The organism is Clostridium sp., from assembly GCF_030532265.1.
GTDB lineage: Bacteria > Bacillota > Clostridia > Clostridiales > Clostridiaceae > Clostridium.
The window spans coordinates 1-115,343 of sequence record NZ_JAUNLM010000001.1 but is presented as its reverse complement, the minus strand read 5'-3'; the positions used below and the strand labels follow the sequence as shown (position 1 = coordinate 115,343).

The 115,343-nt window shown below is 27.5% G+C and carries 121 protein-coding genes, 1 pseudogene, 3 riboswitches and 1 other annotated feature (1 of these 126 running past the window's edge); of the genes and pseudogenes, 7 read left to right on the top strand and 115 right to left on the bottom strand.

Annotated elements, in window-relative coordinates; genetic code table 11:
* The 15 genes from rimM to pta form a co-directional block, all read right to left on the bottom strand.
* Nucleotides 1–341: the 5' portion of a ribosome maturation factor RimM gene (gene rimM / locus Q4E08_RS00610; protein ID WP_303127061.1), read on the bottom strand. 157 nt of this gene lie to the left of the window's left edge; only the first 341 of its 498 coding nucleotides appear in the window; its start codon is at nt 339–341; its stop codon lies off the left edge, out of view.
* An 85-nt stretch (nt 342–426) separates the two neighbouring features.
* Nucleotides 427–654 (bottom strand): KH domain-containing protein, encoded by a 228-nt coding sequence (locus Q4E08_RS00605; RefSeq protein ID WP_024614631.1) that lies wholly within the window; start codon nt 652–654, stop codon nt 427–429.
* A 50-nt stretch (nt 655–704) separates the two neighbouring features.
* Nucleotides 705–950: a 30S ribosomal protein S16 gene (gene rpsP / locus Q4E08_RS00600; RefSeq protein ID WP_024614630.1), complete on the bottom strand. Its 246-nt coding sequence runs from the start codon at nt 948–950 to the stop codon at nt 705–707.
* Nucleotides 951–984: 34 nt separating this feature from the next.
* On the bottom strand, nt 985–2,340 hold the full coding sequence (gene ffh / locus Q4E08_RS00595; protein ID WP_303127059.1) for a signal recognition particle protein: 1,356 nt from the start codon (nt 2,338–2,340) through the stop codon (nt 985–987).
* A 16-nt stretch (nt 2,341–2,356) separates the two neighbouring features.
* The gene (locus tag Q4E08_RS00590; RefSeq protein ID WP_303127198.1) at nt 2,357–2,686 is read right to left on the bottom strand and encodes a putative DNA-binding protein; all 330 of its coding nucleotides are present in this window, start codon (nt 2,684–2,686) and stop codon (nt 2,357–2,359) included.
* 95 nt (nt 2,687–2,781) lie between these two features.
* Nucleotides 2,782–3,699, bottom strand: a complete 918-nt coding sequence (ftsY, locus tag Q4E08_RS00585) for a signal recognition particle-docking protein FtsY (RefSeq protein ID WP_303127057.1) — start codon at nt 3,697–3,699, stop codon at nt 2,782–2,784.
* A gap of 19 nt (nt 3,700–3,718) precedes the next feature.
* Nucleotides 3,719–7,276, bottom strand: coding sequence for a chromosome segregation protein SMC (gene smc / locus Q4E08_RS00580; RefSeq protein ID WP_303127055.1), 3,558 nt, complete (start codon nt 7,274–7,276; stop codon nt 3,719–3,721).
* A gap of 165 nt (nt 7,277–7,441) precedes the next feature.
* On the bottom strand, nt 7,442–8,464 hold the full coding sequence (locus tag Q4E08_RS00575; protein WP_303127053.1) for an elongator complex protein 3: 1,023 nt from the start codon (nt 8,462–8,464) through the stop codon (nt 7,442–7,444).
* Nucleotides 8,457–9,155, bottom strand: a complete 699-nt coding sequence (gene rnc, locus Q4E08_RS00570) for a ribonuclease III (RefSeq protein ID WP_303127052.1) — start codon at nt 9,153–9,155, stop codon at nt 8,457–8,459. The genes Q4E08_RS00575 and rnc overlap by 8 nt, the downstream gene beginning before the upstream one ends.
* Before the next feature lie 121 nt (nt 9,156–9,276).
* Entirely contained in the window at nt 9,277–9,507 is a 231-nt protein-coding gene (gene acpP, locus Q4E08_RS00565; RefSeq protein WP_303127050.1) for an acyl carrier protein, read from the bottom strand.
* Nucleotides 9,508–9,583: 76 nt separating this feature from the next.
* Nucleotides 9,584–10,573 (bottom strand): phosphate acyltransferase PlsX, encoded by a 990-nt coding sequence (plsX, locus tag Q4E08_RS00560; protein ID WP_303127048.1) that lies wholly within the window; start codon nt 10,571–10,573, stop codon nt 9,584–9,586.
* 65 nt (nt 10,574–10,638) lie between these two features.
* On the bottom strand, nt 10,639–10,821 hold the full coding sequence (gene rpmF / locus Q4E08_RS00555) for a 50S ribosomal protein L32 (protein WP_024614622.1): 183 nt from the start codon (nt 10,819–10,821) through the stop codon (nt 10,639–10,641).
* A gap of 3 nt (nt 10,822–10,824) precedes the next feature.
* The gene (locus Q4E08_RS00550) at nt 10,825–11,331 is read right to left on the bottom strand and encodes a DUF177 domain-containing protein (RefSeq protein ID WP_303127045.1); all 507 of its coding nucleotides are present in this window, start codon (nt 11,329–11,331) and stop codon (nt 10,825–10,827) included.
* Between the two features lie 178 nt (nt 11,332–11,509).
* Nucleotides 11,510–12,706 carry an acetate kinase gene (locus tag Q4E08_RS00545; protein WP_303127043.1) on the bottom strand — a complete coding sequence of 399 codons (1,197 nt, stop codon included), beginning with the start codon at nt 12,704–12,706 and terminating at the stop codon, nt 11,510–11,512.
* A gap of 57 nt (nt 12,707–12,763) precedes the next feature.
* A complete protein-coding gene (gene pta, locus Q4E08_RS00540; RefSeq protein WP_303127041.1) occupies nt 12,764–13,765 on the bottom strand; it encodes a phosphate acetyltransferase in 1,002 nt (333 codons plus the stop codon).
* 228 nt (nt 13,766–13,993) lie between these two features.
* Between pta and Q4E08_RS00535 the strand changes: the two genes are divergently transcribed.
* The gene (locus Q4E08_RS00535) at nt 13,994–15,199 is read left to right on the top strand and encodes a nucleotidyltransferase (RefSeq protein WP_303127039.1); all 1,206 of its coding nucleotides are present in this window, start codon (nt 13,994–13,996) and stop codon (nt 15,197–15,199) included.
* A gap of 48 nt (nt 15,200–15,247) precedes the next feature.
* The gene (ylbJ, locus tag Q4E08_RS00530) at nt 15,248–16,432 is read left to right on the top strand and encodes a sporulation integral membrane protein YlbJ (RefSeq protein ID WP_303127037.1); all 1,185 of its coding nucleotides are present in this window, start codon (nt 15,248–15,250) and stop codon (nt 16,430–16,432) included.
* Here ylbJ and Q4E08_RS00525 read toward each other — a convergent pair.
* The 6 genes and pseudogenes from Q4E08_RS00525 to Q4E08_RS00500 form a co-directional block, all read right to left on the bottom strand.
* Nucleotides 16,429–16,968: an ATPase gene (locus Q4E08_RS00525; RefSeq protein ID WP_303127035.1), complete on the bottom strand. Its 540-nt coding sequence runs from the start codon at nt 16,966–16,968 to the stop codon at nt 16,429–16,431. The two genes, ylbJ and Q4E08_RS00525, sit on opposite strands and share 4 nt — an antisense overlap.
* 9 nt (nt 16,969–16,977) lie before the next feature.
* Complete coding sequence (gene coaD, locus Q4E08_RS00520) at nt 16,978–17,463, bottom strand: pantetheine-phosphate adenylyltransferase (protein ID WP_303127033.1); 486 nt, start codon at nt 17,461–17,463, stop codon at nt 16,978–16,980.
* Nucleotides 17,463–18,029 (bottom strand): annotated as a pseudogene (rsmD, locus tag Q4E08_RS00515) (16S rRNA (guanine(966)-N(2))-methyltransferase RsmD); the annotation flags it as partial. The pseudogene rsmD and the gene coaD, both read right to left, overlap by 1 nt.
* A gap of 67 nt (nt 18,030–18,096) precedes the next feature.
* Nucleotides 18,097–20,127 (bottom strand): ATP-dependent DNA helicase RecG, encoded by a 2,031-nt coding sequence (recG, locus tag Q4E08_RS00510; protein WP_303127031.1) that lies wholly within the window; start codon nt 20,125–20,127, stop codon nt 18,097–18,099.
* Between the two features lie 74 nt (nt 20,128–20,201).
* On the bottom strand, nt 20,202–21,839 hold the full coding sequence (locus tag Q4E08_RS00505) for a DAK2 domain-containing protein (RefSeq protein ID WP_303127029.1): 1,638 nt from the start codon (nt 21,837–21,839) through the stop codon (nt 20,202–20,204).
* 14 nt (nt 21,840–21,853) lie between these two features.
* Nucleotides 21,854–22,204, bottom strand: coding sequence for an Asp23/Gls24 family envelope stress response protein (locus tag Q4E08_RS00500; protein WP_024614611.1), 351 nt, complete (start codon nt 22,202–22,204; stop codon nt 21,854–21,856).
* 197 nt (nt 22,205–22,401) lie between these two features.
* Here Q4E08_RS00500 and rpmB point away from each other — a divergent pair, with 197 nt between their 5' ends.
* Entirely contained in the window at nt 22,402–22,593 is a 192-nt protein-coding gene (gene rpmB / locus Q4E08_RS00495; RefSeq protein ID WP_024614610.1) for a 50S ribosomal protein L28, read from the top strand.
* Nucleotides 22,594–22,806: 213 nt separating this feature from the next.
* Here the strand turns inward: rpmB and Q4E08_RS00490 are convergent, their stop codons facing one another.
* The 62 genes from Q4E08_RS00490 to Q4E08_RS00185 all read right to left on the bottom strand — a co-directional run bounded on the left by Q4E08_RS00490 (nt 22,807) and on the right by Q4E08_RS00185 (nt 85,846).
* Complete coding sequence (locus Q4E08_RS00490; protein WP_303127026.1) at nt 22,807–23,445, bottom strand: thiamine diphosphokinase; 639 nt, start codon at nt 23,443–23,445, stop codon at nt 22,807–22,809.
* Between the two features lie 3 nt (nt 23,446–23,448).
* Complete coding sequence (gene rpe, locus Q4E08_RS00485) at nt 23,449–24,099, bottom strand: ribulose-phosphate 3-epimerase (protein ID WP_303127024.1); 651 nt, start codon at nt 24,097–24,099, stop codon at nt 23,449–23,451.
* Between the two features lies 1 nt (nt 24,100).
* Nucleotides 24,101–24,964, bottom strand: a complete 864-nt coding sequence (gene rsgA, locus Q4E08_RS00480; RefSeq protein ID WP_303127022.1) for a ribosome small subunit-dependent GTPase A — start codon at nt 24,962–24,964, stop codon at nt 24,101–24,103.
* Nucleotides 24,965–25,082: 118 nt separating this feature from the next.
* Nucleotides 25,083–27,257, bottom strand: a complete 2,175-nt coding sequence (gene pknB, locus Q4E08_RS00475) for a Stk1 family PASTA domain-containing Ser/Thr kinase (RefSeq protein WP_303127020.1) — start codon at nt 27,255–27,257, stop codon at nt 25,083–25,085.
* Nucleotides 27,254–27,973, bottom strand: a complete 720-nt coding sequence (locus tag Q4E08_RS00470) for a Stp1/IreP family PP2C-type Ser/Thr phosphatase (protein ID WP_303127018.1) — start codon at nt 27,971–27,973, stop codon at nt 27,254–27,256. Before Q4E08_RS00470 ends, pknB begins: the two co-directional genes overlap by 4 nt.
* Before the next feature lie 12 nt (nt 27,974–27,985).
* The gene (rlmN, locus tag Q4E08_RS00465; RefSeq protein ID WP_303127016.1) at nt 27,986–29,017 is read right to left on the bottom strand and encodes a 23S rRNA (adenine(2503)-C(2))-methyltransferase RlmN; all 1,032 of its coding nucleotides are present in this window, start codon (nt 29,015–29,017) and stop codon (nt 27,986–27,988) included.
* 14 nt (nt 29,018–29,031) lie between these two features.
* Complete coding sequence (gene rsmB / locus Q4E08_RS00460) at nt 29,032–30,345, bottom strand: 16S rRNA (cytosine(967)-C(5))-methyltransferase RsmB (RefSeq protein ID WP_303127014.1); 1,314 nt, start codon at nt 30,343–30,345, stop codon at nt 29,032–29,034.
* Nucleotides 30,346–30,367: 22 nt separating this feature from the next.
* Nucleotides 30,368–31,057 (bottom strand): zinc metallopeptidase, encoded by a 690-nt coding sequence (locus tag Q4E08_RS00455; RefSeq protein ID WP_303127012.1) that lies wholly within the window; start codon nt 31,055–31,057, stop codon nt 30,368–30,370.
* An 11-nt stretch (nt 31,058–31,068) separates the two neighbouring features.
* Complete coding sequence (gene fmt, locus Q4E08_RS00450; protein ID WP_303127010.1) at nt 31,069–31,998, bottom strand: methionyl-tRNA formyltransferase; 930 nt, start codon at nt 31,996–31,998, stop codon at nt 31,069–31,071.
* 25 nt (nt 31,999–32,023) lie between these two features.
* Complete coding sequence (gene def, locus Q4E08_RS00445; RefSeq protein ID WP_303127008.1) at nt 32,024–32,467, bottom strand: peptide deformylase; 444 nt, start codon at nt 32,465–32,467, stop codon at nt 32,024–32,026.
* A 17-nt stretch (nt 32,468–32,484) separates the two neighbouring features.
* The gene (priA, locus tag Q4E08_RS00440; protein ID WP_303127006.1) at nt 32,485–34,680 is read right to left on the bottom strand and encodes a primosomal protein N'; all 2,196 of its coding nucleotides are present in this window, start codon (nt 34,678–34,680) and stop codon (nt 32,485–32,487) included.
* A gap of 54 nt (nt 34,681–34,734) precedes the next feature.
* Entirely contained in the window at nt 34,735–35,925 is a 1,191-nt protein-coding gene (gene coaBC, locus Q4E08_RS00435) for a bifunctional phosphopantothenoylcysteine decarboxylase/phosphopantothenate--cysteine ligase CoaBC (protein ID WP_303127004.1), read from the bottom strand.
* Nucleotides 35,926–35,929: 4 nt separating this feature from the next.
* Nucleotides 35,930–36,142, bottom strand: coding sequence for a DNA-directed RNA polymerase subunit omega (gene rpoZ, locus Q4E08_RS00430; RefSeq protein WP_303127002.1), 213 nt, complete (start codon nt 36,140–36,142; stop codon nt 35,930–35,932).
* Nucleotides 36,123–36,755 (bottom strand): guanylate kinase, encoded by a 633-nt coding sequence (gmk, locus tag Q4E08_RS00425; RefSeq protein ID WP_303127000.1) that lies wholly within the window; start codon nt 36,753–36,755, stop codon nt 36,123–36,125. Before gmk ends, rpoZ begins: the two co-directional genes overlap by 20 nt.
* Complete coding sequence (gene remA, locus Q4E08_RS00420) at nt 36,755–37,024, bottom strand: extracellular matrix/biofilm regulator RemA (RefSeq protein WP_039316141.1); 270 nt, start codon at nt 37,022–37,024, stop codon at nt 36,755–36,757. Before remA ends, gmk begins: the two co-directional genes overlap by 1 nt.
* A gap of 14 nt (nt 37,025–37,038) precedes the next feature.
* Nucleotides 37,039–37,920, bottom strand: a complete 882-nt coding sequence (locus Q4E08_RS00415) for a YicC/YloC family endoribonuclease (protein ID WP_303126994.1) — start codon at nt 37,918–37,920, stop codon at nt 37,039–37,041.
* Between the two features lie 181 nt (nt 37,921–38,101).
* Nucleotides 38,102–39,466, bottom strand: a complete 1,365-nt coding sequence (locus tag Q4E08_RS00410) for an NCS2 family permease (RefSeq protein WP_303126992.1) — start codon at nt 39,464–39,466, stop codon at nt 38,102–38,104.
* Between the two features lie 75 nt (nt 39,467–39,541).
* A riboswitch (purine riboswitch) is annotated at nt 39,542–39,639 on the bottom strand.
* Between the two features lie 104 nt (nt 39,640–39,743).
* Nucleotides 39,744–40,742, bottom strand: coding sequence for an asparaginase (locus Q4E08_RS00405; protein WP_303126990.1), 999 nt, complete (start codon nt 40,740–40,742; stop codon nt 39,744–39,746).
* A gap of 210 nt (nt 40,743–40,952) precedes the next feature.
* Nucleotides 40,953–41,348 carry a PBECR2 nuclease fold domain-containing protein gene (locus Q4E08_RS00400; RefSeq protein WP_303126988.1) on the bottom strand — a complete coding sequence of 132 codons (396 nt, stop codon included), beginning with the start codon at nt 41,346–41,348 and terminating at the stop codon, nt 40,953–40,955.
* Between the two features lie 120 nt (nt 41,349–41,468).
* Nucleotides 41,469–42,947: a stage IV sporulation protein A gene (gene spoIVA, locus Q4E08_RS00395; RefSeq protein ID WP_303126986.1), complete on the bottom strand. Its 1,479-nt coding sequence runs from the start codon at nt 42,945–42,947 to the stop codon at nt 41,469–41,471.
* A 124-nt stretch (nt 42,948–43,071) separates the two neighbouring features.
* Nucleotides 43,072–44,067 (bottom strand): NAD(P)H-dependent glycerol-3-phosphate dehydrogenase, encoded by a 996-nt coding sequence (locus tag Q4E08_RS00390; protein WP_303126984.1) that lies wholly within the window; start codon nt 44,065–44,067, stop codon nt 43,072–43,074.
* Between the two features lie 2 nt (nt 44,068–44,069).
* Nucleotides 44,070–45,386: a ribosome biogenesis GTPase Der gene (gene der, locus Q4E08_RS00385; protein WP_303126983.1), complete on the bottom strand. Its 1,317-nt coding sequence runs from the start codon at nt 45,384–45,386 to the stop codon at nt 44,070–44,072.
* A gap of 4 nt (nt 45,387–45,390) precedes the next feature.
* A complete protein-coding gene (locus Q4E08_RS00380) occupies nt 45,391–46,722 on the bottom strand; it encodes a DUF512 domain-containing protein (RefSeq protein WP_303126981.1) in 1,332 nt (443 codons plus the stop codon).
* Between the two features lie 167 nt (nt 46,723–46,889).
* Nucleotides 46,890–47,546, bottom strand: coding sequence for a phosphate signaling complex protein PhoU (phoU, locus tag Q4E08_RS00375; RefSeq protein ID WP_303126979.1), 657 nt, complete (start codon nt 47,544–47,546; stop codon nt 46,890–46,892).
* Nucleotides 47,547–47,567: 21 nt separating this feature from the next.
* Nucleotides 47,568–48,317, bottom strand: a complete 750-nt coding sequence (pstB, locus tag Q4E08_RS00370) for a phosphate ABC transporter ATP-binding protein PstB (RefSeq protein ID WP_303126977.1) — start codon at nt 48,315–48,317, stop codon at nt 47,568–47,570.
* An 11-nt stretch (nt 48,318–48,328) separates the two neighbouring features.
* Nucleotides 48,329–49,213 (bottom strand): phosphate ABC transporter permease PstA, encoded by an 885-nt coding sequence (gene pstA / locus Q4E08_RS00365; RefSeq protein WP_303126975.1) that lies wholly within the window; start codon nt 49,211–49,213, stop codon nt 48,329–48,331.
* Nucleotide 49,214: 1 nt separating this feature from the next.
* Complete coding sequence (pstC, locus tag Q4E08_RS00360) at nt 49,215–50,105, bottom strand: phosphate ABC transporter permease subunit PstC (RefSeq protein WP_303126973.1); 891 nt, start codon at nt 50,103–50,105, stop codon at nt 49,215–49,217.
* 27 nt (nt 50,106–50,132) lie between these two features.
* On the bottom strand, nt 50,133–50,999 hold the full coding sequence (locus Q4E08_RS00355) for a phosphate ABC transporter substrate-binding protein (RefSeq protein ID WP_303126971.1): 867 nt from the start codon (nt 50,997–50,999) through the stop codon (nt 50,133–50,135).
* Between the two features lie 184 nt (nt 51,000–51,183).
* Entirely contained in the window at nt 51,184–52,857 is a 1,674-nt protein-coding gene (locus Q4E08_RS00350; protein WP_303126969.1) for a HAMP domain-containing sensor histidine kinase, read from the bottom strand.
* Between the two features lie 5 nt (nt 52,858–52,862).
* Nucleotides 52,863–53,561, bottom strand: coding sequence for a response regulator (locus tag Q4E08_RS00345; RefSeq protein WP_303126968.1), 699 nt, complete (start codon nt 53,559–53,561; stop codon nt 52,863–52,865).
* 11 nt (nt 53,562–53,572) lie between these two features.
* Nucleotides 53,573–54,307: a peptidoglycan editing factor PgeF gene (gene pgeF, locus Q4E08_RS00340; protein WP_303126966.1), complete on the bottom strand. Its 735-nt coding sequence runs from the start codon at nt 54,305–54,307 to the stop codon at nt 53,573–53,575.
* A 132-nt stretch (nt 54,308–54,439) separates the two neighbouring features.
* A complete protein-coding gene (nrdR, locus tag Q4E08_RS00335; RefSeq protein ID WP_303126964.1) occupies nt 54,440–54,889 on the bottom strand; it encodes a transcriptional regulator NrdR in 450 nt (149 codons plus the stop codon).
* Between the two features lie 81 nt (nt 54,890–54,970).
* Nucleotides 54,971–55,249: a YlmC/YmxH family sporulation protein gene (locus Q4E08_RS00330; RefSeq protein ID WP_303126962.1), complete on the bottom strand. Its 279-nt coding sequence runs from the start codon at nt 55,247–55,249 to the stop codon at nt 54,971–54,973.
* A gap of 89 nt (nt 55,250–55,338) precedes the next feature.
* The gene (gene sigG, locus Q4E08_RS00325; RefSeq protein ID WP_303126960.1) at nt 55,339–56,112 is read right to left on the bottom strand and encodes an RNA polymerase sporulation sigma factor SigG; all 774 of its coding nucleotides are present in this window, start codon (nt 56,110–56,112) and stop codon (nt 55,339–55,341) included.
* A 79-nt stretch (nt 56,113–56,191) separates the two neighbouring features.
* Nucleotides 56,192–56,899 (bottom strand): RNA polymerase sporulation sigma factor SigE, encoded by a 708-nt coding sequence (gene sigE, locus Q4E08_RS00320; RefSeq protein ID WP_303126958.1) that lies wholly within the window; start codon nt 56,897–56,899, stop codon nt 56,192–56,194.
* Between the two features lie 27 nt (nt 56,900–56,926).
* Nucleotides 56,927–57,730 (bottom strand): sigma-E processing peptidase SpoIIGA, encoded by an 804-nt coding sequence (locus tag Q4E08_RS00315; protein WP_303126956.1) that lies wholly within the window; start codon nt 57,728–57,730, stop codon nt 56,927–56,929.
* Nucleotides 57,731–57,934: 204 nt separating this feature from the next.
* The gene (locus Q4E08_RS00310) at nt 57,935–59,974 is read right to left on the bottom strand and encodes an SH3 domain-containing protein (protein ID WP_303126954.1); all 2,040 of its coding nucleotides are present in this window, start codon (nt 59,972–59,974) and stop codon (nt 57,935–57,937) included.
* Nucleotides 59,975–60,175: 201 nt separating this feature from the next.
* Complete coding sequence (gene ftsZ / locus Q4E08_RS00305; RefSeq protein ID WP_303126952.1) at nt 60,176–61,330, bottom strand: cell division protein FtsZ; 1,155 nt, start codon at nt 61,328–61,330, stop codon at nt 60,176–60,178.
* A gap of 13 nt (nt 61,331–61,343) precedes the next feature.
* Nucleotides 61,344–62,627, bottom strand: coding sequence for a cell division FtsA domain-containing protein (locus Q4E08_RS00300; RefSeq protein WP_303126950.1), 1,284 nt, complete (start codon nt 62,625–62,627; stop codon nt 61,344–61,346).
* Nucleotides 62,628–62,770: 143 nt separating this feature from the next.
* Nucleotides 62,771–63,826, bottom strand: a complete 1,056-nt coding sequence (locus Q4E08_RS00295) for a type IV pilus twitching motility protein PilT (RefSeq protein ID WP_303126948.1) — start codon at nt 63,824–63,826, stop codon at nt 62,771–62,773.
* Nucleotides 63,827–63,881: 55 nt separating this feature from the next.
* Nucleotides 63,882–64,583, bottom strand: a complete 702-nt coding sequence (gene sigK, locus Q4E08_RS00290; RefSeq protein ID WP_303126946.1) for an RNA polymerase sporulation sigma factor SigK — start codon at nt 64,581–64,583, stop codon at nt 63,882–63,884.
* A 77-nt stretch (nt 64,584–64,660) separates the two neighbouring features.
* Entirely contained in the window at nt 64,661–66,262 is a 1,602-nt protein-coding gene (locus tag Q4E08_RS00285) for a penicillin-binding transpeptidase domain-containing protein (RefSeq protein ID WP_303126944.1), read from the bottom strand.
* 58 nt (nt 66,263–66,320) lie between these two features.
* Nucleotides 66,321–66,938, bottom strand: coding sequence for a uridine kinase (gene udk / locus Q4E08_RS00280; RefSeq protein WP_303126942.1), 618 nt, complete (start codon nt 66,936–66,938; stop codon nt 66,321–66,323).
* Nucleotides 66,939–66,949: 11 nt separating this feature from the next.
* Nucleotides 66,950–68,194 carry a U32 family peptidase gene (locus Q4E08_RS00275; RefSeq protein ID WP_303126940.1) on the bottom strand — a complete coding sequence of 415 codons (1,245 nt, stop codon included), beginning with the start codon at nt 68,192–68,194 and terminating at the stop codon, nt 66,950–66,952.
* Between the two features lie 7 nt (nt 68,195–68,201).
* The gene (locus Q4E08_RS00270) at nt 68,202–68,846 is read right to left on the bottom strand and encodes an O-methyltransferase (protein ID WP_303126939.1); all 645 of its coding nucleotides are present in this window, start codon (nt 68,844–68,846) and stop codon (nt 68,202–68,204) included.
* A 17-nt stretch (nt 68,847–68,863) separates the two neighbouring features.
* Nucleotides 68,864–69,871 (bottom strand): endolytic transglycosylase MltG, encoded by a 1,008-nt coding sequence (gene mltG, locus Q4E08_RS00265; RefSeq protein WP_303126938.1) that lies wholly within the window; start codon nt 69,869–69,871, stop codon nt 68,864–68,866.
* Nucleotides 69,872–69,969: 98 nt separating this feature from the next.
* Nucleotides 69,970–71,796, bottom strand: coding sequence for a translational GTPase TypA (gene typA / locus Q4E08_RS00260; RefSeq protein WP_303126937.1), 1,827 nt, complete (start codon nt 71,794–71,796; stop codon nt 69,970–69,972).
* Nucleotides 71,797–71,981: 185 nt separating this feature from the next.
* Entirely contained in the window at nt 71,982–73,649 is a 1,668-nt protein-coding gene (locus Q4E08_RS00255; RefSeq protein WP_303126936.1) for a ribonuclease J, read from the bottom strand.
* 70 nt (nt 73,650–73,719) lie between these two features.
* Nucleotides 73,720–74,181: a Fur family transcriptional regulator gene (locus Q4E08_RS00250; RefSeq protein WP_303126935.1), complete on the bottom strand. Its 462-nt coding sequence runs from the start codon at nt 74,179–74,181 to the stop codon at nt 73,720–73,722.
* A 24-nt stretch (nt 74,182–74,205) separates the two neighbouring features.
* Entirely contained in the window at nt 74,206–74,466 is a 261-nt protein-coding gene (locus Q4E08_RS00245; protein WP_303126934.1) for a DUF1292 domain-containing protein, read from the bottom strand.
* A 76-nt stretch (nt 74,467–74,542) separates the two neighbouring features.
* The gene (ruvX, locus tag Q4E08_RS00240) at nt 74,543–74,959 is read right to left on the bottom strand and encodes a Holliday junction resolvase RuvX (RefSeq protein ID WP_303126933.1); all 417 of its coding nucleotides are present in this window, start codon (nt 74,957–74,959) and stop codon (nt 74,543–74,545) included.
* A 46-nt stretch (nt 74,960–75,005) separates the two neighbouring features.
* On the bottom strand, nt 75,006–75,263 hold the full coding sequence (locus Q4E08_RS00235) for an IreB family regulatory phosphoprotein (RefSeq protein WP_024614558.1): 258 nt from the start codon (nt 75,261–75,263) through the stop codon (nt 75,006–75,008).
* Between the two features lie 139 nt (nt 75,264–75,402).
* Nucleotides 75,403–78,051 carry an alanine--tRNA ligase gene (alaS, locus tag Q4E08_RS00230; RefSeq protein WP_303126932.1) on the bottom strand — a complete coding sequence of 883 codons (2,649 nt, stop codon included), beginning with the start codon at nt 78,049–78,051 and terminating at the stop codon, nt 75,403–75,405.
* Nucleotides 78,052–78,101: 50 nt separating this feature from the next.
* Nucleotides 78,102–78,284: a binding site (T-box leader), on the bottom strand.
* 117 nt (nt 78,285–78,401) lie between these two features.
* Nucleotides 78,402–79,433: an AI-2E family transporter gene (locus tag Q4E08_RS00225; protein WP_303126931.1), complete on the bottom strand. Its 1,032-nt coding sequence runs from the start codon at nt 79,431–79,433 to the stop codon at nt 78,402–78,404.
* Complete coding sequence (locus Q4E08_RS00220; RefSeq protein ID WP_303126930.1) at nt 79,417–79,911, bottom strand: PRC-barrel domain-containing protein; 495 nt, start codon at nt 79,909–79,911, stop codon at nt 79,417–79,419. Before Q4E08_RS00220 ends, Q4E08_RS00225 begins: the two co-directional genes overlap by 17 nt.
* 108 nt (nt 79,912–80,019) lie before the next feature.
* Nucleotides 80,020–80,682: a hypothetical protein gene (locus Q4E08_RS00215; protein WP_303126929.1), complete on the bottom strand. Its 663-nt coding sequence runs from the start codon at nt 80,680–80,682 to the stop codon at nt 80,020–80,022.
* A 74-nt stretch (nt 80,683–80,756) separates the two neighbouring features.
* Entirely contained in the window at nt 80,757–81,836 is a 1,080-nt protein-coding gene (mnmA, locus tag Q4E08_RS00210; protein ID WP_303127196.1) for a tRNA 2-thiouridine(34) synthase MnmA, read from the bottom strand.
* Nucleotides 81,837–81,840: 4 nt separating this feature from the next.
* Nucleotides 81,841–82,275, bottom strand: coding sequence for a Fe-S cluster assembly scaffold protein NifU (nifU, locus tag Q4E08_RS00205; protein WP_303126928.1), 435 nt, complete (start codon nt 82,273–82,275; stop codon nt 81,841–81,843).
* A gap of 2 nt (nt 82,276–82,277) precedes the next feature.
* Nucleotides 82,278–83,459 (bottom strand): cysteine desulfurase NifS, encoded by a 1,182-nt coding sequence (gene nifS / locus Q4E08_RS00200; protein WP_303126927.1) that lies wholly within the window; start codon nt 83,457–83,459, stop codon nt 82,278–82,280.
* Between the two features lie 2 nt (nt 83,460–83,461).
* Complete coding sequence (locus Q4E08_RS00195; RefSeq protein ID WP_303126925.1) at nt 83,462–83,914, bottom strand: Rrf2 family transcriptional regulator; 453 nt, start codon at nt 83,912–83,914, stop codon at nt 83,462–83,464.
* 317 nt (nt 83,915–84,231) lie between these two features.
* The gene (locus Q4E08_RS00190; RefSeq protein WP_303126923.1) at nt 84,232–85,479 is read right to left on the bottom strand and encodes a replication-associated recombination protein A; all 1,248 of its coding nucleotides are present in this window, start codon (nt 85,477–85,479) and stop codon (nt 84,232–84,234) included.
* 100 nt (nt 85,480–85,579) lie between these two features.
* Nucleotides 85,580–85,846 carry a hypothetical protein gene (locus Q4E08_RS00185; RefSeq protein ID WP_303126921.1) on the bottom strand — a complete coding sequence of 89 codons (267 nt, stop codon included), beginning with the start codon at nt 85,844–85,846 and terminating at the stop codon, nt 85,580–85,582.
* Nucleotides 85,847–85,990: 144 nt separating this feature from the next.
* On the opposite strand from Q4E08_RS00185, the gene Q4E08_RS00180 reads away from it, so the two are divergent.
* Nucleotides 85,991–86,317, top strand: a complete 327-nt coding sequence (locus Q4E08_RS00180) for a thioredoxin family protein (RefSeq protein ID WP_303126919.1) — start codon at nt 85,991–85,993, stop codon at nt 86,315–86,317.
* Nucleotides 86,318–86,367: 50 nt separating this feature from the next.
* Here the strand turns inward: Q4E08_RS00180 and Q4E08_RS00175 are convergent, their stop codons facing one another.
* The 20 genes from Q4E08_RS00175 to Q4E08_RS00080 all read right to left on the bottom strand — a co-directional run bounded on the left by Q4E08_RS00175 (nt 86,368) and on the right by Q4E08_RS00080 (nt 102,641).
* Nucleotides 86,368–86,781 carry a hypothetical protein gene (locus Q4E08_RS00175; RefSeq protein WP_303126918.1) on the bottom strand — a complete coding sequence of 138 codons (414 nt, stop codon included), beginning with the start codon at nt 86,779–86,781 and terminating at the stop codon, nt 86,368–86,370.
* A gap of 33 nt (nt 86,782–86,814) precedes the next feature.
* The gene (locus Q4E08_RS00170; protein WP_303126916.1) at nt 86,815–87,228 is read right to left on the bottom strand and encodes a HutP family protein; all 414 of its coding nucleotides are present in this window, start codon (nt 87,226–87,228) and stop codon (nt 86,815–86,817) included.
* A gap of 37 nt (nt 87,229–87,265) precedes the next feature.
* Entirely contained in the window at nt 87,266–88,225 is a 960-nt protein-coding gene (locus tag Q4E08_RS00165; RefSeq protein WP_303126914.1) for a DUF4003 family protein, read from the bottom strand.
* Nucleotides 88,226–88,352: 127 nt separating this feature from the next.
* A complete protein-coding gene (locus tag Q4E08_RS00160) occupies nt 88,353–89,168 on the bottom strand; it encodes an acetyl-CoA carboxylase carboxyltransferase subunit alpha (protein WP_303126912.1) in 816 nt (271 codons plus the stop codon).
* Complete coding sequence (gene accD, locus Q4E08_RS00155) at nt 89,161–90,030, bottom strand: acetyl-CoA carboxylase, carboxyltransferase subunit beta (RefSeq protein WP_303126910.1); 870 nt, start codon at nt 90,028–90,030, stop codon at nt 89,161–89,163. The genes Q4E08_RS00160 and accD overlap by 8 nt, the downstream gene beginning before the upstream one ends.
* Nucleotides 90,023–91,375 (bottom strand): acetyl-CoA carboxylase biotin carboxylase subunit, encoded by a 1,353-nt coding sequence (locus Q4E08_RS00150; protein WP_303126907.1) that lies wholly within the window; start codon nt 91,373–91,375, stop codon nt 90,023–90,025. Before Q4E08_RS00150 ends, accD begins: the two co-directional genes overlap by 8 nt.
* A gap of 9 nt (nt 91,376–91,384) precedes the next feature.
* Entirely contained in the window at nt 91,385–91,807 is a 423-nt protein-coding gene (gene fabZ / locus Q4E08_RS00145; protein ID WP_303126906.1) for a 3-hydroxyacyl-ACP dehydratase FabZ, read from the bottom strand.
* A gap of 1 nt (nt 91,808) precedes the next feature.
* A complete protein-coding gene (accB, locus tag Q4E08_RS00140) occupies nt 91,809–92,318 on the bottom strand; it encodes an acetyl-CoA carboxylase biotin carboxyl carrier protein (protein WP_303126905.1) in 510 nt (169 codons plus the stop codon).
* A gap of 11 nt (nt 92,319–92,329) precedes the next feature.
* Nucleotides 92,330–93,568, bottom strand: a complete 1,239-nt coding sequence (fabF, locus tag Q4E08_RS00135) for a beta-ketoacyl-ACP synthase II (RefSeq protein WP_303126903.1) — start codon at nt 93,566–93,568, stop codon at nt 92,330–92,332.
* 13 nt (nt 93,569–93,581) lie between these two features.
* On the bottom strand, nt 93,582–94,325 hold the full coding sequence (gene fabG, locus Q4E08_RS00130; protein WP_303126901.1) for a 3-oxoacyl-[acyl-carrier-protein] reductase: 744 nt from the start codon (nt 94,323–94,325) through the stop codon (nt 93,582–93,584).
* Between the two features lie 9 nt (nt 94,326–94,334).
* A complete protein-coding gene (fabD, locus tag Q4E08_RS00125; protein WP_303126899.1) occupies nt 94,335–95,276 on the bottom strand; it encodes an ACP S-malonyltransferase in 942 nt (313 codons plus the stop codon).
* On the bottom strand, nt 95,269–96,207 hold the full coding sequence (gene fabK / locus Q4E08_RS00120) for an enoyl-[acyl-carrier-protein] reductase FabK (RefSeq protein ID WP_303126897.1): 939 nt from the start codon (nt 96,205–96,207) through the stop codon (nt 95,269–95,271). Before fabK ends, fabD begins: the two co-directional genes overlap by 8 nt.
* A gap of 154 nt (nt 96,208–96,361) precedes the next feature.
* Nucleotides 96,362–96,586, bottom strand: coding sequence for an acyl carrier protein (locus tag Q4E08_RS00115; RefSeq protein ID WP_024614533.1), 225 nt, complete (start codon nt 96,584–96,586; stop codon nt 96,362–96,364).
* A 68-nt stretch (nt 96,587–96,654) separates the two neighbouring features.
* Entirely contained in the window at nt 96,655–97,632 is a 978-nt protein-coding gene (locus Q4E08_RS00110) for a beta-ketoacyl-ACP synthase III (protein ID WP_303126893.1), read from the bottom strand.
* A 10-nt stretch (nt 97,633–97,642) separates the two neighbouring features.
* A complete protein-coding gene (locus Q4E08_RS00105) occupies nt 97,643–98,092 on the bottom strand; it encodes a MarR family winged helix-turn-helix transcriptional regulator (protein ID WP_303126891.1) in 450 nt (149 codons plus the stop codon).
* Between the two features lie 210 nt (nt 98,093–98,302).
* Nucleotides 98,303–99,130: an MBL fold metallo-hydrolase gene (locus Q4E08_RS00100; RefSeq protein ID WP_303126889.1), complete on the bottom strand. Its 828-nt coding sequence runs from the start codon at nt 99,128–99,130 to the stop codon at nt 98,303–98,305.
* Nucleotides 99,131–99,195: 65 nt separating this feature from the next.
* Nucleotides 99,196–100,590 (bottom strand): NCS2 family permease, encoded by a 1,395-nt coding sequence (locus tag Q4E08_RS00095; RefSeq protein WP_303126887.1) that lies wholly within the window; start codon nt 100,588–100,590, stop codon nt 99,196–99,198.
* Between the two features lie 86 nt (nt 100,591–100,676).
* Nucleotides 100,677–100,778, bottom strand: a riboswitch (purine riboswitch).
* Between the two features lie 40 nt (nt 100,779–100,818).
* On the bottom strand, nt 100,819–101,235 hold the full coding sequence (locus tag Q4E08_RS00090; RefSeq protein WP_303126882.1) for a DUF3592 domain-containing protein: 417 nt from the start codon (nt 101,233–101,235) through the stop codon (nt 100,819–100,821).
* 111 nt (nt 101,236–101,346) lie between these two features.
* Nucleotides 101,347–102,228: an NAD-dependent epimerase/dehydratase family protein gene (locus Q4E08_RS00085; RefSeq protein WP_303126880.1), complete on the bottom strand. Its 882-nt coding sequence runs from the start codon at nt 102,226–102,228 to the stop codon at nt 101,347–101,349.
* Nucleotides 102,229–102,404: 176 nt separating this feature from the next.
* Nucleotides 102,405–102,641 carry a hypothetical protein gene (locus Q4E08_RS00080; protein ID WP_303126878.1) on the bottom strand — a complete coding sequence of 79 codons (237 nt, stop codon included), beginning with the start codon at nt 102,639–102,641 and terminating at the stop codon, nt 102,405–102,407.
* 166 nt (nt 102,642–102,807) lie between these two features.
* On the opposite strand from Q4E08_RS00080, the gene Q4E08_RS00075 reads away from it, so the two are divergent.
* Entirely contained in the window at nt 102,808–102,942 is a 135-nt protein-coding gene (locus tag Q4E08_RS00075) for a hypothetical protein (RefSeq protein ID WP_303126876.1), read from the top strand.
* Between the two features lie 83 nt (nt 102,943–103,025).
* Here the strand turns inward: Q4E08_RS00075 and Q4E08_RS00070 are convergent, their stop codons facing one another.
* Entirely contained in the window at nt 103,026–103,235 is a 210-nt protein-coding gene (locus Q4E08_RS00070) for a hypothetical protein (protein ID WP_303126874.1), read from the bottom strand.
* 76 nt (nt 103,236–103,311) lie between these two features.
* Nucleotides 103,312–104,079 (bottom strand): peroxide stress protein YaaA, encoded by a 768-nt coding sequence (gene yaaA / locus Q4E08_RS00065; protein WP_303126872.1) that lies wholly within the window; start codon nt 104,077–104,079, stop codon nt 103,312–103,314.
* A gap of 243 nt (nt 104,080–104,322) precedes the next feature.
* Between yaaA and Q4E08_RS00060 the strand changes: the two genes are divergently transcribed.
* Nucleotides 104,323–104,754 (top strand): hypothetical protein, encoded by a 432-nt coding sequence (locus Q4E08_RS00060; RefSeq protein ID WP_303126870.1) that lies wholly within the window; start codon nt 104,323–104,325, stop codon nt 104,752–104,754.
* Between the two features lie 47 nt (nt 104,755–104,801).
* Here the strand turns inward: Q4E08_RS00060 and Q4E08_RS00055 are convergent, their stop codons facing one another.
* From Q4E08_RS00055 to Q4E08_RS00045, 3 genes are read right to left on the bottom strand one after another with little or no spacing between them, the layout of a single operon-like run.
* Nucleotides 104,802–105,707 carry an NAD(P)/FAD-dependent oxidoreductase gene (locus Q4E08_RS00055; RefSeq protein WP_303126868.1) on the bottom strand — a complete coding sequence of 302 codons (906 nt, stop codon included), beginning with the start codon at nt 105,705–105,707 and terminating at the stop codon, nt 104,802–104,804.
* Nucleotides 105,708–107,138 (bottom strand): NAD(P)/FAD-dependent oxidoreductase, encoded by a 1,431-nt coding sequence (locus Q4E08_RS00050; protein WP_303126866.1) that lies wholly within the window; start codon nt 107,136–107,138, stop codon nt 105,708–105,710.
* Nucleotides 107,139–107,162: 24 nt separating this feature from the next.
* Nucleotides 107,163–107,984 carry a Cof-type HAD-IIB family hydrolase gene (locus tag Q4E08_RS00045; protein ID WP_303126864.1) on the bottom strand — a complete coding sequence of 274 codons (822 nt, stop codon included), beginning with the start codon at nt 107,982–107,984 and terminating at the stop codon, nt 107,163–107,165.
* A gap of 288 nt (nt 107,985–108,272) precedes the next feature.
* Here Q4E08_RS00045 and Q4E08_RS00040 point away from each other — a divergent pair, with 288 nt between their 5' ends.
* On the top strand, nt 108,273–109,082 hold the full coding sequence (locus Q4E08_RS00040) for a hypothetical protein (protein WP_303126862.1): 810 nt from the start codon (nt 108,273–108,275) through the stop codon (nt 109,080–109,082).
* 89 nt (nt 109,083–109,171) lie between these two features.
* Here the strand turns inward: Q4E08_RS00040 and thiE are convergent, their stop codons facing one another.
* From thiE to Q4E08_RS00005, 7 genes are all read right to left on the bottom strand, one after another.
* Nucleotides 109,172–109,792: a thiamine phosphate synthase gene (gene thiE / locus Q4E08_RS00035; protein ID WP_303126860.1), complete on the bottom strand. Its 621-nt coding sequence runs from the start codon at nt 109,790–109,792 to the stop codon at nt 109,172–109,174.
* Nucleotides 109,782–110,615, bottom strand: a complete 834-nt coding sequence (thiM, locus tag Q4E08_RS00030) for a hydroxyethylthiazole kinase (protein WP_303126858.1) — start codon at nt 110,613–110,615, stop codon at nt 109,782–109,784. The genes thiE and thiM overlap by 11 nt, the downstream gene beginning before the upstream one ends.
* A complete protein-coding gene (gene cytX, locus Q4E08_RS00025; RefSeq protein WP_303126856.1) occupies nt 110,594–111,796 on the bottom strand; it encodes a putative hydroxymethylpyrimidine transporter CytX in 1,203 nt (400 codons plus the stop codon). The genes thiM and cytX overlap by 22 nt, the downstream gene beginning before the upstream one ends.
* Entirely contained in the window at nt 111,789–112,616 is an 828-nt protein-coding gene (gene thiD, locus Q4E08_RS00020) for a bifunctional hydroxymethylpyrimidine kinase/phosphomethylpyrimidine kinase (protein WP_303126854.1), read from the bottom strand. The genes cytX and thiD overlap by 8 nt, the downstream gene beginning before the upstream one ends.
* Nucleotides 112,617–112,723: 107 nt before the next feature.
* Nucleotides 112,724–112,839, bottom strand: a riboswitch (TPP riboswitch).
* A 58-nt stretch (nt 112,840–112,897) separates the two neighbouring features.
* Nucleotides 112,898–113,656, bottom strand: coding sequence for an acyl-CoA dehydratase activase (locus tag Q4E08_RS00015; RefSeq protein WP_303126852.1), 759 nt, complete (start codon nt 113,654–113,656; stop codon nt 112,898–112,900).
* A gap of 7 nt (nt 113,657–113,663) precedes the next feature.
* Entirely contained in the window at nt 113,664–114,815 is a 1,152-nt protein-coding gene (locus tag Q4E08_RS00010; protein ID WP_303126850.1) for a double-cubane-cluster-containing anaerobic reductase, read from the bottom strand.
* Nucleotides 114,816–114,981: 166 nt separating this feature from the next.
* Nucleotides 114,982–115,317: a hypothetical protein gene (locus tag Q4E08_RS00005; protein ID WP_303126848.1), complete on the bottom strand. Its 336-nt coding sequence runs from the start codon at nt 115,315–115,317 to the stop codon at nt 114,982–114,984.
* Nucleotides 115,318–115,343 lie beyond the last annotated feature (26 nt).

The window sequence follows — 115,343 nt, the reverse complement described above, 5'->3', positions numbered from 1 at the left end:
ATAGGCCCAAGATCATTTCCTTCTGTATCAAATACATGAATTCCTATAAGATCTCTAGCATAAAAAGTATCTTCTGGAAGTTCTGGTTCCATATCCCTTGGTACTTCTATAATTTTATTTTTATATTTTTCTGCATCATCTATAAAGTCTATTCCTTCAATTTTCAATATAACTCTATCTTTTTGAAATTTTACACCTAATATTTTTCTCTCTATTCCATCAATAAAAATAACTTCATATCTTTTAAAGTTATTTACATCTTCAGTAGAAGGTATAACTTTAACCTCACCTTTTAACCCATGAGTATTAACAATCTTCCCTACTTTAAAAAATTCTCTCATATATTTATCACCTCTTTTTTATAATTAAAAATTTTATACTTTATATGATTTTATTATAAAAAAGAGTTAGGCTTCACCTAACTCTTTAAATAATTTCAACTACTACTCTTTTTTCTTCTTTTATTGCTGCAGCCTTTACTACGGTTCTAATAGCTTTCGCTATTCTTCCCTGTTTTCCAATAACTTTGCCCATATCATCTTGTGCAACCCTAAGTTCTAGTATAATTGATTGTTCACCTTTAATCTCATTTACTGTAACTTCATCTGGATTATCTACAAGGGACTTAGCTATTACTTCTACTAATTCTTTCATAGTGTCCTGCATCTAGTTATATACTAAGTTGCAGAATTCACCTCCTAGTATTACTTGTTTAGGCCTGCTCTTACGAAAAGCTTTTTAACTACATCTGTTGGTTGAGCACCATTTTGTAACCATTTATTAGCTTTTTCTTCGTTTATTTTTATTTCTGCTGGTTCTGAAACTGGATTGTAGTATCCGATCTCTTCGATGAATCTACCATCTCTTGGGCTTCTTGAATCAGCAACAACTACTCTATAGAAAGGTGCTTTTTTAGCTCCCATTCTTCTTAATCTAATTTTTACTGCCATGTTAATTTCACCTCCTTTAAAAAATAATTATATATTAACTCATAAAAGGTAACTTACCTAAGAGACCTTTTTTGGCTCCCTTTTGCAATGATTTCATTTGTTTCATATTCTTTTTCATCATTTCGTATCCTTTAATAAGTTTATTAACTTCTTGAATTGTTGAACCTGCACCCTTTGCAATTCTCTTTTTTCTTGATGAATTATTTATTACAAGGGATGGATTTCTTCTTTCTTTTAATGTCATTGAAAGAATTATTGCTTTAACTTTTTCCATTTGCTTTTGACCTTGATCAAAATCAATACCTTGCAACTCTTTTGAATTTACTCCAGGTATCATTTCCATAAGTTTATTAAGCGGTCCAAGCTTTTTCATTTGCTCCATTGCAGTTAAATAATCTTCAAAATTTAAGCCTTGATTCATCATTTTCTTTGTAAAATCCGCTGCTTCTTCTTCATCTATTGCAGATTGAGCCTTTTCAATAAGAGATAATACATCTCCCATGCCAAGTATTCTTGATGCCATTCTATCTGGATGAAAAACTTCAAAATCATTCATCTTTTCGCCAACACCAATAAATTTTATTGGTTTTTCAGTGATAGATCTAATTGAAAGTGCCGCTCCACCTCTAGTATCACCATCAAGTTTAGTTAATATAACCCCTGTTAAGTCAAGGTCATTATTAAATGTTTCTGCAACATTTACAGCATCTTGTCCTGTCATAGAATCTACTACAAGTAAAATCTCTGAAGGATTAACAGCTGACTTTACATCTTTAAGTTCTTGCATCAAGCTTTCATCTATATGTAATCTACCTGCTGTATCTATAATAACTACGTTATTACCATTATCTTTAGCATGCTTTATACCAGCTTTTGCAATATCAACAGCTTTAACCTTATCTCCCATTGAAAATACAGGTATGTCTATTTGCTTACCTACAACTTCTAATTGCTTTATAGCTGCAGGTCTATATATATCACATGCTACAAGAAGCGGCTTTTTATTATTCTTTCTAAGGTTTAATGCTAATTTACCACACATTGTAGTTTTACCAGCCCCTTGAAGACCTACAAGCATTATAACTGTAGTTCCACTACTTGAATAATTTATTTTACTTTCGCTTCCTCCCATAAGTTCAGTAAGTTCATCGTTAACTATTTTAATAACTTGTTGTCCTGGTGTCAAGCTTTCTAGAACATTACTTCCAACGCACTTTTCACTCACACTTTTAACAAACTTTCTTACTACTTTATAGTTAACATCTGCTTCTAATAAAGCAAGCTTTACTTCCCTCATAGCTTCTTTTATATCTTTTTCATTAAGCTTACCTTTTCCCCTTAATTTTTTAAAGGTATTTTGAAGCTTTTCTGATAATCCCTCAAAAGCCATACTAAACCTCCTAATATTATAAATCTTCTAGCTCTTTCTTAAGCATATCATATTCTTTATCAGAAATAGAATACTTTTCTTTAAAGTTTTTAAGAAGTTTTATAATTTTTTCTTCTCGATTTATACTCTTTTGAAGTAAGTTCAATTTGTTTTCATAGGTTAAAAGTTGCTTATAGCACCTTTTAATTAGATCATGGATTGCTTGACGACTTGTGTTGTTTAATTCAGCAATTTCAGCTAAGGATAAGTCATCATCAAAATATAATTCCATAATATTTCTTTGTTTTTCAGTTAATAATGGTTTATAAAAATCCATTAATAATGAAATCTCAACCCTATCTTCCATCATAATAATCACCTTACCACAAAAGAGATGATACCAAATAAATTTATAGGTGTCAAGTATTTTTACTTAACACCTATAAAAAATTTTATTATTTTTTAAAATAGTGCTTCTGCAAAGCTTTTAGCATCAAATTTCTGAAGATCATCTATACCTTCTCCAACTCCTATATATTTAACTGGAATATTAAGAGTTTGTTTTATAGATATAACAACCCCACCTTTAGCTGTACCATCTAATTTAGTTAATATGATACCATCTATAGGGCAAGCTTCCATAAACTGCTTAGCTTGTATAACAGCATTTTGACCTGTTGTTCCATCTAACACTAATAATGTTTGTTTTTTAGCTTCACTGTATTCTCTATCAATTATTCTGTTTATTTTTGAAAGTTCATTCATGAGATTCTTTTTATTATGTAATCTACCTGCTGTATCACATATTAAAAGATCAACATTTCTAGCCTTTGCTGCTTGAACTGCATCAAAAACAACAGCTGCTGGATCTGAACCCTCACTTTGTTTAACTATATCAACAGAGGCTCTTTCACTCCAAACTTCTAATTGATCTATTGCAGCAGCTCTAAATGTATCTGCTGCTGCTAATAATACTTTTTTACCTTCTGCTTTATTTTTAGCTGCAAGCTTTCCTATTGATGTTGTCTTACCAACACCATTTACACCTATAACTAATAATACTTCTTTTTCATTTGAATCATTTGATTCTTCATCTTCACTTCCTTCAAGTAACATATCTGTTATTACTTCTTTTAAAGCTGGTTTTACCATTTGAGGATCATTTATTTTTTCTTTTCTTATTTTTACTTTTAATCTATCTATAATTTCTATAGTTGTGTCCATACCTATATCTGATATTATTAAAATTTCTTCTAATTCTTCATATAAGTCATCATCTATAGTTACAGCTAAATTTAAAGCCTCATTTATTTTATCTTGTAACCCATCTCTAGTTTTTGTTAATCCAGTTTTTAGTTTATCAAATAATTTTCCAAACATTATCTTACCTCCATAATAACTATTTATTTAAATCAACTGATAGTACCTTTGATATTCCTTTTTCCTCCATAGTAACACCGTACATTATATCACTTACTTCCATAGTTCCTTTTCTGTGTGTTATTACTATAAATTGTATTCCTTTTTCTGAAAATCTTTTTAAGAATTCTGAATATCTATAGACATTTGCATCATCTAAGGCGGCTTCTATTTCATCTAATATACAAAATGGAGTAGGTTTCATTTTAAGTATACCAAACAATAATGCTATTGCAGATAAAACCTTCTCTCCTCCTGACATTAAATTTATATTTTGAAGCTTTTTCCCAGGTGGCATAACGTTTATATCTATATTAGCTGTAAGCTCATCACCTTCCCCTAATATAAGTTCAGCATTTCCACCTTTAAACAATTCTTTAAAAGTTTCATTAAAATTTTTATTTAATATTTTAAAATTTTCTTTGAATAAAATTCTCATTTTTTCTGTCATTTCTTCAATAACTGAAAGTAATTCATTTTTTGACTTTTCTAAATCTTCTTCTTGAGATGACATAAACTCGTATTTCTCACTAACTTCTTCATATTCAGATATAGCACCAAGATTTACAATACCAAGAGCTGATATTTTTCTCTTTATAGAACTTATAAAATCTTTAAAACTACTTAAATCTTCTATAGGTTTAGCTATTTCTTTTGCCTCTTCATATGTTAAATTCATTTCTTCATTAAGCTTTTTATAATGATTTTCAATTTCCATTTCACTTTTAGCTTTAAGTATTTCTCTTTTATTAAGTTCGCCTTCTTCTTTAGTTAAAACATCTCTTATTTCACTTATTAAGCTATCTATTTCACTAAATTCTTCTTTAAGCATACCTCTTTTCAAATCGTTTTTCTTAAAAATTTCTTCAAGGTTTTCAATTCTTTCATTATTTTTATTTATTAATTCTATATTATAGTGAATTTTTTCTTTACTAATTGAAATACTTGAAGTAGCTTCTGAATTTTCCTCGTTAATCTTTTCAATTTTCAAATTAATTTCTTTAAGATCAGAATCTTTTCTTATTATTTCAGCACTTTTTGTTGAAATAAGCTCATTTATCGATGCAATACTTATCTTTACTTCTGTAAGTTTATTATTAAGATTATTTAAATATAATTTTTTATTATTTAATGTTTCTTCTAATTCTAATTCTTTTTGTTTATTAAATTCATTTTCACTTGCTAAGCTTAATATACTACTACTTAATTCTTCAAGCTTAAGTTTTAAATCACTCAAATCTATTTCTATTAAATCTTTCTCATCTTTTGCCTTTAAATTATTCTCTTTTAGATTTTTAATCTGATTTTCTAAATTCATAAGTTCGTTTTTGTTTGTTGCAAGCTCTATTTTTATAGCATGCATACTATCTGTTAAATTTAAAACCTCTTCATCTATATCTTTTCTCTTTTTAGTGATTTCCTTTATATAATCTGAAGTTTCATCTAATTTTAATTTAGTTTCTTTTATTTTTTCTTGTATTTCTTCTATTTCTCTTTTTCTACTTAATATGTTAGTAGTTTTTCCCTTTATACTACCACCTGTCAATGCTCCACCAGCATTTAGTATTTCTCCTTCTAAAGTAACAATTCTATATTTATAATTTATTATTTTAGCAATTTTGAAAGCACTATCCATATCTTTAGCTATTATTGTTCTACCAAGAGAATAGTTAATTACTTTTGTATATTTATGATTAAAATGAACTATATCTGATGCAATACCTAAATATCCATCTATATTTTTAACTTTGTCATTAACCTCTAACTTGCTACCATTTATTATGTTAAGTGGTAAAAATGTTATTCTACCTAATTTATTATTTTTCAAATAATTTATAAGATCTTTAGCTATATTTTCTGTCTCTGTAATAACATTAGATATAGAAGATCCAAGTGCTGTTTCTATAGAAGTTTCATATCCTTTAGGAACAGTAAATACCTCACCTAACACCTTTATACCTTCAGTATGAGGAGTTAATTTCCTATCTACTCTATCCATAAGGTTCTTTAATGATCTATTATAGCCTTCATATCCATTTTCCAAGTCTTTAAGCATAGATTTATTTGCTTCATATTTACTTAATGAAATACTTAAAAACTTTGATTCTTTTTCTTTATTTGCTATTAAACTATTTATCTTTAATAAATTATTTTTATTTTCTACTAATTTATTATTTAGTATTTCATATTCTTTTTCTTGTGCTTCAATTTTTAATGTTAATCCATTAATTGTTGACCTGTTAATGCCTAAGCTATTATCTATACTTTTAACTTCTTCATCAATTTTATACTTTCTTTCTTCTTTAGATTTTATTTCACCTTTTATTTCAGTTATTTTATTATTTATTGAAGAATTATTTTTAATTAAATCTAATTCACTCTTTTTTAAGTTATTAATTTCTAATTCTATGTCTTTTACTTTTGAAGATATAGATTTAATATCATCTTCTAATTTTTCAATCTCTAATAATTTTATTTTTTCTTCTTCTTTCTTTTCTGAAAGTTCTTTTTTTAGAAATTCTTTTTCTTTATTTATATCTAAAATCTTACTGTTTAATCCATATTTCTCAAACTTATTTTTTTCAATAGTTTTATTTAAATTATTAATTCTTTCATTATGTAATTCAATATCACTATTTGCTTTTGTTATATCTTCTTTTTTTCTAAAATACTCTAGCTTTTCTTCAGTGCTTTTTCTTTCTAATTCTTCTAAGCTTTGTTCTATATCTTTTAATTTTTGCTTTTTTAAATTTAGATCTTCTCTTTTTGCATTTAATTCATTTTTCTTATCATCTAATTCTTTATTAAATTCTTTAATTTCTCTTTCAATAATTTTAATATTATTTACTATTAAAGAAACCTCTTTTTCTTTTAAATCATTTGATAAGTCTTTAAACTTTAATGCCTTTTCTCTCTCTATTCTTAAAGGCTCTAATCGCTCTTCATATGTAGAAATTATATCTCTTATTCTAATTAAATTTTCTTCTGTATTTGAAAGCTTTTTTTCAGCTTCATTTTTTCTAAATTTATATTTAACAATTCCAGATGCTTCTTCTAATAAATTTCTTCTATCTTCTGGTCTACCACTTAAAATAGCTTCTATTTTACCTTGTCCTATAAGAGAATACCCTTCTTTTCCTATACCAGTATCCATAAATAAACTATTTATATCTTTTAATCTACATTTACTATTATTTAATAAATATTCTGTTTCACCTGATCTAAATATTCTTCTAGTTACAGTTACTTCGTTATAATCAATTGGTAAAACCTCATTTGAATTATCTAAAGTAAGAGAAACTTGTGCAAGTCCAACAGGCTTTCTGTATTGTGTTCCAGAGAAAATTACATCTTCCATCTTTCCGCCTCTTAAAGTTTTTACACTTTGCTCACCAAGAACCCATCTAACAGCATCAGATATGTTACTTTTTCCACTACCATTTGGACCTACTATTGCTGTAACTCCCTCTTTAAACTTCAACTCTGTTTTATCTGCAAAGGATTTAAATCCTCTTAACTCTAAAGATTTTAAAAACACAAATTCCACTCCTTTATATAAATATTGGTATCAAGGATATTAAAAATACCAAAACTAAAAAAACTGCAAGAGCAATTTGCATTTTTTCTCTAGTTTTTTTTCTCATTATATCACCTCTATATTTAATTATATTTAAACAAAACGAGAGCAAAACCCTCGTTTCATTTAAATTTCTATATTTTTTTCTACTATATTTCTAATTAATACTTTTCCCTTTTCAACATCATCAGTTATCTTAACAGTAATATTATAACCATCTTCTTTTAGCTTGTTGAAATAATATTTCTTATTAGCATATAACTTACTAACATCTCTATTATTAATTAAAATTTCCAAATTATCACTTATAATTTCTTGTTTTATTTTATCTATAAGAAGGCTACTTTCTACAAGCTCTCTAAATGCAGGGTGAAAAGGACCATCTATAATATCTCCACCTTCATTTATAGTATCTGTAGGCTGAAGTCCTATTCTTATAACATTTATTCCTTCTTTTTTATACATAAAATATATTTGTTTACTAACATCTACTGCTAAATCCAATGTATAAGGAGTATATTCTCCTCTATTATACATAATTTCCATAGGAGTATCTTTAATAACTAAAGATGGATATATTCTTACTATTTCAGGTTTTAATTGTATTGATAATTTAGCACTATTTATATCTTTTTCTTTATTTGATTTAGGTAATCCTGGCATTAACTGATGTCCTAATACTATTCCATACTTTTTTATTAGCTTAGATGCATTAATTACATCTTCTACCGTATGTCCCCTACCAGCTGCAGTTAATACTTCATCATTTAAAGATTGTACTCCTAATTCTATTATATCAACATCATATTCTTTTAAATAAGTTAATATATAATCATTTATATAATCTGGTCTAGTTGACATTCTTATTTTATCTACTATTCCTAAATCTTTATATCTTTTAGCAACAGATAATAACTCTCTTTGCTTTTCTTCCTTTATAGCTGTAAAAGTACCACCAAAGAAAGATACTTCGATAGTTGCATCTTTATTTTTTATAGTACGATAATATTCTTCTATAATTTCCTTAACTTTTGTTCCATCAACCTTATCTCTTACACCTGTTATCCTATCTTGATTACAAAACACACAATTATGAGGACAACCTTCATGAGGAACAAAAATAGGTATAATATAATAATTTTTACTCATTTATTACCCCCATTTTTTCTAAGGCTTGTTTTGCAGAAGCTTGTTCTGCCTCCTTTTTAGAATATCCTTCACCTTCTCCCATACACTCATCATTTATTAAAACTCTAGTGTAAAATTTTCTTCTATGTGGAGGACCTTCAAATTTAACTAAATCATATTTTATTTGAACCTCACCATTTTTTTGTAAATGTTCTTGTAATTTAGTTTTAAAATCTAATATTATTTCATTATTTATAGCTTTATCTATTATATCTTTAAATTTATTCAAAATAAATGCTCTTGTAAATTCTAATCCTTTATCTAAATAAATAGCTGCTAAGACAGCTTCAACAGCATCCGCTTGTATTGAAGTTCTTTGTCTTCCTCCTGTAAGTTCTTCTCCCTTACTCATTCTTATGTAATTACCTAAATTTAATCCTTTTGCTACTTCAAAAAGAGAATTTTCACAAACAATTAAACTTCTGATTTTTGTAAGCTCCCCTTCAGATTTTTCAGTATAATTCTTAAATAAATATTCTGTTATGCATAATTGAAGAACTGAATCTCCTAAAAATTCTAATCTTTCATTATATTCTGTATCCTTATACTGGTTAGCAAATGAACTATGTGTTAATGCTTTTCTCAAATAACTTAGGTTAGTGAATTTTACTCCAAGAGTTTCTTCGAACTCTTTTACCTTTAATTTATTCATATATCCTCACTCCTCTAAGTTTATTCTTCAGTTTGCTCTTTAAACAAATTCAAGAATAAACTACATTAATTCTTTTATTATATTTTTAAATATAAAATCCCGCAATAAAGGCGGGATTTTACTATTCTTCAACATGATTTTTAACGTATTCTACAACATCTCCAACAGTTTTGAATCCCTCAACATCTTCATCTGGAATTTCCATATCTAATTCATCTTCTAATGCCATTATTAACTCAACTATATCTAATGAATCTGCATTAAGGTCATCAATAAATGATGAATCCATTGTTATTTCATCTTTATCTATGCTTAATTTTTCTGATACTATCTCTTGAATCTTTTCAAACATATTATCACCTCCTGAATCCTTCCCTTAGATAATATTATATATTAAATATACAGTCAATATTCTAATAAAATAATTTTTATTTTATTTCTTCTTTTATTTTCTCTATTACGTTACCTTTATAAAAAATTGTAGTCTGTTTTATTGCATTTTTAAAAGCTTTTCCATCAGAACTTCCGTGAGCTTTTATACAAATTCCATCTACTCCTAAGAAAGGAGCTCCACCAACTTCTTTATAATCAAATTTAATCATAAGTTTCTTAAAAACTGGTTTAAGAAGAGCTGCTCCAATTTTAGGCATAAAAGATGCTTCCATTATAGTATCCTTTATTATACCAAGTAAATTCATTGCAGCACCTTCATATAATTTAAGAGCAGTATTTCCTACAAATCCATCACAAACTAAAACATCAACTTCTCCAGTTGGTATCTCTCTTGGTTCAACATTACCTACAAAATTTAATGATTCATTGCTTAAAAGTTTATAAGTTTCCTTTGTAAGTTCATTACCTTTTTCAGCTTCTTCACCAATATTTATAAGACCAACAGTTGGATCTTTTTTATTAAATACATTTTCATAATATATTTTACCCATTTTAGCAAACTGAACAAGATAATTAGGTTTACAATCCACATTTGCACCTGCATCAACTATCATAAACTTACCTCTTCTGCCTGGCATTATAGGAGCTAAAGCTGGTCTTTCAACTCCTTTTATTCTACCAACAATCAAAGTACATCCCGCTAAAAATGCGCCAGTACTTCCCCCTGAGATAACAGCTTCACATTTACCTTCTTTCACTAAGTTTAATGCTTTTACTATACTAGAATCTTTTTTTCTTCTAAGTGCCATAACCGGATGTTCATTTGTAGATATTATTTCAGTAGCATTAACTACTTTAACTCTATTTTTATCATAAGAATATTTATTTAATTCTTCATTTATTTTCTCTTCAGGACCTGTTATATATACTTCTATATCATTATATTCCTTCAAAGCATCTATAACACCTTCTACAACAGCTTTAGGTGCATTATCTCCACCCATTCCATCTATTGCTATTCTCAATTAACTCACCCCTTTTTGTATATATTTTTCTATATATAAAGAAAAGAAAGTCATAAGACTTTCTTTTATTCTTCTGAAGCTGCTACTTCTTTACCTTTGTAGTATCCACAGCTCTTACAAACTCTGTGAGCTAATTTCATTTCATGACATTGTGGGCATTCAACTATTCCTGGTAAGCTCGCTTTGAAAGTTTGAGCTCTTCTTGAATCTCTCTTTGCTCTATATGTTTTTCTTGCTGGACATCCCATTGATTACACCTCCTTATTTTCAAGCAGTGCCTTAAGACCTGCTAATCTAACATCAATATCATCATTGTCACAAGTACAATTTTCAATGTTAAGATTTTTACCACACTTGTGGCAAAGGCCTTTGCATTCATTACTGCAAAGCTTTTTAATTGGTAAGGTTGAAATTATTTCTCTTTCAACAAAATCTGTGATGTCTAATTCATCACCCTTTACAAATATTACATCATTATCTAATGAATCGTCAACATTTGTAAACCTTTCTTCTATTTCAAAATCTATTGGATAGATGAAGGTATCTAAACACCTTGAACAACAAAGCTTAAGCTCTGTTTTTACATGTAGTCTAACTACAATCTCTTTCTCCTTTGAATATATAGTTCCATTAACTAAAACTTTAGATACTGGTTCAACTACTTCTCCTTCAAAGTGAAATTTTTTCATATCAAAATCATAAGAAAAATTCTTTTCTCTTTCTTTTCTTGAAAAAAGACTAGAAAATTGTAATTTCATAAATTTCATGCTCTGGATAAAAATCCTCATGTCCACTAAGACACATTATATCACTAAACTAGCGACATAGCTCGAGCGAAAGCTCTTTTTCACCCCTTAGCTTAAAATATTTACTGAACAAACACAATTTATTATATAAAGGGTGACATAAAAAGTCAAGATTTTTTATTAATATTAACTATTTTATTAATTCTAATGTATCTTTAGCTATCATTAATTCCTCATTTGTTGGTACAACATATATCTTAACTTTGCTACCATCTTTTGATATTTCTTTAAGTTCTCCAAACACTTTGTTCTTTTCAGTGTCTAATTCAATTCCTAAGAATTCTAATCCCTTAACTATATCTTCTCTAGTTTCTATTGAGTTTTCTCCAACTCCTGCAGTAAATACTACTACATCTACTCCACCCATAATAGCAGCATATGCACCAATTTGCTTTCTAACGCTATAACTAAATATATCTAATGCAAGTTGCGCTCTGCTGTTATTTTCATTATAAGCAGCATTTTTTACATCTCTAAAGTCTGAACTTACTTCTGAAATTCCTAAAATACCTGATTTTTTATTTAATATATCATTTATTTCTTGTGATGAATATCCTAGTTCTGACATTAAGAAAGTTTCTATTGAAGGATCTATGCTTCCTGATCTTGTTCCCATAACTATTCCGTCAAGTGGTGTAAATCCCATTGATGTATCTATTGATTTTCCATCTTTAATTGCTGTAATTGATGCACCATTTCCTAAGTGACAAGTTATTATTTTTAAATCTTTTATATCTTTTCCCATAGTTTCTGCAACTTTTTGTGATACATACTTATGTGATGTTCCGTGGAATCCATATCTTCTTACGCCATTATTTTTGTAATATTCATATGGTATAGCATAAATATATGCTTCTTCAGGCATTGTTTGATGGAATGCAGTATCAAATACTACAGCCATAGGTGTATTTGGCATTAAAGCCTTACAAGCCTCTATACCTATTATGTTAGGTGGGTTATGAAGTGGTGCAAGTTTTACACAATCTTCTAAACATTTCATAACTTCTTCATCAACTAACACTGATTTTGAATATTTTTCTCCACCATGTACTACTCTATGTCCAACAGCTGCTATTTCATCCATTGATTTTATAACGCCATGTTTTTCATCAACTAATGCTTGTAAAACTAATTTTATAGCATCTTTATGATCTTTCATTTCTTGTTCTATTATATATTTATCTCTACCTTCAACTTTTTGAGTTAAAATTGAACCATTTATTCCTATTCTTTCAACTAATCCTTGAGCTAATGCTACTTCATTAGTCATATCTATTAATTGATACTTTAATGATGAACTTCCACAGTTTATTACTAATATTTTCATCTTGAGATCCCCCTTAAAAATTTATCAACGTCTAATTTCTACTACTAATTGCTATTACTATTTTGAAGCTTGTGCTTGAACTGCTGTTAAAGCAACAACATTAACTATATCTTCTGAACTACATCCTCTTGATAAATCATTAATAGGTTTTGCAAAACCTTGACATACAGGTCCTATAGCTTCTGCATTAGCAAATCTTTGAACTAATTTATATCCTATATTTCCAGCTTGTAAATCTGGGAATACTAATACATTTGCATTTCCTGCAACTTTACTGTTTGGAGCTTTTTGATTTGCAACCTTTTGAACTATTGCTGCATCTAATTGTAATTCTCCATCTATTTGTAAATCTGGTCTTAATTCTTTAGCTTTTTCTGTTGCTGTTCTAACTTTATCAACTAATTCATGATCTGCACTACCCATAGTTGAGAATGAAAGCATTGCAACCTTTGGTTCCATTTTACAAAGATTCTTAGCTGTTTCTGCTGTTGCAATTGCTATAGCAGCTAATTGATCTGAATTAGGATTTGGGTTAACAGCACAATCAGAGAATAAAAGCATACCTTGCTCTCCATATTTTGATCCTGGTACAAGCATTATAAAGAAACTTGATACTACTGATACTCCTGGTGCAGTTTTTATTATTTGAAGACCTGGTCTTAAAAGATCTCCTGTTGTATGAACAGCACCTGAAACCATTCCATCAGCATCATCTAGTTTTACCATCATTGTAGCAAAATAAAGAGGATCTCTAACTATTCTTTCAGCTTTTTCCATTGTCATACCTTTATTTTTTCTTAACTCATAAAAAGCTTCTATATATTCATTAAGCTTAGGTGATGTCTCTGGATCTATTATATCTACTCCTTCAAGATTAACACCTTGCTCTTTACCAGATTGTAATACTCTTTCTTTATTACCTATTAAAACCGGTATAGCTATTCCTTCATCAAATATTTTTCTAGCAGCAACTACCGTTCTAGCCTCGTCGCCTTCTGGAAGGACTATCTTTTTTTTATCAGACTTTGCAGCCTCCCATATTTTGTTCATAAGTTCCATGTTCATTTCTCCTTTCAAAGATCCGTGTATATCTTCACATATTAATATACTCCTAATTGATGCAAATTTTCAACCTTTAAAGGACATTTTTTTGCCGTTTCATTGAATTCATTAGATTTGAAATACTGCAAATTTTCTGAATATTTATCCTCTCCCCTTTAAAAGTGCCACTTTAAAAATTATATGATATACTATGAGTATTATTTTAGTATTAAAGGAGGATTTTATATGAATTTAACAGGTATTATAACTGAATATAATCCCTTCCATTTAGGTCATAAATACCATCTTGAAAATGCAATAAAAGATACAAATTCTGATGGTATAGTTTGTGTAATGAGTGGAGATTTTATGCAAAGAGGAACACCTGCTATTATAGATAAATATACACGAGCTAAAATTGCTGTTTTAAACGGTGTAGATTTAGTTTTAGAATTACCACTTGTATATTCATTATCTTCTGCAGAAAATTTTGCTTTTGGTGGAGTCAAACTTTTAAACAGTTTAAATTGTATAAATAATATATATTTCGGAAGTGAAAGTGGAAATTTAAATAATCTTTTTAAAATAGCACATTCTTTAGCTTTTGAATCTACTGAATATAAAGAAAATTTAAAAGATAATATAAAAAAAGGTATACCTTTTCATACAGCAAGAACAAATTCTCTAAATTCTATTTTGCCAAATGACAATGTATATGAAATTTTATCAAACTCAAATAATATATTAGCAATAGAATATATAAAATCTATTATAAAATTAGATAGCAAAATAAAGCCCTTTACACTTAAACGTGAAGGTAATAACTATAATGACTTAAATTTGAGCAAAACATTTTCTTCAGCTACTTCTATAAGAAAATGTTTAAAAGAAAATATGAATTTAAATATTTTAAAAAATTCTATACCTTTAGAAACATATAAAGAATTAGAAAACTTATTTAATAAAAATTATAATTTTGTATTTGAAAATGATATGTTTGAATTTTTAAAATATAAAATCTTAACTAATGATTCTAAATTAAAAAACATAAATGATTTATCTGAAGGATTAGATAATAAAATAAAAAAAGAAATAATTAATTCTAAATGTATAAATGAGCTTATACTAAATATTAAAAGTAAAAGATATACTTATACAAGAATAAATAGAATTCTTACAAGTTTCTTCATAGGACTTGAGCAATATGATTTAACTAACATTAAAAATTATGATTTTAAATTTATAAGACCTCTTGCTCTTAATTCTACTGGTATGAAAATATTAAAAGAAATTAAGTCTAAATCTAATTTAAAAATATTAAATAAGATTCCAAAACATATAGATGATGATATTTTAAAAATAAACTTACTTGGTACAAAAGCTTATTCAATTTTAAATAAATCAATATCTCCTATTGAAGATTATTTAAAAACCCCTTATATACATAAGTAAAGTTTGCTATATTATGTGCATATAAATATTATTGATGGGAGTGATTTCGTGAATAATATTTATATTTTTATTTTATGTTTCTTTATATTTATTTTTATAGTTTTATTATTTAAGTTTTGTAATATTTATAAAAACAATATTTTTTGTTTTTTTATAACTGTTTTAATAATATTATTTGTAAGTAATATTGAAGCATCTATTAATGCAGCATTAGATGGATTAAGACTTTGCTTTAAAGCTATAATTCCTACTATATTTTCATTTTCTCTTATATGCAATTTACTTATATGCTATGATGGAATATCAACATATTCTAAATTAATAGGTCCTCTTATATGCAAACCATTAAAATTACCATCAAATTGTTCTTTTCCTTTAGTTGGTAGTATTTTATGTGGTTATCCATTAGGAGCTAAATTTAGTAGCAATTTATATGAAAATGGTGATATTGAAAAAAAAGATTATATAAGGCTTATAAATATAGCATCAAATACAGGACCTATATTTTTAATAGGGTCTGTTGGTGCTTCATTACTTGGAGATCCAAAATACGGCTACTTTTTACTTATAAGTAATTATTTATCTATATTTTTCATTGCAATAATAACAATGAAAAAGTCCTCTATGCATCAATTTAATGCGCAGAAGACTTCTTTTAAAGAAATAAGTTTTAGTGTTGCATTAGATAAATCTATTAAAGATGCATTAAATACAACATTATCTGTATGCTCGTACGTTGTAGCATTTTCTGTAATTATATCTATATTAAAAAATATAAACTTCATAAAAGACATATTTTTTAATATAGAAAATTTATTCAATATACCAAGAAATATGTTGTACGGAACATTTCTAGGTAGTATTGAACTAACAAATGGTTGTAGCATAATTTCATCTAGTTCCATGTCAATACACTTTAAATTAGCTATAATAAGCTTTTTAGCTTCATTCTCGGGCATATCTATAATAGCTCAAACATTTTCCTTTATAGGAAAACATAATGTATCTTTTTTTAGATATGTATTTTTAAAATTAATACAAGGAATTTTTAGCTTTGTTTTTACTTTTTTATTGTCAAATATAGTATTTAAATCAATAGAAACATATTCATCTAATAATTTTTTTGTTTCTAATTACTTAATTAATTACTTATTGCCAATATTAATATTTTTAATTATTATTTTTATTATTCAATACATTGTTAAAAATAATTCAAAAAAGCTAAAAAACTAATCCATAGATCTTAATTCTTTTATATTTTCTTTTACAATGGAGCATGCTTTTGTAAGGTTTTCATCAATTTCCCTAGCTGTATCCTCAAAGCTTACTTGAAGCGATTTTATAAGCTCCATTTTTTTATTTTCCATTTGTTCATCTAAATCAGTTAATATTTCATCTGCATAATCTCTAGCACTTACTCTTAAGTTTTTAGATTCTCTTTTTGCAGTTGCTAATATTTCTTGAGCTCTTATTTTAGCTTCTTTAACAATATCATGATTTTCAATATTTTGTCTCATAAGAATCATAGTTTCTTCTTTAACTGAATCATATTCTCTTTTAGCCTCAGCTAAAATTCTTTCTCTTTCATTCATAACCCATTGAGCTTTTTTAAATTGATCAGGTAAACAATTTATAATATCATCAATAGTTTCCATAAACTCTTTTTTATCTACCATAACTTTACCGCTCATAGGAACCTTTGGCGCTCTTTCTATAGTATCTAATAAATATTCTAAATATTCTAAAACGTTAGCTTCTTGTTTATCCATATATACCCCCTACTTATTATTTTTTATTTTCTTTAGTATATACTCTTTAATATTTTCAGGAACTAAATTATCTATATTACCATTAAACTTACCAATTTGCTTAACTGCTGATGAACTTATAAATGAGTTGTTAGGAGATGATATCATAAAAACAGTCTCAACATCAGAATCTAAATTTTTATTAATAAGGGCCATCTGTGCTTCATAATCAAAATCAACATTATTTCTTAGCCCCTTTATTATAAGATTACTATTTCTCTTTTTTAATAAATCAATAAGAAGTCCTTCAAAACTTATAACTTCAACATTTTTAATATGAGAAGTTGCATGTTTTATAAGTTCAACTCTTTCTTCTATATTAAATAAACCTTTTTTATCTATATTTATAAGAACAGCAACAACTATCTTATCAAAAATTTTAGCGCCTCTTTCTATAATATCTAAATGTCCATTAGTTATAGGATCAAAACTTCCAGGATATATAGCTTCTTTCATTAATCCTCTTCTCCTTCTATTTCATAGAAGCAAACTGTTGTATTTCCATATTTTTTACTTTTTAAAAGCTTAATATCTTGATATCCTTCATATATTTCTTCTATACTATCTATTTTCGTTACAATTATTCCATCATTAAGCAATAAATTATTTTCTTTTATAATTTTTATAGCTTCTGGAATCATTTCTTTACAATATGGTGGGTCTATAAAGATTAAATCAAATCTTTTACCTTTTCTTGCAAGACTTCTTAATCCATCATAAGCATCTATATTCATCGGGAAACAAAAATCATTGAATTTAAGATTTTCAACATTTTTCTTAAGTAAAGGAAATGTTGTCTTGCTTTTGTCAAATAAATAACATTCCTTTGCTCCCCTACTTGCAGCTTCTAATCCTAAACTACCAGTTCCAGCAAATACATCTATAACGCTAGCATCAGGTATGTATCCTTGAATCATACTAAACATAGCCTCTTTTACTCTATCTAGAGTCGGTCTTGTTTCATATGTTGGTGGTGATAATAATTTACGTCCTCTTGCCTTTCCAGCTATTATTCTCACTCTTTTGTCCTCCTTAAGTAGTTATATATATTTCATTCTATCATAATCAACTTTTTTATACAATTTATAATTAATTAAAGCAAATATACTTACTGCTTTTTTCCAAATTATTCTCTATTTCTTTTATTAATTTTAAATTTTCTTTTGTTTCATTAAATAATATATTATTTGCTTCTTCTCTTGCTTTAATAAGTATGTTCATATCCTCATAAAGATTAGCAAGTAAAAATCCTTCATCTCCACTTTGTCTAACCCCAAACATTTCACCAGAGCCTCTAAGCTTCAAATCTTGTTCTGATATATAAAAGCCATCAGTTGATTCCGTTAATATTTCCATTCTTCTTTTAGTCACTTCACTTTTTGCTTTTGCAATTAAAATACAATATGATTCATACTCTCCTCTACCAACACGACCTCTTAACTGATGAAGCTGTGCTAATCCAAATCGTTCTGCATTTTCAACTATCATTACCGAAGCATTAGGAACATTTACCCCTACCTCAATAACTGTAGTTGATATTAAAACTTTCGTTTCTCCAGTTTTAAATCTATTTATTATATCATCTTTTTCATTAGGCTTCATTTTCCCATGTAAATATTCAACCTTTATATTTCTAAATATACCATGACTTAATTTTTCATATACACTTTCTACAGAATTTAATTTCTCATTTTCATCTTCTTCAATAAGAGGACATACTATATAAACTTGTCTTCCTTTTCCTATTTCATTATAAGCAAGCATATATGCATTATCTCTATCCTCTTCCTTAAAAAATCTTGTATCTATTTTCTTTCTTCCTGGCGGAAGTTCATCTATTGCTGAAACATCCAGATCAGAATATACATACAAGGCTAAAGTTCTAGGTATAGGAGTTGCAGTCATTACTAAAACATCTGCTTTTTTACCCTTATTTATAAGCTTACTTCTTTGCCCAACGCCAAACCTATGTTGCTCATCAGTTATAGCTAAGGCTAAATTATTAAATTCTACATCTTCTTGAATAAGAGCATGTGTCCCTATAACTACTAAAGGTTTGTTTTCCTTTATCTTCTCTTTTATTCTCTTTTTTTCTTTATTAGAAGTACTTCCAGTTAAAAGTTCAATATCAATATCAAAACCTTTAAAAATATTTTTAGCTTCTTTATAATGCTGATTTGCTAATATTTCAGTTGGAGCCATGAAAGCTGATTGGTATCCATTTTTATATGCATTAAAAATAGCAATTAAAGCAACTATAGTTTTCCCTGACCCAACATCCCCTTGAACAAGTCTATTCATTGGATATTTAGATGCTTGATCTTTAAGTATGGCTCTAACAACCCTAGATTGTGCATTAGTTAAAGAAAATGGAAGAGATTCTCTTAAATCATTAAGTTCCTCACTCCAATTAAACCCAATTCCATCCTTTACTCTAGATTTCTTTTTAAGTAAAAGTAATTTCATAGAATATGTAAATAATTCTTGAAACTTTAATCTATTTATAGATCTTTTTAAAATCTCTTTATCCTTTGGAAAATGTATTTCTCGAATAGCATCATCAAAAGAGATTAAATTATATTTTCTTATTATTTCTTCTGGTAAATTTTCATTAACATAAATATTATCTAATACTTCCCCAATTATTTTAACTAAAAAATTATTAGTTAGTTCACCTTTTAAAGAATATTTAGGTATTATTTCACTTTTTAAAGATTCATTTGATGCTATTATTGGATTTGTTATTTCTAAAGTATTAGATATTTTTTTGTATTTTCCTAAAAGATTATATGATTCTTTAAATTTAAATTTGGTTTTTATATACGGTTGATTAAACCACTTTGCTAAAACTCTAATACCATTATAATCAAATTCTATTGTTGTTATTATTTTTCCAGTTTTTGTTCTAAAATCTCCTCTTAATTTAATCATAGTACACTTTAATATTTGCTTTTCATTTTCATCTATCTCATTTATTTTACTATTACCATTTACAAATTCATAATCTCTTGGAAAATATAAAAGCAAATCAAGTATACTAAATATTTGAACTTCATTAAGCTTTTCTGTAGACTTTTTACCTACTCCTTTTATATTATTAACTGTAGTATATATATCCATTTAATCACCTCTTTTATAGGTAAAATAGCAAAAGCACCTTACGGTGCTTTTTATTATACGTAATTTTATACTTATTATTCTACTGACATTAAGAAGTAATATAAAGGCTGGTCTCCTTTATATAATTGTATATCACAATCTTCATATTTTTCTTCTAACTTTTCTACAAATTCATTAGCTTCTTCTTCTTTAACATCTTCACCATAGAATATAGTTATTAATTCACTATCTTCATTAACCATGTTATCAAGTACTTTTTCAGCTGCTTCAAATTTATCATCTGAAACTTCTTTTATTTTACCTTCAACTAGGCCTAACATATTTCCTTCTTTTATTTCAATTCCATCTATTTCAGTGTCTCTTACTGCATATGTTACTGAACCAGTTTTTACTGACTCCATAAGGTCTTTTAATTCTTCTTCATTTTCTTCTGGAGAAGCATCTCTATTAAACATAGATACACAAGTTATTCCTTGAGGAATAGTTGTTGTTGGCACAACAATAACATTCTTGTCTGAAATATCTTTTGCTTGTGATGCAGCCATTATTATATTTTTGTTGTTTGGTAAAATAAATATGTTTTCAGCATTTATTTTTTCTATACAATCTAAAATATCTTGAGTTGATGGATTCATAGTTTGACCGCCTTCTATAACATAATCAACCCCTAAATCCTTAAATATGTTTGTAATTCCTTCTCCCATAGCTACAGTTACAAATCCATATTTTTTAGTTTCTTCTACTTCTTTAGATTTCTCTTGGTCTGCTCTCATTTCAGCTGCTAAAATTTCTCTATGTTCTTCTCTCATGTTATCAATTTTAATTTTTGAAAGTTCTCCAAGCTTTACAGCCTTTGATAAAACTAAACCTGGATCATTTGTATGAATATGAACCTTTATAACATCGTCATACCCAACTACTATCATTGAATCTCCAAGTGATTCTATTTCATTTTGTAATTCGTTTGATTTAGTAGCATCACCTAAAACTATAAATTCTGTACAATATCCAAATTTTATATCCGCATCATGAGTTGTCTTTGCTCCAGTAGCTTCTGCTCCACCTTCACCAATTTTTATATCTTTAACTTCTGCAACAATACCATTTTTCAAAGCTTCAAGCATTCCTTGAAGTATTATATAAAGACCCATACCACCTGAATCTACAACTTTAGCTTTTTTAAGAGCTGGTAATAATTCTGGTGTTTTATCTAACATAATCTTAGCATCTTTATTAACTTCTTCTAAAAGCTCTATTATATTTCTAGCTTTAGACTTAACTGCTGATTCTGCTGATGCTCTTATAACTGATAAAATAGTACCTTCTGTTGGTCTCATTACAGCTTTGTATGCTGAATTTGATCCTTCTTGAATAGCATTTGCAAACTCTGATACTGAAACTTCTTCATGTCCTGCTAATCCTTTTGAAAAACCTCTAAGTATTTGTGAAAGAATTACTCCTGAGTTTCCTCTTGCTCCCATAAGAGCACCCTTTGCAAGCTTTTTAGATACTACTTCTATAGAATCTGAATCTATATTTTCAATTTCTTTAACAGCTGCTTTAAAAGTCATTGACATGTTAGTTCCTGTATCTCCATCTGGTACTGGAAATACATTTAAAGCATTAACAAAATCGCTTTTTTCAGCTAATCTGTTACTTGCATTTACTACCATGTTATAAAAATCACGGCCGTTTATCTTATTAAATTCCATTAGTTTTTTACCTCCTAGACTCTTACCGCTTGAACATTTACTGTAATTGATGAAACTTTTAATCCAGTAAAGTTTTCTACATTATAACGTACTTTTTGAATTATGTTATTTGCTATAACAGAAATTTTTGTTCCATATTCAACCATTACAAATAATTCAATATCTAATTTATCATCATCATTAACATTTATCTTAACGCCTTTATTAAAATGCTCTATTCCAATTAACTCCCAAAGACCTTCTGTAGCATTCTTTGAAACCATTCCAACTACACCGTAGCATTCCATTGTTGATAGTCCAACAATTTTTGCTAACACTTCTTCTGAGTAATGAACCTTACCATTTTCTCTTGAAAATCCTACCATTACGATTCCTCCTTACACATATCATACATATATTTTATATTAGAAATCTTTAATATTCAAGATTTATATAATAATCTTCCAAAATATTATATATTTTTTTGAAATATACTATTGCAAAATACCTATTTGTTATGGTACAATGAATTCTGTCCTATTGAAGAGAATTATATCTTCACTTAACAAGGAGGTGTTTTCAAGTGGCAAGAAGATGCGAAATTTGTAATAAAGGCGTTGTTTCAGGTGTACAATACAGCCATTCACATCGTCAATCAAAGAGAACTTGGGCTCCTAACATAAAGAAAGTAAAGGCTTTAGTTAACGGAACTCCAAAGAAAGTTCATGTTTGTACAAGATGTCTTAGATCTGGTAAGGTTGAAAGAGCAATATAGTTCAAATAAAAAAAATGCACTGCACTAGCAATGCATTTTTTTTATGTCTAAATTTATGTATCTTTTTTCTTTCTCCTAAAAAATCTTATTATATTTGAGATACATTTAGGTAATTTAATAGCTACTATTTTCATAAATCCTCCAATTAAATTATTAAAACCAATACTACTATTTATATTATATGCAAATAGTTAATATTGGTTCTAATTTTATTTAATCTTTAGAATATAAAACTAATACAATTCCTGAATCAAAAGATATCTCAATATCTCCTTCTAAAAATTCATTACAAATTGCTCTAGGTTCTAATGTTTTCATATTATAATTTTTTAATTTATATTTTCCACCTGTTATATTAAAATTTTTAACTTCATCACACAAAGCATGAAATGAAATAACTTTTCCTTCTTCTCTTTTTATAACAGTACTTTTATTTACAGCAAAAATTTTATTGTTTTCATCAACAATCTCTAATTTTATATTATCATTTAGTGCATTAATCATAAGACCTATATTACCAAGTGTATGATCAAGCCTTGTACCAGTTGCCCCAAACATAATCATTTCATCTACATTGAATATATCTTTTGCTTTGTTATAGGCTAAATGAGTATCTGTATAATCCTTTTCCGGGTTAAACTTTTCTATAAGTACATTTCTATTTTTAAAATATTGAATTGCAGCTTTATCTATAGAATCAAAATCCCCTAAAATCATATTAGGTATTATTTCGTATTTTTTAAGTATATTACACCCTTTATCTACTCCTATTATAATGTCACTTTCCTTTATATATGAATTTAACAATTCATAAGAAGGTTCATTCCCTCCAGTAACTATTATCGCTCTCATTTCTTAAGCATTCCTCTTTAATTCACTTATATTTTTCATAACTTCACCATTTTTATAAACAGCAGAACCTGCAACAGCTACATCAACCCCAGCTTCTCTAGCAGCTTTTATATTATCTACGCATATACCACCATCTATTTCTATTATTAAATCTTTATTATATTTCTTTCTCATTTCATCTACTTCTTTAACTTTTTCTAAAGAATAATCAATGAAACTTTGTCCTCCAAAACCTGGATTAACACTCATAATTAAAACCATATCTAATTTTGATATTAAATCTTTTATCATAATTGTTGGAGTTCCAGGATTTAATACTACCCCTGCTTTAACTCCTTTTGATTTTATATATTGAATTGCTCTATCTATATGTTTTTCTGCTTCATAATGAATAGTTATTATATCTGCTCCAGCATCTATAAAATCATCTATGTATCTTGATGGTGTTTCTACCATTAAATGAACATCAAATACCTTATTAGTTCTATTTCTAATAGCCTTAACTATTGGTGCTCCAAGTGTAATATTTGGTACAAAAGCTCCATCCATTACATCTATATGTATATAATCTGCCCCTCCTTTATCTAATAATTCAACCTCTTCTCCTAACTTTGAAAAATCTGCTGATAAAATTGACGGTGCTATTTTTATCATCTTAATATCTCCTCCCATTTATTATTTCTTCTAATGTTCTTATATAAAATTCATATCTATATTTATTTATTTCCCCATTTTCTACAGCATCTTTTACTGCACATCCTGGTTCTTTATAATGAAGACATCCTCTATATTTACAACTATTATTAAACTTCTCAAAATCAGGAAAACAATATCTTAATTCCTCTTTATTTATAAAGTTTACATCTAAAGTAGAAAAACCTGGAGTATCAACTATATATCCATCTGAAACCTCAATAAGTTCACTATGTCTAGTTGTATGTTTACCTCTTCCTATTTTTTCACTTACTTCACCAGTTTCCATATGTTCTTTATCTGTAAGAGTATTTATAAGTGTTGATTTCCCAGCTCCAGAAGGCCCACAAAGAACAGTAACATTATTGCTTAATCTTTCTTTTAAATCTTCTACACCTATACCTCTTTTAGCATTTATAAATAAAACTTCATAACCTATAGAGTTAATCCTTTTCTTTAAATTTTCTTTTTCTTCTTCATTTACTAAATCAATTTTATTTAATGCAACTATTACTTTTATATTATTACTTTCACATAAAACTAAAAATCTATTTAATAAATCAAAATTTAAATCAGGGTTTTTTACAGCAAATACAACGAAAGCTTGTGTTACGTTTGCAACTGTTGGCCTTATAAGCTCTGAAGTTCTTTCATCTATATCTTCTATAGTACCTTTTCCATTTTCTATTTTTATTTTAACATTATCTCCAACCATAGGTTTAAGTGACTTATGTCTAAATTTTCCTCTTGCTTTACATTCTATTATTCCTTCATCTGTTTTTACATAATAGAATCCACCTATACCTTTAATTATTTTTCCTTTCATGTTACCTCCAAATTTTTTCTTCTCTCTTATTAATATAAACACTTTTTATTATTTTTTGCAAGAATATTTATATTAAACTTAAAGAGCAAAGTGAATTCATACACCTTGCTCTTTAAATTTATTTTTTATTTTGTTTTTCCTGTTTATCATTATCTTCTTTTTCAGGTTTTTGTACTTCTTTTTTTGTTGTTACAGTAATATTACTTCCTTTTGTTGCATTATTAGGAGTCCAAGAAACTACATTTCCTTCTGCTCCATCTCCTGCAAGCGATACATTGAATCCTTTTGCTTCAAGTGCAGCTTTAGCTTCTGAACCTTTCATTCCATTTGATATAATATCGCCTACATTTATTTTTTCTTCCTCTTTTTTTGTTGTTATAGTGATATTACTTCCTTTTGTTGCATTATTAGGAGTCCAAGAAACTACATTTCCTTCTGCTCCATCTCCTGCAAGCGATACATTGAATCCTTTTGCTTCAAGTGCAGCTTTAGCTTCTGAACCTTTCATTCCATTTGATATAATATCGCCTACATTTATCTTTTCTTCTTTATATTTTCCAATTGATAATATAATTGTACTTCCTTTATTTACTGAAGTTCCTGCTTTCAAACTTTGACCAATAACTTTTCCATCCAATGATTTGTCTGTTGTATCTTTAGTTTCTACATTTACATTAAATCCTGATAGTTTATTTCTAGCATCACTTTCTGACAATCCATTTACATTTGGTACTTGAACAGTTTCAACCCTTTTACCTTCACTAACAGTTAATGTAACTGATACTTCTTTTGTTATTTCTTCCCCTTGTTCAGGTGTTTGAGAAATAACATTTCCTTTTGCTATTGAATCACTATAATCTTTATTTATTATAATATTTTTAATTCCAAGGCTTTCAAGTTTTGCTTTAGCATCACTTAAACTATCTTCAACTAAATTAGGCATAGTAATTTTTTCCACACTACTCACTTCAACCTCTACTGTTGAACCTTCATTTATTTTTTCTCCTGCCTTTGGATTAGAACTAACTATTGTGCCTTCTTTTTCATCACTTTTTACAGTTTTTATTTTTAAATTTATTTTTAAACTATTAGCTTTCTCTTGAGCTTCTTTTATATTCATTCCAACAAAATTAGGTACTACAACTTCTTTAGCCTTATTACCGGATATCATAAAATATCCTCCAACACCTAAAAGTGCTAATACTAATACAGAAACAATTCCAATTATTATTCCTTTTTTACTTGATGTTTTATTTTTAGATTTAGCTTTTTCTTCTTTATTTTCTGCTTCATCTGCATCATTATAATAATTGTCGTCATCATCATAATATTCAGCATCTTCGTCATCATCATAATATTCATCATCTAAATCTTCAGGATCTTCAATAACCGGTTCCTTTACAGGAGCCATAATTATTGTATGTTCTACTGTTTGATCATTTTCATTTGATATGTCTTCCCCTATTTTAATATCAGGATTTTGCTTTATTTTTTCAAGATCTGAGATTAATTGTTTTATATCTTGATATCTTTTGCTTGCATCCTTTTCCATACATTTTAAAACAACCTTATTAAGACTTTCTGGAATTTTAGGATTTAATTCTTTTGGCGGAACTGGATCTTCTTGAATATGCTTTAAAGCTATTGTTACAGGTGAATCTCCTTCAAAAGGAAGTTTTCCTGTTAGCATTTCATACATAACTACTCCAAGTGAATATATATCTGTTTTATTATCAATAAATCCACCTTTTGCTTGTTCTGGTGAAAAGTAATGAGCGGATCCAAGTATAGTACTTGTATTTGTAAGTGTTGCAGAATCAGCTATCTTTGCAATTCCAAAATCAGTTACCTTAACTAATCCATCACTTGTAACTAATATATTTTGTGGTTTAATATCTCTGTGTATTATACCATTTTTATGTGCACACTCTAAAGCTTTAGCAATTTGAATAGCAATAGTTAAAGCTGTTTCACAACTTATCATTCCAAATTCTTCTACAACTTCTTTTAAAGTTTTTCCATCCACATATTCCATAACTATATAGTTTATATCATCTTGTGTTCCTACATCTAATACATTAACTATATTATTATGAGATAATTTAGCAATTGCAGTTGCTTCTCTTTTAAACTTACTTACTATTTCATTATTATCTGAATACTCACTTTTTAATATTTTTACAGCAACATATCTATTTAGCTTATTACATCTAGCTTTATAGACAAGAGCCATACCACCTTCTCCTACTTTTTCAAGGAGTTCATATCTATCGCCTAATACTTCACCATTCATACGCTCTCTCCTCCAAATAACATAACTGTAATATTATCTCTCCCACCATTTTTGTTAGCTTCATTTACTAACTCATAACAAGCAAGTTCATTATCATCTTCTTTTTGTATAATTTCAGTTATTCTTTCTATTGGTACTTCATTTGTAAGTCCATCTGAGCACATTAAATATTTATCATATTCATCAATATCAAACTTAAAAATATCAACTTCAACATCTTCATGAGTTCCAACCGCTCTAGTTATTATATTTTTATTCGGATGATTAATTGCTTCTTCTTCTGATATACTACCAGAATCTATAAGTTGTTGTACTAAAGAGTGATCTTTTGTTAATTTAAATAAACCACTACTATTAATTCCAAAACATGAACTATCTCCAACATTAGCTATAACTATTTTACCATCATATACTAAACAAGCTGTTATAGTTGTTCCCATTCCACTAAGCTTAAGATTGCTAACTGAATATTCATATATTTTTTTATTTACATTTTCTATTGCATCTTCAAGAACACACTCACCAAGTGAATTTATATTATTTTTTACAAATTCTATAACATTAGATACTGCCATTTCACTAGCAACCTCACCAGCATTGTGTCCACCCATTCCATCAGCAACTATATATATACCATATGAATCACACTCAAAATGACCTACACTATCTTCATTAAATTTTCTTTTTATTCCAACATCACTTTTATATCCTACCATATTAATTCCCCCTTAATTTTGGGATTCTAAATAACTTCTTCTTAACTGACCACAAGCTGCATCAATATCGCTTCCCATTTCTCTTCTAACTGTAGCTTCTATACCTCTATCTTTAAGAATATTTGCAAAATTTTCTACTGCTTTGTTTGATGATCTTTTAAAGGAATTTTCCTTTACTTCATTTACTGGTATTAAGTTTACATGACACAAAATTCCTCTTAACAATTGTGCTAATTCTTTTGCATCTTCTGCTCCATCATTTACTCCTTTAACTAAGGCATATTCAAAAGTTACTCTTCTGTTTGTTTTATCAATATAATATTTACAAGCATCTAGAATTTCTTTTATTGTATATTTATTAGCTATCGGCATTATTTCTTTTCTTTTTTCATCATTAAATGCATGTAATGAAATTGCAAGAGTGATAGTCATTCCTTCATCAGCTAATTCATATATTTTAGGAACTATTCCACATGTTGATAAAGTTATATGTCTTTGACCTATATTAAATCCATCTTCTGAATTTACTTCTTTTAAAAATTTTATTACATTATCATAATTGTCAAGTGGCTCTCCACTTCCCATTAAAACAATGTTTGATATTCTTTCACCTAAAAGTTTTTGTGCCACCATAATCTCAGCAAGTATCTCTCCAGATGTTAAATTTCTAACTCTTCCATCTATTGTAGAAGCACAAAACTTACATCCCATTCTGCATCCTACCTGAGTTGAAATACAGATTGTATTTCCATGCTTATACTTCATAATAACACATTCTATTAAATTCCCATCCTTAAGAGCTAATAATATTTTCATAGTGCTTTTATCTGAAGACTCTTGAGCTCTTACTACTTTAGGAATTAATATTTCAAATTTTTCATTAAGCTTTTCTTTTAATGTTTTTGGAATATTTCTCATGTCATCAAAATTCCACACATCTTTATAAATCCAAGAAAATACTTGTTTTGCTCTAAAAGCACTTTCACCATTTTCTTTAAGCCAATTTGAAAATTCCTTTGGTGTAAAATCTAATAAATTTTCCATAATTAATTCTCCTATTAACTTTTCTTAAGCTTAGCCATAAAGAATCCATCCATATATTCATTTGGAATAATTGTTACCATTCCATTAGTATATTTTATATTTTCACCATTTCCAACAAATATATTTTCTAATGTACAGTCTTTATGTTTATTTAAAAACCATTCAATATTTTCTTCATTTTCAGCTTTATTTAGAGTACATGTTGAGTACACTAAAGTTCCACCATTTTTAAGATATTGCCAAGCATTTTCCATAATATCTCTTTGAATTCTTACTATTTCTTTTAATTCATTACGATTTTTATTCCATTTAATTTCAGGTTTTCTTTTTATTATACCAAGTCCTGAACAAGGAACATCTATAAGAATTTTGTCTCCAACGCCTATAAGATTAACATTTAATTCTGTAGCATCCATTTCTTCTAATTTAACATTATTTATACCAAGTCTTTTACAATTTTCCTCTATTAAACCTAACTTGTTTTTATGTAAATCAAAAGCTAATACTTCTCCTGTATTTTCAAGAAGTTCTGCAATATGAGTAGTTTTTCCACCAGGTGCACTACAAAGGTCTAGTACTATATCACCACTATTTAAATCTAAAAGTGGGGCAACTAACATTGCACTTTCATCTTGAACTGTTATTTTTCCTTCATTAAAAAGCTTATTGCCTTCAATATTTTTTCCACCTTTTATAGAAATAGCCTCAGGGCAAATGTATCCTTCTTCTATATTATATCCGTTTTCTTCTAGTTCTTCAAACACACTATCATAATCTGATTTTAAAGAATTTACTCTAACAGTTACTTTTGGTGTAAAGTTTAGTGAATCAAGTATTTTTATTGCATCTTTTTCTCCATATTGCTTAATAAAAAGTCTTATAAGCCATGGTTCAAAAGAATACTTATATTCTAATTCAGTTATTTTATTGTTGAGTTTTAATCCTGATTCACCTTTTTTACCATAAGTTCTTAAAACACCATTTACAAGTTTTCCCCATCTATCTGATATTTTTTTTGCTTGTTCTACAGCTTCATTACATGCTGCATAACTTGGAACTTTATCTAAATACTTTAATTGATATATTGCTATTCTTAATATGTTTAAGACTCTTTTATCCATTATACTTATATCTTTAACAAAAGTAGATATAAGCATATCTAGTGAATTTTTTCTTCTTATTGTTCCGTATACAATTTCTGTTACCAAACCTTTATCTTTATCATTTAAATCCGAATTATTTAATTCACTTGATAATACTAAATTTGAATAAGCACCTTCATTTAATACTCTATCTAGTATTTTTAAAGCTATGCTTCTACTGTTCATAAAATACCTCTTCTCTAAGTTTTTATTGATCTCTATTGCTTATAGCAATTAATCTTAATAATTGAGCTATGGCCATAAGAGCTGAAGCAATGTATGTCATAGCTGCTGCTCCTAAAACTTTTTTCGCTCCATTTACCTCATCCCCATAAAGTATTCCTCTATTGCTTAATACATTTATCGCTCTATTAGATGCATTAAATTCTACTGGTAATGTAATCAATTGAAATATTACTACAGCAGAAAACAATACAATTCCTAAATTAACAAAAGTATGATTTCCCATAAGTAAACCTACAACGAATAATATCCAAGAAATACTTGAGCTAAAATTTACAACAGGAACTATTGAATTTCTTAATATAAGAGGTTTATATCCTTCTTTATCCTGTATAGCGTGACCAACTTCATGTGCTGCTATTCCAGCTGAAGCAATTGAAGTTCCACTATAAACATCAGGTGATAACCTTAAAACTTTACTACTTGGATCATAATGATCTCCAAGATTTGCATTAACAACCTCTATATTTACATAAGATAATCCCGCTTCATTTAGCATCATTCTCGCAACCTGCTCACCTGTATATCCATTCATAGTTCTTACCTTTTTGTACTTATTGTAAGTTGAGCTAATTTTACTTTGTGCCCATATACTAACCAAAAGTGCTGGTACTAATATAAGCATAGTTCTATCAAAATAAAATGGATAATACATATTTATACCTCCTATTTTCCTAATATAATCCCATCTTTAACATCATGACCATTTATATATTGCTCTACCATTAAAGGCTTTGAATTTGGGAATTGAACCTTTTTAATTAAAAGAACACCATCCCCTGTTGAAATTTCTATTCCCTTTTTAGAAACATTTATTATTCTTCCATTTTCCAAAGTACTATTTTTATTTAAAACTTCACTTTCAAATATTTTCATAGTACTTCCTTCATATAAAGTATGTGCAATAGGCCAAGGATTTAACCCTCTAATCATATTATGAATTTCTAATGCACTTTTATTCCAGTCTATTTGAGCTAATTTTTTATTTAACATTTTTGCATAGAAAGTTTCATCTGATTGTTTTTCAGGCTTTATAGTGTTATTAAGTATTCCTTCTATTGTCTCTATTAAAAGATTTCCACCTCTATCCTTTAATATGTCATAAAGTTCTCCTGCTGTCATATTATCTGTAATTTCAACTTCATCTTTTAAAAGCATATCACCAGTGTCTAATCCTACATCCATAAGCATAGTTGTATTTCCTGAAACTTTTTCTCCCATCATAATAGCCCAGTTTATAGGTGCAGCTCCTCTATACATCGGAAGTATTGATCCATGTAAATTAATGCATCCGTATTTTGGTATGTCTAATACTTCTTTTGTAAGAATTTGACCAAATGCTACAACTATTATAAAATCCGGCTCCATATCTTTAAGCTCTTGAATCATTTCTTTTTCATCCTTAAGCTTCTCAGGTTGATAAATTTTTATATTATGTTTTAATGCTTCTTCTTTAACAGGTGAAAATGCTAATTTTTTTCCTCTTCCTTTTGGTCTATCTGGTTGAGTAAATACAGCACAAACCCCATATTTGTCTATTAAAGCTTTTAAAGATGGAACAGCAAAATCTGGTGTTCCCATAAATACTATCTTCAAAACTATTCCTCCTTTTTTATTTTTCTTATTTAACTTTATCTATAAATAAAATACCATCTAAGTGATCATTTTCATGTAAAACAGCTCTTGCAAGTAATTCCTCTGCCTCTAATATAAATTCTTCACCTTTTTCATTTAAAGCTTTAACTTTAACAAAGTTTGGTCTATCCACTTCTTCTGATACACCTGGAACACTTAAACAACCTTCTTCGCCAACTTGGCTTCCACTTGTTTCTAATATTTCTGGATTTATAAATACTCTTGGTCCTTCTCCGTCGTATACATCTATAACAAATAATCTCTTAAGTATTCCAACTTGAGGTGCTGCAAGTCCTACTCCATCAGCTTCATACATAGTATCTATCATGTCTTCAATTAAAGTTAAAGTTCTATTATCTATCTTTTCTACAACTTTACTTTTCTTTCTTAATACATCATCACCATTTTTTCTTATATTTCTAATTGCCATAAAAAATTCCTCCTAGTTTATAAAAAATTGTTTGGATTAATATCAATATTTATTCTTATTTCATTATATACACTCTTATTCATTTCATAAAGTATGTCTCTAATTTTTTTAGAATAATCATCTGAAAATTTACCTTTTATCATAACTTGCCATCTAAATTTATCTTTTATTTTTGATACTATACATTTTGTAGGCCCTAAAATAGTTACATTATCCTCTGATAAACTTCTAATTTTTTTAGTTATATCCTTCATAAAACATTCTAGAGATTTTTCATCTTTAGATATACCTCTTATTAAAATTATTTTTTCAAAAGGAGGATACCCCATTTGTTGTCTTAAACTAATCTCATCTTTAAACATTCCAATATAATCATTGTTAATTGCATAATTTAAACTTGGATTTCCAGGATCATACGTTTGAATAATTACTTTACCTTTTTTGTCTCCTCTACCTGCTCTACCTGCAACTTGAGTTATAATTTGAAAAGTTTTTTCTGATGATCTATAATCTGGTATATTTAAAGACATGTCAGCTGCTAAAATCCCTACTACTGTTACATCTTTAAAGTCTAAGCCTTTTCCAATCATTTGTGTCCCAATTAAAATATCTGCTTCTTTATTTTTAAAAGAATTATATATTTTTTCATGAGACCCTTTATTTCTTGTTGTATCTTTATCCATTCTTAATACTTTAGCATCTTTAAAATATTTTTTTACTTCACTTTCTACCTTTTCAGTTCCAGCACCAAAAAACTTTACATACTTGCTCTTGCATTTTGGACACACATGAATTTGCTTTTCTGTTTTACCACAATAGTGACATATTAAATATCCATTTTTATGATACGTCATAGATATGTCACATTTATGACATTTAAAAACATAACCACAACTTCTACAAGAAACAAATGTTGAAAATCCCCTTCTATTTAAAAATAAAATTATTTGCTCTTTTCTTTCTAAAGCTTCTTTTATTTCTTTGTATAACTTTCTTGAAAACATAGATAAATTTTTTACTCTAAGTTCTTCCCTCATATCAACCATTTCTATATCTGGAAGGGGTTTATTATCTATTCTATTATTTAATGTTACAAGTTCAATCTTTGAAACCATAGCATCTGCAAAACTTTCAACTGATGGTGTTGCAGAACCTAGAACATACTTACAATCTTTTGTAAAACTTAAAAACTCAACAACATCTTTAGTATTATATTTAGGATTATAATCTGATTTATAAGTGCCTTCATGTTCTTCATCAACTATTATAATTCCAAGATTATTAACAGGCAAAAACACTGCACTTCTAGCTCCCACTACAAGTCTACACTTTCCTGTTTTTACTCTATACCATTCATCAAATCTTTCTCCATCAGAAAGTTTACTATGAAATAAAGCAACATCTTCCCCAAAACGTCCCTTAAATCGTTCTATCATCTGAGGTGTAAGAGCTATTTCTGGAACAAGTACTATAGCACCTTTTCCTTCATTTAAAGTATGTTCAACTAACTTCATATATACTTCTGTTTTTCCTGAGCCTGTTACCCCTTTTAAAAGAAAGCCTTTATTGTTAGAATTTTTAATTTTGGATATAGCTTCAATTTGTTCAGCTGTTAAATTTTTAATATCATTATCTTTATAAATTCTTCTATTATACCTATATACAACCTGTTCTTCTAAGGATAAAAATCCTTTTTCAATAGCTTTATTTATAGTATATATAGAGAATTTTAAATTTTTACTAAGTTCTGATTTTGTATAAATACAATCATTTTCCTTTATAAAATTTATAAGATTTAAATAATTTTCTTTTTTTTTGAAATTATCATCTAATTCATTATTAAATTTTATAACATTTTTCTTCTTCTTTTTAATTCCTTTTATAATTCCTTTTGGAATTAATAATCTTATTGCATCTATGTATTTACACAATGTTTTACTTCTTAAAAACTCTATCATTAATAGATCTTCTCTTGTTAATATAGGCTCATCATCGCATATTTTGCTAATTTCTTTTACTTTATATTTATCATTAAACTCTGTAGAAAGAGCAATTACAAATCCTTCTATAAGTTTATTAGAAACTCCAAACGGAACCTTTACTCTATGACCGATGCTAATTAAATCATTAAAATCTTTTTTTACTTTATACGTAAATGGCTTATCTATTTCTACAGCTTCACTATTTACAATTACTTCGGCATATAGTTCCATTTATAAAATCCACCCTTTCTTAAAATTTGTCAATATAGCAGAAGAAAGCGCAATTTAGCGCTTTCTACAAATAGCATCAAATAAATTACTTGCAACATCTCTTTTACTCATTGTATCTAATTCTAAAACAGAACCTTCTTTTGATATTACAAATACTTTATTATTATCACTACCAAATCCAGTCTCTGCTTGTGTAATATCATTAGCTACAATATAGTCTAGATTTTTTCTCTTTAATTTACCTTTTGCATTATCTATCAAATTACTGCTTTCAGCTGCAAAACCAACTAAAATTTGTTTATCTTTTTTATCGCCAAGTTCCTTTAATATATCATTATCTCTTACAAGTTCAATGTTTAAATTTCCTTCGCCTTTTTTTATTTTTTCAAAACTATATTCTTTTGGCTTATAATCTGCAACAGCAGCTGATTTTACAACTATATCAGAATCATCAAAGTTACTCATAACAGCTTCTCTCATCTGAGAATTTGTTTCTACTTCTATAACATTAATGCCATGTGGTCTTTCAATTCCTTTAGCTCCTGTAACAAGTGTAACAACCGCACCTCTATCTCTTGCTTCTTCTGCTATTGCATAACCCATTTTCCCTGTTGACTTATTAGTTATAAATCTTACAGGATCTATGTTAGCTCTAGTAGGGCCTGCTGTTACTAATACCTTCTTATCTTGCAAATCCTTTACCGGATGTAATGCTGTAAGAACATTTTTAAAAATAACATCAGGTTTTGGAAGTTTTCCTTTTCCAACATCTCCACAAGCAAGTCTTCCTGAATCTGGCTCAATAAATTCATATCCTAAACTTTTAAGCTTTTTAATATTTGATTGAACTATAGGATTTTCATACATATTTGTATTCATTGCAGGTGCAAATATAACCTTAGCTTTAGTTGCCATTATAGTTGTAGAAAGCATATCATCTGCTATACCATTTGCAACTTTACCTATTATATTAGCTGTAGCTGGAGCAATAAGCATAACATCAGCTTTTTGTGCTAAACTTATATGTTGAATTTCCCATGCTTTTGGTTCTGCAAACATATCAGTTATAACCATATTTTGACTTATTGATTGAAAAGTGAGAGGTGTTACAAACTTAGTTGCTGACTCTGTCATAACAACTCTTACTTCAATTCCTTTTTTTCGAAGCGAACTTACAACATCTAATGCTTTGTAAACTGCTATTCCTCCGCATACTCCTAATACAACACATTTATCCTTATACATCTAATTACTTTCCTTCTGAAGCTTCGTAAGTTACTTTTCCTTCGTTCACTTCATTTATAGCTATTGTTAAAGGTTTTTGTGAATCTATTTCTACTAGTGGATTACTTCCAGCTATTATTTGTCTAGCTCTCTTTGAAGTTACTATAACTAGTGAATATCTATCCTCTACCTTATTTAATAAGTCTACTATTGATGGATTAATCATAGAGTTGTTCATGTATAATACCCTCCTTAGAATCTAATATCTTATTTTTCATTCTATCTACTCTACATTTTTCTGCAGTTATTATTGCTTCTATTTTTGATACTGCTGTATCAACTTCATCATTTACTACAGCATAATTATATTTTGAAATATAATTTATTTCTTTATACGCTGATTTAAATCTTCTCATTAATGATTCAGGTGTTTCACTGCCTCTTTTTATTATTCTTTGTTTTAATTCCTCCATTGATGGTGGTAATATAAATATAAAAATTCCTTCTTCACAGTTTTCTTTTACTTTAAGAGCTCCTTGTATATCTATTTCTAGAATTACATCTCTACCTTCATCTATCATTTTTTGAACACTTGATTTTGGTGTTCCATAATAATTTCCATAAACTTCAGCATGTTCTAAGAAATCTCCTTCTTCAACCTTTTGAAGAAAATCTTCTTTTTTTAAGAAGAAATAGTTAACTCCTTCTACTTCGCCATTTCTAGGTTCTCTTGTAGTTGCAGAAACTGATAAATATATTTCTTTATGCTTTTCTAATAAAGCTTTGCAAATTGTTCCTTTACCAGCTCCAGAAGGACCTGATATTACTAATAATACACCTTTTTTGCTCATTATTCATCTACCTCATCTTCATGATCATCCTTATTTGATAATCTATGAGCTACTGTTTCAGGTTGAACAGCTGATAAAATAACATGATCACTATCTGTAATAATTACAGCTCTTGTTCTTCTTCCATAAGTTGCGTCAATAAGCATTCCTCTATCTCTAGCTTCCTGGATTATTCTTTTTATTGGTGCAGACTCTGGACTTACAATAGCAACTAATCTATTAGCTGATACTATATTTCCAAAACCAATATTAATTAATTTTATACCCATGTACTTCCTCCTAATTATTCTATATTTTGCACTTGTTCTCTAATTTTTTCAATTAGATTTTTTATATCAATGACTATATTTGTCATTTTCATATCATTTGATTTTGAAGCAATTGTATTTGCCTCTCTATTCATTTCTTGAACTATAAAATCTAGCTTTCTTCCTATTGGTTCATCTAATTCTAATGTATTTCTCATTTGTTCTATATGACTTCTAAGTCTTATAATTTCTTCATCAACTGTAGCTTTATCTGCAAAAATAGCAATTTCTACAGCTATTCTATTTTTATCTATTTCAACTCCTGAAGTCAATTCTTTTATTCTTTCTTCTAATCTTGACTTATATTCAATTGGAATTAAATCTGCAATTTTTTCTATAGAATCAACAAAGTTTTCTATAACAAGAAGCTTATCTAATATATCCTCTTTTAATTTTTCTCCTTCTCTTATTCTCATATCAACCATTTTATCTAATGATGATTCAATAAGAGATTTTATTTCATTAAATATTTCTTCAATATTTTCTTCTTTTTCAACTATTGAAATAACGTCAGGAAATCTAGCTATTTTTGTAGTAGTTATATCATTTACTATTCCTAATTCATCTGAAAGTTTTTGTAAACATTCAAAGTAACTTTTAGCAAGTGCTTCGTTAAGTTCTGCAACAGAATCACCTTTGTGAAAATTTTTAATATTTATATAAACATCAACTTTCCCCCTATTTAATCTTCCGCTTATAATTTTACGAATTCTTTCTTCAAGTGGAAACATTGACTTTGGCATTCTTATGTTCATATCTAAATATCTATGATTTACACTTTTCATTTCTATTGAAAATATTCTCTCTAATCCTTCTTCGCTTCTTGATCTTCCGAAGCTTGTCATACTCTTAACCATTTCTAAGCCTCCTCATTACTAATAATATTTCAATTAGCATAAATACATATTATTTTAGTATAATATTAAAGTCAATACTTTGTTTACAGAATATTAACATTTATATTTTTTATAATTCTTTTCAACAAAAAGACTGATAGCAAAATACTATCAGCCTAAAATTTAAAATATTATTTTAAATTTATAAAAAGAATAATTTAAATAAGAATATAACAGCTAAAGCAATCATTACAATTGATACTTTTTTCTTATTCTTTTTATCTTTTATAAAAAATACATTATATAAAACATTTATAAATACGTAAGATAATACTCCTAAAGTTAATCCATCACCTATGCTATAAGTTAATGGCATAGCTATAATTGTTATAAATGCAGGAAACCCTTCTGTAATTTCTTCGAATTCAATATTTTTGCATGCTCCAAGCATTAAATAACCAACATACATTAATGCAGGTGCTGTTGCACAAGAAGGTATCGCTATAAATATAGGTGAAAAAAACATAGAAACTAAAAATAATAATCCTGTTGTTACAGATGTCCACCCTGTTCTTCCTCCTGCTAAAACACCAGTAGAACTCTCAACAAAAGTTGTAACTGTTGATACTCCCATAACTGCACCAGCAGTTGTTCCTATAGCATCAACCATAAGTGCTTTTCCCGCATTAGGAATATTTCCTTTTTCATCAAGCATTCCAGCTCTTGATGATACACCAACCAATGTACCTATAGTATCAAAAAAATCTACAAATAAGAATGTACAAACTATAGTTATAAAAGTCCCTATATTATTCGGATTCATAATATATCCAAAATCCAATTTACCAGCAATAGGTGCTATACTTTCAAATTTTATTAATCCATTAGGAAGAAATATCCCAAGACTTGCAGCATATTCTCTATTAAATAAAGCATACCCCCAAGCAATAATTGTTGATATTAATATACCATATAATATGGATCCTTTAACACCTTTTTTATCTAATATAGCTATTACTGTAACTCCAATTAATGCAATTAATACTGTTGGATTATTAAAATCTCCTAAAGCTAAAAAAGTATCTTTATTAGCTACTACAATATTGCTACCTGTAAGTCCTATAAAGGCTATAAATAAACCTATACCAGCAGTAACTGCATACTTCATATTCATAGGTATGGCATTAACTACAGCTTCACGAATCTTAAAAAGTGACATTAAAATAAATATTATACCTTCTACAAAAACTGCCGTTAATGCAATTTCCCATGATATCCCTTTACCAATAACAACAGAAAATGCAAAATATGCATTAAGTCCCATACCTGATGCTAAAGCAAATGGAAGATTTGCAAAAACTCCCATGAGTATAGTTGAAAAAGCTGCTGCTAAACAAGTAGCTGTTACAAGTGCACCTTGATCCATACCTGTTGCACTTAAAATATTAGGATTAACAGCTATTATATAAGCCATAGTTAAAAATGTTGTAAATCCAGCTATAATTTCTCTCTTAAAGTCAACATTTTTGTTCTCTAAGATTTCAAAAAACTTTTTCTCTTTTTTCAATTTTATCCCCCCACAAATAAAAAAACTGTTATGATTTTTAATAAAGATACCTCATAACAGTTTTATTTTAATTATTAATTAAAATAAATTCCCCATAGATAGATATTTAAGGTATCTTGTAGAAACGATGAACCATATTTTCATCATATATGAGTTAATATTTACAATATGAATTTTACCTATTTTAACGAACATAGTCAATAGTTTTTAATTGTAAAATTCATATATTTTCGAACTATTTTTTTATAAATTTAATTAATAATCGTTAATAACTTTTTTAAATTTGCTCGTGCTCATATAAGCCTTGTTCAAATAAATCCCTTATTTCATCTTGATTTTTATCAGAGTTTATAGCTACTAATAATTTTATTCTAGCTTTTTGTCCTGGCATATTATCTCCAAATATTACCCCTAAATTCATAAGATGCTTTCCACCACCTTCATATCCATAGCTTTCAAAAACTCTACCTTCAAAACATCTAGACACAAGAACAACAGGGATATTACTTTCTATAGCTCTCTTAACTCCATCAACCATTTCTGGAGGTATATTTCCTCTTCCCATACCTTCTATAACTATTCCTTTAAAACCTTTTTCTATTGCAAAATCTAAATAAGAAGAATCCATTCCTGCAACACATTTTATAAGCGCCACATCCTTGTCCATTTTTTTGGGATTTAATTTTTCTCCCTTCTTACCCTTTCTATAAAAAATTACTTTATTATTATCTACAATTCCAACAGGTCCAAAATTAGGAGTTCTAAAAGCATTTAAAGCCATAGAGTTTGCCTTTGTAACCTCTCTAGCATCATTTAATTCACCATTAAAACATACAATTACTCCTCTTCCTATAGATTCTTCAGCTGTAGCTGTACATATTGAAGTAGCTAAATTAAATGGTCCATCATAACCAAGTTCTGAACTGCTTCTCATAGCCCCAGTAACTACTACAGGCTTCTTAGTTTTAACTACTAAATCTAAAAAATATGCAGTTTCTTCTAATGTATCAGTTCCATGAGTTATAACTACACCTGCAATATCTTCTCTATCTACTAACTCCTGAACAAAATGTGATAATTCAAGCATAAGTTTCGGAGTTACATGAGGAGATGGTAAAGAAGAAAAATTATAATTTATAACTTCAGCATAACCTTCTATACCCGTTACCATAGACATAATCTCTTCTCCGCTAAGACTTGGCACTGCTGCCTTTATTCTATCATCAACTTTCATTGAAATTGTTCCACCATTAAAAATAACAGCTACTTTTTTCATAGTAATACCTCCAACTTTCTTTTGTAATAAAAAGAACTTTTGGATTAAACCAAAAGTTTTAATAAGTTTTTGGTAGGTCGGCATTTATCCTACATCTCTGTTTACTAAATAAAATTAGCGCATGAGGAGCCTTTTCTCACCTCAAAAACTTTATCAATATTATTATACATATTTATTTAAATATTTTTCAAGTAGGTATTACTATTTAATTTATACTGCAACTTTAAGCTTTCCACTATATATTTTATTTCTCATTTTACTTTTTGTTACAGGATACATGCTAGAAACATAAATATAATTATTATCTAAATCGACTTCCAATATAAGCATAATATAAGCATCTATTTTTTTTACTAATTCTAAAGCTCCTGATTCTTTTCTTTTCTTATTCATTCCAATAAAATCTGGATTACTTATTATTCTTTCAATAATTATCGTTAAATTATCTTTTATATTTCTAGTAAGTTGCTTTCCGTGTTTCTTTTTTATGTGTTTTAATACACCTGGTGAAGCATAGACATTTCCATAAAACTCAAACCCTATGCCTTGTGCAATTTCTTTCTTTATAGAGCCAACCTTTTTATAAGTTTTATATTTTTCAATCATGTTACCTCACCATGCCTTTTTATTATATTAAATATCTCAATATATATTATTCCAATTTAATTTAATATGATAATATAATTAAACGGTTAGTATTCAACTTTTTATACTAACCGTATATTTTTATAAGATTATACAGATTAATCCTCCATTGCCTTCATTTATTATTTTTTGAAGGGTTTTTTGGATTTTCACTTGAACATCTTCAGGCATTTTATATAGTTTGTTTTGAAGCCCCTCTTTAACTAATACTTCTAATGATTTTCCAAACATATTACTTTGCCACAATGTTGCTGGATCATTTTCAAACTGCTCTAATAAAGATTTTACTAAATCCTCAGATTCTTTTTCTGATCCCATTATAGGACTAATTTCTGTTTGAATATCAGCCTTAATAAAATGTAATGAAGGTGCACTAGCTTTTAATTTAACTCCATATTGTGAACCATGTTTAACTATTTCTGGCTCTTCAAATTTCATTTCTTTAAGTTGAGGTGCAACAAGTCCATATCCTGTTTCATTAACATCTTTTAATGCATCTTTTACTTTATCATACTCTTTTTTTGCCACATTTAATTCTTTTATTATTGATAATAAATCATTTTCTGATGACACATCTAATTCGCACACTTCACTTAAAACTTTATAGAAAATCCCTTCTTTAGGTTTCATTGAAACATTTGCTGTTCCAACACCTAAATCTATTTCTTTTACTAAAGTTTCTCCTAAAAATTCTTCATCACATAAAGTTTCAAGAGACATTTTTATATCTCTTATTTTTGATATGTTTTTGCTCATACTTCTTATTATGTTAAAGAAATCTTTTTTAAGCCAATGTTCAGGCTCTAAATTTTCAAGCCATTCTGGCATATCAATATTTACTTCTTTTACTGGAAACTCTTTTAATACATTTTTAAATAATTTTTCTACATCTTCTTCATTCATGTTAGCAATATCCATAATTTGAACTTCTACATCATATTTTTCTTCCATTTCTTTTCTAATTTCTTCTGTTTCTTTAGACTCTCCTCTTGAGCTGTTAAGTACTACTACAAACGGCTTATTAATTGCCTTTAATTCATATATAACTCTTTCTTCTGCCTCAACATAATCTTCTCTATTAAGACCAGTTATACTTCCATCTGTTGTTATAACTAATCCTATAGTTGAATGATCTGTTATAACTTTTCTTGTTCCAATTTCAGCTGCATCTTCAAATGGAATTTCATAATCATACCAAGGTGTATTTACCATCTTTAAGTTTTCGCCCTCAATATAACCTAAAGCTTCTTTTACTATATAACCTACACAATCTACCATTCTAACTTTGAATTTTATCTCCTCATCAAGACTTATTTCAATAGCCTCATTAGGTACAAATTTTGGTTCAGTAGTGTGTATCATTTTTCCTGATCCACTTTGTGGCAATTCATCTTTAGCTCTTTCTTTTTTAAATTCATTTTCTATCTTTGGTATTACCATAAGATCCATAAACTTTTTTATAAAAGTTGACTTACCAGTTCTAACTGGTCCAACAACTCCTACATATATGTCTCCTTGGGTTCTTTCTGATATATCTTTATAAATTTTAAAGTTGTCCAAGAAATCCCCTCCTAACTATCTGTAACAGTATATATATATTCTAAATTTAAAATTTATATACTATTTTATAAAATATTTTTCTTATAATTTTATAAATAAAAAAGCAACCTAAAAAGGTTGCTTTTTAATGGGTTTCATTCTTTTTTTCTCTAAGCATTAATTCTCTTACAACTTCTTTTGGACACTTTTCATTAAATAATACATCATAAAGTCCATCTGTTATAGGCATACTAACTCCTATTTTGCTATTTAATTCATGGAATGCCTTACACGCTTTTACACCTTCAACTATCATTCCTACTTCTTTTAAAGCATCATCTAATGAAAATCCTTTACCTATTAAAATTCCAGCTTTTCTATTTCTTGAATGCATTGATGTACATGTAACTATTAAATCTCCCATTCCTGTAAGTCCAAAAAATGTTTCTTCCTTACCTCCAAGTGCTATTCCAACTCTTGAAATTTCTTTCATTCCTCTTGTCATAAGCGCTGCCTTTGTATTATCTCCATATCCAACTCCATCACCAACACCAGCTGCAAGTGCAATAATATTTTTTACTGCACCTCCAATTTCAACACCTATTATATCTTCATTTGTATATATTCTAAGATTTGGTGTCATAAATAACTCTTGAACTTTTTCTGCATATTTCATGTTAGTTGATGTAGAAACTAAAGTTGTTGGAATTTCGATAGCAACTTCTTCAGCGTGACTTGGTCCTGATAAAATAACTACTGGATTTTCTGGAATTTCCTCACTTATAACTTCTGATAATCTTTTATTTGTACCTTGTTCAATTCCCTTTGCAATAGAAATTATTATAGTATCTTCACTTATCTTACCTTTTAATAATCTAGTAACATCTCTTATAACGTGCGATGGAACAGCTAAAACTATATATTCTGCATCATGTATTGCCTTATCTAAATTGTTATATGCCTTTATATTTTCTGGAATTTCAAGTTCTTTTAAATATTTACTATTTCTTTTTCTTATATTAATATCATTACAAACTTCAATATCTCTATCAAATATATTTACACAATTATTTTTTTTGGCAAGTTGAATTGCTAAAGCTGTACCAAAACTCCCGCCACCAATAAATGTTACTTTACTCATAACTACATTTTCCTTTCTCTATATTCTACTTCTATACCAGTTCCTTCAAAATCAAAACTTTGTCTAAGTTGATTTTCTAAATATCTCTCATATGAAAAATGTGTTGCATTTTTATCATTAACAAAGAATATAAACTTAGGTGGTCTACTTGCTACTTGAGTTGCATAGTAGATTTTCATTCTTTTAAGTCCTACTATTGGAGGTTCTTTCATAAGAACAGCCTTACTTATTACATCATTTAATATACCTGTTGATATTCTTTTTGAATAGTTATCGTAGCACATTCTAGCCATTGCTAAAACTTTTTGTGTTCTTTGTCCTGTAAGTGCTGATATGAAAAGATAAGGTGCATAACTTAAAAATTTAAGTTTTCCTTGTAATTCTTTCTTATATTTATCAAGAGTTTTATCATCTTTTTCTATAAGATCCCACTTATTAACTACAACCATTATAGCCTTATTTAATTCATGAGCATATCCTACAATCTTTTCATCTTGTTCTGTAATTCCTTCTTCTGCATCTATCATTAATATACATACATCTGCTCTTTCGATAGCTGCGTAAGTTCTTACAACACTATATTTTTCTATTTCTTCTTTTACTTTACTTTTTCTTCTAAGTCCAGCTGTATCTATAAGAATAAATTTACCTTGATCAGTTTCTAAATATGAATCAATAGCATCTCTTGTTGTTCCTGGAACATTAGATACTATAACTCTTTCTTCTCCTAAAAGCTTATTTATAAGAGATGATTTACCTACATTTGGTTTACCAATCATAGCTATTCTTATGTATTCATCTTCCTCTTCTTCTGTATTTAAAGCATCAAAATGCTTAACTACTTCATCTAACATATCTCCAAGTCCTAAACCCTGAGCTGCTGATATTGTTACAGGATCTCCTATACCTAAATTATAGAATTCCCAAGCATTATCTTCTTCTTTTAATGAATCTATTTTGTTAACAACTAAAACTACAGGCTTTTTGCTTTTTCTAAGCATAGTTGCAACTTCTCTATCTGCTGCTGTTAAGCCTTCTTTACCATCTACTATAAATACTATTACATCAGCAGTTTCTATAGCTATATTTGCTTGTCTTCTCATTTGTTTTACTATAATGTCATCTCTTTCTGGTTCTATACCACCTGTATCTATCATAGTAAATTTATAGTTAAGCCATTCTGCCTCTGCATAAACCCTATCCCTTGTAACCCCTGGTGTATCTTGGACTATTGATATTCTCTTTCCTGCTAATCTATTAAATAATGTAGACTTTCCTACATTTGGTCTTCCAACCATTGCAACAATAGGTTTTGCCATATTCCTATTCCTCCTCGTTATAATTATTTATTAAATCTATAAAACCATCTCCTGAGTAATCACAAACTAAAACTTTAACATTTAAAGCCTCTTCTAACATATCGATTGTTGTGTCATCTAACATTATAAGTTCCTCTGGAGCTAATTCATAACCTCTTCTAAACATATTATCTGCCATTATAAGATATGGTGTATCTATTTCATCCTTTAACTGCTCTATTATATCTGTACCAGTTAAAAGTCCTGCAACAGTAATAGTTTCTCCAAAAAAGTTATTAACTATCTTTTTAACATTTATTTTTATATTATCATTTTTTTTCATTATACTATCCATAGCATTTTTTATTTCATCATAAGCTAATGCACCTGTTACTACAGTATAATTTCCTTTTTTATTTGTATCTAAAAATTCCAAATCTCTTTTTATAGCTTCTCTATAATAACGAACACTTCCAACTCCATCTTCTAACTGTTCAAAACCATTATAAAATTCTTCCTCTGGAACATCTTGTTTTGCTACTAAATAAAATTCATCTGATAATCTTACAAAAGGTTCTGATACTTCTTTCATAAACTTTTCTTGAAGTTCATTAACCATTTCTATTGTTTCTTTTGAAGTTTGTTCAGTAAATGTATTTACATGAGCTAAGTTTTCCCTAAATTTTGTTATTCCAATTGGCACAACTGCCACATTATTAACTTGTGGGTACAAATTATAAAGATCATTTATAGTTCTTTTAAGTTCTTCTCCATCATTAATACCTGGAACACATACAATTTGAGCATGCATATAAATATCTGCTTCTTTAAGCCTTTTCATTCTATCATATATTTGTCCTGCAAATCTATTGTTAAGCATTTTTACTCTAAGCTCTGGATTTGTTGTGTGAACAGATATGTTTATAGGACTTATTTTGTATCTAATTATCCTATCTATATCAGCCTCTTTCATATTTGTTAATGTTACAAAATTACCTTGTAAAAATGATAATCTTGAATCATCATCTTTAAAATAAAGAGTATTTCTCATTCCTTTAGGAAGCTGATCTATAAAGCAAAAAATACATTTATTACTGCAACTTTTTGCTTTATCCATTATACCACCTTGAAATTCAAGGCCTATATCTTCACCATAATCTTTTTCTATTTCTATATCCCAAACTTCACCATAAGATTTCTCAATTTGTATAGTTAACTCTTCATCAACAGCTAAAAATCTATAATCAATAATGTCTTCTATTTCTTTATTATTAATTGAAATAAGAAAATCGCCTGCCTCTATTCCAACCTCTTCTGCAATACTATCAGGAAGTACACTTTTTATTAAGTTCTTCATATTTTCACTCCCCTTTTTTATAAACTAGTGTATCTTTTGTTATATTACATTAATATATGTAGTTAGTCAACAAAACTCGTCAAAAAGGAAATTTTTATAAATTCAAAATTAATTTAATTAATTTTATGCAATTAAAAACCACACTAAATACTTTGTGTGGTTTTTATTTATATATTTAAATCTACATATTCTCCTGTTTTACTAAAAATTATCCATTCACAAATATTTGTAACATGATCACCTATTCTTTCTAAATATTTAGCTACAAATAATAATCTTGTTCCCTCTTCTATACTATTTTCACCATTCTTTATACACAATAGTGTATATTTAAATGTTTGTTTATATAAATTATCTATTTCATCATCTAACTTACATATTGAATATGCTAATTCTATATCCCTTTCACTATATGCTTTGCTAGCTAATGTTATCATATTTTGAATTTTTTCTTCCATAATTAAAAGATCTTTTATTTCAATTGGATGTAATGTTCCTTTTACATACTTTACAATTTTGCATATATCAATAGCATGGTCCGCCATTCTTTCTAAGTCAGTTACTATTTTAGATGCAGTAAATACTCTTCTTAAATCTTTAGCAACAAGCTGTTCTGTTGCTATAAATTTTATACATTCTTCTTCAATTACTTTTTGAAGATTATCTACTTTATCATCATTTTTTATTATATTTTCAGCTAATTTTTCATCTTTTAGCTTTAATGCTTGCATACTACCTTTTATTTGTTCTTTTACTATATTAGTCATTATATACAATTTTTCATTTATTTCATCAATTCTTTGATTTTGAGACTCTCTTCTCATATGCTCACTCCTTAAACATTATTAACCAAATCTACCTGTAATATAATCTTCTGTTCTTTTATCTTTTGGCTTATAAAATATATCTTCTGTTTTTCCATATTCTATAACTTCACCATTTAAAAAGAAAGCTGTCTTATCTGCTATTCTTCCAGCTTGTTGCATATTATGAGTAACTATTATAACTGTATATTCTTTTTTTAATTCTTCAATTAAATCTTCTACTTTATTAGTTGAAATTGGATCTAATGCTGATGTTGGCTCATCCATAAGAATTACTTCAGGTGATACAGCAAGTGTTCTTGCTATACAAAGTCTTTGTTGTTGTCCTCCTGACAACCCCATTGCACTCTTTTTAAGTCTATCTTTTGTTTCATCCCAAAGTGCGGCACCCTTAAGACTTTTTTCAACAATTTCATCTAATCTCTTTTTATCTTTTATTCCATGTATTCTTGGTCCATAGGCAACATTGTCATATATTGACATAGGAAATGGATTAGGCTTTTGAAAGACAATACCAATTCTTTTTCTAAGATCAATTACATCATAATCACTAAAAATATTTTCTCCTTCAAATAAAACTTCACCTTCTATTTTAACTGAATCTATAAGATCATTCATTCTATTTATAGTTCTTAAAAACGTTGATTTACCACAACCAGATGGACCTATAAGTGCTGTAACTTCATTTTTATTAAATTTCATATTTATATTTTTAAGAGCTTTATTAGTTCCATAATAAAGATTTAGATTTTTAGTTTCTATTATACTCATACTTCCTCCTACTATTTGCCACTATATGATTTTAAAATTCTGTTTCCAATTAATTTTGCTAATAAGTTAAAGATTAATATAATTATTATAAGCACAGCTGCTGTTCCATTTGCTATAGCTGATGCATCTGGGACAATTCCTTCAGAATTTAATTTCCATATATGAACTGCTAAAGTTTCTGCTGGTCTAAAAAGCGAAAATGCTGATGTTTTTCCAAGTAAACTTACATTGTTGAAATTAAGTGTTCCTGAACTTAAACCTGCTGTATATAAGAATGCTGCTGCCTCTCCAAAAATTCTTCCTGATGATAATATAATTCCAGTAAGTATATCCCTCATTGCAGTTGGAAGAGTCACTCTCATTATAGTTTGCCATTTAGTTGCACCAAGTCCTAATGATGCTTCTTTTACTTTTTTTGATGCATGTCTTATTGCATTTTCTGATATTCTAGTCATAGATGGAATATTTAATATGCTAACTGATAAAGCTCCAGCTATTAATGAATATCCAAATCCTGATAAATTAACAAAAACTAAAAGTCCAAACATACCTATTACAATTGAAGGTAATGAAGACATAGTTTCAAGGGATAATCTAATTATTTTTAAAACAACGCCTTCTTTAGCATATTCTGCTAAGTATATACCTGCACCAATTCCTATTGGTACTGTAATTATCAATGCTATTACTAACATATATAATGAATTAAATATTTGTGGCCCAATACCTCCACCAACACTTGTCATTTTTGGATTACCAAATAAAAATGATGGAGTAAGCATACCTATTCCTTTATAAAAGATATAAGCTATAAAAGCTCCAAGTAACGTTACTATAAATATTGCTATTATATAAAATATTATAGTTGCTACTTTATCTATTTTTTTTGCATCCACTTTAGTTAACTCCCTTCTTTTCTATTTGCCTAATTACAAGTATAAATATAAATGATATTACTAAAAGAATTAATGCTAAAGTCCATAAAGCATCATTCCAAGCAGAACCAGATACAGTATTTGACATATCCATTGTTAATATACTAGTTAATGTTGAAGATGGTGATATTAGACTATTTGGCATTTTTATTGTATTTCCTATTACCATCTGAACTGCTAAAGCTTCTCCAAAAGCTCTTGCAATACCAAGAACTACTCCAGTAAGTATTCCTGATTTTGCTCCTGGAGTTATTACATTTTTTATAGTTTGCCATCTCGTTGCTCCAAGTCCATAAGATGCCTCTATATGTTCTTTAGGTATTCCTTTTATAGCATCAATAGATAAAGTTGCTATAGTTGGTAAAATCATAAGGGATAAAACTATTATTCCTGCTAAAAGTGAAAAGCCAATCCCTCCAAACTTATCTTTTATAAATGGAACTAAAACTGAAACTCCTACCCAACCATAAACTACTGATGGAATTCCTACTAATATTTCTAAAGTTGGCTTTATTAGTTTTTCTCCAAAACCTTTAGAAATTACATTAACAAAAATCCCTAATGCAACTGCAATTGGAGCACTTAATATAACAGCTCCTAAGGATACTAGTGTAGATCCTAATATGAATGCAAAAGCTCCAAAAGTTTTAGGGCTACCTGAAGGATTCCAGTTATTCGTAAATAAAAATTCAATTAAACTATACTCACCTTTAGTGAATGTCTTTATTCCTTTTAATCCTATAAATAATATTATTGATACTGTTATTAAAATTATTAATATTCCACAAAAACTTGAAAATCCTTTCCCTAAATATTCATTTAATAGCCTTTCTTTGAAACTCCTCTTCTTCATATACCTCATTCCTATCTTTATTGCTTATTATTTTTCCTTTATTTCACTTCCTGGAATTAATCCTAAATTATTTATACTTTCACTATTTTCACTACTTCCTACAAAATCTATAAATTCCTTTGTAAGTCCATTAGCTTCACCTTTTGTATACATGTGTCCCCATGACCAGAAATCATAATTTCCAGATTTAATATTTTCAGCAGTTGCTTCTTTTCCATCTATTTTAATTAAATTTAATGCATTTTTTGCTTCTTCATTATTCATATATGATAGTGCCACATAACTTATTGCTCCATTATTTTGTTTCATAGCATTTAATACAGCACCATTACTATCTTGTGTAGCTCCTATTGAATCATTTTCTAATTTTTTATTTCCATCTAATATCTTCTTTGTAAATGTTGCTCTTGTTCCTGATGATGTAGGCCTGTGAACTACTAATATTTCTAAATCCTTTCCTCCAACTTCTTTCCAATTCTTAATCTTCCCTGAAAAAATATTTTGTATTTGTTTCTTTGTTAAATTTTCTATTCCAGAATTTTTATTAACAACAACACCAAAACCTTGCGCTACAACTTTATGATCTACTAATTGACTTGCTTGTTCCTTTGTAAGCTTATCTTCTGCGTAAACATCTGAGTTTCCTATATTAACAGAACCTTCTAAAACTTGAGTAAGTCCGGTTCCTGAACCTCCTGCTTGTGCATTTATAGTATTTCCAGGTTTTATTTCATTAAATTTTTCTATTGATTGTTCCATAAGAGGCAAAAGTGCTGATGATCCACTTATTGTTATAGAGCTACCATTTTCTGTACTTCCACAACCAACAAATAATCCTCCTGTAATAACTACTGCTAATGTGGCTACTAACATTTTTAAATTTTTCTTTCTCATAAAATATAACCTCCTTAAAAATCCCTTTACTCATTTATTTTTATAATTTGACTATATATTAATAATATCTTTTGAAAGTTAAGGTATTATTATACTAAAGTTAAGTTGTTTTATATTAGTGTTAAATGAGTTTAACAATTAAATAAAAAAGACGAACTTTTAAAAATAAAAGTTCGTCTTTTATTTATATATGTTTTATTTTAAATGTAAATTCTGTTCCCTTTAAAACTTCAGAATCAACACTTATCTCTCCTCCAAAAGTTTTTACAATATGTTTAACTATTGCAAGACCAAGTCCAGTACCCCCACTTTTTCTTGCTTTATCAACTCTGTAAAAACGTTCAAATATTCTAGGAAGGTCTTCTTTTGGTATTCCTATACCATTATCTTTCACCTTAAAATAATAATATTCTTTATCTGAAAAACTTTTTACATTAATTTTAGTATTATTATTTGAATATTTTATAGAATTTTCTATTATGTTTATAACTATTTGAAGAAACTTATCTTTCTGTCCTAAAATAAAATCATTATTATCAGATTCAAAATTTATATATATATTCTTTTTTCTTGCATGTTCACTTAATATATTTATTGCATCTGTTATTATTCCATCTGGAAAAATTTCTTCTAATTCTTCTACTGGATTATTTTCTAAATCAGAAAGAACTAAGATATCACTAATAAGTCTAGTAAGCCTTTCTGTCTCTTTATCTATTATATCTAAAAATTTAATTTTAGTTTCTTCATCTTCAACATATCTTAATGTCTCAGCAAAACCTTTTATTGACGTTAATGGAGTTTTTAATTCATGAGATACATTAGCTACAAACTGACTTCTTATATTTTCAAGTCTTTTCATTTCTGTTATATCTTGAATTGCAATAACTCTACCAATTTTTTTATATCCATTTATAACTATAGCTTTCTTTATTTTCAAAAATCTTCTAAATGGTTTTTTTATTTTAACTTGTGTTTCATCAACAGTTTCATTATTTAAAATTTCTTTTATTCTTTTATCTTCTATACAATCATTTAAATATTTTCCTGTAACATCTACATTTATTCCAAATATCTTTTGAGCATAAGGATTTATAGTTATTATTCTATCTTCATTGTCTACAGCTATAACTCCACTTTGCATAGATTTTAATATGGACTCAAGTCTATTTTGTTTATCAACAACTTCATTTATTTTACTTTGAAGCTGATCTGCCATATTATTAAATGTTTTACCTAGTTGTCCTAATTCATCATTTGAGACTACATTTACCCTTGTTTGTAAATTTCCATGAGCTATTTTCCAAGTAACACTTTCTAAATGTTTTATTGGATCTACAATTATTCTAACTAACTTAAGAGCTAAAGCTATAGATAATAATAAAACAATTATTAAAGTTATAATATAATATTTAGTATTTTTAACTTGAAATATATTTGTTGTAGGCTCTTCAACTCCACTTATTATTGTATCTCCATTAGAAAGCTTAGTTCCACAATAAATCATATTTATTTTTTTATTTTCATTATATTTATCTAAATAACCTACACCTTTATTTTCAGCTTCTTTTATTATTGAAGCATAACTTATGTTACCTTCATTTCCTGATGAATTAAATTTTATATTCCCATCTTTATCAATTATAGTTAATTCTATTGTTTTCCCATTTATTTTAAATAAACCTAATTTACTAGCATTTTCTATATCTAATTCAGAAATTATAGAGTTATATTCTTTTAACATGCTTTTAGAATTTTCTATTTCCTGTATACTGTAAAGAGCCATAAATGAAGATGTTATTATAACTAAGGCAAAAACTACTGTTATTATTACAGAAGTTATTATTTTTTTCTTCATAAATATTACCCGTTAAATCTATATCCAACCCCTCTTATAGTTTCTATAAGCTTAGGGTTTTTATCATCTTCTTCTATTTTTTTTCTTAAATATCTAATATGCACATCTACTGTTCTTGTCTCTCCAATATATTCATATCCCCATATTTTATCTAATAAAATTTCTCTCTTTAAAATTTTGCCTTTATTTCTTATTAATATTTCTAATAATTCAAATTCTTTTAATGTCATATCTATCTTTTTATTATTTATAGTTACTTCATGTCTTTCAAAATCTATTTTTAATCTTCCATTATCATAAATATCTTCTTTTTTATTTGATTCTAAAGGAGCACTTCTTCTTAAAACAGCCTTAACTCTTGCCAAAAGTTCCCTTATAGAAAATGGTTTTGTTATATAATCATCAGCTCCAAGTTCTAAGCCTAATATTTTATCTAGTTCTTCTCCTTTTGCAGTAAGCATTATTATAGAAATATTACATGTATCATTATTTCTTTTTATTTCTTTACATACATCAAATCCATCCATTCCAGGTAACATTAAATCTAATAATATTAAATGAGGCTTTTCATTTTTAGCGATATTAAGTGCATCTAATCCATTATTTGCCCAAATAACTTGATATCCCGCATTTTCTATATTGAATTTTAAAAGTTCTAATATATGTTCTTCATCATCTACAATTAATATTTTTTCTTTTGACAACTTAATCACCTCTATTTTAATATTACAAATGTAAATAGTCTTCCGTAAGATCCATCAGATTTCCTATATGAATGTAATTTTATATCTTTTTCACAATAAGTACAAAGAGGTATACTTTTTATATTTTCATCGTTAACCCCACAATCTTTTGCATCTTTTTCTATACAAGCTTCTAAGTTTAAATTTCTTCCATCAAATAATATATCTTTATCTATATCTTTCTCTTCTATAAATCTTTCTTTTAAATCTTCTGATATTTCATAACAGCATTTTCTTATATGAGGGCCTATATAAACTTTAGTATTTTTATGGTTAACGCCATAAACTTCAGTCATTTTATCTAAACAAACTTTTGTTATAGACTTAATAGTTCCTTTCCATCCACTGTGGACTGCACCTATAACTCCGTACTCCTCATTTACAATAATTACAGGTACACAATCAGCAGTAAATACTCCAATTAAGACATTTTTTAAATTTGTAATTATACCATCACCGCTATTTTCATTAAAATTTTCTTCACCATTATAAATTAAAACTTCATCTGAATGAATTTGATTTAAATATACTATTTTATCTACATTGAAATCTTTCTTTAAATTATTTAATGTATCTATTCCTTCTAAAGTATTTCTATTAAAACTTTTATTTTTTTCAGCAGTTGAAAATACAACTGAACTTTTTTCATTATCAATAACTAAAAAATCATCTTTTTTACAAATATTATCTAAATTTAAATTTTTCATTTTTCCCCTCCAACTCTTTTAATATTATTTTAACATTTACTAAATTTATTATCTATTTAATAATATATTTTTTACCTATCTTTAACGTAAAAAAGCATACTAATTCTATTTTAGAACTAATATGCCAATTCCTTATCTCATTAATCTATTTATTTCTTCCATAAAGGTATTAATATCTTTAAACTGCCTATAAACAGAAGCAAATCTAACATAAGACACTTCATCTATCTTTTTTAGCCTTTCCATAACCATTTCTCCTATGTAATTTGATTGAACTTCTGTCATCATTTTATTTGATATAGTCTTTTCAATATCTTCTGCAATATCTTCTATTTGCTTGCGTGAAATAGGTCTTTTTTGACAGGCTATTATCAATCCGTTTACTATTTTTTCCTTATTAAAGTTTTCTCTAGTTAAATCTTTTTTTATAACTAAAATTGGAATATCCTCTACTTTTTCATAAGTTGTATATCTTTTATTGCAATTTAAACATTCTCTTCTTCTTCTAATTGTAGTATTATCATCTGTTGATCTTGAATCGACTACTTTACTTTCTTGAAAAGAACAAAAAGGGCATTTCATAGATAATTCCCACCTTTCTGTACAGTAATTGACTTATTCTATATCGTTATTATACATATTTTTCTCTTTTATGGCTAGATACTATCTGTAAATATTATCATCTCGCCCTAAAATATTTGAATTATCCATAGAAACTAATATCACATCTAACCCAATCTTCTCTATATTTTCCCATGGTATTTCTATTTCCTCTCCTTTCGAAAACCACCCTTTGTTTTCTCCTGGAATAATTAATGACTCAACTTTATCATTCTCACAATCTAATTTTATATCTACAATAAACCCTAATTTTGTTCCAGAATTTATATCTATAACCTCCATACTTTTCATAGAATTTATTGAATGTAAATTTTCCTCCATATATAACACCCCCATATGTTAAATTTATATTCATTATTTTATAAATTATTATATTTACATGAAAAAAGAACTCTCATAAGAGTTCTTTTTTAAACATACTTCCTCATGTGTTTAAGTGCTGTCTTTTCTAGTCTAGATACTTGAGCTTGAGATATTCCTATCTCATCTGCAACCTCCATTTGTGTTCTACCTTTAAAAAATCTAAGATTTAATATTAATTTCTCTCTATCAGTTAACTTTTTCATTGCCTCATTTATGGATATATTTTCAAGCCAACTATCATCAGTATTTTTAGAGTCGCTAATTTGATCCATAACATATATAGCATCTCCACCATCATGATAAATAGGTTCAAATAAAGAAACTGGATCTTGTATTGCATCTAATGCAAAAACAACTTCTTCTCTTGGAATTTCAAGTTCTTTAGCAATTTGAGAAACATTTGGCTCTCTATTGTTATCTTTTACAAGTTTATCTCTAACTAATAGTGCCTTATATGCTATATCTCTTAATGACCTGCTAACTCTTATTGAATTGTTATCTCTTAGATATCTTCTTATTTCACCAATTATCATAGGTACAGCATAAGTTGAAAACTTAACATTTTGAGATAAATCAAAATTATCTATAGCTTTCATAAGTCCTATACATCCAACTTGAAATAAATCATCAACATTTTCGCCTCTATTATTAAACCTTTGAATAACACTTAATACAAGTCTTAAATTACCTTTTATAAAAGTTTCTCTAGCACTATTATCACCAGACTGCATTTTTAATAAAAGTTCTCTTTTTTCCTTTTCTTTAAGTATAGGAAGTTTTGCAGTGTTTACTCCACATATCTCTACTTTATTAATGATCAAAGTCATCAACTCCTTTGGAAGTAATTTCATCACAGTAGAAAGTATTTCCGTAAGGAGTAACTTTTATACTAAAGACAACCTAAACCATTTTACTTATTTCTTTTTTTAATCTACTTATTATCTTTTTTTCTAATCTTGATATATATGATTGTGATATTCCAAGTATATCAGCTACCTCTTTTTGTGTTTTTTCGTTATTACCATTTAAACCAAATCTTAATCTAACAATTTCTTTTTCTCTCTCATTTAAATTTTTAAGAGCAATAAACAATAACTGCTTATCTACTTCATCTTCTATTAAATTATATACAATATCATTATCAGTTCCTAATATATCAGATAATAATAATTCATTTCCATCCCAATCTATATTAAGAGGTTCATAAAATGAAATTTCAGCTTTTATTTTATTATTTCTTCTTAAATACATAAGTATTTCATTTTCAATACATCTTGATGCATAAGTTGCAAGCTTTATTTTTTTATCTGGTTTAAATGTATTTACTGCTTTTATTAATCCTATAGTTCCAACTGAAATTAAATCTTCTACATATACTCCTGTATTTTCGAACTTTCTTGCTATATATACAACTAATCTTAAATTTCTTTCTATTAATATACTTCTTATTCCTTCATCTCCATCACTTAATTTATTAACTAAATCTTCTTCTTCTTCTTTGCTAAGAGGTGGTGGTAATGCATCATTTCCTCCAACATAATGAAGTTTTTTTCTACACAAACCTAATTTCTCAAATATCCTATTTAATAAAAGTTTTATATTAACCATATTCTCCTCCTTGATATTAATAATAATTTATATTACTCCCCTTGGTATCAATGCATTAAAATCATTTTCTCTACTTAAATTATCTTTGCATGGACATAATATAGCATCTACAACCTTAAATGTTTGTCCACTTTTTTTAAGTTTCATATTGTCTACTCTAAAACCTTTTAAAACTCCATCATATCCTATAGCACTATAAGGAATATGATATAAACCATAATTTTCTAAATTTATTTCATTTAAATAAACTTCTTCTACCAATATACATGGTAAATTTGTTATAGGCTCTCTAAGTTCATTTCCAGAATCTAAAAAACCTTTTATTTTTAAATTTTTATTTTCAACAGAAAATTCAACATCATAATAAAAATTATTAATAATATTTTTTTCTCTTATATATGTTGTTATTCTCTCTAATGTTATACATAATATAGATAAACTTAAAATCAAATATTTTATTTTAAAATTATTTATCATAATACCATTTTTTATAGAATACTCATTAGTCATAATTGCAATTTTAAAACAAATTCCACTTAACACACAGGATGATACTATAAATACAATCCCACTTTTTAAAGACTTTATAAACCTCTTATTATTAAGAGGTATGTAAGCTATAACTATTGCTACAATAATTTGAATTATATTATTTGATAAAAAACTTATTTCTTCTATAACCATTGTTAATGTATATAAAGAACCTAAAATAGCTGATAGTAAACACATCTTAAAAGAATATTTTTCCCTAATAATTTTATAAGTAGTTAATAACAAAAATAAATTAACCAAAAAATTTTCAATAAGTAGTATATCTATATATATATTCACTTACATTCCCCCTTAATAAAATTATATAACTATATATTTCAAAATTTTGTCAATTTAATTCATATAAACATAACTTTTTAAATCATTTTTTTTACATTTGATTACATAAAATATTATATTAAAATAATTTTTAACTTTTTATTTTTCATAAATCACAAATTAAAAATAAAAAAAGAGAGATTTTAAAAAAATCTCTCCTTATTATTATTTATTTATTTTATTATCATCTATAGAAACATGTGCTTGACTCTCTGGTAAACTTTCTTTCTTTTTTTGCACTATAGATAAATTTGTTTTAAAAGACATTTTTGTTTCTGTAAACTTTGGTTTATCATAAATAAAGTCATTGTTACCTGTATATAAATATTTCATTTCTTCCATTTGTTGCCCTATTTCTTGTGCATACCATGGTGTAGTTGCATATTGATGCCACATTAATGATTCATTAGGTGAATATCTCATTTTATATAAAGTATTTTGTTTATATTTTGAGCTATTAACATAATTACTTGATACAAAATTAGCAGCACCTTCTATTGCTTTATCAACACTTGTCCATCCATGATTATAAGCATATGTTGTTCCAAGTATTAAAGCTCTATTTGGAAATGCTTTAGAATTATCATATGCACCTATTCCAAATAAATTATATACGGTTACAGGTTTTTGCAACTTTATCATTTTATAACCAATTAATTCACCTTTACTATTTTTTATTTCATGATTAGTATCTGCTATCTCTGTTATCTTAACTCCTTTTGCTAAAGTGCTCTTTCCATACCCTGTTTCATGTATTGATTGGGCTGCAAAATATAATGGATCTATATTAAATTTTTTTGCTGAATTTACAAATGCACTAGCATGGCCAATTAAAACTCCCGCATTATGTGCTTTAAAATAATCATTTAAACCATTAACGCTAATATTTCTATATTCATCTAATCTTAAATATTGTAATTGATTAGTAGCTTTTGCTGGATTTATATACTTTTCATAAAAATTATAATCATATGATGAGTTTCTTGATTTTTGTAATTTTATATATGAATCCATTGACATATTATAATTAGTATATATAACATTTTTTTCATTTGGCTTTTCATTTTGTATATCATCTTTTGAAACTTCTTTTATATATTCTTTTGAAGAGTATCCAGTTACGCTTGAATCTTTGATTTTATAAAATCCATTTTCTTCTCCTAGTATTTCAACTATTTCTCCGTTTCTTAAGTTTCCTATTATTTTTGATGAAGTACTAGGTTTTTCTCTAATCCTTAATTCACTATTTACCTTAACTTTCCCATATCTCTCTTTTAATTCTGGTTTACTTTCAGGCTTAACTTCAGGTTTTGCTTCAGGTTTATTATCCGGTTTAATTTCTGGTTTACTATTAGAATTATTTTTTGGATAAAATTTAACATAATCTTCATGAATATATCCACTTATACTACCTTTTTTTATTTTATACCACTTTCCATCTTTTCCATTAACATCAAAGTTTTCTCCAGGTAGTAAATATCCTACAACACCATATTGTGTTCCTGGTCCTTTTCTTACTCTTAAATTACTTGTAACATTTATAACTTTTCCTGTTCCTTCATATTTATTAACACTAGAATTATTACTACTATTATTGTTGTTAATATTATGATTGCTACTGTTACTATTATTACTATTACTACTACTATTATTACTTGTTACTTTTACATAATCTTCATGAACATATCCATGTCCATTTTTATATTTTATTTTGTACCATTTCCCTGACTTTTCTATTATGTCAAGTTTACTTCCATTTTTTAAGTAACCTATTGTTTCTGAACTTGTTGATGCACCTTTTCTTACCCTTAATTCACTTGTAATATTTACTACTACCCCTTGCTTAGTTACTTTATCTACCTTATTACTTTTATTATCATCATTTAAAGTTACTTTGGCATAATCCTTGTGAATATATCCTTCATTTTTTCCAGCTTTAATTTTATACCATGATCCATCCTTAGCTAAAACATCAAAAGCTTGTCCTTCTTTAAGATATCCTATTATCTCACTATTTATACTAGCTTTTTTTCTTATTCTAAGATTAGTTTCTACATTTATAACTTTACCCTTTCCTATTATATGTTCTGAAACAATAGAAGATTTATTTACAGTTGCAAAAGTCTTCTCATTGTTTAACGCCAATGAAGTTGTCGTTGTTGCCGCTAATAAAAACAACATAGTTGATATCTTTTTTTTATTCATAACAATCTCTCCATATAAAATATTTTTTTACATTTTTTATCTCATTATTTTTAATTTTAACATAATTTTCTTATACATAAAACATTTTTGACTTTTAAATCACTCACTTTTTTTACCTTTTTGTAACCTTTTCTAAAAAAATAAAGCTTTAGATATAAATATCTAAAGCTTTTAAAACCAATTTAATAATATTTTTAAATTTTAATTTGATCTTCTTGGTCTTCTTAAAAATGTTGGTATTGATAAATCTTCTTCAGTATAAGTTATAGTTGAGCTTACTGTTTCCTCTGAAGAAGTTGCTGCAACTTCTTCTTTTGGTTCTACAACAGTTTCTTCAACTTGTTTGCTTATTTGTTTTTTCACTTCAACTTTAGGTGTTTCTTTTGGAAGTGCACCTATTCCATCTTCTTCAAACCCTGTTGCTATAACAGTAATTCTTATTTCATCTTGAAGAGTTTCATCAATAACAGCACCAAATATTATGTTTGCATCAGCATCTGCAGCTTCTCTTACTACATCTGCAGCTTCATAAACTTCTAATGCTCCAAGATCTGCTCCACCTGTAAAGTTAAGTATAACTCCAGTTGCACCTTCTATTGAAGTTTCAAGTAATGGTGAAGCTATAGCCTCTTTAACAGCATCAGATGCTCTATTATCGCCTTTTCCATGACCAACACCCATATGTGCTAATCCTTTATCTAACATAACAGCTTTTATATCAGCAAAGTCTGCATTAACTACTCCAGGAATAGTTATAAGGTCTGATATCGCTTGCACACCTTGTCTTAAAACATCATCAGCTAATCTAAATGAGTCTAAAAGTGTTGTCTTTTTATCTGCCATAAATAATAATCTTTCATTAGGGATTATTACTAATGTATCAACTTTTTCTTTTAACTTTGCAATACCCATTTCAGCATGTCTCATTCTTCTCTTTCCTTCAAATGGGAAAGGTTTAGTTACAACACCTACTGTAAGAATTTCTAATGATTTAGCAATTTCAGCAACAACTGGTGCAGCACCTGTTCCTGTTCCACCGCCCATTCCAGCAGTAATAAATACCATGTTAGCACCTTTAATAGCTGCTGTAATTTCTTCTCTACTTTCTTCTGCTGCTTTTTGTCCAATTTCAGGGTTAGCTCCTGCTCCTAATCCCTTAGTAAGCTTTTCACCTATTTGTATTTTTTGATTTGCATGTGATAGCATAAGGGCTTGTTTATCTGTATTGATAGCTATAAATTCTACATTCTTTAATCCTTCAACTATCATTCTATTAACAGCGTTACTTCCTCCGCCTCCACAGCCTATGACTTTTATATTAGTTAATTCTTGCATATCAACTTCAAAATCTAACAAAACAATTCCTCCTTTAGAAAATATCCTCTAGTAAACTTCTTATTTTTCCTATAATACCAGTATTCTTTTTTTTCTTATCATCGTGACCTAAATCTTCTATTTCATAATTAGCGTTAACATCAATATCACTTATTTCCTCAAATTTTAAAGTATTACCTTTAACATCTTTTGTAAAATCTTCACATATTAATTCTACCCTATCATGCACCTCTTTAACAATAGCTAAAGAAGTAATATTTGAAAGATTTTGCATATTAAAATCACTTTTTGTAATTATATTAACTTTGTAATCTATCATTTCACTTACTAACGCTTTTATATTTTCAAAATTGGTTAAAGAATCACTACATAAAATTATACTACATAAATCGTTATAATGACTAGTATTTTTTAATTCATTATTTACATAATTAAGAATTTCTTCAATTCTTGCCTCACACACTTTAAAATATAATTCCTTATGAATACTTTTGCCATCTATAAGTATTTCTTTTTGTAAATCATCATTTAAAATACTTACATAATTATTGCTATATTCACACTTAACTAATTCAGCCTCTTTATTTGTTAAACCTGCACATATTGAAAGATCACTTGTAATATTATTTCCACCTAATGGAATAGAAATAAGTTCCTTTATAACTCCATCTTTAAATATACCAATTTCAGTTAATCCAGCTCCACTATCTACTATGGCCTTTTCGCCTAATTCTTCCTTAAATAAAAATATATTTCTTAATGAATTTATATTAGAAATAAATCCTTTAATATTATACCTTGTATCTATGCATATAGTTTTATATTTATTTAATGTATCTCTATTGCATAAAAAAACAGTAACGTTAACATATATATCTCCTAATACATCTTTAGGAATTTCTAATTTTACATCATCACCTATTTTATAATAATTTATTGATACATCACATATTCTCTCATCTTCACTTAACTCTATGCTTTCTTGTAAGTTTAATATTGATTCTTTTAAATTCTTCAAAAAATTATTATGAGTATTTGTTACTTTTATTTCATATTCTTTTAACTTTAAATCTGAAGATGGTAACCCTATGTAAATATCATAAATCTTTTCATTAATTTCTTCCTCTAATTTATATAAAACTTCAAGAAAACTTTCTTTACATGCTTTACTATCAACTATCTTTCCTCTATCAATCCCTTTAGAGTAAACACAAGAACTTCCTAATATTTCAACTTCTTCACCTAGTCTTGATATACCACTTGATGCAGAAATTTTTTGTGTTCCTATATCTACCGCTGTCACTAAAAATTCTTGCATTTTTCTTACATTACCTCCTCATTATATCTTACATTTATATATTCAACATATATTTTTAAATTCCTCTTTATTTTATTTACTTATTAAATTATTAATATTTAAAAATAATAAAATAAAAATATGACCATTGTAAATGGTCATATTTAAAATTTCATCATTCTATTAATCATCTCTTTATCTAAAGCATATGTAATTGCAACTTCTTTATCTATAATTCCTAAATTAATAAGATCTACTAAATACATATCCATTGTTTTCATACCGAATTTACTACCTGTTTGTATAACAGATTGTATTTGATGTGTTTTACCTTCTCTTATTTGATTTTGAATTGCAGGATTTATTATCATAGTTTCAAATGCAGCCACTCTATTGTTATTATCTATAGTTTCAATTAATTGTTGTGATATTACTCCTTGTAAAACCGAAGCTAACTGAACTCTAATTTGTTGCTGTTGATATGGAGGAAAAACATCTATAATTCTATCTATTGTTTGAGTAGCTCCAATAGTGTGCAATGTAGAAAGAACCAAATGACCTGTTTCTGCAGCTGTAATTGCAATAGAAATAGTTTCTAAATCTCTCATTTCACCAATAAGTATAACATCTGGATCTTCTCTTAATGCTGCTCTAAGTGCATTTTTATAACTCTTACTATCTCTTCCTATTTCTCTTTGATTTATTATACTCTTTTTATGCTTGTGAATATATTCTATCGGATCCTCTAATGTTATTATATTTTCACTTCTAGTTGAATTTATTTCATTTATCATTGCAGCTAAAGTTGTACTTTTTCCACTACCAGTTGGTCCAGTTACTAAAATAAGTCCTCTTCTTTTAGCTACTAATTCTTTAATTATATTAGGATGATTTAACTCTTCTAGTGTAGGAACATCTAAAGTTATACTTCTTATAGCTATAGCATCACTTTCTAATTGTCTAAATACATTAACTCTAAAACGTCCTACTCCTTCTAGGGAATAAGAACTATCTATTTCTCCATTTTCAATATATTTTTCAAATTTATTTCCTAATAATTCTTTTGAGAAACTTCTCAAATCATCTTTGCTTAGTTTTTCTTCACTAACAGATTTTAATTTTCCGTTTATTCTAAGCATAGGTGCTAAATCAGCTGTTAAATGTAAATCTGAAGCTTTACATTCAATAGTTTTTTCTAAAAGTTCTTTTAAAGTATACATTTTTGTCCTCCGAATTTTTAATTTGTTTTTTATAATATATAAAATATTTATAGACTTATGTTATTTTCCCATATAAAACTTTTTGTAATTTCTTTAAGGCTTTTTTTTCTATTCTTGAAACATAGGACCTAGATATATTAAGCTTTGCCGCTATTTCTCTTTGAGTTTTACTTTTTCCATCTTTAAGTCCATACCTCATAACTATTATATCATGTTCTCTTTCTGTAAGTATTTCCTCCATTTTTTTATATAATGCTGTAACTTGAAGATTACTCTCAACTTTTTCTATTACAGAATCTTTATCGCTACTTAATACATCAATCAAACATATTTCATTTCCCTCTTTATCTATTCCTATAGGGTCTTGTAAATAAACTTCTCCTTTTTGCTTTTTATTATTTCTAAAAAGCATAAGTATCTCATTTTCAATACATCTTGATGCATAAGTTGCAAGTCTTGTTCCTTTATCTACGTCAAATGAGTCAATCGCTTTTATTAGTCCTACAGTCCCTATTGATATAAGTTCATCTACATCTTTATTTGGAAATGAATATTTTTTTACTATATGAGCTACTAATCTTAAGTTTCTTTCAATTAAAACACTTTTCGCCCCTTTATCCCCCTCTTTTAATCTTCTTAAATATTTTTCCTCTTCTTTTTCATTAAGAGGTGTTGGGAAAGTGTTATTATTAGATACATAACCACTTAAAAATATTGTATTACATAAAAGCTCGATAAAATTTGATATTACTAACACTTTCTTCCTCCTTATAGTGCTTACTAATATCATATGACTTTTCTTCTTAAAACTTGCTATTATAAAAAATATATTTTTTATTTTTTACCAAGTTCTAAAACAATATCTTTAAATATAGGTGCAGCAGTGTTTCCTCCTCCTACACTTTCTTCTTCAATTAAATCAGGTAAAAATACTATCATAGTATACTCCACATTATTTATTGTAAAATATCCTGCAAACCATCCATGTGTTGTTCCTCTACCACTTGATGATGATCCTGTTTTTCCTCCAATATCAAATCCTTCAATATAAGCATTCTTTCCTGTTCCATTTAATACAACTTCCTTCATATCATTTTTCACTAATTTACTTGTTGTTTCAGTAAATATTCTTTCTTTAGTTGTATTGTATTTCTTTATGTTTTTATCATCATTATCTAATATACTATCAACTATATAAGGTTTTATATAAACGCCGTCATTTACTATAGTGTTTATAGCTCCAAGCATTTGAATAGGAGATACATTCATTGCTTGACCTATTGATATAAGAGCTATTTTATTATTATTTTTAGGATCATCATTTAATGGTTTTATTCCTGAAGTTTCATTTTTATTTTCACCTTGAAAATTCAAAACTTTTTCAAACAATCCAACTCTTTCACTATATTGCATTAACTTATCATAACCAACTTTTCTTCCTATTGCCCCAAATACGTCATTACATGACTTTACTAAGCCTTCTTTTATAGTTAATGTTCCATGAACCTTTCCATTACACATCTTACCATTACATGAAACAGTATTATATGGAGTTATAAACCCCTCTTCTAATGCAGATGCATAAGTTATTACTTTATATATGGAACCTGGTTCATATCCAGCACCTTCAATTCCTAAATTTATATTTGCTTGACTCTCATCTTTTTGAACCATAGCTTTTATTTTTCCTGTATTGCTTTCAATTAATGTAACACCAACATTTTTATAATCTAAATATTCTTCTTTTAATAGAACTTTTCTTATATCTTCTTCTATTTCTTTATCTACAGTTAATTTCACATTTCTATTTTCCTTATTTAAATTCAGTTCATTTATTGAGTAAGTATTTTTTTCATCTAAATAAAAGTTCTTTTTAGGAACAACATTATTTTTTATATTATTAAAAATTTCTTCATTTAAAGATCCCTTTACAAAATTATCTTCATATATATTTGAAAACATGGAACTTACAGACCAAGCTTCTTTCATATCTATTTCATCACTTACAAATGTATATACACCTTTTAAATTATTTAGCTTATTTATTTTATTATATGTTTCTTCCGATATTTCATAATATAACTTTCCCTGACTTCTCATAACATCTGTATAATTAAATTCTTCATTTTCTGCTTTCATTATAAAGTTAAGAGCCATTAAATCTTCTAAAGTTTCTCCATAATTATTCAAACTAAATGGTCTTGAATCAATAACTAAAACATATTTCTTCTTATAGCTCATTAAATCTTTTCCATTTGTATCTAAAAGCATATATTTACTATTACTTATATTTTCTGTTTGATGATTTTTATAATTTGATTCAACTCTTTCTGTGGGATGAATAGTTAAAAAATATAATCTAACTGAAAGAATAGTAAATACACATATAATAAAACCTAATATCCAATTATATCTTCTTGTATTCTTTTTTTTCATAAAAAGGAAACACCTCCTCCTAGCTAATTCTTGACTAAGAAAAGGTGTTTTATTCAACCTAGTTTAATATATCTTTAATTTTTGAAACTAAGATATCTATTGCTACCTTATTGTGTCCACCTTCTGGAACAATTATATCAGCATATCTCTTAGTTGGTTCAGTAAATTGCATATGCATTGGTCTAACTACTGAAAGATATTGTTCAACAACTGAATCTACAGTTCTTCCTCTTTCATTTATATCTCTTACAAGTCTTCTTAAAATTCTTATATCAGCATCTGTATCAACATAAACTTTAATATCTAATAAATCTCTAATTCTTTCATCTTCAAGTACTAATATACCTTCAACTATTATTATGTCTCTTGGTTTTACTAAATTAGTGTCTTTTGCTCTATTATGTAATGTAAAATCATAGATTGGCTTTTCAATTTCTTTACCTGCTATTAAATCCTTTAAATGTTCTACTAATAAGTCATTATCAAAAGCTCTTGGATGATCATAATTAGTCTTTGTTCTTTCTTCCATGCTTAAATGACTTTGATCTTTATAATAAGCATCTTGTTGTATCATTGCGATACATTCTTCATTAAAGCTATTAAATATTTCATCAGCTATTGTACTTTTTCCTGATCCTGTTCCACCAGTAATTCCAATAAGTATAGGTTTTTTCATTAAATTACCTCCTAGTTGTTAACAATCTCTAAAGATTCTTTTTGTTTAATTAGCATATCATTTACTTTTAATGGAGTATCAACTTTCATTTTAAAAATCATATGTGCTCTATTTGCAACATCTGTTTCAGTATTTTTTTCAACATCATACATTGATCCCATTTCTATTGAAAAATTAGATGTATAAGGTCTTAAAATATCAACTTTATCTCCCTTAAACACTCTATTTTTTTGTATTATTGTAGCAATTTTAGTTTCTTCATCATATTCTTTTACCATTCCAACTATATCATAATCTCTTATATATGATGAATCATCATAATTTTGTTCTCCAGTTTTTCCAAAGTAGAATCCTGTATGATAAGGTCTATGACTAACCTTTAATAATATATCCATCCATTCTTGCTTAAATTCATAGTTTTCTGGATCTTCAAAGTAGCTATCTACAGCTTCTCTATAAGCTTTAACAACTGATGCTACATAGAATTCACTCTTCATTCTACCTTCAATCTTAAATGAATATATTCCACTTTGAACTAATTCAGGTATATGCTTTATCATACATAAATCTTTTGAATTCATTATGTAAGTTCCTTTATCATCTTCTACAACCGGGAAATAAACACCTGGTCTTGTTTCTTCTACAAGATGATATTTATATCTACAAACATTAGCGCATGTTCCTTTATTAGAATCTCTTCCTAATAAATAATTTGATATTAAACATCTTCCTGAATATGCTATACACATTGAACCATGTACAAAAGCTTCTAAATCACAACCTTCTGGTAAGTTATCTCTAAATCCGTATATTTCATTGAAAGACATTTCTCTAGCAAGAACTATTCTTTTAACTCCTAAGTCATACCAAAATTTAGCTGCTCTCCAGTTAACTGTATTAGCTTGTGTACTTAAATGTATTTCAAAATCAGGAGCTACTTCTCTAGCAATTGCAATTATTCCAGGATCTGAAACTATAATAGCATCTACACCTAAGCTTTCAAGTCCTTTTATGTAATCTTCAACACCTGTTAAATCAAAGTTACGAGGGAAAACATTCATAGTTACATAAAGTTTTCTTCCTCTATCATGACAGTATTTAACACCTTCTGCAATTTCTTCATTTGTGAAGTTACCTGCAAAAGCTCTTAAATTCAATCTATTTCCACCTATATAAACAGCATCAGCTCCAAAATCTACTGCGATTTTTAATTTTTCAAGATTTCCAGCTGGTGCTAAAATTTCTGGCTTTCTCATTTAAAAATTACCTCCTCTTTGTTATAGCAATTCCATCGCTCATTGGAATTACAGATGTAATTAAATTTTCATCTTCAGAAACCATCTCTAAATATGTTCTCATTCTTTTAACTATAGTTATTTTTCTTCTTTTAACTAAGTCTTGAGATGCAACCATTCCTCTAAATAAAACATTATCGGCTATAATTATACCATCTTTTTTTAAAAGTCTTAAGCAATGAGGTAAGAAATGATTGTAATGGCCTTTTCCTGCATCCATAAATATTAAATCAAATTCTTCATCTAATTCTTCTAATATTTGAAGACAATCCCCTTCTTTTATAGTGATTTTATCTTCCAAATTATATTTTTTTATATTTTGCTTTGCAAGATCAATCATTTCTTTACTTCTCTCTATAGTAATAATATCAGGATTTGTTTTTGCAGCTTCATACATAAGTATAGCTGAATACCCTATGGCTGTTCCAAGCTCTAGTATCTTTAGAGGTTTTTTCATACTAACCATAAACTCTAAAAATTTACCTGCTTCTTTTTGTACTATAGGAACTCCATTTTCTTTTGCGAATTGTTCAAGTTCTTTAAATTTACCAGTGCTTTCACCAATTAATCCCCTTAAATAATCCTCCATATAATCATAAGTAATTCCGCTCATAATTGCCTCCAATAAAATTAATATCCAAATTCAGATTTCTTTTTTTCAAAATCTAAATAGCTATTTGTAAAATAATGTTCTCCTTTTTTAGGATCCAACAAATAATATAAATACTCAGTTTTAGCTGGTTTTAGAGCCGCAATTAAAGATGCTTTTCCTGGACTTGCAATTGGTCCAACTGGCAAGCTTTTAACCTTATAAGTATTGTATGGTGAATTTATCTCTAAATGTTTATAAAGAACCTTATCAACATGCTTACCTAAAGCATATATAACTGTTGCATCTATTTGTAATGGCATACCTTTTTGTAATCTATTATCAATTACTGATGAAATTAAAGGTCTATCCTTTTCTGTTCTAGCTTCTTTCTCAATTAAAGATGCCTTTGTAACAATTGAATATATCTTATCATCTGGTACAGTTACTCCTGTTTCTTTTTCAACTTCCTTAAAAACTTTTAAAAATTCATCATTCATAGTTTTTATAACTTCATTTGGAGTAACTCCTATTTTAAACGAATATGTATCTGGATATAAAAAACCTTCTAATGGATATCTAACATCCTTATTATTTTTTATGTAACTTGGAAGTTTATAATTCTTAACAGCTTCTAAAAATGCTTTTTTAGTAAATAATCCTTTTTCCTCAAATAGATCTCCCATTTGGTCAATTGTATAACCTTCTGGTATAACAACATTTACAACTTTTTCAGTTTCTAGTTCTTTTATAAAATCTTTTAAAGATATATCACTATTTATTGTATATGTGCCTTCAACTAACTTAGGATTAACCTTATTAATTTTTAAGTAAAGTTTAATAAAAGCCTCATTTTTTATTAATCCTTTTTCTTTTAAATCATTTAATAAAGTATAAAATCCTTCCCCTTTATCTATTTTAATAACTATTTTATCATTGCTAGATTTTAAGGGATTGTTTACAGTATTAGCGTACATAAAAACTATAGAACCTAAAATTATTGCAATTAACACGCAAATAATTATTAATTTACCCTTAGATTTCTTCATAAAATCCCCCTATATATAAAAGTAAATAGCCAGTATTTCGGCTATTCACTTTATTATAATACTTTTTTTTCATTTTATAAAGATACAATTTTAGACTATTACTTTTTGCTTCTTGATAATCTTCTTCTTCTTTCAGCACTATCTAAAACAGTTTTTCTCATTCTTACGTTTTCTGGAGTTACTTCTACTAATTCATCACTATTTATGAATTCTAAAGCTTTTTCTAAACTCATTTGAATTGGTGGAACTAATTTAATTGCTTCGTCAGCTCCTGATGATCTTGTATTTGTAAGTTTTTTACCCTTACATACATTTATATCAATATCATCTGCTCTACCACAAACTCCAACTATCATACCTTGATATACTGGTGTTCCTGGTTCTATAAATAATGATCCTCTTTCTTGAGCATTGAATAATCCATATGCAATAGCATCTCCTTGTTCGAATGATACAATTGATCCTCTGCTTCTTCCTGGAATTTCTCCTTTATATGGCTCATATCCATGGAATACATGGTTCATTATACCGTTACCTTTTGTATCAGTCATGAATTCATTTCTAAATCCAATAAGTCCTCTTGCTGGAATTACAAATTCTAATCTTGTATATCCATTTACAGCAGAAGTCATATTAACCATTTCACCTTTTCTTGGTCCAAGTTTTTCCATTACAGGTCCCATGAATTCTTCAGGTACATCTATAGTTAAATATTCCATTGGCTCTAATTTTTTGCCGTCTTCTTCTTTGAATATAACATTTGCTTTTGATACTTGTAATTCGTATCCTTCTCTTCTCATAGTTTCTATAAGAACTGATAAATGAAGTTCTCCTCTTCCTGATACTTCGTAACAATCTGGAGTTATTTCTCTAACTCTTAAACTTACATTTGTTTCAAGTTCTTTCATTAATCTATCTCTTAAATGTCTTGAAGTTATAAAATCTCCTTCTTGACCTGCAAATGGTGAATCATTTACCATAAAGTTCATGCTAAGTGTTGGTTCATCAATTTCAACAAATGGTAATGCTTCTGGGTTTTGAGCATCAGCTATTGTTTCACCTATATTTGCATCTGAAACACCACTTAAAGCTATAATATCTCCCATTGAAGCTTCGTTAACTTCTTCTCTCTTTAATCCATTATATCCAAATAATGAAGTAACTTTATAATTTGAAGTACTTCCATCTTTTCTAACTAATGCAACTTGTTGATTTTTCTTAACAGTTCCTCTATGTATTTTACCGATTGCAATTCTTCCAACAAATGCATTTGAATCTAATGTAGTAACAAGCATTTGTAATGGTCCATCTACATATCCTTCTGGACATGGAACATGCTTTAATATTGTTTCAAATAAAGGAGTCATGTTTTCATTTGTATCTTCAACATTATATCTTGCAAAACCATTTCTTGCTGAAGCATACACTATTGGGAAATCTAATTGCTCATCATCTGCTCCTAGCTCTAAGAATAATTCAAAAACTTCATCAATAACTTCTTCTGGTCTAGCATCTGGTTTATCAATCTTATTTATAACTACTGCTGGTTTTAATCCTAACTCTAATGCTTTTTTAAGAACGAACTTAGTTTGTGGCATTGGACCTTCATATGAATCAACAACTAATAAAACTGAATCAACCATTTTAAGTACACGTTCAACTTCTCCACCAAAATCTGCGTGTCCTGGAGTATCAACTATGTTTATTTTTACACCATTGTATCTTACAGCTGTATTTTTTGAAAGAATTGTAATTCCTCTTTCCTTTTCTAAATCATTTGAATCCATAGCTCTTTCTTCTACTTTTTCATTTTCTCTAAAAGTATGGCTATCTTTTAATAATGCGTCAACTAATGTAGTCTTACCATGGTCAACGTGGGCTATAATAGCAATATTTCTAATATCTTCTCTTTTAATTAATTCCATTCTCTTCCTCCAAAATTAGCTTTACTTATATATTTTTTCTATATATTTTTCTATGTAAACCTATAATATTTTTTTTCAAAAAGAAAATTGGATACTCGTGTACCCAATTCTCGCACTATTTTATATTCTAATATTTACTTTTTAAAAAGTCAACATAAATGATTGTTAATTAAGGTATTAGCTTTCTATATTTCCATTATTATTGGAAGTATCATAGGCTTTCTCTTAGTTTTTTCATATAAGAAATTTCTAAGTTCATCTCTGATTCTGCTCTTTATAGTAGCCCAATCAGTAATTTTTGATTTTTCACATTCATTTAATACTTCTTTTACAATTTCTCTAGCATCATCCATAAGGCCTTCAGATTCTCTAACATATACGAATCCTCTAGAAATTATGTCTGGTCCTGCAATAACTGATGCACTCTCCCTATCTAAAGTAACAACAACAGTTAATATACCATCTTGTGATAAATGCTTTCTATCCCTTAAAACTATGTGACCTACATCACCAACACCTAATCCATCTACAAGTATTTGCCCTGATGATACAGTACCATTTTTCTTAATTGAATTACGAGTGATTTCAATTAAATCTCCTGTTTCAGGTAAAACATAATTTCTATGATTTAATCCTACACTTACAGCAAGTTCAGCATGTTGTTTTAAGTGTCTAAATTCTCCATGAACTGGAACAAAAAATCTCGGTCTTACTATAGTTTGCATAAGTTTTAATTCTTCTTGACAAGCATGACCTGAAACATGGACATTCTCATCTGAACCATATATAACTTCTGCACCTTTTTTGAATAATCTATTTATTACCTTTGATACTAACTTTTCATTACCTGGAATAGGAGTTGCTGATATTATTACAGTATCCCCTTCAACTATAGTTATCTTTCTATGTTCAGCAGCAGCCATTCTAGCAAGAGCTGACATTGGTTCTCCTTGACTTCCTGTTGTTATAATAACCATTTCTTCGTTTTTGTATTTTGCACTACCATCAATAGTTACTAAAGTATCTTTTTGTATTTTTAAGTATCCAAGTTCAATTGCCACTTGTACTATATTTTCCATACTTCTTCCTGATACAGCAACTTTCTTTCCATACATTTCCGCAGCAGTTATTATTTGTTGAATTCTATGAACATTTGAAGCAAATGTAGCAACTATAATTCTACCTTTTGCTTTTCCAAATAACCTTTTTAAATTTTCACCAACAACACTTTCAGACTTAGTATATCCTGGACGTTCTACATTTGTAGAATCAGCCATCATTACAAGTACTCCTTTTCTTCCTAATTCAGCAAGTCTTGCAAAATCTGTTCTTCCACCATCTATAGGAGTATGATCTATTTTAAAATCTCCTGTGTGTAAAACAACACCAAGTGGCGTGTGAATAGCAATAGCTACTGAATCTGCTATTGAGTGGTTTGTTTTGATGAATTCAACAGTTACATTTTGTAACTTTATTTTATCTTTTGGCTTTACTCTAACAAGTTGTGTAGTATCTAAAATTCCGTGTTCTCTTAATTTAGTTTCTACAATACCTAAAGTAAGCTTAGTTCCATATACAGGTACATCTAATTGCTTTAATACATATGGCAGTGCACCTATATGGTCTTCATGTCCGTGAGTTAAAAATATTCCTCTAACTTTTTCCTTATTTTTTAATAAATAAGATATATCTGGTATTACGATATCTATTCCGTACATATCAGCTTCTGGAAATTTTAATCCACAATCTATTACTACTATATCATCTTTGTATTCAATGACTGTAAGATTTTTTCCAATTTCATCTATTCCGCCAAGAGGAATTATTTTAACCTTAGCTTTTTCATTCTTCATATTTCCCCTCCTTATTTAAGAATATATATAAACAAAAGAATTCTTCTCTTAATATTTAAAGAGACATCCTTTAATTTTTCTCTCCCTTATTACACTCATCACATATACCATAAAATTTTACGCTGTGATCTTGTATTTTAAATTTATATTTTGTTTCTATTCTATGTTCTAATTCTTCTAATAAATCTTCTTCAACTTCAAAAACTTTGTTACATTGGTTGCAAATTAAATGGTGATGTCTATGTTCTTCATCTTGGTGAATAATTTCATATCTACTACATCCGTCGCTTAAATCTAACCTTGATAACAATTTAACTTCCTCAAGTAACGCAACAGTTCTATATACAGTTGCTAAGCCTATTTCCGGACAATCTTTTTTTACTTCATCATATATTTCTTCAGCAGTAAGATGTCTTCCTTCGTTTTTTATAATAGTATCTACTATTGCTCTTCTTTGAGGAGTTAATTTATATCCTTTTTCTTTTAAGTTTTCCTTAAGTTCTTGCATATCCACGGAAACTGTGCTTCCCATTTACAACACCTCTTTTCATGTCTATTATTCTTCTTGCATTAATAAGTTATAAGCTTCTTCCACCATTGCAAATTCTGCTTCATCCTCTATATTTATAAGAGTATCTTCTCCTTCTTCGTCAGAAACAACTTTAAGTACTACTGCTTCTTCTCCCTCTTCATCAGCTGGAGTTAAAACAACATATTCGCTATTTAAATCATCTATCTTAAAAAAGCTAACTACTTTAAATTTTAATTCATTTCCTTCTTCATCTAATAAATCAATGTATTCTATATCTTTTTCCATTTTCCGCATCTCCTTTTTTTATATTTTAATTATATTTGTTTTATTTTGTCAATAATTATTTTCATTTAATAATCATTTATTTTCTTGATATTCTATCTAAATATCCTTGTAATATATACGTTGCAGCAACTTTATCAACTATTTTCTTTCTTTTTCCCCTTGATAAATCTGCCTCAAGCATAGCTCTATGAGCAGCTACTGTTGTAAGTCTTTCATCCCAAAATACTATTTCTAAATCAATTGCTTCTTTAAGTAAATTACTAAACTCTTGTATTTTTTCTCCTGCAAAGCCAATGGAACCATCCATATTTTTTGGAAGTCCTACAACTATAGTTTCTACAGAATACTCATTACATATTCTCACAACTTCTTTTACATCATCAGTTTTTTTTGTTCTTCTTATAGTTGTTATACCTTGGGCTGTAAAACCAAGTGGATCTGAAATTGCAACTCCTATAGTTTTCTGTCCAACATCTAATCCTAATATTCTCATATTATCTCCTCTAAAACAAAAGATGCCCTTCAACAGGGCACCTTGTTTATTTTATCTCTAAATAAGATTTTATAACTTCTTCAAGAATTTCATCTCTTTCAAGTTTTCTTACTAAAGCTCTTGCTCCGTTGTAATTTGTAATGTAAGTAGGGTCTCCTGATATTAAATAACCCACAAGTTGATTAATTGGATTATACCCTTTTTCTTGAAGTGAATTATAAACCTCTGTTAAAATGGCCTTTGTTAGCACTTCTTTATTCTTTGATACATCAAATTGCATTGTATGTTCTAAATTATTGCTCATACTCCTCGCTGCTTTTAGCAGCTCACCCCCTTACCTAATTGTTAAAGGAAATCTATATATTCAATAGTATTATCCATGCATTTCATTTTATATTCAACTTCTATAAGTTAATTATAACCTATCTAAATTTAAAAGTACACTATTTTAATAAACTTTCCACTACAGAATATGTTTTTTGTACAGCCTCATTTATCTTTTCAGGGCTTTTTCCTCCAGCTTGAGCCATGTCCGGTCTTCCACCACCGCCGCCTCCAACTACTGAAGCTACTTCTTTTATTATTTTTCCACAATGTACTCCTTCTGATACAGCATCTTTAGTTGCCATAGCTACTAAATTTACTTTTCCATTTACATTGCTAACTAAAACTACTACTGATTTTTGTGCTTTATTTCTTATCTTATCACCTAAGTCTCTTAAAGCATTTCCATCTACATCTTCTAAGGCGTATGATATAACAGTAATACCTTTTATGTCTTTAGCTGCTTTTAATATATCATCTTCTGCTCCACTTGTAAGTTTTGATTTTAGTTCTAATATTTCTTTTTCTTTTTCTTTAATATCTAAAGCTTGTGCTGATATTTTATTTATTATATCTTTTTCATTACACTTTAATGCTGCACAAGCATCTTTAAGTACACTTTGCTTTTCTTCCATGTATTTAATAGCACTAAATCCAGTTACTGCTTCTATTCTTCTTATTCCAGCTGCTACTCCTGATTCATTAACTATTTTAAATAAACCAATTTGTCCTGAATTTTTAACATGTGTTCCACCACATAATTCTTTTGAATAATCTGATACTTCTACAACTCTAACTTCTGAACCATATTTATCATCAAATAAGGCTGTAACGCCTCTTTCTTTTGCTTCATCTAATGACATAAGATTAGTTTCTACAGTAAATACATCCATTATTTTAGCATTTACTAAATCTTCAACCTTTTGAAGTTCTTCTGAAGTTAATCCTTGGAAATGAGTAAAGTCAAATCTTAATCTTTCATCATCAACATAAGAACCTGCTTGATTTACATGTTCTCCAACAACTATTTTTAAAGCTGAATGTAGCATATGAGTTGCTGTATGATTTTTACGTATATTATTTCTTCTATTAACATCTATTTTTAATTCAACTTCATCATTTAATTTTACTATACCAGTATTAACTTTTACATAATGAATAGTTTTTCCAGCAACATTATTTTTTGTATCATAAACATAAGCTTCAAAGCTATGTCCTTTTATTATACCTTTGTCACCAACTTGACCTCCCATTTCTGAATAGAATGGAGTTTTATCAGTTACAATATATCCTTTTTGACCCTCTTTTAACTCTTCTAAAACTTCTTCATCATTTGCTAAGAAAAGAATTTTACCAATAGCTTCATCATTATCATATCCAACAAATTCACATTCTATATTGTTATCAATTGAATTGATTGGTGATTCTTCACTACCCATGTAAGTGAATTCCCCTCTTGCACTTCTTGCTCTTTGTCTTTGATCTTGCATTTCTTTATCAAATGCTTCTCTATCTATTGTCATATTTTTTTCTTCTAATATTTCTTCTGTTAACTCATATGGGAATCCATAAGTGTCATAAAGCTTAAATGCCTTTTCTCCACTTAATACAGTTTCATTTTTATTTTCTAATTCTTCAATATATCCTAAAAGTATTCCCATTCCTGAATCTATTGTTTCATTAAATCTTTCTTCTTCTAATGTAACAATTTTTTCAATATAGTCTTTTTTAGTTAAAAGTTCATCATATTCTGAAGCATAATTTTCAACTACTGATTCTACAACATCTTTTAAGAATAATCCTTTAATACCTAAAACTCTACCATGTCTTGCAGCTCTTCTTAAAAGTCTTCTTAAAACATATCCTCTTCCTTCGTTACTTGGTTGAACTCCATCTGAAATCATCATAGTAACTGATTTAATATGGTCTGTAATTATTCTAAGTGAAACATCTTTAACCTTGTCTTCACCATATTTTACTCCTGAAAGCTCTGAAACTTTACCTAATATATTTTTAACTGTATCAATTTCAAATATATTATCTACACCTTGCATTAAAGTTGCAAGTCTTTCAAGTCCCATACCTGTATCTATGTTAGGATTTTGAAGTCTTTCATAATTTCCTTTTCCATCTCCATCAAATTGAGTAAATACTAAGTTCCAAAACTCTATTACTCTATCTTCATCACTAGCTTTTACAAATTCTTCTGCAGTTTTTACAGGTTCTACCCCTTCTTCTGCTCTATCAAAATGAATTTCTGTACATGGACCACATGGACCTGCTCCATGTTCCCAGAAGTTATCTTCTTTTCCAAGTCTGAATATTCTATTAGGGTCTATATCTGTTTTTGTAGTCCAAATATTAAATGCTTCATCATCGTCTAAATATATAGTTACATATAATTTGTCCTTTGGCATTTTTAAAACTTCTGTTATAAACTCCCAAGCCCATGGAATTACTTCTTCTTTAAAATAATCTCCAAATGAAAAGTTTCCAAGCATTTCAAAGAAAGTACCATGTCTTGATGTTTTACCAACATTTTCTATATCGCCTGTTCTTATACACTTTTGACATGTTGTTATTCTTTTTCTTGGTGGCTCTTGCATTCCTGTAAAATAAGGCTTAAGTGGAGCCATTCCAGCATTAATTAATAATAAACTTTTATCATTTTTTGGAACTAAAGAAAAACTTTTTAATCTTAAATGATCTTTACTTTCGAAAAATTTTAAATAAGCTTCTCTTAAGTCATTAGTTCCCATATACTTCATATATTATTCCCTCCAATTCAATATAAAAAAGCTCTCATCCCTATAAAATAGTAAGGGACGAAAGCTACAAATTCTTCCGCGGTACCACCCTAATTATGTAAAATAAATTTACATCTCTTTTAATGGCTATAGCTCATAGGTAGCTTCAAAATGATTTATTTAGAAGTTTACACCAACCACTTCCTCTCTGAAAAATAAAATTCAAATTTACTCATCCTAATCAATGCTAAATATTAAATTATAACTAATGAAATTATATTTTATATGCTTAAATATGTCAATATTTTTAGATTATTTATTAAACTTTATAACATTTTTATATTCTTATAAAAACTATTATTTAATTTGTACTAAAATAAATAATAATTTAAGTCATCATATATAACCTTTAATATAACTCCTATAGGAACTGCAAGTATCATTCCACAAACTCCGCCAATTTTTTCTCCTATTAGAAGTATTATTATTATTACAATTGGATGTATGTTTGTACTATCAGCAGTAATTTTAGGTGCTAATATATTACCTTCTATTTGTTGTATTAAAAGTATACCCAAACCAATCCAAAGACCTTTTGCTGGTGAATCTATTAAAGCTACAATCACAGCTGGTATTCCACCAAAAACTGCCCCAAAATAAGGAACTATATTAAAAACTGCATTTATTATAGCTAATAAAAATGCAAACTTTATATCTACTAATATAAATAATATTAAACACATTACTCCAATTCCTAATGATAAAATAACTTGACTTATTATGTATCTTTCCAATAACATATTTACATCATTTATAATATTTTTAGTAATACGTCTTTTTTCTAATGGTACTAATAAATAACATTTATTAGCTATACTTTCCCCATCTGCTAAAAAATAATATGAAACTATAGGTATAAGAGCAATAGAAAATATATCACTAGTAAATTCAATAATCCAATTTATTATAGAACGAGATAGTTCCATAATATATCCCCATACTTTAGTTTCTAATTCACTGTATATAACTCCAGACAAAGAAGAATTTCCTATTTTCATTTTATCTCCAAAATTTTTTATATATCTAGAAAATTCATCTATCATATAAGAAGAATTAGAAAATTCATTTATTATGTTTGGAAGTAATATAGCCATCAATAAAGAAATTAAAAGTATTATACCAAGCATTACTATTAATGTTGATTTGTTTTTTGAAAGCATCCATTTACTCATAAGTAAATTTCGTAAAGGCCTTAGTACATATGCTAATATAGAAGCTATAATTATAATATTTATAACTTCTCTAAAAATTCCCCACTTAAAATATAATATTATAAATGCAACTACAATTATAGATATTAATATCTTTATTAAAAGTAATCTATTTTTAATTTGAAACTTCATTTTTCTCTTCTTTTCTTGGCATTGATTTTAAAGTAACATTTTTATTACCAACATACAAAACATAATCTTCACCAAGGATACATTCGTTTATTAATATAACTTCTTTACCTTTTAATAATCTTTCTATAAGCCCTGTACTAACAACTAATCCCTTTATAGTTAAACCTATTTCATCTATTATACAGTCTTCTACTACACCTTTAAGGTTACCATTTAAATCTATTATATCCATTCCCTTAACTTCTTGTAATCTAAGGCCAGTTCCTTCTTTTAATTCTTTAACTAATATCTCTTTATCAATTGATATTATATCATCAATAAACACGCAATTTTTCTTAGAAAAAAAAGCATGAGTTGATATTTTAAGCCCTATTATAATGCCTTTAAAAAAATCTATATATAAATCCTCTACTACTCCTAATTTTTTCCCTCTAATATCATAAACATTTTTAAGTAAAAACTCCTTGCTTCTAATCATGCTGCACCTCCTATATACTCACTTATAAAATAGCTTTCCCAAAAAAATTGCTTTTTAAACTAATATAAGGATAAATAATAGGATAAAAAAAAGCCTTTTAATAAGGCCTTAAGGATTTAATATTTTATGTTTTATAAATTTAGCATAATCTTTTGTTATTACAAGTATATCAATAGGTCCACCACATGTTGCAAGTCTCATATCAAATCTTTGATATTTTATAGTTAAATCTATTAAAAATTCTGCTAAATCTATTCCATCTTTTAATTGCATAAAATTAAAATTAAATTGCATTGGTGGATCTCCTAAAACAAGTTTTCGTAGAGCTTCTGGATCACCATTCCATGTAAACCCATTCCTTACATTTCCATTAGCATCAATGTTATTTCTAATAACTTCTCCATTTACTATTTTATATACATAAGGAACATCATCAATATATCCAGATACATGATATATTACCCCGTTACCATGAAGCTTTTTAGTGTATTCATTTAATTCATAAGCTATATCCTCTACAGTATTATCTTCTTTTATTTCTTTTATTTCAAATTCTCTAATAAAGTCCCCAACAAACTTTCCACCAATTATTGCATCACCACAACAAGCTATTCCTATAGTATTATTTTTAATTAAAAATAATTTTTGAGAATTATCACTTAAAGTATGTTTATATTTTGTTCCATCATTCAATGTAGTAGTTCCACTCATTCTACTATCTGCAGCCATAGCTATACCCTCTGGTACATATACAGTTGAAATTATTGACATATATAGTCTCCTCTCAAATAATATTTTATTAATTCAAAAAGACTACGACAAATTTAATGCCGTAGCCTTTAATCTTATACTAATCCTTCAATTATACCGCCACCAACAACGATTTCTCCATCATAAAACACAACTGATTGACCTTTAGTTATTGCTCTTTGCTTTTCAGCAAATGAAACTTTAACTCTTCCATCAGATAAAGGTGATATTATTGCTTCTGCTGGTTTTGCAGCATATCTAACTTTTGCTTCAACTTTCATTTCACCCTTTAATTCATCAAAAGGAATAAAATTAACATCTTTTGCAATTAAGTCAGTTTTAAATATATTTTCTTCTGAACCTACAACAATTTCATTTGTTTCTGGCTTTATATCAATTACAAAAACAGGTTTTCCAAGTGCAAGTCCAAGCCCTTTTCTTTGACCTATAGTATAGTATACTATACCTTTATGTCTTCCTAGTATATTACCCTTAACATCTACAAAATTACCTGGTTTAACTTCACCTGGACGAGCTTCTTTTATAAATCTACCATGATCATCATCTGGTATAAAACATATTTCTTCACTATCTTTTTTATTATGAACAGCAAGACCTATTTCCTTTGCTATTTCTCTTATTTTATCTTTAGTATATTCTCCACATGGCATTAATGTATGAGCTAATTGATCTTGTGTAAAATTATAAAGAGCATATGTTTGATCTTTTCTATCATCATCTGATCTTATTAAAAGATATCTTCCATCTCTTTCTTCTATTTTTGCATAATGTCCAGTAGCTACATAATCAGCACCTATTCCTCTAGCTTTTCTTAAAAGTTCATCAAACTTTAAATGTTTATTACAAGCTATACATGGATTTGGAGTTTTACCATCTATATATTCTTGAACAAAATATTTGATTACTTTTTCTTTGAAAGAATCTCTAAAGTTTAAAACATAAAAAGGTATATCTAATTTTTCACAAACTCTTCTTGCATCATCAACAGCTGATAAAGAACAACATCCACCTTCTTTTTCTTCATATTCTTTATCTTCTTGCCAAATTTGCATAGTTATACCTATAACATCATATCCTTGTTTCTTTAAAAGGTAAGCAGCGACGGAGCTATCAACTCCGCCGCTCATACCTACTACAACCTTTTTCTTTTCCATATTACTATTCATCTCCGTGAACGTGGTCGTGTAAGTCATCTCCATGCTCTTCAAAATCCCAAGCTTCTAAACCTTCTTTTTTTCTATAATCATTTATAGCTTTGTGGATTGCTTCTTCTGCTAATACTGAGCAATGCATTTTAACTGGTGGAAGTCCATCTAAAGCTTCTGCAACAGCTTTATTTGTAAGTTCCCAAGCTTCTTCAACAGTTTTTCCTTTTATTAGGTCTGTTGCCATTGATGATGATGCTATTGCTGATCCACATCCGAATGTTTCAAATTTAGCATCTTTTATTATATTGTCTTCTATTTTTAGGTATACTCTCATGATGTCTCCGCATTTAGCGTTTCCAACTTCTCCTATACCATTTGCATCTTCTATAACTCCTACATTTCTTGGATTTCTAAAATGATCCATAACTTTTTCACTATATATCATAACTATCTTTCTCCTCTCTTAATAAAGTCAGTCCATAATGGTGACATTTTTCTTAATCTTTCAATTATTGGTGGTACAACTTCTAAAACATAATCAACATCTTCTTCTGTTGAACCATCTCCTAAAGTTAATCTTAATGATCCATGTGCTTTTTCATGTGGTAAACCAATTGCAAGTAAAACATGTGATGGATCTAATGATCCTGATGTACAAGCACTACCACTTGATGCACATACACCTTCAAAATCTAATGAAAGAAGTATTGATTCTCCTTCTATAAATTCAAATGATACATTAACATTTCCTGGTAATCTCTTATCACCTCTTGGTCCATTTAATCTAGTATAAGGAATTTTTAATAATCCATCTATTAATTTATCTCTTAATACAGTTAAATTTTTAGAATGTTCTTCTAAATTTTGAGTAGCCATTTCAATAGCTTTTCCAAGACCAACTATTGCAGCAATATTTTCTGTTCCTGCTCTTCTGTTTCTTTCTTGACCACCACCATGAATTAGGTTGTGTATTCTAACACCTTTTCTTATATAAAGAACTCCAATTCCTTTTGGTCCATAAATTTTATGTCCAGCAATAGATAATAAATCAATATTCATATCTTTTACATCAATTGCAACATTACCAATAGCTTGAACAGCATCTGTATGGAATAAAACTTTTCTTTCTCTACATATTTTACCTATTTCTTTTATTGGTTCTATTGTTCCAATTTCATTATTTGCGAACATTATTGAAACTAATATAGTTTTATCAGTAATTGCATTTTTAAGTTCTTCTAAATCAATGAATCCTTCTTCGTCAACATCTAGATAAGTAACTTCAAATCCTTGTTTTTCTAAATATTCGCATGTATGTAATACCGCATGGTGTTCTATTTTTGTTGTAATTATATGATTTCCTTTATTCTTGTAAGCTGATGCAATACCTTTAATTGCCCAGTTATCAGCTTCTGATCCACCACCTGTAAAATATATCTCATTAAGATCTGCATTTAAAGCATCAGCCACTTGACCTCTTGCCTTATCTACAGCCATTTTAGTTTCTCTTGATATTGCATAAAATGATGATGGGTTTCCGAATTTATTAGTAAAGTAAGGAAGCATTTCTTCTAATACTTCTGGTTTAACATATGTTGTTGCAGCATAATCCATATATACTGGTTTCATTTCTATTCACCTCTATCTAAAAGATTTAACTTTTCGTTGTTTTGTTTTATTTCTTCATAATCATTAACTATATCTTGAAGTGTTATAGATTCCATAACACTATCTATACTATCTTTTATTTTTTTCCAAAGAATTCTAGTTGCACAGCAATCTATATTGTTACATACAGCGCCTTCTATACAATCAGCTATCTCTATAGGTCCTTCTAATACATACATAATATCTGAAACTTTAATATCTTTAGGTTCTTTATTAAGTATGTATCCACCTTGGGCTCCTCTTATACTTTTAATAAGCTTTGCCTTTCTAAGGGGACTAAATAATTGCTCTAAGTAATATTCTGATATATTTTGTCTCTTTGATATTGTTTTAATGGACACAGGTGAACCTCCATAATTGACAGCTAAATCAACCATAGCTTTAACACCATATCTTCCTTTTGTTGAAAGTTTCATTTTCTCCCCCCTTAAAGTAGAGTAACTTACTACGATTTATGAATATATCATACCAAACTACTCGGCTATTGTCAATAATCTTATGTAAATTAATTATGAAGATTATAATTATAACTTTAAAAATGCTTATTTTAAAAATAATAAAATTTAATATTAAATTTTAGCTTCATTAAATGTAAATTCTATGTTTATATTTTACTATTTAAATTTATTTTATTTAAACTAATTACATAAATAATTATACCTTTATATATAAATTAATTTTAACTAAAAACTACTTATAAAAAAATGAGCTAGTATTAAGTACTAACTCTTTGTTATTTCTTTTTTATTAAACTCCAATATTTTTTTATATTTTCCTCATACTTATTTTTTTTTGGCAAATAATACTCCCTATCTTTTAATTCACTAGGTAAATATTCTTGATTAACATAATTATTATCATAATCATGAGGGTATTTATATCCATTAACCCCTAATTTACAAGAACCACTATAATGAGAATCTTTTAAATGGTTTGGTATATCTCCAATATTATTTTTCTTTAAATCTTCCATAGCTTTATTTATAGCTAAATATGCGCTATTAGATTTTGGAAGAGTAGCTAAATATATTACAAGCTCTGATAAAATTATTCTTGCTTCAGGAAAACCTACTTTAAGTGCTAATTCAAGACCTGAATTAACTACAGTAAGAGCATTTGGGTGTGCAAGGCCTATATCTTCTGCTACTATTACAGAAATTCTTCTAGTTATAGCTATAATATTACCACTTTCTATAAGTCTAGCTAAATAATGAACAGCTGCATCTGCATCACTTCCTCTTATGCTCTTTTGTAAAGCACTTAAAAGATTATAAAATTCATCTCCACTTGAGTCAGCTCTCATATGTGATTGACCTAAATTTTCTATATATTCTATTGAAATATCTTTTTTTATTTTTAGTTGAGAATTAATAGCAAGTTCTAATATATTATATGCCTTTCTATAATCACCTTGAGAAATTTCTGATATATAATTTAATGCATCTACTGAATATTCTATTTCTACTCCTTCTTTTACTAATTTATTTAAAGCCTTTTCAAGTCCTATAACTATATCTTCAGAATTTAAAGGTTCAAATTTAAATATGTTACATCTACTTATAATAGCCTTATGTATTGCAAAATATGGATTTTCAGTAGTGCTAGCTATTAATGTTACCTTTCCATTTTCAATAAATTCAAGTAATGCTTGTTGTTGCTTCTTACTAAAATGTTGAAGCTCATCTATATAAAGAACAATTCCATTATAATTAAGAAGATTATCTAAATTAGAAGTTATTTCTTGTATATCTTTAACTGATGCTGTTGTAGCATTTAATTTATAAAACTTTTTATCTACATAGTTTGCCATTATGTTAGCCAATGTAGTTTTCCCAGTTCCTGGTGGACCATACAATATGCAATTTGGAATAACCTTTTTGTTTATTAAATTATATAAAGGCTTTCCCTTTCCTAGTATTTGCTTTTGCCCAACAAAGTCTTCTAAAGTGCTTGGTCTCATAACCTCAGCTAATGGTTTCATACTTCCACCACTCTTTCATATTTTAATATATAGATTATATCATATAAAAATAAAGCCCTAAATAAGTCTTTTATTTAGAACTTTAAAATAAATTTATTATTTAAAAATGTATATCTCTAAGAAATGTTTCATTTTTGCATATAAGATTTAATATTTCTTTATCTGTTCTTTCTATAATTTCATATACAAATCCACAGTATAAAAGTCCTGCTGTTGGAATATATTTAAAATTTGTGTCAGTAAGAGAAACAATAACTATTCCACCACTAATTAATGAATATATAGCTATCCTTTCTTTTGTACAATATCTTTTTAATTTATTTTTTATTCTTCTAGGTGTTGGTACTGTTATAGCTTTTATTATCATTTATTTTATCCAAAACATTACTACTCTTTTAATTTATATTCTTTTTATTGAAATATATTTATATAATCAACCTATTTTATTCAATTATTTTCCAGGAAATATATTTGACAATAATGCTAAAATTAAATTAAAGGAGATGGTCTTATGGTTATATTAAATAATAAATTACAAATAGAAAGTATTTTAAAAGAAAAGGGTATGACTCTTTTATATTTCTCATCAAATACTTGTAGTGCTTGTACTGCAATAAAATCAAAATTAGAAATCGCCCTTAAAAAGTTTCCTAATTTAAAAGTTTATGAAATCCCACCATTTAATACAGAAGAAATATTAGCAAACTTTAGTATTTTTACATTTCCAGCTGTTCTTTTATATATAGATGGAAAAGAGTATATAAGAGAAGCTAAATATTTTAGTGTTGAAAAATTATTAAAAGATATAGATAGATACTATACTCTTTCTTCACAATAATATAATTAAAAACAAAAAAATCGAGGCTTTTACCCCGATTTTTTATTAAACTATTCTACTTGTGTTAATAATCTTTTTAATACATCAAATAATTTATTTTCTTTTATTTCATCATTTCCAACAACTAATATTCCTCTAATGTCATTGTCTGATAAATCCCATTTATAAGTAACAAATCTAACTTGACTTTCATCTGGAAGATATTCTTCAACTTCCATGGCAATTTCTTCTGCTATTGCAACATACTCTTCAAAAAGAGTATCTTCATCAAGTTCTTCTATGTTATAATCATTTTCTATTTCTTCATTTAATACTTCCACAGGGATACTTAAATTATAAGCAGCAACATCTTCTCTTTTTGTTCCTTTGCTCATATCCTTAAGAACTTTAAATTCCGTATTATCTTCTATATTTTTAGCTATATCTTTAGTGTCTAATATTTTAGTTCCAAAAACAATATACATAAATTTTCCTCTTTTCTTGTAGTTATATATAAACTATTTTGAGATAGCTCTATGACCAATACCAATTACAACTTCATCTAAATGCAATAGTCCAATGCTTAAAAATATACAAATTGATATATGCTCTCCTTTTCTTGCTATACCGATTTTACCTCCAACATTTTGACCACTTGCTCTCATTTGAACTTGCATCAAAGCATCTCTAGCAGCTCCAATTATTGCACCTTCATGAAGATGCTCATCTCTTATAAGTCCATTTCTTTTAGATGCTACAAGAGCCCTTTCTAATATTTTATGAATAGAATCATTTATATTTCCACCAACATTTACAGCAGTAACCAAGAATCCATCATCTTGATATTTTAATTTTAATTCGTCCTCTTCTTCTCTACTTGAAATTGCCATTCTAGTAGCAATTCTAGCAACATCAGTACTAGTATTTTTCATAATTACCATCTCATCTCCGTCCTCTAAAGGAATTAATCTATAAAATTATAGAAAAAACTATATATTCTTCAATTAAATATATAAGATCATCTTCTTCCATAGTATCTACATCTATTATATCACCTTTAATGTATTCTAAGTATCTCATAAGTGTAATGCTTAATGAAATTGTTAAGATAGTATTATCAGATAATCCAGTACTTTTAAAATTTTCTTCTTCAAGCAACATATTATATATATCACATACACCTTGTGAAAACACATCATCATTTTTTACAAAACTTGATGCTAGTCCTAAAAACGGGTATATGTTATCATCTACACAATTGTAATTATCTATTAAATTACATCTTATTTTCAAAGCTTTTTCTATTTTGTTTTCAAGTTCTGTATTTGTTGCAAGCAATGCTAAATAAAATAAATTTAAACTTTTAACTTCTTTTAAAGTTATATTTTTTAGCTTTGAATCTATATATTCAATTCCTTTTATTAATTTATCAAAATTATCATATTCAATACTTAAATAAGCATAGGACAAATAATTATCTTTTTCAAAAAATTTATAATTTGTCTCACTTAATCTTTCTTTTACTGTAAGCAATTTATTTAAGACTTCTTCAAGTTCTTCTTCATCAAATTTCTTTGCTAATAAAAGAGATGTATATAAAGTATTTTTATTATCTAAAAATCCTCTGTCTACTAATAACTCATTTATATATTTTACATTTTTAAAAACTTTGTCATAGTCTTTTCTATTGCTCATAAGAATAGAGAAAACATTCTTAAACTCACCTCTGAATTTAGAATTAAACTTAGTATTTTTCCTGATATGTTTTCTTATAGTTCTAATATTTTGTTCATTTAGTTCGAAACCTGCTTCATTTCCTATCAAAGCTCCTAAGAAATTTATTTCTTTCTTATCCCACTTAAAATTTTTCTTTAATTCATTAGTAAGGTCAATAAAAATTCTTACTTTCTCTTTCAGCTCAATATCCATTTCATCATCCTCATAAAATTATTTATATAATTATATATTATTTCTAATATAATCTCAATGTCAATAATATGATTAAAATTTAAAAAGAATTAGAATAAAATGCTTATTCTAATTCTTTTTATTATTTTTATAAATTAGCACCATACGATCTAAATTTAGAATATCTTTTTTTTATAAGTTCTTCCTTATCAAAATCTTTGAATTTTTCAAGTTCTAAAATTATAGCTTTTTTAAAACTTTTTAAAATTCTTTGTGGGTTTTTATGAGCTCCCCCATTTGGTTCTTTTATTATAAAATCTATAATTTTAAAATCTTTTAAATCTTGAGCAGTTATTTTCATAACTTCTGCAGCTTCTTCTGCTCTATTTGAATCTTTCCATAATATTGATGCAAATCCTTCTGGTGATAAAATAGAATAAATTGAATGTTCAAGCATTCCAACTGAATCTGAAACTGCAAGTGCTATAGCACCTCCACTTCCACCTTCTCCTGTAATTATAGAAATTATAGGAGTTTTTAGCTTACTCATTTCAAAAAGATTTATAGCAATAGCAGAACCTTGACCTCTCTCCTCAGCATCAACTCCACAAAATGCTCCTGGGGTATCAATAAAACATATTATAGGTCTGTTAAATTTTTCTGCTTGTTTCATAAGTCTAAGTGCTTTTCTATAACCTTCAGGTTTTGGCATTCCAAAATTTCTTTCTATATTCTCTTTTGTATTTTCACCTTTAGTTATAGCTATAACAGTAATTGGAATTCCTTCAATTTCTGCAATTCCTCCTATTATAGCTTTATCATCACCAAAATTTCTATCTCCATGAAACTCTATAAAATCATTAAATATGTTATCTATATAAAACTTACCTGTAGGTCTATCTTTATGTCTTGCAATAGAAACCTTGCTCCATGCTTTCATATTTTTTGCCATTCTTCTATTCATAGCCTTCCACCCCATGTAACTTTAATATTTTATATACATATGTTCTTAACTCAGTTCTATCTATTATTTTATCTATAAATCCTTTTTCTAATAAAAACTCTGATTTTTGAAAATTATCAGGCAAAGTTTCTTTTATAGTATTTTCTATAACTCTTCTCCCTGCAAAGCCAATTAATGCATTAGGCTCACTTAATATTATATCGCCTTCCATAGCAAAACTTGCAGTAACGCCTCCTGTTGTTGGATCTGTAATTACTGTTATATATAAAAGTCCTGCATCACTTAATTTTGCTAAAGCTGCACTTACTTTAGCCATTTGCATAAGAGAGAAAATACCTTCTTGCATTCTTGCCCCACCTGATGCTGTAAAAATTATAACTGGTAAACTATTATTTATTGCATATTCAATCATTCTTGTTAACTTTTCTCCAACAACAGTTCCCATACTACCCATCATAAAGAAACTGTCCATAATACCAGCACAAATTTTTATTCCATTTACAAGTCCAACACCTGTAACTACAGCTTCTGTACTATCTGTTTTTACTTTAGCACTAGCTAACTTTTTGTAATATCCTTCAAATTCTAACGGATTTTTTGTTTTTAAATCTTTGTCAAATTCTTTAAAAGAATCTTTATCAAAAAACATTTTTATTCTTTCATTAGCTTTAAGTCTAAAATGATAATTACACTTTGGACAAATATGTTTATTACTTACAAGGTCTTCATAATATATTATTGAATGACAAGCTTCACACTTAGTCCACATTCCTGAAGGAATATTAGGCTTTAAACTTTCTTCAATATTTGATTTTTTTATAGTTCCATAATTTTTTTTCTTGCTAAATAAATCCTTAAGCATCTTTCTTCACCATCTTATTTCCTAAAAATCCAGTATCATATTCACCTTTTATTACTTCTTCCATTTCTAAAAGCGAATATTGAAATTCAATATTAGTTTTAACTCCTCCAATTCCAAATTCACTTAAAGCTCTTTTCATTCTAATTATTGCCTCTTCTCTTGTTTTTCCATAAGCAATAAGTTTTGCAAGCATTGAGTCATAACAGTGTGGTATTTTGTATCCACAATATATTGCTGAATCAAGTCTTATTCCAATGCCTCCAGGTATATAAAGTTCATCTATAAATCCTGGGCAAGGTCTAAAATCATTTTCAGGATCTTCAGCATTTATTCTACATTCAATCGCATGGCCTTTTATTTTTATATCATCTTGCTTAAATGATAATTTTTCACCACTAGCTATTTTTATTTGTTCTTTCAAAATATCTATTCCTGTAACCATTTCCGTTACTGGATGTTCAACTTGTATTCTTGTATTCATTTCCATGAAATAATAATTATTATTTTTATCAACTAAAAATTCAATAGTTCCAGCATTTTTATAATTACAAGCCTTTGCTGCCCTTTTAGCAACTTCACCCATTTCACTTCTAAGTTTATCTGTTAAAACTGATGATGGTGCCTCTTCTAAAACTTTTTGATTTTTTCTTTGTAGAGAACATTCTCTCTCTCCTAAATGAACTATATTTCCATATTCATCGGCTAATATTTGAAATTCTATATGCCTTGGCTTTTCAATAAATTTTTCAATATATAATGTATCATCAGCAAAACAGGCTAATGCTTCTGATTTTGCAGTATTATATCCTTTTTTAAATTCTTCATCACTAAAGGCTATTCTTATACCTTTTCCTCCACCACCAGCTGCTGCTTTTATCATAACTGGGTATCCTATATTTTTTGCAATATTTAATGCATGTTTTTCATCTTTTATAATCCCTTCAAAACCTGGTACTACTGGCACATTAGCTGACTTCATAATTTCTCTTGCTTTAGCTTTGTTACCCATAAGCTCAATAGATGTATAATCTGGTCCAATAAATTTTATATTACATTCTTTGCACATCTTTGCAAACTTTGAGTTTTCAGAAAGAAATCCAAATCCAGGATGAATAGCATCTGCTTCTGTAAGCACACATGCACTTAGTATATTTTTTATATTTAAATAACTGTCTTTTGCAGCATATGGTCCAATACATATAGCTTCATCTGCAAGTTGTGTGTGAAGTGCCTCTTTATCAACTTCTGAATATACAGCTACAGTTGAAATTCCAAGCTCTTTACAAGCCCTTATTATTCTAACTGCTATTTCGCCTCTATTTGCAATTAATACTTTCTTAAACATAAATTTCACCTATCCTATAGCAAACATTATTTCTGCTTCACATACTTTCTTTCCATCTACAGTAGCAATTCCTTTTCCAATTCCCACTGGACCTCTAAGTTTTATTATTTCACAAGTTAATTCTAACTTATCTCCAGGAACTACCTTTTGTCTAAATCTAACTTTATCTGCACCAGCAAATAGTGGAATTTTCCCTTTAAATTCTTCCTTTTTTAAAATAGCAACTGCTCCAACTTGAGCTATAGCTTCAAGTATTAAAACTCCAGGCATTACAGGTTCTTCTGGAAAATGTCCTTGAAAAAATTGCTCATTAGCTGTTACATTTTTATAACCACTTACTCTTAAACCTTCTTCTAATTCAGTTATTCTATCTACTAATAGAAAAGGATACCTGTGAGGTAATATTTCCTTTATCTCTTTTATTCCTAACATTTTATAATTCCTCCTTTATTTTAAATAAAGGTGTGCCATATTCAACCATATCTCCATCTTCAGCTAAAATTTCAACTACTTTACCATTAAAATCACTTTCTATTTCATTCATAAGCTTCATAGCTTCTATTATACATAAAGTATCACCTTTATTTACCTTATCCCCTAAGCTTACAAAATTATTGCTATCAGGTGATGGAGCTGAATAAAAAGTTCCAACCATAGGAGCTTTTACTATAATTCCTTCTAAATCTTCTTTTGCTATAATATCTATTTTTTCTTCGCTTTTTATTTTATTTTCTTCAGTTTTTATATCATCTTTTATCTCGTTAGCTTTATTTAAATCTTTACCTTTTATATTATGTTTTATTTCTTCTCTTACTTCTTCTACAACGTTTCTTGTTAAGGATTTATCCATTTTTAACAAACAATCTTCTGTTTTAAATTCAAAATAAGAAAGTTCAGAATTATTTATAAGTTCTATGAGTTCCTTTACCTCATTAATATTCATAAAAAATCCTCCTATTTTTCTTGCCATTTCTTAAATAATAATGTTGCATTATGACCGCCAAAACCTAATGAGTTTGTTAAGGCATAATTAACTTCATGGCTTCTTCCTTCATTTGGAACATAATCTAAATCACATTCTTCATCTTTATTTTCATATCCTATTGTTGGTGGCACAAAATTATCAATTATTGCTTCTATACAAATTATAGCTTCAATACCTCCAGCAGCACCTAAAAGATGACCTGTCATTGACTTAGTTGATGATACTGGAATTTTGTATGCATTATCTTTAAATGTTCTTTTTATTGCAATTGTTTCAAACTTATCATTAAAAGGTGTTGATGTACCATGAGCATTTATATAGGATACTTCACTTGGATCTATATTAGCTTCATTTATAGCTTGAAGCATTGCACGTGAAGCCCCTTCTCCCTCTGGATCTGGTGATGTTATATGATAAGCATCACATGTACTACCATAACCTACAACTTCTGCTAATATTTTAGCTCCTCTTTTTTTAGCTGATTCTAAGCTTTCTAAAACTAATATTCCAGCTCCTTCACCCATTACAAATCCACTTCTATTTTTATCAAATGGTATTGATGATTTACTTGGATTATTTGAAGAATTAAGAGCTTTAAGACTTGCAAATCCTTCTATTCCTATTTTAGTTATAGGTGCTTCAACTCCACCTGCTAACATACAATCAGCATATCCATGTTTTATTTGTCTAAAAGCTTCTCCAATACTATTTGTTCCTGTAGCACAAGCTGTTACAACTGATGTTGAAGGTCCCTTTAATCCATATTTTATAGATATATTTCCAGATGCCATATTTATAATTGCCATTGGTATAAAAAATGGTGAAACTCTTTTTGAATCTCTTGCCATTTTAGTTATTTCACTTTCTATAGTTTGGAATCCTCCAATACCAGAACCAACAATTACTCCTATTCTATTTCTATCCATGTTATCTAAATCTAATCCAGCAGATTTTATTGCTTCATCAGCAGCAACTAATGCAAATTGTGAAAATCTGTCTAATCTCTTACTTTCTTTTTTACCAATTAATTCTTCTGCATTAAAATTTTTAACTTCTCCTGCAACTTTTACACTTACTTCATCTTTATCTACTAAAGTTACAAAATCTATTCCTAGTTTACCTCTCTTTGCATTGCTCCAAAAATCATTTACATTATTTCCAATAGGAGTGATTGCCCCCATTCCTGTAACTACAACTCTTCTTTCCATAAGTATTTCTCCTTTACATTACCATTCCGCCATCAACATTCATAACTTGACCAGTTACATATGAGGCTTCATCTGATGCTAAGAAAGCAACAACATTTGCAACATCCTCAGGTTTTCCTAATCTTTTAAGTGGTATATTTTTCTTAGTTTCCTCTTTAAATTTTTCACCTAAAACATCTGTCATATCAGTATCTATAAATCCAGGTGCAACAGCATTTACTGTTATACCACGACTTCCAACCTCTTTAGCTAATGATTTAGTCATTCCTATAACTCCAGCTTTTGATGCTGCATAGTTTACTTGACCTGCATTTCCAACTAATCCAACAACAGAAGAAAGGTTAATTATTTTTCCTTCTTTTTGTTTTACCATTATTGGTGTTATAGCTTTTAAGCAATTAAATACACCCTTTAAATTAACATCAATAACTTTATCAAAATCTTCTTCTCTCATTCTAAGAATAAGAGTATCCCTAGTTATTCCTGCATTATTTATCATAATATCTATTTTCCCAAATTTTTCTTTGGCTTCTTTAACCATCTCTAAAACTGATTCACTATCACTTATATCGCATTTATATAAAATCGCATTAACTCCCATATTTAATATTTCTTTTTGTACCTTTAACGCCTCTTCATCATTACTTCTATAATTTAAAACTATATTAGCTCCAAGTGATGCAAGCTTTTTAGCTATTGCCTTTCCTATTCCTCTTGAAGCCCCTGTAACTACAGCACATTTATCTTTTAATAACATAAAAACCTCCTACATTCCCTTTATCTTATTTATTGTTTCATTTAGTGATTTCATATCACAAACATTATATATATTAACTTTTCTATTTATTTTTTTTACAAATCCACTTAAAGTTTTTCCAGGTCCAACTTCTATAAAAGTATTAACTCCACTGTCTAACATATGTCTAATTGTATTTTCAAATAATACTGCACTTTTTATATGTGTACTTAGTATTTCTTTTAAATTATCTCCTTCTTTAAAAGGAACTCCTAATGTATTTGAATAAATTACTTTATTAAATTTTTTAAATTTAACTTTATTTAATTCTTCTAAAAATCTTTTACTTGCATCTTCAAGTAATGAACTATGAAATGGTCCACTTACATTTAATTTAACTCCCATACCACCAAGTTCTTTTGCTATTTTTAAAGATTCATCTATCGCTTTATCTTCTCCAGATACAACAACCTGACCTGGACAATTATAATTAGCTCCTTCAATTATTCCAAATTTTGAGGCTCTATCTAATAATTCACTTACTTTTTCTGAATTTAATTTAAGTATTGCAGCCATACTTCCTAGACCTTTTGGAAGTGAACTACCCATTATTTTTCCTCTTTCGCGAACAAGCCTTAAACCATCTTCAAATTCTAAAGCTCCTCCATATATTAAAGCTCCATATTCACCAAGAGAAAGGCCTGTTGTATAATCTCCGTAAATTCCATTAATATCTAAAGCCTTAACAGTTGCTAAACATGTTAAAAGTATTGCAGGTTGAGCATTTTCTGTTAATTTTAATTCTTCTTCTGAACCATTAAATATTAATTGTTTAATGTTCATATTTAAAATTTTTTCGCCATTTTCAAAAATTTCTCTACATTCTTCAATATTTTCGTATAAATCTTTTCCCATTCCTATATACTGAGAACCTTGCCCAGCAAATAATATAGCAATATTTTTACTACTCATATAAGCCTCCAAAATTATTTATTGTACAACTTGCTCCATTTATTAAATCTTCTATTATCTCTTTACAAGTTTCTTCCTTATTTACTAATCCAGAAATTTGTCCTGCCATTACTGAACCATTAACAACATCCCCATCCTTTGCGGCTTTTGGAAGAGATCCTCTACCAAGTTCTTCTAAAGCTTCAATAGGAGCACCACTTTTTTCAAGCTTTTGAAATTCTCTTGATAATTTATTTTTTATTACTCTAACTGGATGCCCAGTTGGTCTTCCAGTTACTTCTGTATCAATATCTTTTGCTTTTAATACTTTTTCCTTATAATTTTTATGGACAGTACACTCTTTAGCTACTAAAAATCTAGTTCCTACTTGAACTCCAGAAGCTCCAAGCATAAAGGATGCTGCAACACCTCTTCCATCACCAATTCCTCCAGCTGCTATTACAGGTATTTTTACTGCATCAACAATTTGTGGTATTAAAGTCATTGTTGTTAATTGACCAACATGACCACCTGATTCAGTTCCTTCAGCAACAATCATATCTGCACCCATTTTTTCCATTCTCTTTGCAAGAGCAACTGATGCAACTACTGGAATAACTTTTATTCCATTTTCTTTCCACATTTCCATATACTTTCCTGGGCTACCAGCACCTGTTGTTACAACAGGAACTTTTTCTTCACATACAAGTTTTGCTACTTCTTCAGCATGAGGAGACATAAGCATTATATTTACACCGAATGGTTTATTAGTTGCTTTCTTAACTTTTCTTATTTCTTCTCTTATCCATTCAACTGGTGCCGTACCTGTTATAATTCCAAGTCCTCCAGCTTCACTAACAGCTGTTGCTAAGGATGCATCAGCTATCCAAGCCATTCCCCCTTGTAATACTGGATATTTTATATTTAAAATTTTACAAACTCTATTACTCATTAAGTTTCCTCCTAAATTTACTTATATAATTTAACTTCTCTTCTATATAAGTAAAATCGGGTTCTATATTAAAGATCCCGATTTTTGGTTATTATAGCTATTCTGTTAACTCTAATTCAAACTATATTGAGCAACAGATTAAGATGACTAAAAATTAATTATTTTTCATTTTTTCCACATATTCTACTGCATCTTTTATGCTCTTAATACTTTCAGCATCTTCTAATTGAATTCCAAACTTTTCTTCTATTTCTATAACAACTTGGAATAAATCTAATGAATCAGCTCCTAAATCCTCAAAAGTTGTTTCCATTGTTACTTCACTTTCATCTACTCCTAATTGATCACAAACTACTTCTCTAATTTCTTCAAATATCATAATATAATACCTCCATAATTTACGAATTTATTTTATTTATCTAAAATTTTGTTATTATAACTTTTCTTCTACCACTTTATTAATGTAGCTCCACAAGTTAAGCCACCACCAAAGCCTACTAATACTATTAAATCACCAGTATTTATTTTATTTTCACTATTTAACTGTGCTAAAGCTATAGGCACAGATGCTGATGATGTATTTCCTACACTTGAAAGATTAGTATAAAATTTTTCAAGTGGTAATTGGAGCTTTTTAGCTGCATAATCTATTATTCTTAAATTAGCTTGATGAGGAATTACATAATCAATATCCTCTAAAGTATAATCTGTTCCTTCAAGCACATTTTTTACAGCTTCAACCATAGCTCTTGTTGCAAATTTAAATACTTCTCTTCCATTCATAGAAACATATTTACTCTTTACCTTTTTTTCTAATACAAAAGGGTTTATAAGATCATTTGCTCCACAAATTAATGAATCACCATTTTCTCCTTCTGATATTGAATAAGTATTTATAATTCCACTTTTTGAATCATTTAAATTTTCTATAATGCAACAACCAGCACCATCTCCAAATAATACACATGTGCTTCTATCATTCCAGTCCACTATTTTTGAAAGAGTTTCTGCCCCTATTATAAGAGCCTTTTTATACCTTCCTGTTTTTAATAAACTTTCTCCAACTTCTAATGCATATATAAAACCTGTACATGCTGCATTTATATCAAAAGCTGTTGCATTTCTTGCGTTAAGTTTTTTTTGTATCATACAAGCTACTGATGGAGTAAAATAATCAGGTGTTATAGTTGCAACTATTATTAAATCTAATTCTTCTCCTTTAATACCTGAATCTTCAAGTGCAATTTTTGCTGCCTTATATGCAATATCTGTAGTCTCTTCCCCTTCAGAAATTCTTCTTTCATATATTCCTGTTCTCTCAACTATCCATTCATTACTAGTATTAACTAAATTACTTAAATCATCATTAGTAACTACTCTAGATGGAACATATGAACCTACTCCTTTAATTTTTACTTTATTCATTATAGTCTCCTTAATTACAGTTATACTCCCTCTTAAAGAACTCATTTAATCTTTCTAATGAAGAAATCAAAACTTCTTCTTCTGAATCAGATAAACCTTCTATTGTTTTATTAATCATATCGTTATGAAACTTTTCATGTAATCTAAAAGCTAACTTTCCTTTTTTAGTAAGCTTTATTAAAACTACTCTTCTATCTTCTTCTATTCTTTTTCTTTCAACATAACCTTTTTTGATTAATTTATTTATGGCTGTTGTTAATGTGCCAACTGTTATTTTTAAGTCTTGAGCAACTTCTGACATTGTTCTTTCAGTGTACATTCCTATAGCATCTATAGTATGTATTTCTGTAACTGACAAATCATTAATTACTCCTTGCTTTAAAGATTGTTCTTCAATTTGAAGTATGTCATTAAAAATTTGTACTAATAATTCATTTAATATTTTTTTTCTTTTATCCATTTTTAACCCTCCATTTATGTATCATATAAATAATACTATAATTATTTTCTTTTATTATTTCAATGGAGTCAAATATTTTTTATATCAAATGTTTTGATAATCAAAATATAATATAATCAAATTAATTTGTCAATAAAATTTTTTCTTTTTGTATAAAAAATCCATATTTTATTATATAAAATTTATCTTTAAAAAATAAAAAACAGTATATTAATAAAAATATACTGTTCCTGTAACTCCTTCTATCACCTTGTATCCTAAAGAATTTAAAGCTAAACTTATCTCTTTCCCACTACAATGACAAAAAGAAAAATTTCTTATATTAAACTTTTTTAAACTTTCAGCTACTTTTAGACTTTCATCATAAGATTTATTTGAAAGATGGATTCCACCCATTAAATTATCAATATTTTTGTTTAAAAACTTTTCTGACTTATTTACTATGTTTAATATTCCTGTATGAGAACAACCTGTTATTAAACTTACTTTTTCTTCATTTACAATTAAAACTAACTCATCAGCAAAATTATCTAAAACATATTTATTATTAAACACCCTAACTAAAGAATTTTTTTCATTGTAATTGTTCTTTTCCTTCTCCTCTGAAAGATTTGATAATAAATATAACTTTTCTCCTATTTTAAGGCTATCTTTAACTTCTATAACCTCTATTCCTTTATTTATTATATCTTCATAACAAAAATCAATACCTATATATTTACTTTTATTTTTTATAGTATGCCACTTATTACTTCTTTCAAAAAAATTATTTCCAACTATTATTTTCCCATTAAATTCGTCATTTAAAAAATAACTTAATCCGCCAGCATGGTCATAATGTCCATGACTTAAAATTATATAATCTAATTCCTTTGTGTTAAAGCCTAGCTTTTTAAAATTATATAAAGCCTTAGATGATTGTCCTGTATCAAATAATATTTTTAAATTATCAACTTCTACAAAATAACATAAGCCATGTTCACTTTCTAATTCTTTATTTTCTCCTAAATTATTTTCTATTATTGTAGTTATCTTCATTTTTAATCACCCCTAAATAAAAAAAGTGTCCATGTATAAATTATACACGAACACTTTTTATTAAGCTAATCTGGCATTAAGATAAATCTTAATATAAATAATATAGCAAATATGTACAAAATTTTATGAACTTCTTTTCCTTTTCCTGTTGCAATTTTAACTATTGGATAGAAAATCATTCCAATTGCAATACCGTTAGCTATTGAATATGTAAAAGGCATCATAGCTATTGTAAAGAAAGATGGTACTGCTTCTGTAAAATCTGAAAAATCTATTTCTTTAACTGCACTCATCATTAATATACCAACTATAACTAAAGCTGGTGCTGTAGCACTTTGTGGAACTATTCCAACAAATCCACTAAAGAATAATGATAATATAAGCATAATACTTACAATTACATTTGATAAACCTGTTCTAGCTCCTGCTGCAATTCCTGATGCTGATTCAACAACTGTTGCAAGAGTTGTTGTTCCAAGCACTGCTCCACAAGTTGTTCCAAGAGCGTCTGAAGCTAATGCTTTTCTTAAATTTTTAACTTCTCCATCAGCTTCAACCATACCAGAACTTTGAGCAGTTCCAAGTAAAGTTCCTATTGTATCAAAAAGATCTACTAAACTTAAAGTTATTACAACCATAAAAACTGTAAGTAATGCTCCAAGTACACCACCACCGTTACTTGTTAATAAACCTTTTAAATCCATTGCAAAAAATGTATCTCCAATTACAGGCATTGAGAATATGTGAATTCCTGTAAGATTAGTAACTCCCATAGGTATTCCTATTAAAGTTGTTATTATTATTGATATTAAAAGTGCTCCTGTAACTTTTCTTGCCATTAATATAACACTTATAACTAATCCTATTATTGTTAAAATAACAGCTTTATTAGTAAAGTCACCAAAGGCTACTAAAGTTCCTGGATTTGCAACTATAATTCCACCACTTTTTAATCCTATTAAAGATATAAAAAGTCCTATACCTGCTGTAATAGCAAATTTTAAATTTTTAGGAATAGCCTGCACAATCTTCTCTCTTATTGAAGTTAATGTAATAATTATAAATAAAATTCCTGAAATAAATACTGCTGCTAATCCTTGTTGCCAAGTAAAACCTAGCTTTAAACAAATATTATATGCAAAAAATGATACCAATCCTAGACCTGGCGCCAGTACGAAAGGTAAATTTGCATGAAATGCCATAATTAATGTTCCAACAGCTGCTGCTATACAAACAGATGCAAACGCTGATGAAATAATTGGATCTTGAGCCATAGTAAGATTCATTGCTGCGTCTCCTTTAAGCCCTAAAGAATTCATTCCTCCAACCTTTAATATGTTTGGAATTACAAGTAATGCATAAGCAAAAGTTACAAAAGTAGTTAAACCACCAATAACTTCCCTCTTTACATTTGTCTTGTTTTCTTTCAGCTTAAAGACATTTTCTAAAAATTTCTTCATTTAGGTTCCTCCTTTTAGTTTATCTTTTTTTGACAATAAAAAAACTAGCTAGGCTTAAAGAGATAAACCAATGCTAGTTAAGATAAACTTCATTAAGATTTACTCATAGTGAAAAGATTACTGGTCTTTTCGTAGAAACTTCTGAACCCTATTATCAGATTTATATGAGTTTTCATATTTTTTTCTAATTATACATAAATTTTATCTACTAATCAATGTTAATATTTTCTAAACAATATATAATGTAAAAGCAAATGAAAGAAATAGTATAGACAAAATAGCAACTATTAATGGTATTTTAAAAAACTCCATTTTTTCATCAACATAAAAATCATTTTTATTTTTTTTATTACAAACTATAATAATATCTTCTCCTAAAATATAATCTCTTGTACTTCCTGGATTATTATGAACAAATACTATCTCTTCCCCATCTTTTGCTGTAAATCTTATAATAGGCTTATATAAAGTTATAAAATTCACTTGATTAAATTCATCTATAATTGCCTCATCTATTTTTTTTATATCTATTATTTTTCCTACAATCCTGTCTCCATTTTTGTAAACGTTATACTTAAACATAAAAATAATAATAGCTATAATCGCTAATAAAATACCAATAAACAATAGTACATATACTTCCATTAAGTTCCCCCCTTAAGCAAATATATAATACGGCTTAATATAATATATGATTACTATTATTTTTGGTGAAAAATATATTAAAATTAAAAGAGCTAATATTTTATTAGCCCTTTAATTATATAAATGATTATATTCTTTTATAATATCTTTTATTTCAGAATGAATATTTTTAAATCTGTATCCACCAAGTTCCATAATATTTTTAATATTAACTGTAAGTCCTAAATATTTATTATAAGGTGATGTATCTAAAACATCTTCTTTACTGTTTATTAAAGCTTTAGTTTCAACTTCCTCTTCAATACATTCAATAATTTCTCTTAAGTTTACCTCTCCACTGCATGCCGCATTTATTGATCCATGTATATCTTTATCATAAAGCCATGCTAAAAATATTCCTGCTTCACTTTGAGTTATTAAGTTCATTTTTTTATTTATTTTTGTTGAATATATTTTTTCTTTATTTTTTACTTCTAAAAAATATTTAAGTAGTCTTTTTGTGTAATCGTCTTTACCTATAACTACAGGAAACCTAACTGATATTACTGGAAAGTTTGCATTTTGATACATATAAGCTTCCATTTGTCTTTTTCCTTCAGCATATGAAAAATCATCTTTTTCTCCCATTATTACCTTATAACTTTTAGGATTAAAATCTCTTTCTTTTAGCATATAACCTTTTCCATAAACTGCTACTGAAGATATAACTATATATTTATTAGTTTTTCCATCTAAAGCATTACAAATTCTTGAAGCATCATTTGAGCTATATGATATAGTATCATATACAACATCATAAAACTTTCCTTCCAAAGCTTTATTTAAATCATTTACATTTTCCTTATCAACAATTAATCTTTTAACTTTATCACCAAAGTCGTCACTATTTTTTCCCCTAGTTGCTATTGTTATATCGTGTCCATTAATTATAAGTTCTTTTACAAGTTCCTTGCCTAAAAATTTTGTCCCACCAAAAACTAATATTCTCCCCATAAAAATTATCCTTTCATACTTAATATAACAATAATTATCTTATATAATTATATGATAACACATTTGTATATATTATCAAATTTTGAAATATATACAAATAGCACTATTATTCAATTAATTATATTTATAAGAAATATTATTAATAAATAAAATAGTGCTACCTTTTTAAAATTATGTTATATTCCAATTATAAATCTTATTGATATTATAAAACTTATAAATATTACAAAAGGGACTAAAATTACAGATATAAGCATGTACCTACTTCCCTTTTTATTAATTTCTCTAATCTTTTCATCATTAGTTTCTTTCTTTGAAATACTAAAGGTTTTAATAGCTTTAATAAAAAATATTATCATTGCAATAATTAAAATTGCATCTAACACTCCAAATCCTAACATTGAAATTAACATTTTATATCACTTCCTTTTTACTATATATAAAGTGCTACTATATAAATAGTATCATATTTTTAATCCTTATTTTATATATAATTTCTTAAATATATAGTTAATTGTTTTTTGTTGTTGTAAAATATATACTATGAAAATATCTTTTTAAATTTTTAGGAGGTTTAATATGAATCCAGTATTTTATTTTATAATTGCAATTCCACTAATATTTGTAATTATATTATTAGTATATAATATAAAAAGAATAAAAAAATCTAGAGATGAAGCATTAAATAACAAAAAAAATAATTTTAATAAATAAATTTACATAATTATATTATAAAAGCTAAATAATAGACTCTAATTTACAGTTTATTATTTAGCTCTTATTTTTAATATATTAATTTAAAAGGCTCTAAATATCATTATTCCAGTTAAAATTAAACTTACTGGAACTAATGCTATTGATATCATCATATATTTCTTTGCTTTTTTTCCTTCAGTTTCTAAATCACCATCATTTTCAACTGCTTTTTTAAATATACTTGAAGCTTTAAAAAACAATAATAACATTACTATTATAGTAATTATGTTAACTACAATTAAATACTGCACAAAAAAATCCTCCTTTGTTTTTAAAAAGATATTTCTATTTTAACACATTTATTAATCATTTAAAGTCCTTTTTATTTTATCCAATAGTAAAAACTAATTCTGAGTCATTACTTAAATCTTCTCTGTAAATATAACCTTCTTCATTAAACTTTTTTAAACCTTCTATATCTTCTATTTTGTTTTTCATTATATAAGTTGTCATTAACCCCCTTGCTCTTTTAGCATGTACAGTTACAACTTTATATTTACCATTTTTAAATTCTTTAAATATAGGAGTTATAATTTTTATTTTGTCCATTTTATTAATTTTAGCTGATTTTGAATATTCATTTGATGCTAAATTAACTAATATATCACTTTCTGTATTTTTTATATCATTTATTAGCATGTCCTTTATTTTATCTCCCCAATAGGAATATAAAGACTTATGCTTACAAATATTAAGCTTAGTTCCCATTTCTAATCTGTAAGTATATATTTTATCTAAAGGTCTTAAAACTCCATAAAGTCCTGATAAAACTCTTAAATGATTATTTGCATATTCTAAATCTTCTTTTGAATAACTTTCAATATTAAGCCCTCTAAATGCTTCTCCATCAAATCCTAAAATACATGGAAATAATTCTTCTTCATTGTTTATATCAAATTTATGTATTTTTAAAAATGTATCATCTGTAAGCTTCTCTGATATTTTCATAAGTGATGAAAGTTCATCAGGATTAAACTCTTTAAGTCTATTATTTAATTCTATTGATTCATTTTTAAAACGAATATCTGTTAAATTTATATTATAATCTAATTTTTTACTTTCTATCTTTTTAGCTGGTGATAAAATTACTAACATATTACCTCCTCTTTATTGCACTTCTTTATCTGCATTCTTAGTAGATTTCTTTATTATTAAATTCATTATAAAATAAAATGAAAGTTCAAACAATAATTCATATATTATTATAAAAGAAATTAATGAAAGGCTAATTTTAAAATTTATTATTTTATAAAAATATAACTAATAAATTTTCTCTTCTTTTGCTGTTTAACTTAAAATGTTATATACTAAAAATAAAATATTGAAAGGAACTATAAAATGAATAATTTAAAAGATATTTTAGGAATAGATTTAAATACAATTTCTATATTAGATATAGATGAAGAAATTCTTATAAAACTTAAAAATCATGATTATTACACACAAAGTAACTTTTACTTTTATCTTATAAATAAACTTAATGAACTTGAAGAAACAGATGACCTTATTTCTTTAGCTCATATAAACTTTTTAATTTCTTATTATGTTTATATAATTTTTAATCCTTTATTTTTTGAAGAAATCTCCTTTAAGCATGGAGTAAAGGCAATTAAACTTAATCCATGTTTAAAATATAAAGAATGGATTCTTCTATTTGCAACTAACGAAAAAAATCTTTTAAAACCTTATTATGCATTAACTTATTCTGAAGAAATACTTTCTGAAAATCCAAATAATGAACTTGCAAAATTTATAACATCAATGTTTTAAAAAAGGTATGCAAATTAATCTGCATACCTTAATTTATATTATAACTTTTATTTATTTTTTAAATACTTTAAAACTGAATTAATAGTTTTTGTTACATCTTCTAAAATCTCTTCAATTGAATTATAAATTTTAACTGAGTAACCTAATGCAAATACTCCATCACTTGATGTCATATTTGTTGAAGAAACTTCTGCACCCATTGTTTCTAAATTTAATTTTATTCCACTTCTCATACATAAAACAGGGTCACATATCATAGGATTTGCAACTATTAATGTGTCACAATTTATATACTTATCTCCTCTTCCATTACTTACTTTTATTTTTTGTAATCTTCCATTACCTTTAACTTCTTTTAAATCATATCCTAAATATAAATTTTTACTTAAAGATAAACTTTCATCACTTACTTTATCGCATATAACAGCCTTAATATTAACATTACTCTTCTTTAGCTTATTGTATATTTTATATAAATTGTTATTTCCATATATAACAACTTCTTTACCTGGAATTAATCCCATATTTAATATTTTTTCTGTCATTCCAACAGTTAAAATACCAGCTACTCTATCTCCTGTTACTTGTAAATTGTTTAAAGATGTTTCTTTTCCACCAGTTGCTATTACTATAGAATTAGCTTTTATTTTTTCAATTCCTCTTTCTTTACTTGTACAAACTATAATTTTATTATCTTCAATTTTCAAAACCATAGTTCCTAAGTAAGTATTTATATTTAAAGAATCAAATTCTTGAATTAATTTTTGCCTATATTCTTCTCCTGTAAAATAACTTCTTTCACTTAAATTATAATCACCAAAAGTTAATGCTCCACCTAAAATATCATCTTTTTCTATTAATAATATATTTTCTATTCCCATCTCTTTTGCAAATATTGCTGAGTTAAGTCCACTAGCTCCGCCACCTATAATTACTAAATCATAATGCTTCATCTATTGTACCTCCTTATATCCTAGAACTACTGATCCTTCTTTATCTTTAAAAACTTTATCAATATTTAAATCAAGTTCTTCTTTTATTAATTTCACTATTGGTATTAAACAACCAGTACCCTGGCATCCTCCCATAGTTACTCTTGTCCTTCTTTTAACTCCATCAACTGTAGTAGCTCCAAGAGGTCTATTTATTGCATCCCTAACTTCACCTTCTGTAATAAGCTCACATTTACAAATTATCTTTCCGTAACTTGGATTTTCCTTTATTAATTTATTTTTTTCTTCTAATGAAAGTTCATTAAACTTTATTATTCCTTTTCTCTTACTAATAAAATTTTCTTTTTCTTTTAAAGTAATTAATTTTTTAACTATATCTTTTACAAAAACACCTATAGCTGGTGCTGCAGTAAGTCCTGGTGAATCAATTCCTATAACATTTATAAAATTTTTAACATCCTTTGCTTCACCTATTATAAAATCATCTTCTATATGTGGTCTTATTCCAGCAAATGTTTTTATAACTTTTTTGAGAGGTAATTCTTTAATTACTTCTTTTCCTTTATTTAAAATTTCATCTAATCCTCTTATTGAAGTATCTAATGCTTCTTTATCACTAACTTTTTCTGAATTTGGTCCAACTAAAATATTTCCATCAACAGTTTTTGTAACTAAAACTCCTTTAGTAAAATGATTAGGAAGCCTAAATAAAGTCATATTAATCATATTGCCTATACCTTTATCAAATAATCCATATTCACCCTTAGCTCCATTTATTTTATATTTTTTAGAGCTTATCATATTATTTATTACATCTCCATAAAGTCCAGCTGCATTTATAACAATTTTACTTTTAATTTTTTCTCCGCCTTCAAGTAAAACTTCAAAAATATCATCTATTTTTTTAATATCAATAACCTTTGAATTTAACTTAAATTCAACTCCATTAACATTTGCATTTTCAGCTAATGCAATTACCATTTCATAAGGACTTACTATTCCTGAAGTTTTAGCATATAAAGCACCAAATACTTTATCTGATATATTTTTTTCCATTTCTAATACTTGTTCTTTATTAAGTATTTCAAGTCCTTTAACCCCTAAAGCCTCCCCTTTATTTTTAAGTTCTTTTAATTTATCTATATCATTTTCACTAAATGCTAAAACGAATGCTCCATTTCTCTTAAAAGGAAAATCTAAATCTAATGATAATTTATCAAACATTTCATTTCCTAAAACATTTAATTTTCCCTTTAATGTGTCTGTAGTTTCATTAAAGCCAGCATGAATAATACCACTATTTGCTTTTGATACACCTTCTGCTACATCACTATTTTTTTCAACTAATGTTATATCTAATTCATATTTTGAAAGTTCTCTTGCTATTGCTGAGCCTACAACTCCTCCACCTATAATAACTACATCCTTCATTTTAACAACTCCTTATCCTATATGTTATAACACAAATTTTTTAATAGCTTTAGCTACACCATCATTTACATTTGTATCTGTAATATAATCTGCTGATTCTTTAATTTTTTCTATTGCATTTCCCATAGCAACACCAACACCTGCATATTTAATCATAGATAAATCATTTTCACTATCTCCAATACACATAACTTCATCTTCTTTTAACCCTAAATATTTTGTAAGTGCTTCTACAGCTTCTCCTTTACTGCTTCCTTTTTTCATAATTTCAAAATTATCAGACCAAGATGATACAATTTCAATATCCATATTTAAATTTTCTAATTCTTTTCTTGCCTTTATTAATTCTTCAATATGATTTGCATCTACACAAACTCCTTTAAGAATTTGTCCATTATATTCTTCTATTGCCTTATTCATATCACTAACTACTAATAATTTGATTTTTTCATTCTCATTTAAAGTTTTATTTAAAACCTTATAAACATGATTTTCTGGAAGCTCATAATTTGAAATTATTCCAAAGTTTGTTGTAACATAAGCTTTTAAATTATATTTTTTTGTTACATTTAAAAATGCCTTTATATTTGAAATACTAAGAGGATTGTTATATATAACTTTATCTTTATATCCTATAAATGCTCCATTTGATGCTATTATTGGAGTATCTAATCCAATTTCTTTTGAGTAAAGCTTAGCACAATCATACATCCTACCTGTTGTTATAGCTACCTTTACACCTTTTTTTATGGCTTCTTTTATAGCTTTTTTATTTTCCTCTGAAACAACTTGTTGATCCTTTAAAAGTGTTCCATCCATATCTATACAAATTAATTTAATTGTCATGTCAAAATCCTTCTTTCTGCACTTACCTTTCTTTACCTTTATAATACACCTTTTTTCTGAATAAGTTAAATATTATTATTTAATATATTTAATAGGTAAATAATTATATATAAATTTAAAAACAATATTAAAGAAACTAAATATTTGTAATTATTACTTTTTATATTAAATAGAATAATTAAAAAAAATTATAAAAAATTAACTTTTTTATATAGATTTTTATTAGACTAAAATTTTTAAATTTAATATAATAATTTAAAACAAAAGATATATTTAGGGGGTTTTAAAATGATTGAAATATTTAAACTTAGTCTCCTATTATCATTATCTATAATCGGAGCTTTAATAATATTTGGATTTTTAATAGGTAAAATAGAAAGTAAAAGTAATGAACTTATTTATAGTAAACTTGGGAAATACGGGATTATAGGAACTGGAATTATAGGAACTACAATACATGAATTTAGTCATGCTCTTTTATGCAAAATATTTTTACATAAAATTACTGATATTAAATGGTTTTCCTTAAATATTGAAGATAGGGAACTTGGACATGTAAATCATACCTTTAATAAAAATAGTATTTATCAAAGAGTAGGTAATTTTTTTATTGGAGTAGCTCCAATATTAGTTGGCTCTATATTACTAACTTTATTTTATAAAATATTTCTAGACAATAGCTTTAATACAATTTTAGAAAATATAAATGTTAATAGTTACTTATATTTAGGTAACAACTTTAATTTAATTGATTTTTTTAGTCTTTTACTTAATCAATTTATATTATTTTTAAAATCAACTTTTACTATTAATAACTTATCATCAATTAGTTTTTGGATTTTTTTATTTATTGCTATATCAATTAGTACTCATATGTCTCTTAGTAAAGCTGACCTTAAAAACTCACTTGATGGTATAATATTTATTTTTATAATAAGTGTTGTTATTAGTATAGTTTTAGTAGTATTTAAAATTCCTGAAACTATTATATTAAATAGATTAATAGTATTTAATGTATTTTTAATAAGCTTTTTATCAATAGGAATTTTCTTTTCTCTTATAACACTTATAATTTCAAAAATCATATCACTTTTTTAAAATAATTTTTAAATTATAATTAGAAATAATCATTTTAAAATATATTTTTATAAAAAGAAGGAAAGACTTAAACCTTTCCTTCTTTTATATTATAATTTATTAAATAAATTTTTTGCTGAATTATAAATGTCATCCTTTCCTAATATATCTGAAATAACAGCAACTCCATCAATATTAGTTCCTTTTAATAAAGTTAAATTATCACTTTTTATTCCTCCAATTGCAACTACTGGTATAGAAACTTTATTTTTTATTTCTTTTAATTGTTCTATTGAAACATCATCTGCATCTTTTTTCGTATTTGTTTTAAATATAGCTCCAACTCCAATATAGTCTGCTCCATCTTTTTCTGCCTTTAAAGCTTCTTCTAATGTACTTGCTGAAATACCAATTATTTTATCACTGCCTAAAGTTTTTCTTGCAACACTACATGGCATATCATCTTGCCCTAGATGAACTCCATGACTATTTATAGCTAATGCTATATCAATTCTATCATTTATTATTAATGGTATATTATATTTATCTGTAACTTTTTTAATCTTTTTTGCTACATCATAAAATTCTAATGTTTTTATATTTTTTTCTCTAATTTGTACAACTGTAACTCCACCTTTTATTGCTTCTTCAACAGCTTTACATATATTTGTGTTTTTAAGTATATTTCTATCTGTTACAAGATAAAGCTTATAATCTATATTACTCTTCATTTAAAATCCCCATTTCCTTTATCATTTCTTCATTCATATTATATATTGCATCAATTATTTTAACTTTAAGGCTACCTGAACCTTCTAAATCTTTAAGGTTTTTAAATGCTATATCTCCTGCAATTCCCATAGTTAAAATTCCAAGTATTGTTCCAATTAAATTATTTTTTGTAGCTCCTAAATATGAACCAATTAATGATGTACACATACAACCTGTTCCTGTAATTTTTGACATAGCTTTATTTCCATTTTTTATTGTATATACTTTATTTCCATCAGAAATAACATCAATAGCTCCAGTTACTGCAACAACAGAACCTATTTCTTTTGAAAAACTTTTAACTATATCTTTTGTTATTTTAAAATCACTTGTTTTATCTGAAATTTCTTCTACAGAATCAACTCCTTTAGTTTTTGAATTAATTCCATATAAAGTTTTTATTTCTGATAAATTCCCTCTTATAACAGAAAACTTAACTTCTTTTAATAATTTCTTTGCAAACCCTGTTCTATAAGGTGTAGCTCCAGCTCCAACTGGGTCTAATACTATAGGAATATTTAATTCATTTGCTCTCTTACAAGCAATTAACATAGATTCTATAGTTCTGCTATTTAATGTTCCTATATTAATTACTAATGAAGATGCTATTGATACCATATCATATACTTCATTAATATCATCAGCCATAACAGGAGATGCACCTATTGCTAAAGTTACATTTGCACAATCATTTACTGTAACATAATTTGTTATATGATGAACAAGAGGACTACCCTCTCTTAAATTTTTTAATACTCCATTTATTTCTCTAAAATTCTCCATTTAAATACCCTCCCTGAAAATATAATATTTATAAATGCTGTTATAATCATAGCTGGTAAAGTTGATCCAATAATAAAATCTAATTTTATAAATATGTAATAAATAATTATTCCAATTACCCATACAATAATTGATTTAATATTTATAAGAACATTTTTTTCAAGTCTCCTCTTAAGTAAAAAATAATCAGAAATTAAAATTGCAAATAAAGGTGCAAAAACTGAACCTATTGCATACAAGAAGCCTTCATAGTTTTCCATTTGAACTAATAGTGCTACTATAGTTCCTATAATAGTCATAATAAGTCCAATTTTTCTTTCATTTAGTTTTGGCATTATATTTAAAAATGATATACCTGCTGAATATATATCTAGAAATGTAGTTGTTACCGTTGATAACACTATAATGCCAAGTGCTATAATTCCTAAATTAGAAGCAAGCATTATGTAAGATGGGTCTGAGCTATTTGAAACTATTGAAGCTCCAAGACCTATTATAAACATCCATGAACTGCCTAAAAAATAACCTATAAAACTTCCAAATACAGCACTTTTTCCGTTCTTTGCAAATCTTGTATAATCTGCAATAAGAGGAAGCCATGAAAGAGGCATAACTATATTTAATTCCAAAGCTTGTCCTATAGATATTTCACCATCAAAAGTTTTTGAAAATACCGCTCCATCTTTAAATATTATAAAACCAAGCACTAAAGTTAAAATAAATAATAAACTTACAGCTATAACATTTAAATTTTTCATACCATCTCTACCAAACCATATCCATATACCAGTTAAAATAGAAATTAAAATAATACAAATAAATAAATTATCAAATCCCCAAATACTTTTTGTTATTAATTGAACTGATGTAGCAGCGGCTCTTATCATAACGGCTGTCCATCCAATAAGCTGAAGTACATTTAATATAGAAAATAAATAAGTTCCATATTTTCCAAAGGATATTCTTGTTGATGTTATAGCAGGTACACCTTCTTTAAATCCTATAAACCCACCAAGAACTAATATTATAGTTCCAATTAAATGTCCAACAATTATCACTTCTAATCCTTTTGTAAATCCAAGAGGGGCAAGTAAACCTCCTGTTAATATTTCAGCTATTGAAATAGCTGCTCCAAACCATAAAAAAGATAATGTAAAAAATCCAAATTTCTTGTTATTCATTTATTAACCCTGCCTTTTTATATAATTCATAAAAATGATTTGTTGGTCCAACACCATGTCCTATATCTAGGGAATGAATAATAGCTGTTGTTATATAATCCTTTGACCTTTTAATAGCTTCTTCAATACTAAAGCCTAAAGCTAAATTTGAGGCTATTGCAGATGATATAGTACAGCCTGTTCCATGAGTGTTTTTTGTATTTATTTTTTCTGCATAAAACTTATATATGTTTTCTCCATCATATAAAATATCAACAGCTTTATCTCCTTCCATATGTCCACCCTTTAAAAATACATTTTTACAACCAAGTTTATAAATTTCTTTAGCAGCAAGCTCCATATCTTCAACTGTTTTTATTTCTACCTTTTCTGAATTTACTTCACTTATTATTTCTAAAGCTTCTGGTAAATTTGGAGTAATTACATAAGCTAAAGGAATAAGCTCTTTAATTAATGCACTTTTTGATTCTGGCTTTAATAAAGAATAACCACTCTTTGATATCATTACTGGGTCTAAAACTAAATTTTTAGGTTTATATTTTTTTAATTTCTCACTTATTATGTTAATTGTAGAAATTTTTGATACCATACCAATTTTTACCGCATCAACATTAATATCCTCAAAAATTGCATCAATTTGAGCTCCAATAATTTCTTCATCAATATCTTGTACTTTAAATACTCCCATAGTATTTTGAGCAGTTATAGCAGTTATTACGCTCATTCCATAAACTCCATTTGCACTAAAGGTTTTTAAATCAGCTTGTATTCCTGCTCCTCCACAGCTATCTGATCCTGCAATAGTTAAAACATTTTTCACATTTAACACCTATCCTTCTACTAATTTTATAGAAGATTTTTTAAATATATTTAAAATAAAAAAGGTACAAGCAGAAAACGCTTGTACCTCAATATACAAAAATACTTAAAATATATTCAAACATCTTCCTACGCTGGTATTATCCATCTCAGGTTCATAGGGTCAGAAAATTTTAAGGTTTTCAATCTCAGCTGGCCAAATCCCAGCCCCCCTGTGTCTTAAATTATTTAATTTTTACAGGTTAATTTTAGCACTATATAAAATTTTATTCAATATTTTTATTAGTTTATTTTTTGCCATCCAATTACAGCAGCTCCAATTGCACCTACAAATTGACTTAATTTATGAGTGTATACATTTTTATTTAAGTAACTTTCTATTGTATCTTTAAATATTTTTGAGTTAGCAAGTCCACCGCTAAAAAATATATCACCTTCTAAATTTAATCTATTTGCAAAATTAGCTGTTCTTTTACTAATTGAATGAACAACTCCAAGAGCAATATCTCCTCTATCAACATCATTTGCTAGAAGACTTATTATTTCACTTTCTGCAAATACAGTGCACATACTTGATATATTTACAGGTGTCTTATTCGTTACAAATTCATCAATATTATTAATATCTTCTTCTAGTATTCTCATCATAACATCTATAAATCTTCCTGTTCCAGCTGCACATTTATCATTCATTAAGAAGTCTACAACATTTAATGACTTATCAAGTAAAATAGCCTTTGAATCTTGTCCACCAATATCTATTACAGCTCTTATGTTAGGATTTAAAAAAGCAGCTCCCCTTGCATGACAAGTTATTTCAGTAACCTGCTTGTTTGCCTCTTTTAAAAGCTTTCTTCCATATCCAGTTGTAACTACATATTTAACTTTGTCACTATAAAGCTTATTAAATACTTTATAAATACTTTCTTTTGGCTTAGCTGCAGTTTTTATTATTAAAGTTTCAACTATTTTATTTCCATCAAATAAAACTCCCTTTGTTGTTGTGGAGCCTGAATCTATTCCTAAAGTATATCTTTCCATAAAACTCCTAAAGCATTTCAATAAATGCAGCCATTCTAGTATTTAATTGTCCAATATCTGATGATGAGAAATCAGTTTCCACACTCATATAAGGCTTTTTCTTTTCATCATTTACAAATCTCTTAATTGATAAAGTTTCAACATTGTATGTATGACAAGCTGTTAATATTACATCAACAACAGCATCAACTTTATATTCATCTATCATTTTATCTAAAAGCTTAATTCTATTTGGATTAGGAGTCATACATGAACATCCAATAGATAAATATTTACGAGCTAATGCATCATAAACATCTGGATTTTCTTCATCTACTAAGTCTTCAACTGCTTTTGCTCCACTACAATTTTCAAGTGCAACAACATATCCTCCATTATCTTCAATAGCTTTAATTACTTTTTCAGTAGCTCCTCCAATTGGACATCCTGTAATTAAAATACGTGGCTTTTTATCATACTTCTTCTCTTTTTCATATTCAGAATTAATTTTTTCTATTAATTCATCCATTTGTGCTGGTATTTTTTCTCTTTCAAAACTAAAAGTAGTTCCATTTAATACTTTAAATATATCTTGTCCAAGTAATGGAACTGGGTCTTTTTTACCTAGTTCATAAAACCTCTTTAAAGCTTTTCTTTCTTCATTTTTTATTTTTATAGCTCCCTTAATGTCTTCTTCTGTAATTTTAACATCAAACATTTCTTCAAGTTTTTCTTTAAGTTTTATTATTTCATTTTTCCATAAGCTTAATCCATCTTCTGTTTGTGAATTTGGCAGTTGCATAACATGTACAGGCTTAAATTCACTTAAATATTCATACATTTTTTTCTTTCCATCACATGTTGTTTCTCCAACTACTAAATCTGAAAAATAAAAATAAGGACACTTATCAGTTTTTCCAAAACCATAACTTGATTTAATTAAAGGACAAAGATTACGTGGTAAATCTTTTTCAGCATCTGGTATTGTTTCATCAGAGCTTGCACAAAGTGAAACTGTTGCTGCTCCCATAGCTAAAGCAAGTTCTTGTGGAAAATAAGTACAAAATACTCCTATTAAAGGTATATCCTTATCCTTTAACTCTTTTGCTTTAATAAAGCCATTTCTTCTTACTTCTCCAAATTCATTAAATACTTCTGGTAATTCTTTTTGTAAATCCATAAATTCTAAACTCCCCTTATAACGCCAATTTATAACGTCTTTTTATTTGTTAACGTATACATTTATATAATATCATAAATTCTTAAACTATAAATTTTTTCCATGTTAATTTTATGTAAACTAAATAAAAGACTTTAGTTTAAACTAAAGTCTTTCTTTTTTATATTTATTCATATCCTAATAATACTCTCATTCCAAAAAGGTCCCCGTAAATAGCTGTTCCTTTTATTATCTTTTTATTTTTGCAAGAAATATTTTTATAAGCTCTATAAGCTTGTAATTCAGATTCATATGCAACTATTGCCTCATACTCTTCATTTTCTTCACTTCCTATTACTATAAAGCTGTTTCTAACCTTTTCTTTAGGTAAATCTTGTTCAAAATCTATCTCTTCAAAGTAATCATCATTATTATTCATCTTAATATTATTTATTAAAGTTTCTCTTTTATAATCTTCTCTAACTTCTAATGTAATAACATTTCCAACAGTTCCTCTAAACATACTCCCTTCCCCCTTATATAAAATTT

What these genes read in the sequence shown, in the direction of transcription:
- mnmA (WP_303127196.1), bottom strand. Translation starts at nt 81,836, where the DNA reads ATGGAAAAGAAAAAGGTTGTAGTAGGTATGAGCGGCGGAGTTGATAGC.
- Q4E08_RS00545 (WP_303127043.1), bottom strand. Translation starts at nt 12,706, where the DNA reads ATGAAAATATTAGTAATAAACTGTGGAAGTTCATCATTAAAGTATCAA.
- accB (WP_303126905.1), bottom strand. Translation starts at nt 92,318, where the DNA reads ATGAATATTAATGAGGTAAAGGAACTCATAGAACTTATAAATAATTCT.
- remA (WP_039316141.1), bottom strand. Translation starts at nt 37,024, where the DNA reads ATGGGTATAAAATTAATTAATATTGGTTTTGGAAATATAGTATCAGCT.
- Q4E08_RS00415 (WP_303126994.1), bottom strand. Translation starts at nt 37,920, where the DNA reads ATGGTTAAGAGTATGACAAGCTTCGGAAGATCAAGAAGCGAAGAAGGA.
- Q4E08_RS00355 (WP_303126971.1), bottom strand. Translation starts at nt 50,999, where the DNA reads ATGAGAAAGAAAAATTTAAAAATGTTAGTAGCCACATTAGCAGTAGTT.
- nrdR (WP_303126964.1), bottom strand. Translation starts at nt 54,889, where the DNA reads ATGAAATGCCCTTTTTGTTCTTTTCAAGAAAGTAAAGTAGTCGATTCA.
- Q4E08_RS00245 (WP_303126934.1), bottom strand. Translation starts at nt 74,466, where the DNA reads ATGGAAAAAGATATAGAATACATTGATTTATTAGATGAAGAAGGAAAT.
- rsgA (WP_303127022.1), bottom strand. Translation starts at nt 24,964, where the DNA reads ATGAAAGGAAAAATAATTAAAGGTATAGGTGGATTCTATTATGTAAAA.
- alaS (WP_303126932.1), bottom strand. Translation starts at nt 78,051, where the DNA reads ATGAAGTATATGGGAACTAATGACTTAAGAGAAGCTTATTTAAAATTT.
- thiM (WP_303126858.1), bottom strand. Translation starts at nt 110,615, where the DNA reads ATGGAGAATTTTAGAGAAATAAATGGAGTATTAAAAAATTTAAGAGAG.
- Q4E08_RS00175 (WP_303126918.1), bottom strand. Translation starts at nt 86,781, where the DNA reads ATGTATATTGTTTTTGGAACTAAAATATTAGACACTAAAGATATAGCT.
- recG (WP_303127031.1), bottom strand. Translation starts at nt 20,127, where the DNA reads ATGGATATATATACTACAGTTAATAATATAAAAGGAGTAGGTAAAAAG.
- Q4E08_RS00250 (WP_303126935.1), bottom strand. Translation starts at nt 74,181, where the DNA reads ATGGGAAGCACAGTTTCCGTGGATATGCAAGAACTTAAGGAAAACTTA.
- nifS (WP_303126927.1), bottom strand. Translation starts at nt 83,459, where the DNA reads ATGAAACCAGTATATATGGATTATGCTGCAACAACATATGTTAAACCA.
- Q4E08_RS00055 (WP_303126868.1), bottom strand. Translation starts at nt 105,707, where the DNA reads ATGAAGCATTATGATTTAGTAATTATAGGTGGCGGAGCTAGTGGACTT.
- ftsY (WP_303127057.1), bottom strand. Translation starts at nt 3,699, where the DNA reads ATGTTTGGAAAATTATTTGATAAACTAAAAACTGGATTAACAAAAACT.
- Q4E08_RS00190 (WP_303126923.1), bottom strand. Translation starts at nt 85,479, where the DNA reads ATGAAACCATTAGCTGAGGTTATGAGACCAAGCACTTTAGAAGACTTT.
- cytX (WP_303126856.1), bottom strand. Translation starts at nt 111,796, where the DNA reads ATGAATAACAAGAAATTTGGATTTTTTACATTATCTTTTTTATGGTTT.
- Q4E08_RS00220 (WP_303126930.1), bottom strand. Translation starts at nt 79,911, where the DNA reads ATGATTAGAAGCAAGGAGTTTTTACTTAAAAATGTTTATGATATTAGA.
- Q4E08_RS00225 (WP_303126931.1), bottom strand. Translation starts at nt 79,433, where the DNA reads ATGAAGTTTCAAATTAAAAATAGATTACTTTTAATAAAGATATTAATA.
- rlmN (WP_303127016.1), bottom strand. Translation starts at nt 29,017, where the DNA reads ATGGAAAATTTATTAGATTTTACACCAAAGGAATTTTCAAATTGGCTT.
- Q4E08_RS00470 (WP_303127018.1), bottom strand. Translation starts at nt 27,973, where the DNA reads ATGGTAGGATATAAAAGTGATGTTGGAATAAAAAGAAAATTTAATGAA.
- rpoZ (WP_303127002.1), bottom strand. Translation starts at nt 36,142, where the DNA reads ATGAACAACTCTATGATTAATCCATCAATAGTAGACTTATTAAATAAG.
- rpmF (WP_024614622.1), bottom strand. Translation starts at nt 10,821, where the DNA reads ATGGGATGTCCAGCAAGAAAAACATATAGAGCAAAGAGAGATTCAAGA.
- Q4E08_RS00160 (WP_303126912.1), bottom strand. Translation starts at nt 89,168, where the DNA reads ATGAATAGAAGAATGGCAAAAAATATGAAAGCATGGAGCAAGGTTTCT.
- typA (WP_303126937.1), bottom strand. Translation starts at nt 71,796, where the DNA reads ATGGAATTAATTAAAAGAGAAGATATTAGAAATATTGCTATTATAGCC.
- Q4E08_RS00150 (WP_303126907.1), bottom strand. Translation starts at nt 91,375, where the DNA reads ATGTTTAAGAAAGTATTAATTGCAAATAGAGGCGAAATAGCAGTTAGA.
- Q4E08_RS00330 (WP_303126962.1), bottom strand. Translation starts at nt 55,249, where the DNA reads ATGGAGGAAAATTTACATTCAATAAATTCTATGAAAAGTATGGAGGTT.
- fabG (WP_303126901.1), bottom strand. Translation starts at nt 94,325, where the DNA reads ATGTTATTAAAAGATAAATGTGCTGTAGTTACAGGGGCTTCAAGAGGA.
- Q4E08_RS00550 (WP_303127045.1), bottom strand. Translation starts at nt 11,331, where the DNA reads ATGAAATTACAATTTTCTAGTCTTTTTTCAAGAAAAGAAAGAGAAAAG.
- pgeF (WP_303126966.1), bottom strand. Translation starts at nt 54,307, where the DNA reads ATGAAAAATTTAAATTTAGATAATATTTGTAAAAAAGATGATTTTTTA.
- Q4E08_RS00045 (WP_303126864.1), bottom strand. Translation starts at nt 107,984, where the DNA reads ATGACAATTAAATTAATTTGTATAGATATGGATGGAACACTTTTAAAG.
- mltG (WP_303126938.1), bottom strand. Translation starts at nt 69,871, where the DNA reads ATGAAGAAATCTAAGGGTAAATTAATAATTATTTGCGTGTTAATTGCA.
- coaBC (WP_303127004.1), bottom strand. Translation starts at nt 35,925, where the DNA reads ATGTATAAGGATAAATGTGTTGTATTAGGAGTATGCGGAGGAATAGCA.
- acpP (WP_303127050.1), bottom strand. Translation starts at nt 9,507, where the DNA reads ATGTTTGAAAAGATTCAAGAGATAGTATCAGAAAAATTAAGCATAGAT.
- Q4E08_RS00275 (WP_303126940.1), bottom strand. Translation starts at nt 68,194, where the DNA reads ATGAGAAAGCCAGAAATTTTAGCACCAGCTGGAAATCTTGAAAAATTA.
- Q4E08_RS00455 (WP_303127012.1), bottom strand. Translation starts at nt 31,057, where the DNA reads ATGTATTATCCATTTTATTTTGATAGAACTATGCTTATATTAGTACCA.
- priA (WP_303127006.1), bottom strand. Translation starts at nt 34,680, where the DNA reads ATGGAACTATATGCCGAAGTAATTGTAAATAGTGAAGCTGTAGAAATA.
- Q4E08_RS00060 (WP_303126870.1), top strand. Translation starts at nt 104,323, where the DNA reads ATGAATAATTTAAAAGATATTTTAGGAATAGATTTAAATACAATTTCT.
- Q4E08_RS00310 (WP_303126954.1), bottom strand. Translation starts at nt 59,974, where the DNA reads ATGAATAAAAAAAAGATATCAACTATGTTGTTTTTATTAGCGGCAACA.
- Q4E08_RS00285 (WP_303126944.1), bottom strand. Translation starts at nt 66,262, where the DNA reads ATGAAAAAAAAGAATACAAGAAGATATAATTGGATATTAGGTTTTATT.
- Q4E08_RS00050 (WP_303126866.1), bottom strand. Translation starts at nt 107,138, where the DNA reads ATGAAGGATGTAGTTATTATAGGTGGAGGAGTTGTAGGCTCAGCAATA.
- coaD (WP_303127033.1), bottom strand. Translation starts at nt 17,463, where the DNA reads ATGAAAGAAGCTATATATCCTGGAAGTTTTGATCCTATAACTAATGGA.
- fabF (WP_303126903.1), bottom strand. Translation starts at nt 93,568, where the DNA reads ATGGAAAGAAGAGTTGTAGTTACAGGAATGGGGGCAATCACTCCTATT.
- Q4E08_RS00400 (WP_303126988.1), bottom strand. Translation starts at nt 41,348, where the DNA reads ATGATTGAAAAATATAAAACTTATAAAAAGGTTGGCTCTATAAAGAAA.
- Q4E08_RS00390 (WP_303126984.1), bottom strand. Translation starts at nt 44,067, where the DNA reads ATGAGTAAAGTAACATTTATTGGTGGCGGGAGTTTTGGTACAGCTTTA.
- Q4E08_RS00015 (WP_303126852.1), bottom strand. Translation starts at nt 113,656, where the DNA reads ATGGAAAGATATACTTTAGGAATAGATTCAGGCTCCACAACAACAAAG.
- Q4E08_RS00500 (WP_024614611.1), bottom strand. Translation starts at nt 22,204, where the DNA reads ATGGTAGGATTTTCAAGAGAAAATGGTAAGGTTCATTACTCAGAAGAA.
- accD (WP_303126910.1), bottom strand. Translation starts at nt 90,030, where the DNA reads ATGCTTAAGGATTTATTTAGCAAGAAAAAAAATTATGGAACTATAAAA.
- Q4E08_RS00180 (WP_303126919.1), top strand. Translation starts at nt 85,991, where the DNA reads ATGGTTATATTAAATAATAAATTACAAATAGAAAGTATTTTAAAAGAA.
- fabZ (WP_303126906.1), bottom strand. Translation starts at nt 91,807, where the DNA reads ATGTTAGGAATAAAAGAGATAAAGGAAATATTACCTCACAGGTATCCT.
- pknB (WP_303127020.1), bottom strand. Translation starts at nt 27,257, where the DNA reads ATGAATGGTGAAGTATTAGGCGATAGATATGAACTCCTTGAAAAAGTA.
- pta (WP_303127041.1), bottom strand. Translation starts at nt 13,765, where the DNA reads ATGGAACTTATGAACAAAATATGGGAGGCTGCAAAGTCTGATAAAAAA.
- rpe (WP_303127024.1), bottom strand. Translation starts at nt 24,099, where the DNA reads ATGATAAAAATAGCACCGTCAATTTTATCAGCAGATTTTTCAAAGTTA.
- Q4E08_RS00505 (WP_303127029.1), bottom strand. Translation starts at nt 21,839, where the DNA reads ATGGAATTTAATAAGATAAACGGCCGTGATTTTTATAACATGGTAGTA.
- gmk (WP_303127000.1), bottom strand. Translation starts at nt 36,755, where the DNA reads ATGAGCAAAAAAGGTGTATTATTAGTAATATCAGGTCCTTCTGGAGCT.
- thiE (WP_303126860.1), bottom strand. Translation starts at nt 109,792, where the DNA reads ATGAAGAGTAATATAGATTATAAGCTTTATCTTGTAACAGATAGAAAT.
- pstB (WP_303126977.1), bottom strand. Translation starts at nt 48,317, where the DNA reads ATGAGTATAATAGAAACTAAAAATCTAAATCTTTATTATGGAACTAAT.
- yaaA (WP_303126872.1), bottom strand. Translation starts at nt 104,079, where the DNA reads ATGTTAGTAATTTTATCACCAGCTAAAAAGATAGAAAGTAAAAAATTA.
- Q4E08_RS00300 (WP_303126950.1), bottom strand. Translation starts at nt 62,627, where the DNA reads ATGCAAGAATTTTTAGTGACAGCGGTAGATATAGGAACACAAAAAATT.
- Q4E08_RS00165 (WP_303126914.1), bottom strand. Translation starts at nt 88,225, where the DNA reads ATGGATATTGAGCTGAAAGAGAAAGTAAGAATTTTTATTGACCTTACT.
- Q4E08_RS00605 (WP_024614631.1), bottom strand. Translation starts at nt 654, where the DNA reads ATGAAAGAATTAGTAGAAGTAATAGCTAAGTCCCTTGTAGATAATCCA.
- Q4E08_RS00350 (WP_303126969.1), bottom strand. Translation starts at nt 52,857, where the DNA reads ATGAAGAAAAAAATAATAACTTCTGTAATAATAACAGTAGTTTTTGCC.
- Q4E08_RS00185 (WP_303126921.1), bottom strand. Translation starts at nt 85,846, where the DNA reads ATGATAATAAAAGCTATAACAGTACCAACACCTAGAAGAATAAAAAAT.
- Q4E08_RS00535 (WP_303127039.1), top strand. Translation starts at nt 13,994, where the DNA reads ATGAATTTAACAGGTATTATAACTGAATATAATCCCTTCCATTTAGGT.
- Q4E08_RS00040 (WP_303126862.1), top strand. Translation starts at nt 108,273, where the DNA reads ATGATTGAAATATTTAAACTTAGTCTCCTATTATCATTATCTATAATC.
- Q4E08_RS00215 (WP_303126929.1), bottom strand. Translation starts at nt 80,682, where the DNA reads ATGTCAATAATTTCAACTGTATATGTACCAGAGGGTATAGCTATGGCT.
- Q4E08_RS00080 (WP_303126878.1), bottom strand. Translation starts at nt 102,641, where the DNA reads ATGTTAATTTCAATGTTAGGATTTGGAGTGTTAGATGCAATTTTAATT.
- Q4E08_RS00090 (WP_303126882.1), bottom strand. Translation starts at nt 101,235, where the DNA reads ATGGAAGTATATGTACTATTGTTTATTGGTATTTTATTAGCGATTATA.
- def (WP_303127008.1), bottom strand. Translation starts at nt 32,467, where the DNA reads ATGGCAATTAGAAATATAAGAAAAAATGGTGATGATGTATTAAGAAAG.
- udk (WP_303126942.1), bottom strand. Translation starts at nt 66,938, where the DNA reads ATGAAAAAACCTATACTTATTGGAATTACTGGTGGAACAGGATCAGGA.
- der (WP_303126983.1), bottom strand. Translation starts at nt 45,386, where the DNA reads ATGGCAAAACCTATTGTTGCAATGGTTGGAAGACCAAATGTAGGAAAG.
- ffh (WP_303127059.1), bottom strand. Translation starts at nt 2,340, where the DNA reads ATGGCTTTTGAGGGATTATCAGAAAAGCTTCAAAATACCTTTAAAAAA.
- Q4E08_RS00095 (WP_303126887.1), bottom strand. Translation starts at nt 100,590, where the DNA reads ATGAAGAAATTTTTAGAAAATGTCTTTAAGCTGAAAGAAAACAAGACA.
- Q4E08_RS00590 (WP_303127198.1), bottom strand. Translation starts at nt 2,686, where the DNA reads ATGGAAGATAGGGTTGAGATTTCATTATTAATGGATTTTTATAAACCA.
- Q4E08_RS00235 (WP_024614558.1), bottom strand. Translation starts at nt 75,263, where the DNA reads ATGAGCAATAATTTAGAACATACAATGCAATTTGATGTATCAAAGAAT.
- Q4E08_RS00195 (WP_303126925.1), bottom strand. Translation starts at nt 83,914, where the DNA reads ATGAAACTTTCAACAAAAGGAAGATATGGTGTTAAAGCTATGGTTGAT.
- Q4E08_RS00270 (WP_303126939.1), bottom strand. Translation starts at nt 68,846, where the DNA reads ATGAGCGGAATTACTTATGATTATATGGAGGATTATTTAAGGGGATTA.
- Q4E08_RS00255 (WP_303126936.1), bottom strand. Translation starts at nt 73,649, where the DNA reads ATGAAGAATGAAAAAGCTAAGGTTAAAATAATTCCTCTTGGCGGAATA.
- Q4E08_RS00525 (WP_303127035.1), bottom strand. Translation starts at nt 16,968, where the DNA reads ATGGATAAACAAGAAGCTAACGTTTTAGAATATTTAGAATATTTATTA.
- Q4E08_RS00575 (WP_303127053.1), bottom strand. Translation starts at nt 8,464, where the DNA reads ATGAGTAAAAATTATTATATTATACCTATTTTTGTTCCTCATGAAGGT.
- Q4E08_RS00105 (WP_303126891.1), bottom strand. Translation starts at nt 98,092, where the DNA reads ATGGATAAAAGAAAAAAAATATTAAATGAATTATTAGTACAAATTTTT.
- rsmB (WP_303127014.1), bottom strand. Translation starts at nt 30,345, where the DNA reads ATGAACAGTAGAAGCATAGCTTTAAAAATACTAGATAGAGTATTAAAT.
- Q4E08_RS00085 (WP_303126880.1), bottom strand. Translation starts at nt 102,228, where the DNA reads ATGGGGAGAATATTAGTTTTTGGTGGGACAAAATTTTTAGGCAAGGAA.
- Q4E08_RS00380 (WP_303126981.1), bottom strand. Translation starts at nt 46,722, where the DNA reads ATGAAGAACTTAATAAAAAGTGTACTTCCTGATAGTATTGCAGAAGAG.
- Q4E08_RS00490 (WP_303127026.1), bottom strand. Translation starts at nt 23,445, where the DNA reads ATGAGAGCGATAATAGTTACTGGAGGGAATGAACCTTCTTATGAATTG.
- pstC (WP_303126973.1), bottom strand. Translation starts at nt 50,105, where the DNA reads ATGAAGAAGAGGAGTTTCAAAGAAAGGCTATTAAATGAATATTTAGGG.
- Q4E08_RS00170 (WP_303126916.1), bottom strand. Translation starts at nt 87,228, where the DNA reads ATGAAAAATACTAGTACTGATGTTGCTAGAATTGCTACTAGAATGGCA.
- ruvX (WP_303126933.1), bottom strand. Translation starts at nt 74,959, where the DNA reads ATGAGAATATTAGGATTAGATGTTGGACAGAAAACTATAGGAGTTGCA.
- Q4E08_RS00100 (WP_303126889.1), bottom strand. Translation starts at nt 99,130, where the DNA reads ATGAAGATAACTACAATAATAGAAAATAATTTAGGAGAAAATAAAGAA.
- nifU (WP_303126928.1), bottom strand. Translation starts at nt 82,275, where the DNA reads ATGATATATAGTGAAAAAGTTATGGATCATTTTAGAAATCCAAGAAAT.
- phoU (WP_303126979.1), bottom strand. Translation starts at nt 47,546, where the DNA reads ATGAGAAGAGAGTCTCAAAATCAAAGAATTGATGAAATAAATGAAAAA.
- Q4E08_RS00005 (WP_303126848.1), bottom strand. Translation starts at nt 115,317, where the DNA reads ATGTTTAGAGGAACTGTTGGAAATGTTATTACATTAGAAGTTAGAGAA.
- fabD (WP_303126899.1), bottom strand. Translation starts at nt 95,276, where the DNA reads ATGAGTAGTAAAAATATTGCTATATTATTTGCTGGGCAAGGTTCTCAG.
- Q4E08_RS00405 (WP_303126990.1), bottom strand. Translation starts at nt 40,742, where the DNA reads ATGAAAAAAGTAGCTGTTATTTTTAATGGTGGAACAATTTCAATGAAA.
- sigE (WP_303126958.1), bottom strand. Translation starts at nt 56,899, where the DNA reads ATGGTTAATATAAAACTTTTATTAAATAGGATATTTGAGAAATTAGGT.
- Q4E08_RS00110 (WP_303126893.1), bottom strand. Translation starts at nt 97,632, where the DNA reads ATGAATAAAGTAAAAATTAAAGGAGTAGGTTCATATGTTCCATCTAGA.
- Q4E08_RS00115 (WP_024614533.1), bottom strand. Translation starts at nt 96,586, where the DNA reads ATGATATTTGAAGAAATTAGAGAAGTAGTTTGTGATCAATTAGGAGTA.
- rnc (WP_303127052.1), bottom strand. Translation starts at nt 9,155, where the DNA reads ATGAATAAATTAAAGGTAAAAGAGTTCGAAGAAACTCTTGGAGTAAAA.
- Q4E08_RS00075 (WP_303126876.1), top strand. Translation starts at nt 102,808, where the DNA reads ATGAATCCAGTATTTTATTTTATAATTGCAATTCCACTAATATTTGTA.
- fabK (WP_303126897.1), bottom strand. Translation starts at nt 96,207, where the DNA reads ATGAGTAATAGAGTTTGTAAAATTTTAAATATAAAATATCCAGTATTA.
- Q4E08_RS00010 (WP_303126850.1), bottom strand. Translation starts at nt 114,815, where the DNA reads ATGGATTTACAAAAAGAATTACCAGAAGTATTTAATGAATTTGGAGAA.
- rpsP (WP_024614630.1), bottom strand. Translation starts at nt 950, where the DNA reads ATGGCAGTAAAAATTAGATTAAGAAGAATGGGAGCTAAAAAAGCACCT.
- Q4E08_RS00295 (WP_303126948.1), bottom strand. Translation starts at nt 63,826, where the DNA reads ATGTATACTTTAAAAGAACTTTTAGAAAAAACTATTGAATGTAAAGCT.